A 115,343-nucleotide genomic window follows, 5' to 3' on the forward strand; every position below is an offset into this window, starting at 1 on the left:
GGGCATTTCCATAAAGGAAGTAACACCACCTGCAACTGCTGCCCTTGCTTCAGAATGAATATTGGCTTTATGAGTTAACCCCGGTTCACGGAAATGCACCTGGTCGTCAATGACCCCGGGAAATAAATACTTTCCTTCGGCGTTTATTTCGATGACAGTTGAAGATGATTGAATGGAAGTCGCTATCTTTTCAATTCTCCCGTTCATGATCAGTACATCATTGGCAGTAATGCTTCCTTCATTTACAACCAAACAATTTTTCAGCAGATAATTTTGCATAATACCTTTTTTGATAAACAAACCAGTTGAGATTGTTGGTATTATACCGGCATACAATCGTATTTTTCAATTCAGTAACACGATGTTTATTAGTATCGTCGGTATAACTTATTTTTACCATTAAATAACAACCGCATGCAATTTAGCAAATGCAGTCTTAGTGTGGCTTTTCTTGCAATATCCTTTTTTTCTGCTGCTCAAAGCAGCTACATGCAGCAAAATTCAAAGCACCTTCATTTTATTGACCGGCTGGAGATCAAAACCGGTGCTATCAGCGATCTCAACTTCACAACCACCAAACCCTACGACCGCCGGTATGCGGTGGAATGGCTGGGTGCAAAGGCCGATTCCATGCTTAACATCAAACTTCTTTTCTATAACACTGATACTGCTTTAAAGCTGGGAAAGGTGGATCAATTCAATCTCCGCAGCTTATACCTCAACAACCAGGAATGGGTAAAAGGCGACCGCAGCACATTCAACAGCAAAAAACCTTTCCTGAAGAATTTTTATAAAACACCTGCCAGTTTCATTGAAAAGTACGGTGATGATTTTTTTATTGCAGTGAATCCCATGATCAATTACCGCCAGTCGGTTGAATTGAAGAATACTTCACAAAATACTTTTCTGAATCAGCGTGGTTTAAACGTTCGTGGCGGAATCGGCAACCGTGTTGGTTTTTCGGCTATGATGATGGATGTGCAGGAACGTGGGCCACAGTTTGTACAGAACTGGATTGACAGTGTTGGCGCTGTACCCGGAGCTAACTTCTATAAAAAATTCAAGCAAACCGGGGTTGATTATATTGATGCAAGAGGTTCGTTTACATTTAAAGCAGCAAAGTATATCAACTTTCAGCTCGGGTACGACCGCAACTTTATCGGCAATGGTTACCGCAGTTTGTTCCTGAGCGATTTCAGCGGCAACCAGCTCTTTGTTAAGATAAATACACGCATCTGGAAATTCAATTACCAGAATCTGTTTATGGAACTGCATACAAAAGGAAAGAACAACAGCAGCAATGATCTTGTGCCGAAGAAATATGCCACCATGCATCATTTAAGTATGAATGTAATGCCGTGGCTGAATGTTGGTGTATTTGAAAGTGTGGTGTTTGGCCGTAAAGATCATTTTGAGTTTGGGTATATGAACCCTATCATTTTCTTCAGAAGTATTGAAGGGAATCTTGGAAGTAAAGACAATGCCATGGTTGGTGCTGATTTTAAGGCCAACCTGCTGAAGAAGGTACAGGTGTACGGGCAACTGCTGATTGATGAATTCAACTTTGCTGAATTGCGGAAAGATAAAAGCTGGTGGGGCAATAAAACAGGAACACAGTTAGGGCTGAAGTATATTGATGTTGCAAATGTCAGCAATCTTGATCTGCAGGTGGAATGGAACCGTGTACGTCCGTTTACCTATTCACATTATGATTCTGTTTCCAGCTATACACATTATCAGCAGCCATTAGCACATCCATTGGGTGCTAATTTTAATGAAGTGATTGCTATTCTGCGTTACCAGCCAACAGGAAAACTGAATCTTACCGGAAGATTGATTTACTGGAAGCAGGGATTAGACAGTGCCAGTGGCCGCAACTCCGGTGCTGATATATTCCGGTTAAATACTGACAGTAGAACCAGTAATTATGGTTATACTATGCTGAATGGAGTAAGCAGCACAGGACTCAATGCATCTTTCTTGGCCAGCTACGAAGTGTATGAAAATATTTTTATTGATGCCAATTTGCTGCTGCGCCGTTTTACCAAAGGTTCAGCAGCTGCACAAAACACTGCTATGTTTGGAGTGGGAGTGAGAATGAATTTGTGGTTTAGGGAGTATGATTATTGAGAGGGATAGAAACACGGATGAGGCGGACAGAGGCAGATAAGTACAGATTTTTTAGAAGATGAATTCTATTCTTCCCTACCTTAGTCTGGCTAAAATATCCTTCTATGAATTCTCTTGCTATAAAAACAATCCTCGCCCTGTTCTTCTCATTTGTAGCTGCAGAAAGTTTTGCTCAGGATGCTGATAAATTTCTTGAATTTGAAAAAAAGGTTAAAAGGGAGCATCCATATAAAATAGATTTTATTTCGGATGCAGCTTCTTCAAAACTGGCAATTCTGTCTCATTTTGAAAACTTCTCTATTGTCCATTTATTGGATAGTTCTTTACGTGAAGTAGCACAATTCGAAGTGCCAACAAAAGAGAAAGCTTTTTTCAAAGGCGGAATTTTCAGCGGAGATTCACTTCTATTCTGTTTTTTTACTGATACATATAGAGAAACTGTTCTAACGGTCTGTCAATATTCTTTATCGAGGAAATTACTATCCCAAAAAAACACGGATATTACTTTTTACAATGAAAATGCATTGGATGTGTTCATGTCAGGCGACAATATTTTCGTGCTTGCGGGAAAAAATGGCCAGGCAGTTCTCAACCTTCATTCGTTCAGCACCAGCGGCGATAAAAGAGGCACAAAAACATACAACTTTAGTGGCGTTGTTTCATCAGTAACTAATCAGCCTGTTTCTAATTTCTTTTCACTTGATGAAAGACGCCCTGTCTTGGTAAGAAAGAACTTTGAGCCTGATTTTAATACAATTAAAGCACAAAGAAAAATTTACGTCACTGCGGATAGCTTGTATATTCTTGCAAATAGCGATAAAGCGATCACGGAAGTGTTCTCGGTTAGCTTGCATAGTGGTGGGCAAAAGTACCGATCTATCTATCATTCCTCTGGATTAGGAATAATTGCAGGCGATGTAAAAAAGGCGAAGGATAATTCTTTTTTGTGCAACGGTGTATTATTTTATACAGCTGTTAATTCGGACTCACTACGTTTTCTTGTGACTGATTTTGCAACGGGTAAAGAATTGCAATCTTTTTCTGCTGGCAGGAAGGATTCAATTTATTTCAAAAACACAGCTTTGACAAGGTATGGGGCTGGTCGCAAAGAAATTATAGAAAAATTATTATTTGAGGGCGAGAGTACATCCGATTTGTTTCGTGCCATGTTAAACAACAGCTTGGTTGTTTACGGTGAGGAAACGTCTGCCGGTTATGAAGTTATGATTGGTGCTTATAGTCGTTATTTAGTTAAAAATGCAACTCCATTTCCTACGTCACCAATTATTACAAGAACGGGGAGAACTCCTGCTATGATGTATTCTGCTGAAGAAAAAGAGGAGATTTTTGAATTCGTCACATTAATTGATAAACTCAATAATACGCACACACCTTCTATAGCAGGCAAAATTCAATCACTCAGGAAAAAGAAAGAGGAAGTAGCAAAAAAGAAGAAAGTAGACATGTTTGATTTACAATATGTAAAACTGAGTAATTATGAGTTGTTTCTTTATTATAACTCATTTCGCAAGCATTTGAAACTCTATGAATGGAAAGCTGTTAATTGAGGGTTCGATTCTATCTACCCCTCCAAATGAATACTGAACACAATCATCCTTGCCTGCATCCTGTCAACCACATTGGAGTAAATTAAATTTTTATCACGACTGTGTACATTACCAAAACTGTTGCTCACTTTAATTTCAGGACTGAAGATGAATGTAGGGAAGTAAAAATGAAAACCTAAACCGGCTTCATAACCAAAAGAAGATTTATTGAGTTTGATGAGATCTTCGGCACGGCGGCTCTGGCTGTTGCTGGCCAGATCAAATTCATATTTCACACCGCTGAAAATATACACTCTGAAGTTTCCTATTCTGTCGCTGCTGAACTTGAGTTGTATGGGCAAACTTGTATAAATACTTTCAACGGTTTTTTGCTGCCAGGCACTGTCGCCAATCAATGGATATTTTAAATAGTAATTAATTCCACGGGCAGCAAAAATAAGCTGGGGATTAAATCTTGCTTCGAGATGAGGAACCAGTCGCAGTGTTCCCATTAAACCCAAACCAAACCCTCCTTTTTTGATGGGCGAAACAAGCGCTACACTGTCATCCTGCAAAAATTTAGAAGCATGGTTGAGATGAAAATAGGAACTGTTGCCACTCAGGGTAATTCCAAAATAATAGGGCTTCTCTTCGTGATTGGGAAGATTGATTTCTTTTTGTGCAAACGCTGAAACACAAAAAGCAAAAAGAAGGGAGAGTACGATTATTTGTCGCCGCAATAAATACTGCATATGCCGAGCGTAAGTGGTTTGCATGAAGTGTTTCTGAATCCTATTTTATTTAAGACGGCAACAAAATGTTTCCCTTCTGGAAATGCTTTGATGCTGTCGTTCAAATATTGATAAGCCTTTTTGTTACTGACAGCCCCTGCAATTTTTGGAGTGATAAATCCAATGTACCAATTGCAGACTTGACGAAACCCGGGAATCAATGGTTTTGAAAATTCCAGCACTACCAATCTTCCCCCCGGTTTCAGCACACGGTAAATTTCGCTCATCCCTTTTTCGAGGTGTTCAAAATTGCGTACACCGAATGCTACTGTTACTGCATCAAACGTGGCATCGGGAAAGTTTATTGTTTCACTGTCGCCACTTCTGAGCTCAATCACAGAGTCTAATCCTTTAGCAGTCACTTTAATACGGCCACCATCGAGCATCTTTTCGCTGATGTCAATCCCAATAATTTTCTCGGGCTGCAGCTCACGGGCAGCCATAATGGCTACATCGCCTGTGCCGGTAGCCACATCGAGCATCAGTTTAGGATGCAGGTCTTTGAGTTTGGCCAGTGCTTTTTTGCGCCAGCTTACATCTATTCCTGCCGACAAAAAACGGTTCAGGAAATCGTAACGGGGAGCAATGGTATCAAACATCTCTGCCACCTGTTCTTTCTTGGTTTGGGCAGAGTTTGTATCGGGTACAATCTTGTCGTGTAAATATTCTTCAGCCATGGGGGGCAAAGGTAAGAAGGAAGTACGATGTAAGATGTACGATGTAAGAAGTTGGAGAATGGCCTCTGAAACAGGACCATTAACGATGAACCATTAACCATCAACCTTCTTCGTTATCTTGCAGCGGTGAATATTAAATCAGCAACATACGTTATCAGCAGCCCTAAAGTAGATGACTGCCCCAAAGCCGATAAGCCCGAATATGCCTTTATTGGCAGGAGTAATGTGGGCAAATCTTCCCTCATCAATATGATCTGCAATAACCAGAAACTGGCCAAAACCAGCGGATCACCGGGAAAAACACAAATGATCAATCATTTTGTGATTGAAAGCATTGATGAAAAAACACATAAAGTAAACGATTGGTACCTGGTTGATTTGCCGGGTTATGGTTATGCCAAAGTGGGGCTGGGCAAACGTAAACAGTGGATAAAGATGATTGAGAACTATATCCGCAAACGGGAAAACCTGCTCAATTTATTTGTGCTGATCGACAGCCGTCATACACCACAGGAAATTGATATCAGCTTTATCAATCAACTCGGCGAATGGAAAATCCCTTTTGCCATCGTGTTTACAAAAGCAGATAAGAGCACACAGAAAGAAGTATCAGGAACAGTAAAATCTTTTTTGAAAGCCCTTGGTGAACATTGGGTTGATCTGCCTCCGCATTTTGTATCATCGGCTGTAAAATTTACAGGCCGTAAACAGATCCTTGCTTTTATTGAAGGATTAAATAATGTTGTGAAGATTGCCAAGGAGGAAACAAAAGAAAACTGGAAACCCGGGAAACTAAAATCCGAAACTGATTGATTCAAACAAAATAAAAAAGCCGCCTGTCACTGACAGGCGGCTTTTACTTATAGAAAGTTTCGTTATTCTGAAACAACCAGTCTGAAACCATTGCCGTGAATATTTACGATCTCCACTTTTGGATCTTCTTTTAAATATTTACGGAGTTTGGCAATGTACACATCCATGCTGCGGCCATTGAAATAAGTATCGCTGCCCCAGATGCGTTTCAATGCTGTTTCTCTTGGTAACAGATCATTTTTGTATTCACACAGCATACGCAGCAATTCACTTTCTTTTGGAGAGAGTGTGTTAGTGGTATCGCCTGAAATCAACTGGCGGAGTTTGGGATTGAAATGATAAATACCCAGGTCGAACTCTTTATTTTCTGTTTCGTGTTTGGTTTCTTCATTGCGTTTCAGGATGGCTTTGATCTTCATCAGCAACACTTCACTGTCAAAAGGCTTGGTGATATAATCATCAGCTCCCAGTTTGTAACCGGTCAAAATATCATCCTTCATTGTTTTTGCACTCAAAAAGAAAAGAGGAACATCGGGATCAATATCACGGATTTCTTCAGCCAGTGTAAAACCATCTACATGCGGCATCATTACATCCAGCAGGCAGATATCAAATTTTTCACGCTGAAAAGCAGCCATACCCAAACGGCCGTCACGCTCCAGTATTACATCGAAATCATTCAGCTCTAAATAGTTTTTCAGCACATTTCCAAAACTGCTGTCGTCTTCAACCAGCAATATCTTTGATTTTACTTTTTCCATTTTATCTTATTTTATTGTGAAATAAAGGTAAATCATTTCCACTGCCTGCAAATGCGCCAATAATATTTTGTTAAAGAAAGAGTAAGCAAAGTACAACTGGATATTTGTTTGCAATTATCATTCTGCGAAACCGCTGACGGGGTTTGCAACCGCCGTCAGGGTTTCATTATTACATTTGCTGTTCAACGATTATTTATGCGCATTACATCCGATAACCGTTTTAAGAAACTTATTGTCATTGGCGATCGCCTACTCATTAAACCGAGTCAGCCCGATGAACGTACTGCCAGTGGTTTATACCTGCCACCCGGTGTGCAGGAAAAGGAAAAAGTGCAGCAGGGTTATGTCATCAAAACTGGTCCGGGTTATGCTATTCCCATGCCTGTAGATGATGAGCCATGGAAGAGTGAAGAGGACCAGGTAAAGTATGTTCCTTTACAGGCAAAAGAAGGCGACCTGGCAATTTTCCTGTTAAGCGGTGCAACAGAAGTAATTTATGAAGGCGAAAAATATTTTATTGTTCCGCAGGGTGCTATCCTGATGCTGGAACGGGAAGAAGAGTTGTAAGAAAAGAGGGCTGCCTGAGATGATAAGGTACAGGTGCTGTTCACAGGTTAGCCTGAATCTTGTAATCTGATCAGGCGATGCAATCATCAAAGACAGCCTCTTTTATTGTAACCCAAACTATGCATGAGAAAAAACTTACACGAAGATATTTTGATGCAATGATTCCAGCAATACAACTTTACGGTAATAAAGCCGGTCTTAATTTCTTTTTGATTCAATCATTATCTTAACTTTCGAACCACAAAACATTGTTATGGCAGATAAAGAAAAGTTTTTACAGGCAGTAAAAGACGGTTATACATTTAAAGGCGAGACCTTCCGCATTGGCGCAGGAGTGATTGATAAAGAAGTGGTGGCAGGTGCAGATGTGTTTCTTGCATTGAAAACAATGAACCGCCACGGATTGATTGCAGGAGCAACAGGTACGGGTAAAACAAAAACATTACAGGTGCTGGCAGAAGGATTGAGTGATGCAAGTGTTCCCGTTGTATTGATGGATATTAAAGGCGATCTCAGTGGTATTGCTGCCGCAGGTGCAAGCAATTCAAAAATTGAAGAGCGTTTAAAAAGTGTTGGTGGTGAATATAAACCGGCAGCATTCCCGGTTGAGTTAATGACCCTGAGTGAAGATAAGAAAGGTGTTCGCCTGCGTGCCACCGTGAGTGAGTTTGGCCCGATACTTTTGTCAAAGATTTTGGGGTTGAATGATACGCAACAGGGAATTGTTGCTATGATCTTTAAGTTTTGTGATGATAACAAAATGCCCTTGCTTGATCTGAAAGATTTTGTCAAGATCATTCAGTACATCAGTGATGAAGGAAAGGATACCATTGAAAAAGATTATGGAAAAATTTCTACTTCATCCACCGGAACCATTTTACGTAAAGTGATTGAACTGCAGCAGCAGGGAGCTGATGCTTTTTTTGGCGAACCGAGTTTTGATGTAGATGATCTTATGCGGATCAGTGATGATGGAAGGGGAATGATCAGCATTATCCGTGTGATGGAATTGCAGGATCGTCCGAAACTGTTTTCTACGTTTATGCTGAGCTTGCTGGCAGAATTATATGCGAGCTTGCCTGAAGAAGGTGATCTGGATAAACCAAAGCTGGTGTTGTTTATTGATGAAGCACATCTTGTGTTCCAGGAAGCGAATGAAGCCTTGCTGCAGCAGATTGAAACAGTGATCAAACTGATCCGTTCAAAAGGTGTTGGTATTTTCTTCTGTACACAAAATCCGCAGGATGTTCCTGCAAGTGTGCTGGCACAGCTGGGTTTGAAAGTACAGCATGCACTTAGAGCATTTACTGCTGCTGACAGAAAAGTAATCAAGCAGGCTGCACAAAACTATCCTGAAACAGAATTTTATGATGTGGATGAATTGCTGACTCAGTTGGGAATTGGTGAAGCATTTATTACCATGCTGAATGAAAAAGGAATTCCAACTCCGTTGGTTCACACAATGCTGGTACCTCCACGCAGCCGCATGGATATTTTGAGTGATGGAGAAGTAGATACTCTATTGGCAAAAAGCAAGCTGGAGAAAAAATATGCAAAGACATTAGACAGTGAAAGCGCCTACGAGATCATCAATGCCAAATTAGAAGAAGCTGCTGAAAAAACAAAAGCAGCAGAAGAAGAAAAAGTACAGGCGAAAGAAGAAAAGAAAGCAGCTAAAGAGGAGAAAGGTTTTTTTGATAACCCAACTGTAAAACAAGTGGGACGGACTGCTGCCAATGTCATCACCCGTTCATTGCTTGGTGCATTGGGTTTGGGTGGAAGATCGACAAGGAAGAAGAGTGGGTGGTTTTAACTGGGAATCGAAAAAAAAGAATTGAAGATCAAGTTGCAATGTCATTATTCCTTATAATCAGCCCAACCAGCATAGCTTATAATGTCTTTGTCTATGTTATAGACTAATATCGTAAGAACGTCAACGAACGTTTCGTCTACGATTGTGTAGTATGTTATTTTGTGCGGATCAAACCTTATCAATATTAATCTTTCATTATCTGCGTTTTTATAACCCCAGAAGTAGCGGTCAAAATTTTGAATTTTACTTTTCTGATCTTGGCGTTGGCGCTTAATAATTTTGGGTCGTTGCCCTTTATATCTGTTAAAAGAGTTCTGCCATTCTGCTGAATCTGTGTATGCGGATGCATTGGAATATTGTTTGTCTAATTGTTGGAGTGCAGCATTGGCATATTGTGTTTGAATTGCTTTGTTAACTGCTTTCGCCTCTGCTATGGTTGGAGTAAATCTGTGAGGTTTTGGAATTTGTCTGCCAATAAAATCAATGTCGAACTCTTTGTTAACAATAAATGCTTTATATTTTATATAATCTAAAGTATCAAGAAACGATGTTTCAATCTGAAAGGTTTTTTGAGCCAGACAGCTTGATCCTGTAAGTAATATTAATAAAGTGAATACATTCTTCATAACCGTGTTCCCATAGCTTACATTTCTTAAAATATAATATTCTTTACATAACAAATTACTGATTATTCATTACAAATGTCCGTTAAACCAATTCTTCAATTCATCCAGTGTGTTTGTTGTTTTGGCTCCATCATTCCACCAATCATGAAAAGTAAGCGGATAAGTGATCAGTTTTTTATCTACAGTTAATGTGCCCAGCTTTGCAGCTAAGTTTACACTGTTTTCCAAGTACACAACGGGATCAAGTTCACCATGAAAGAAAATGGTAGCAGGTGAAGTATTTGTTGCCTGGTGTTGTGGACTGCAGTTTTTATATCGCAGTTCAGATGCAGGTGTTGCCGGGAATAATGGCATGCCAAGAAATGGTTCAAGAATAGAATTGTAAATATTAAAGTTGTAGTAAGACATGTTGAATAAATCAGTAGGTCCTGCTAAAGAACCAGCTGCTTTTATTTCCCCGTTTGCATTTCTGGTGTATGCATAGCTGAGTGCAAGATGTCCGCCGGCACTATGCCCAACGATATAAAGTTTTTGTGTATTGAATGTATACAGTGCAGCTTGTCTTAAAGTGAATTGAATAGCACTGTCAAGATCATCCAACTGCATTTTATAATTGTCTGCTGAATTTAAAGTAAGCCGGTAGTTGATATTGGCTACTGCAAATGCCCGTTGTTTTAATCCATTCAGCAACCAGGTTAATTCTGCTTTGTCACCTGTTGACCACCCGCCGCCATGCACAACAATTACTAATGCTGTACTGGAAGTTCTGTTTGCAGGTAAACCGAGATCAAGCTTCTGACTTGCATTTAATCCGTAAGAAAGATTAACAATAGTTGTGTCTTTTATTGCAATCGGTACTATTGGAGGTGGAGTAACCTGCTCAGGTTTGCAACCAATCAATGAGTAAAGGAGAAGTGCAGTAAAGTAGAACGAATGTAACCGCATAGTGTGTAAATTGGTCAAACAAGTGAGTACTAAAAACGATTTTATGAGGGGTTTAGTATGAAGCCTTTATGAATTGGCAATTGAATGTATTTTCAACTGCAGAATCAACTGCCTGTCAACATTTCGACAAGCTCAATGTGACAAGACGCTGTCAGGCTGAGCTTGTCGAAGCCTTGCTGAATAAAATATCCAAGAGTTGATTTGTGCAACACAGCAAAGCTATTTCACTCTCAACAAACCTTCTTTACTCAATGTGATTTTTTCCTCTGCCACCAAATGATCAATCACCCGCCAGAACTTTTCTTTCTGTTTGCTGCCCAGCTTTGTTAGTAATTCTTTTACTACAACTCCATCGGCTCCTGCTTTTTCTTTTAAGAATAGATGAATGCGTTCAAATTCAACCGGAGAGATTTCATTTCCTTTTTTCCATAAACAAACATCACAAACACCACAATCTTCAATAGCAGCATCTCCAAAATAATTGCCGATTACTTTGCTGCGGCAGATGGTTTCATCTTTTACATAATTGATCATGGCCTTCACTCTCAACTCAAATTGCTCTTTACGGAGTAACCGGTTCTGCGGATTGATAAACAGATCTTCCGTTGCCGGACGGTTCTCTAAAAACTGCAACTGTGGTTTTTCTTTCTGCGGAGTATATTGAATAATTCCCTGCTGATGCAATTGAATCAACCCGTTTTTAATTGTGTCAAGATCCGTTTTTATGAACGTTACTAATTGTTTTTCGGAGATGAATGCTTCCATGTCAAAAATTCCGCCATAGCTGCGCAGCAATCCTTTGATGATGGGCTCAAGCTGTGGGTTCTCTTTTTCAAATGCAGCAAGCTGTTCTTTACTTGCGGTAAACACAGCTCTTGCCGGTAAGAAAATCTGCTCTGCATAACTGATCCATCCTTCCTGTTCAAGCAGCTTCAGTGAATACATGGCTGTGTGTACATTCAGATGAAATGTTTTTACAAAATCAGTCAGATCAAATTCCATCCACTGCAGTTCACCGCTTCCGCTTGGAACCTGCAGGTAATTCACTAAACAGCGGTACACATTTTTTACATCTTCAATAGAGGGGAAGCGTATTGATGATAAATTATTTAAGTCAGCAAGGTCTCTTTCTTCGTACAGTAAAACAGCATAAGATTTTTTTCCATCTCTTCCTGCACGGCCAGCTTCCTGGTAATAATTTTCCAAACAATCGGGCATATCATGATGGACCACCACACGCACATCTGCTTTATCAATGCCCATTCCGAATGCGTTTGTGCAAACAATTACCCTTGTTTGATTTTGCAGCCATGCTTCCTGCCGTTTGCTGCGTTCATCATTACTTAAACCCGCATGGTAATAATCAGCAGAGATTTTTTGCAGCTGTAAAAGTTGCGCCACCTCCTGAGTCATCTTCCTGCTTTTGCAATACACAATGGCAGAACCCTGTACGTTATTGAGTATCTGTAAAATCTTATTAATGCGGCTGTCGATCTTAAACACACTGAAAGAAAGATTTTCCCGTAAGAAAGATCCTTTGTAAATATGATGATTACGAAACTGCAATTGTTTACAGATGTCATCCTGCACCAATGCAGTTGCAGAAGCGGTAACAGCAAGCAGAGGAACACCCGGTAATTCTTTTCTGAAGTTGATGATTTTTAAATAAGATGGACGAAAATCATAACCCCATTGTGAAATGCAATGTGCTTCATCAATTGCAATCAACTGCACATTCATTCCCGGCAGGTATTCATGAAAGAGATTTGTTTCCAAACGCTCAGGTGAAACATATAAAAATTTCAACTGCTCATTCACGGCCATCTGCAGAATATCTTTGATCTGCTTAAACGGCATGCCGGTATAAATTGCTGCAGCCGTAATATTTTTTCGATGCAGGGTTTCCACCTGGTCCTTCATTAATGCAATCAACGGCGACACAACAATGCACATCCCTTCTTTTGCCAATGCAGGAACCTGGTAGCAGATACTTTTGCCTCCGCCTGTTGGCAATAAGGCAAGCGTATCTTTTCCTGCCAGAACAGATTCTATGATTTCTTTTTGCAGTGGACGAAAAGAATCATAACCCCAGTATTGTTTTAATATGGAAGAGAGGTCAGGCATGTCGTGAGTGGTGAGTTGTCATTCGAGAGTCGTGAATCATCAGTCGTGAGTTAATGTACAATCATTTTGGATAACATTTGAAAACACCTGACAATCAAATCACCAAGGGGTTGTAATAATTCTTTAGTTGTATAATTTAACTGTACTGCAATGTCAAATGCAGTATCTACTTCAATTAATGATCCTCTGGCGATTTCATAATATCTTTTTCTTTCTGCTTCTGATCTCCTGGATGAACCTTCAGCTAGATTCAGATGTACTGATAATGCTGCTCTTCTTATTTGCTGAACTATTGCATAGCGTTCATCAGCAGGAAAAGTTTTTGTTTCCTGATAACAGAGCAAAGTGAATTCACGAGATAGTTTAAAAATATCAAGTTTGGTGTGTGATAATTCGAGAAACATAGGCTTTTTCTTACAAGCTAAACAATTTTCAAGAGTTGAGAAAATTCGGTGGCACCAACTCACGACTGACGATTCACTACTGACGTTTACACCACTCTTTTTACAAAGAGCCTAACCGAATTAATCGCAAGTACTACATCACTCAAACCCATTGCCAGTGCACTGAAGCCTGGAGTGAGAAACCCAAGTGCTGCAATGGGAATGGCAATAATGTTATAAAAGAATGCCCAGAATAAATTTTGTTTGATGGTGAGAAAAGTATGTTTACCCAAACCAAGTGAAAGCGGCAGGTTTTTTAATCCGTGATTCATCAGTACCACATCAGCTGTTTGCATGGCTACCTGTGATGCTTCACTTAATGAAATGCCGATTGTTGCTTTTGCTAAGGCAGGAGCATCGTTAATTCCATCACCAACCATGGCAGTAGGAGCGGACTTATTTAACCGCTCAACAACTTCCAGTTTTTGTTCCGGTGTTTGTTCAGCAATTACTTCATCAATGCCAAGTTGTTTTGCAATCAACTCGGATTTTTTCTTCCATCGCCACTCAGTAAAATGGTTTTAATATTTTTTGATTTCAGGTAGTTGATGACAGATAGAGCTTCAGGTCTTACTTCATCTTTTACATCAATCCATCCAACAAGCTGATTATTTTTTATGACATAGATGTTATGTGAATCATCTGCTGTTAATGCTGCAGCAGTTTTGTACGAGCCTGCAATCCACTCATCATTTCCTTCTTTGGAAACAGCCTTCATGCCAAGTCCTTTCACTTCTTCAATCTTTGTCCAGCGAGTGTCCTTATTTGTTTTCCATGCAGTGGCAATACATTTTGCAATAGGGTGAATGGAATATTTTTCGAGAGAAAACGCAATGCGTTTAAATTCTTCTTCCGAAATGCTTTGATCAAGAATTTGGAAAGATGCCAGTTCAAAATTACCTGTGGTTAATGTGCCTGTTTTATCAAATACTACCTGTGTAATATTTTTAAACAACTCTAAACTCTTTGCATTTCGGAACAACACACCATTTTTTGCAGCTCGGCCTAAGCCTACAGCAATGGCAGCAGGTGTTGCCAATCCCATGGCACATGGGCAGGAAATTACCAGTACAGCAATGCTGCGCATCAATGCAGGAGTAAAATCTTTTAAAATGATCCAGTTGGCAATTAATGTTACCGCTGCAATACCTAATACAACAGGAACAAAGATGGCACTGATCTTATCGGCCAATTGCTGAACCGGAGGTTTTTCACCCTGTGCCCGCTTAACAAGATCAACAATATTAGCGAGCACTGAATCTTTTGCTGTGGCTGTAACCTGTGCTTTCACAGTGCCATCAAGCAAAATACTTCCACCAATCAACTGATTTTTTTGTTTTTTGGTGAGAGGTAAACTTTCACCCGTAATGATGGCTTCATTCACCGTTGCTTCACCCCAGAGTATTTTACAATCGGCCGGAATTTGTTCGCCGCTTTTAATCAAAATCAAATCACCTGTATGCAATACAGTATTTTCAACTGGAAAGATCTGTTCATGATGCTGATCATCAAAAGCAATCATATTCGCCATTACTTTCTGACTTTTCGCTAAACTGTTCAACGCTGTTTGTGTTTGCTGTATGGAAGCATCTTCTAAATAATTACCAAGAAAAACCAGTGTGATACTGGTGGCAGCCGTTTCATAAAACATGTATTCCTGTGCCTGGCCTGTAAGGGTTCCATATAAACTGTATACAAATGCAGCCGTCGCACCAATGGCTACAAGCACATTCATATTGGGCATTCCATTGCGGATGCTCTTAATGGCACTGCGCCCAAAATAATTCATACCAATAATGAAGACAGGTAAACATAAACCCAATTGCAGCCAGGGATTCATCAGCCAGTGAATGTGAAACCATTTATCAAACATGTGCAGCATCAGCACCAGTGTAAAGGGTGCACAGATGAGCACATAACGCAGGTATTTGTTGATTGATTTTTTTTCTGTCTTCCTGGTTGATACTCCATTTTTTTCAGCAACAAAATATCCAAGTGTAGCAATGCCCTTTTCCAGTTTATCTGTTTTCTCTTCTTCCACAACATCAAAAATCACCTCGCCGCTTAAAGCATTTACCTTAACATTCTTTACGCCCTCTTTTTCGAGGTATTTGTTGATGGTGAGTGCACAGTTGGCGCAACTCATTCCTTCTACTTTCCAATTCGCCGTTTCCATTCAGCAAAATTACGCAAGAACAGCAAGCCGCTCAATCAATATCTTTGCAACCATTATTCAAATTAACAGTGCAAAAGGAATTTACATTAGAAACAATTCATACTGTTGCCGCTGAGCTGTGGCAGGAATTACAGCAGTACAAAGTGTGGGCTTTTGATGCAGCAATGGGCGGCGGAAAAACAACGTTTATCCATGCTTTGTGTGATGTGCTGGAAGTAACAGATACAGTCAGCAGTCCTACTTTCTCCATCATAAATCAGTATCAAACAAAAAGCGACAGGATAATCTATCATCTTGATCTATACCGCATCAAAGATGAAGAGGAAGCCATCCAGGCTGGGGTGGAAGATGTGTTGTTCAGTGGTGAACTTTGTTTGGTGGAATGGCCCGAAAAAATACCGGGTTTACTGCCCGATAATACGGTTCATCTGCGTATTGAAACGATAAATGCATCCACACGAAGAATATCAGTACATTATCCAAACTAGTTTTGTAATTTGAGGACATTCATGTGCGTATTGATTTGTGTTATTTTTACCGCATGAACAGGGTCCCGCAGGTAGCTGGACTTATTTCTCAAATCAACCGGCAGCGATTGTATGGCTTTATCTAAACCAATAGTGAGTGCTTCGTTCAGCTACGAAACCTTAGAAGAAAAACTTGATATCAAAGCAAAAGGCGCACAACTCTTCATAGGCATTCCCAAAGAACAGATGTTCCAGGAAAACAGGATCGCTCTTACACCAGATGCGGTAAGTGTGCTGGTGAATAATGGTCACCGGGTGATGATTGAATACCTTGCCGGCGAAGGTTCACATTTTACAGACAAAGATTATAGTGAAGCAGGGGCTAAGATTGCTTACGACCGTAAAGAAGTATATCAATGCGATACACTGATTAAATCAGCACCGGTTGGTGAACATGAACTGGAATTATTAAAACCAGGACAAACGATTATTTCTCCCATTCACCTTGCTGTGATGAAAGCAGGGATTCTTGAAACGATGATGGAGAAAAGAATCACTGCCCTTTCTTTTGAAACCCTGAAAGATGATTCACGCAATAATCCCATTGTTCGGAGTATGAGTGAAATTGCCGGCAGTGCTGTAATGCTCATCGCCGGGCAATATCTGAGCAGTTTCAACAATGGGAAAGGTGTGTTGCTGGGAGGAATCAGCGGTATTCCGCCAACAAAAGTTATTATTATTGGTGCAGGTATTGTGGGTGAATATGCAGCACGTACAGCATTAGCGATGGGCGGAAGCGTGAAAGTATTTGACAATAATATTTATAAGCTGAAGCGGATGCAGACGGCCATCGGTCATCGTATGTGGACCTCCGTTATTGAACCCAAGATATTAGCCAAGCAGTTAAAAACCTGTGATGTGGCGGTGGGTGCCTTGTCATCCATTGGCGGTGCAAGAAGTCCCATTGTTGTCTCAGAAGAAATGGTGACAGCCATGCGGCCGGGCAGTGTAATTGTGGATGTAAGTATCGACAGGGGTGGATGTTTTGAAACCAGTGAAGTAACCAGTCATGAAAGCCCCATCTTTATTAAACACGGCGTTATTCATTATTGTGTGCCGAATATACCCAGTGGCTTTGCACGTACAGCCTCACAGGCTATCAGCAATGTGTTGATGCCATTGTTGCTGGAGATTGCTGATGAAGGCGGACTGGAAAAATTACTATGGCATAAGTTTAATATCCGCAATGGGATCTATCTCTACAAAGGTTCTCTCACGAACTTTTACCTCAGTCAGCGTTTTGATTTAAAGTACACCGATTTGAATTTGCTGATAGCAAGCAGGGGGTGAGTTGAAGATTACAAATTTGAAGATTTGGAAATTGTGGACTGCAACACAAATTGCATCTTATGAAAAAGACTTCATCAATGCTGATTCATCTGCTGTTCTTTTCTCTTGCTTTAGTCAATAGCATCTCTTGTGGCTTAAAAAGGAAGTCGCCTGTTTCTTCCGGAAAAACGACTGGCATTCCTGTTGCTCCTCCAAAACAAAATAAATCAAAAGTCATTCATGTATTTGTTGCCCTTTGCGATAATATCAACCAGAGAATTGTAAAAGTGCCTGCAGCAATTGGAAATGGGCAGGATCCAGAAAAAAATTTGTATTGGGGTGCTGCATATGGAGTGAAATCATATTTCAAAAAACAGGCTGACTGGAAACTGATTAAAACTGAGCAGAGATCAGGAATAGTTTTAGAGAGATGTCTGTTTAAACATAAAACCGAAAATGTGTACTTAGTTGCTGATGCTTATGATGGAGCAAAAATACAACAGACAACAATTGATTTTCTAAAAAGCTGTGCAGGTAGTTTTGATGATTTTATTTTAAACGGAAATGATACTTTGTATAGTGGAGGTAATGCCAATCTGCTTGCTTTTATCGGGCATGATGGGTTAATGGATTTCAGTATCAATGAAAAGTATAAAGCGACAAATGATAAAAAAAGAGATGCAGTTATACTTGCCTGCATCAGCAAAAAGTATTTCTCTTCACATGTAAAGGAAACAGGCGCAAACCCAATTTTATGGAGCAATGGTTTAATGAGTCCGGAAGCGTACACGTTAAAAGCTGCAATTGATGGCTGGATAAAAAACGAAACCGGTGAACAAATCAGAACGAGGGCGGCATCAGCTTATCATCAATATCAAAAGTGCGGAATAAAAGGAGCCAGGAATTTATTAGCAACTGGCTGGTAATAGTTTATTTATAATCTTCCCTCTCTGGCATAAATACATCTATCACTTTACAATTACTGATGGCTTTGCCTCCATGTTTTACGTTGGACGGAATGGTAACAATTGCACCGGCTGTTAACTGTTCTGTTTGCCCGTCAACTGTTAATTCAAATACTCCTTCTACTACATGCATGATCTGCTCATGAAAATGGGAATGTTCAGGAATAGGAGAGTTGGCGGTAATTTCCCAGAAGGCAATGGTGGATGTTCCTGTATGAATAAACTTGCCGGAGTAGCCGGGGAATTGTTCTTTTGCTTTGATGTTGGAGAGATGATGGAAATACATAAGCTCAGTTTTTATAATCACCTATGCCAATCTTGAAATTGCAGAAATTATATTCCTCTTCATCGTTACTGCTGACGATTACCAAACGGTCTCCGCAATATTCATTAATGAGGCGATGATATAACGAAATGCCATCTGCATCTAAGTTTGTGCAGGGTTCATCTAATAAAACAACTGGCACATTACTTAAAATTGCCTGCGCCAGTTTAACTCGTTGCTTCATACCGCTGCTATAATTGCGGATCTGTTTGTCGATTGCTTTTTCCAGACCAAGAATAGAAATGATATTCTGAACAGAGAGTGATGAAAGAAAAGGTTTGAAGGATTGATGAAAGCTTAAGAATTCAATCAATGTCATTTCTTCCGGCAGCTCTAAATAGGGAGCTGCAATGCTGAGATACTGATGATGATTTTCTGATGAAACAGGTTTTTCTGTTTTATAAAAATCAACCTTCCCTTCGGAATGCTGAACTGCACCTGCAATTACCTGCAGTAAAGTTGATTTGCCTGAACCGTTGTTCCCGGTAATGGCATAGGCATTACCATGATTAAATTCGTAAGTGAAGTGACGAAAGATCCATTCCCTGTTATATCGCTTACCGGCATCAGAAAGCAATATCTTCATCAGTTGCATTTTGAGATTTACGTTTGATGACACCGATCTCAGATTTTTTAATAAAGTTCAGGATCTCATCTCTTGTTTCAGTATAAGGTAACATTTGCTCAATCAGCTCAACAGCTTTTGACACAATATGTTTTTCTACAAACAGGATATGATAAATCTTAAAGATCTCTTCAATGGTTTCTTTTGAATAGCCCCTGCGGCTCAAGCCAACATTATTAATACCCACATAACTCAACGGCTCTCTTGCTGCTTTTACAAACGGAGGAACGTCTTTACGGATAGCGCTCATCCCGGCAATGTATGTATGACGTCCAATATGTGTAAACTGGTGAGCTGCACTGAGGCCGCCAATAATGGCGAAATCATCTACTGTAACGTGTCCGGCCAGCTGTACAGAGTTTGCAAGAATAACATTGTTGCCAACAATACAATCATGTGCCACATGCGCATACGGCATGATCAAACAGTTGCTGCCAACCTTTGTCGTATTTTTTTCTGTTGTACCACGGTGAACAGTTACACATTCACGGATGGTTGTGTTATCTCCAATTTCAGCCAATGTATATTCACCCCTGTATTTCAAATCCTGCGGAACAGCACCAATGACAGCACCGGGAAATATTCTGCAATTCTTTCCAATTCTTGAACAGGGAAAAATGGTAACATTGCTCATGACATGCGTGCCATCACCAATGACAACATCATCATGAATCATAGCAAATGGGTCAATGGTAACATTGGCTCCTATCTGAGCTTTCGGGTGAATATGGGCAAGGTTACTAATCATTCTTAGGTCGTTTTACAATTTGAGCAGTAAGATCGGCTTCGCATACCACTTTGCTGCCCACAAAAATAGTTCCTCTCATTTCGCAAATACCACGCCGTATCGGACTTTTTAATTCCATTTTTAAAATTAAGGTATCGCCGGGAACAACTTTCTGTTTGAATTTACAGTTGTCCACTTTAAGAAAGTAGGTATCGTATTTGTCTTCTGTATTTTTTGGAATGGCCCGTACACCGCCACATTGTGCCAATGCTTCAATCTGTAACACTCCGGGCATAACATAGTTGCCGGGAAAATGTCCCTGGAAATAGGGCTCATTGTAGGTTACATTTTTTACACCAACAATTAAAGTGTCTGTTAATTCAATCACTTTATCAACAAGTAAAAAAGGATAACGGTGCGGTAATATTTTTTCAATAGCCGTTACATCATGCACCGGTGTTTTTTCAGGATAATAAACCGGAACGTTTACTTTGAAACGGTTCTTTTTAATATGCTCCTTGATCTTTCTTGCAAACTCTACATTGCTTGCATGACCGGGACGGTTAGCAATGATATGAGCTTTGAAAGGCATTCCTACCAGTGCAAGATCACCAACAAGATCAAGCAACTTATGACGGGCAGGTTCATTCGGAAACCTTAATTTCAGATTATTGAGATATCCTTCGCTGGTGATAGCAAATTTTTCTTTACCAAATGCTTTTGATAAAGTTTCCAGCTGTTCATCACTTACTGGCTTATCCACCACCACAATGGCATTGTTCAGATCACCGCCTTTAATGAGATTATTTTTGAGCAGGTATTCCAATTCATGAAAAAATGAAAACGTACGGCATGGAGCAATTTCTGAATTAAACTCACCCACATTACTCAACTGGGCATGCTGTGTGCCAAGTACAGGTGAGTTGAAATCAATCAGTGTATTGATGCGGTAATCAGTAGAAGGCATAGCAACCATTTCTACTTTCTTATTCTCATCAAGAAAATAAATATTATGATCAATACTGTACCATGTCTTAATGGCATTTTGTTTTAATCTGCCCACTTTTTCAATGGCTTCAACATAGGGGCGTGAACTTCCATCGAGGATAGGAATTTCAGGGCCATCAATTTTCACAAGTACATTATCCACTTCGCAGCCCACAAAAGCAGCCAGCAAATGCTCAACAGTGTTTACGGTTGCTCCATTATTTGAAAGAGTTGTACTGCGGTTGGTTTCTACAACAAAATCCACATCAGCCTTTACTGTTGGCTGATCTTTCAGGTCAGTACGTTGAAAAACAATACCGGTATTGGGATCGGCTGGTTCCAGGATCATTGTAACCGAATGACCGGAATGAATGCCCACACCTGAAATAGTGATCGATTCTGCTAAAGTATGTTGGTTAGAGTTTTCGTTCCCGTTACTGCTGTTCATGGGCACGAAAGTAATAAAAAAGAGGGTAATTGCCTGTAAGCACGAAAAGCTGCTGAAAACTAGATGCTTTCTTTCTCGGCAATCAGCTGTTTTATGAGGAATTCCAGCTCAGCAATCCTCTTTTCCATTTCGGGGAGATTTCGGAAAATAGCCTGACTGCGAAGGGTGCTGGTATAGTCAAATGCTGGCGAACCTGTAACCACACTATTGGGGGCTTTCATCGATTTACTTACGCCACTTTGCGCATTAATTCGGCTTCCATCGGCAATGCTGATATGCCCAACAATCCCAACCTGTCCGCCAATCATTACATTGTTGCCAATTTTTGTACTGCCGCTTACGCCGGTTTGGGCTGCAATTACGGTGTAACTTCCTATTTCAACATTATGAGCTACCTGAATCAGGTTGTCGAGTTTCGCACCTCTCCGAATGATTGTTGAACCCATTGTTGCCCTGTCGATGGTACAATTGGAACCAATTTCCACTTCATCTTCAATCACGACATTCCCAATTTGAGGAACTTTCTTGTAAGAGCCATCTGCCTGCGGTGCAAAACCAAAACCATCGCCACCGAGTACCGTTCCGGCATGAATGGCAACTTTATTACCTACGGTACAATCATGATAAATTTTTACACCCGGGTGCAGAACACAGTTATCACCAACAACTACATTATTTCCCAAATAGCAGTGGGGATGAACTTTTACGTTCTTTCCCAACTTTACATTTTCTCCAATATAGCTGAAGGCACCCACAAAAACATTTTCTCCCAGTACAGCCGATTTAGCTACAAATGAAGGTTCCTGCACACCAACCATCTTTTGTTCCATCATCTTTTCGTAGGCTTGGAGCAATGTAGCAAACGCAGTATAAGCATCGGGTACACGGATAAGTGCCGCACTCACTGGCTGTTTTAACTCCAGTGAATCATTAATGATGATGATTGAAGCGCCTGTAGAATATAAATAATCTTCGTATTTGGGATTGGCCAGGAAAGCGAGATGGCCCGCAACCGCTTCTTCAATTTTACTGAAAGAGCGAACTGTTACATTAGGGTCTCCCTCTATTGTTCCTTTTACGATAAGTGCGATTTGCGAAGCCGAAAAATCCATGTATCCTGTCTTAATGTTTTAAAGTTACTTTCAAAAACGCTTACAAACAATCTTTTATGATTCCAAATGCCATTTTTACTTTAAAGAAGGGTGGCAAAGGTAGAATTTTTTAGCCGGGCTGTCGATTGCCTGGTAAATCAATCCATATTCAATCTCTGAAATATCCCTTACACTACCATCTTTAAACAGGATGTTGATACGCTCAATGCCCGGGTTGTACATCCGGTTTTCAGCAATACCATCAAACACAAAAAATGGGATTTCTTCTGCAGTTAAAGACAAATGCTTCTGTACTTTTTGTTGCATGACCTCAATTTCTTTTTTGATCAAACGGCTGCACTCTCAATTTTGTTTTAAGCATGTTCCTGTTTAAAAGCCATAGGCTGAGAGTGCTGATTACCTTATCAGGATGATTGACCCATTTTTTGATAGAGGCAATAACATCATAATCATCCAGTGCGCAAAACTTGGCTAAGTTATTTTGGATGAAAGTTGCCGACTGGGTTGTTCTTAAAAACTCATCCAAAACAGGCGATGATGAAAAATTGCCTGTTTCATCCTTGGCGAGAATTCTGGCTCTTTCCAGAATTTTCACCAGCATATTTTCTGCACTCAGCACTGTTTTATGCAGGTACACCTGCCAGTACATTAGTCTTCTTGCCACCAGGAATTTTTCAATACTGTAAATTGCTTTTTCCTCCACCAGTAATTCATTATTATGAACGGTGAGCATTTTAATAATGCGGTCGTAGCCAATTACACCTTCACTCACACCGCTGTAAAAGCTGTCACGGGTGAGATAATCCATCCGGTCCACATCTAACTGGCTGCTGATAAGCTGATGAAGGAATTGTTTGTGATAGGTTCCTTTAAAAATGGAGATTGCCAGATCAAGTGCCCCGTTGAGTTCTTTGTTGAGATGTTCAAAAATGAGCAGGGATATTTCTTCGTGATGCACATCTTCAATCAGCACATGTTCCAGCGTATGACTGAAAGGCCCATGCCCCACATCATGTAACAGAATAGCCAGTTTGGCTGCCTGTTCTTCTTCAGCTGTAATTTCAAAGCCCTTGCTTTTTAATTCACTTAATGCTAAACACATTAAATGGTAGGCGCCCATGCTGTGATGTAATCTTGAATGTACAGCACCCGGGTACACCATATGTGCCAATGCCATTTGATGAATACGGCGCAAACGTTGGTAAAAAGGATGAGATAATACCTGGTAAATCAGGTGGTCATCAAACGTAATAAAACCATAAACCGGGTCATTAACTATCTTTCTGAATTTCATTTTCCTGAACTGTTAAATATCAAACCTGCGAGTGCGCAAAGGTAATATCTTGTGCCCTGATTCCTGTAACTTGTGTACTTAACTTTAAATAACAAACATCTACATGGCAGTTGCAAAAATTCTTTGGGTTGATGATGAAATTGAAAGTCTTCAATCGCAAAAACTTTTTCTGGAAAGCAAGGGTTACGAAGTACACACACTCACAAATGGCTTTGATGCGATTGATTATGTAAAAGAGAACCCGGTTGATGTGGTGCTGATGGATGAAAGCATGCCGGGCATTACCGGGTTGGAAACACTCACTAAGATTAAAGAGGTGAATCAATCCATTCCCATTGTATTGATCACAAAAAATGAAACAGAGAACCTGATGGATGACGCTATTGGTTCACAGATTAGCGATTACCTCATCAAACCGGTTAATCCCAACCAGGTTTTACTCAGTTTAAAAAAGATCATTGATAATAAAAGGCTGGTGTCTGAAAAAACAACATCAGCTTATCAGCAGCAGTTTCGGAATTTGTGCATGGCATTTAATAGCAGTCCCAGTTACAATGAGTGGATGGAGATCTATAAAAAGTTAGTGTATTGGGAACTGGAGATGAGTAAGGCCGACAGTCCTGAAATGAGTGAAGTGCTGCAAACACAGAAAGGTGAAGCCAATAATGAGTTCTTTAAATTTATTTCAAGGAACTATGCGCAGTGGCTGAACCCTAAAGCAACAGAAGCTCCTATTATGAGCCATAACCTGATGCAGTTTAAAGTATTACCACACCTGGAAAAAGGTGTTCCCCTGTTTTTTATCCTGATTGATAACCTCCGGTTTGATCAATGGAAATATATTCAACCCATTTTTTCTGAAAGCTTCCGCATTTTAGAAGAAGATTCGTTTTATGCCATTTTGCCCACTGCTACACAATACAGCCGCAATGCAATTTTTAGTGGAATGATGCCGATTGATATTGAAAAGAAGTTTCCACAGCAGTGGAAGAATGACAATGATGAAGGCGGGAAAAACATGCATGAAGAAGAATTTTTCCGTGCACAGTTACAACGTCTCGGCAAGGGCGATCTCAAAGCATCATTTACTAAGGTGGTGAATCACCAGGCAGGACAAGATTTAGTAAATAATATTCACAACCTGATGAAGAACGATATCAATGTGATCGTTTACAATTTTGTGGATATGCTCAGTCATGCCAGAACAGAAATGGAAGTACTGAAAGAACTGGCGAATGATGAAAAGAGTTACAGAAGTATTACAGCAAGTTGGTTCGAACATTCTCCTTTGTACCAGGCACTGAAAAAAATTGCGGACAAGAAAATTAATGTAGTAATGGCAACTGATCATGGAAGTATCCGTGTGCAGAAGGCTGCCAAGGTAGTTGGTGATAAGGAAACCACCACCAACATTCGGTATAAACATGGCCGGAATCTTAACTATGAGCCCAAGGATGTGCTGTCGTTCCGTGATCCAAAAGAAATAGGATTGCCAACGCCTACTATAAATTCTTCATTCATTTTTGCCAGGGAAGATGTGTATCTCTGTTATCCCAACAATTATAACTATTACGCCAATTACTACCGTAATACCTTTCAGCATGGGGGAGTAAGCCTTGAAGAAATGATCATACCGGTTGTGCGGATGACCAATAAATAGCCGATAGTTAATAGAATGTCAGGGAAAAGCTGTGGAAAAAATATCTGCAGTTACAATCCATATACAAGTAGATTCGCAGCAATATTTAAATAGAAAAATCCCCCTTTAGGCCCGCCCGGATGACTGGTCGGACAGGGGTTAGGGTTATGAAATACAATCAAACAGGTTTAGATAAGTTAGAAGCCATCCTCGAAGAGAGTGGTTATGTGGTGCGTTATGAAAGAGGCAATTTTCAAAGTGGCTATTGCATCCTGGAAGACAGGAAAGTGGTGGTGCTGAATAAATTCCTGTTGCTTGAAAGCCGTATCAGTACCGTTATTGATTTAATTCCCCAGGTAAATATTACATACGATGCCTTAACGGCAGAATCGCAGAAGCTGTATGATGAAGTAATGGCGCTTGCAGCTGCAAAGCAAACTGAGGAGTAAAAGAAAGAAACAGAGAAATAAAAAATGTATAATGACAAATGAGAAAGTATATGCAGCAGCAATCACTTTCTTATTTTTTATTTCTAATTTCTCATTTCGTATTTTTAGTAAGTGAGCTATCCTCCCATTAAAATTACATTTCTCGGCACAGGCACAAGCAGCGGAGTTCCCATGATTGGCTGCGATTGTGAAGTTTGTACTTCCACCAACAAAAAGGATAAACGTTTACGCAGCAGTATCATGGTTGAAACTGCAGATACAACCATTGTAGTTGATACCACTCCTGATTTCCGTTACCAGATGTTGCGGTTGAATGTAAAAAAAGTAGATGCCATCATCTTCACACATCCGCATAAAGATCACATGGCAGGATTAGATGATGTAAGATCATTCAATTTCATTACCAAAAAACCAATGGAGGTTTACTGCAATTATTTAACAGAAGAAGCATTGCGCCGTGATTTTTATTATGCATTCTCTGATACAAAGTATCCCGGAGTTCCGGAAATAAATCTGCATACAATTACAGATAAACCCTTTGTTATAAATGATCTGTTGATTGAACCTATATTGGTTTGGCATTTAAAAATGCCGGTACTTGGTTTTCGTTTTGGTCCGTTTACCTACATCACGGATGCAAATTTTATTGAAGAAGAAGAAAAGGAAAAAATAAAGGGCAGCAGGGTAATGGTGCTGAATGCTCTTCGTAAAGCAAAACATATCTCACATTATAATCTGGAAGAGGCCATTGCACAGGTGCAGGAACTTGAGGTTCCTGAAGCTTACTTCACACATATCAGCCACCAGCTTGGTTTAAATGATGAAATTGAAAGTGAATTACCACCGGGAATTCATTTAAGTTACGATGGATTAACGCTTGAGCTTTAAACCGGCTCCCCTCACTACCCGCTTTGTAGTATTTGATTTTTTTTTGATAACTGCTATTTTTAAGTATGCAGTTTACCCAAAACAAATGGATAAAGGATTATTTTACCTTTTCCCAAAAAGAGCGACGTGCAGTTATTCTGCTGGCTGTTGCGGCATTATTGTTTGCACTTCTTCCAACCATGTTTCCTTTTTTAGTAAAAGACGAAATGGAGTTGGTTATTGATACGGCAACTGAAAATCAGCTGGCGCAATTGAAAATTATTCCTGAGCGTAACGAATACAGAAACAGCAATGAGCAGAATGAACAATTGTATGAACCAAAATATGCTTCAACCAACAGGTACAAAAAAGACGAACCGGCTGGGGAATTCTTTTATTTCAACCCTAACACTGCAAGTACAGAAGAATGGCAACGGCTGGGGCTGAGAGAGAAGACCATCAAAACCATTCTTAATTACCGGAACAAGGGCGGAAAATTTTATAAGCCGGAAGATTTGAAACGTATTTACGGATTACGTGAGGCAGAAGTTGAACGATTGCTTCCTTATGTGCAGATTGAAAAGGCAGCAGTAAATAAAAATGAAGGAACTGGCTTTTCAGAAGCTGTTACTGAAAAGAAATCCGGGATAACAGAAAGCAAAAATTTTGTGATTGATATCAATACGGCTGACACAACTGAATGGAAAAAGCTATACGGAATCGGCAGTAAACTTTCACAGCGTATTATCAATTTCCGCACAAAGCTTGGAGGTTTTGCTACTGTTGATCAAGTGGGAGAAACATTCGGATTGCCTGATTCAACATTCCAGGCAATAAAGCCAAAGCTGATGGTAAAATCATCTTCCATCAAACAAATTAACCTGAACAATGCTACGCTGGATGAGTTAAAAGCTCATCCCTATATCAAATATGCCATCGCTAATGCCATTGTGCAATACAGGAACGAACATGGTCAATTTAAGTCAGTTGCCGATTTGCAAAAGCTGGGCGCTGTTGATGAACTATTACTCCGGAAAATAGCCCCTTACCTGACAGTAGAATAAAGGGGAAAAATATTTTCTTTATTCCGCTAACATATGTTAGCAAATCTCCTATATTTGCAGAGCCGTTTCGATTGATTGCTATATGTAAATCGTTGAGTCATGGTACTGGTTCGAGCATCAGTTCATGGCTCAACTTCTTTTAAGCCCTGCCGGAATCAAATGCCTAACTTGTTTAACCAGAAAGAGGCAAAGGTTGTAACCTTAGAAACAATAAAACCAAGTACATGAATTTTGCTCAAACAGAATTGACCGGACATGTGGCAGATACAGCCCGTGATTTTGCACAAAAATATATTAAACCGTATGTGATGGAGTGGGATGAAACCCAGCATTTCCCCAAAGATGTATTACAGGAAATGGGTAAGCTTGGGTTAATGGGCATTTTTGTTCCTGAGCAATATGGGGGTAGTGGTTTTGGGTATCATGAATATGTGGCAGCCATTGTGGAGGTATCGAAAGTATGCGGCTCGGTTGGATTAAGTCTTGCAGCTCATAATTCACTTTGCACCGGGCATATTTTGTATTGTGCCAGTGAAGAACAAAAGAAAAAATATCTGCCAAAACTGGCAAGTGGTGAATGGATAGGTGCATGGGGATTAACAGAACCAAACACCGGAAGTGATGCCGCCAATATGCAAACTACAGCTGTAAAGGAAGGTGATGACTGGATACTGAATGGTACCAAATGCTGGATTACACATGGAATCAGTGCAGAAATGGCGGTAGTTATTGCACGAACTGGTGAGCCAAGAACCAGCAGCAATTCAACTGCTTTTATTGTGGAAAGAGGAACGCCTGGGTTTAGAGGAGGTAAGAAGGAAAATAAACTCGGCATGCGGGCCAGTGAAACTTCTGAAATGATTTTTGATAACTGCCGCATTCCCGATGCAAACAGGATTGGTGAAGTAGGAGATGGTTTCAGACAGGCATTGAAGATCTTAGATGGTGGAAGGATTTCCATTGCGGCCCTGTCACTTGGTATTGCAAAAGGAGCTTATGAAGCAGCGTTGAAATATTCACAGGAACGTTACCAGTTTGATCAGCCTATTTCAAATTTCCAGGGAATATCTTTTAAATTGGCGGATATGGTTACTGAAATAGCTGCTGCAGAGTTACTGATCAATAAAGCAGCTGATTTAAAAAATCGTGGTGAAAAAGTTACTGAAGCGGGAGCTATGGCAAAATATTATGCCAGTGAAATTGCAGTGAAAACAAGTAATGATGCCGTGCAGATTTTTGGCGGTTATGGTTACACAAAAGACTTTCCGGTAGAAAAATATTACAGAGATTCGAAGCTGTGTACCATTGGTGAAGGCACCAGCGAAATACAGAAAATTGTTATTGCAAGAGAAGTTTTAAAGTAGATTAGTCAACATGAGAAAAAGCCGTTTCAATTTTGAAGCGGCATTTTTATTTTCATCAATCCAGGAAATCCTCTTCTTCTTTTTTACCATACTTTCCAAATAACCCATCAATGGCTCCGCCAAAAATGGGGAACTTTTCTTTGGCGAAATTTTTAATTACATCAATTGCTTTATAGGCCTGCTTTTCTGTTAATCCTTCTGCCATTAAGCGGTCAATTAAATCCTGCATAGAAATAGTTTAATGTTTCAGGTTTAAAGTTAATGAAATACCATGTGGGTGATTGGCGCAAATAAAAAACCTGCTGAGATCAATCAGCAGGTTCATGTATTTTTTACACCCCTTTAGGGAATGGGGCTAAGCTACTTTCAGCATACTTAATTTGCTCTTATCAAACTTATGTGTTGCGTAATCAAGTGTAAGATGGAATTTCTTTTCATCACTGCCCGGCAAATCAAACATTGCATCCGTTAAAATGCTTTCGCAAATACTGCGTAAGCCTCTTGCGCCGAGTTTATATTCCATTGCCTTTGTTACCATGAAATCATATACATCATCATCAATCGTTAACTCAATGCCTTCTATCTCGAATAATTTATGATACTGTTTGATGAGTGCATTTTTTGGAACAGTTAAAATCTGACGAAGTGTTTCTGCGTCCAATGGATTGAGATGAGTAACGATTGGCAAGCGTCCCAGTAACTCAGGAATCAAACCAAATGATTTCAGATCCTGTGCATTTACATACTGCAGCAGGTTCTTCTTCATCAGTTCCTGTTCTTCATTGTTTACATTAAAACCAATTGCATTGGTGTTAACTCTGCGTGCAATTACCCTGTCAATACCATCAAACGCACCACCGCAAATGAAGAGAATATTCTGTGTGTTAATTTTGATGAGTTTCTGCTCAGGATGTTTTCTTCCGCCTTGTGGTGGAACCAGTACTTCTGTTCCTTCCAGCAATTTCAGCATACCCTGCTGCACACCTTCACCACTTACATCTCTTGTGATGGATGGGTTATCACCCTTACGGGCTATCTTATCAATTTCATCAATGTAAACGATTCCTTTTTCAGCAGCAGCCACGTCATAATTACAAACCTGCAATAAACGTGTAAGAATACTTTCCACATCTTCGCCTACATAACCGGCTTCTGTAAACACCGTTGCATCAACTATAGCGAATGGAACATTCAGCAAACGTGCAATGGTTTTTGCCAGCAGGGTTTTACCGGTACCGGTTTCACCCACCATAACGATGTTGCTTTTTTCAATTTCAACTTCGCTTTCTGTTTTTTGCTTTAAACGTTTGTAGTGATTGTAAACTGCAACAGCCAGTACCTTCTTGGCATCGTCCTGGCCAATAATGTATTCATCTAAAAACCGTTTGATTTCAACCGGCTTTTTGACGTTGAGTTTAAAATTAGAAGTAGTGGTTTCATTGCGGAGTTGTAATTCCTGACCAATGATTTCCTGTGCATGCTCAACGCAGTTTTCACAAATATGTCCTTCCTGGCCAGCAATTAATATCTTCACTTCGTCCCTGCTTCTGCCACAAAATGAACAATGCAACATGTTGTTTTTTGCCATTTGAAATGGATTTTTTTGGCAGGTCTGCACGAGCAAACCGCCTTCAAAGATAATAAACCTTTGTAAAGGGCATAGAATAAATAAAATAGGAAAAAACACCAGTGTTTTTTCCCTATTTATGAGTTAATCTGAATTCTTATAATTTGTCGAGAACGCCATCAACAATACCATAACCAACGGCTTCATTGGCATCCATCCAATAATCACGGTCGAAGTCTTTCAATACCTGGTCAAGCGATTTGCCGCAATTTTTTGCCAGAATTTTAGCTCCCAGTTCTTTGGTTTTGGCAATTTGATTAGCCAGAATTTCCAGATCGGCACTGGTTCCCTGAGCACCGCCAATGCTTGGCTGATGAATCATTACTTCGCCATGAGGGAAGATAAAACGACGGCCTTTTGTACCTCCGCTCAACAGGATAGAACCCATGGAGGCCGCCATACCCATACAGATGGTACTAACAGGTGAGCTGATCATTTGCATGGTATCATAAATAACCATACCGCTGGTTACAACACCACCCGGGCTGTTGATATATAATTTGATTTCTTCGCCGGGTTTCATGGCTTCGAGGTACAATAATTTATTGACGATTTCTTTTGCAGAATTGTCATGTACCACACCCCAAAAGAAGATCTTACGGTCTTCGAGGAATTTTTTATTGTAAGGGCCAAATGCGGCTGCGGTAAAATTTTCTAACGGATTTTCTTTTGGTTCATCATCTTCTTCGCCTTCAAAGCGAACTGGAAATTTCGAATTATGCAGATACATAGTTTTACTTTTTAATGGTTTAGCTTTCTTTTACTTTTCTTGGATTCATCAGCAATACTTCATCCACCAGTCCATACTCTTTTGCTTCGCTGGCAGTCATCCAGAAATCCCGGTCGCTGTCCTCTTTTACTTTATCATAGGTTTGTTCACTGTGATAAGCAATGATTTCGTACAACTCTATTTTGAGTTTTTTTACTTCATTCACCATGATCTGAATGTCAGTTGCCTGACCACCTGCACCACCGTATGGCTGATGCAGCATGATGCGTGAATGTTTCAATGCAGTACGCTTTCCTTTGGTACCTGCGCACATGAGTACGGCACCCATTGAAGCGGCGATACCAGTTGTGATAGTACTTACATCGGGAGTGATGTACTGCATGGTATCATAAATGCCAAGGCCTGCATAAATACTTCCGCCCGGGCTGTTGATATACATCTGGATATCTCTTGTACGATCGGTACTTTCCAGAAACAGCAACTGTGCTGTTACAATGTTGGCTACATAATCATTAATTGGTTCGCCCAGGAAAATGATACGATCCATCATTAAACGGGAGAAAACATCCATGCTTGCAACATTCATCGGGCGCTCTTCAATAATGTAAGGCGTAAGGTTTGTTGGGCTGAATTGTGTTTGATAATTATGCAGAGTGGCGCCGGAGATACCACGATGTTTCACGGCATATTTTTCGAATTCTTTGTTGATATCCATAGTGAATTTTTTTCCGGTTTGAAGTTAAGGTAATCGGTTGAAATAGAAATGTTTTCAAATACCATGCAATGAATAAAAGCAGGACAATAAGGCAGAGGAAACCAGTTGATACTTTATAGTTGGTGGTTTTCGGTTGTTGATGTTCGGTTATTATGGCTGAATAACAACCGGCCTGACAAAATAAAAATCCCGCCAATTACTCAGCGGGACTGTATCTTTTTAAATCGTACATCTAACCTCGTACTTCGTACATATTAATGGTGATGATGTTGATGTTCTTCATTCATTTTAATGAATTCTTCGGCGCTTACTGCTTTCTCTTCTTTTTTAATCTGCTGTTCAGCCCAGTTAAATACTTTTTCAGTTACCAGCTTACGGTAAGTGCTGTCAACCTGCTGCTCATCTTTCAATAAGGTTTCAACATATTGATCCAGCCATTCAACATTGCCATCTGCAAGGTTCATTCCACCGAAGTAACCCAGTACCTGCTGTTTCAGATTTTCTCTCAGTTCTTCAGGAGTTACATCCAGTTTATTTTCGGTAATGATTCTGTCGGTGATTAAAGTCCAGCGTAACTGTGTATCAAAGGTTGGGTATTCAGCTTCAATCTGGTCAGGTGTTTTTGCCTGCTCACCAGAAGTTGCCATCCATTTTTTTAAAAAATCAGCCGGCAGTTCCATTTTCACATCTTCTAACAATACATGGTATAAATGATGCTGAATCTGGTTGCTGCTTTGTTTATCCCAGTAAGCCTGGATATCTGCTTCCAGTGCTGAACGGAATTCAGTTTCTGTTTTAATTTCTTTTCCCGGAACTGCTTCTTTAAAGAATTCTTCGTTCAGTTCTCTTTTTTCAATTAAACCAACTTTGGTGATGGTGATTTTGAATGATTTTCCTGCAGCTTCTGACGCTTCTTTATAACCGAGATCACTTACAACCCAACTGCGTTCTTTTTCTTCAAAAGCATCGTTCAGCTCAATCACCAGTGTATCATCTTTCTTTAAGCCCTGTAATTTCGGACGGTAAGCTTCAGAGAAATATTTTACGAGCAATGAATTGTCTTTCTTTAATCCACCTTCAACTGCATTACCTGCTGCGTCTACTTCTTCAAAAGTGAGGTTCAATACATTATCATCGCTGCTTACAGTTTCAGGTTCGGTCATTTTGCCGAAACGGTTTTGTAAACGCTCAATTTCTTCGTTCACCATTTCAGCCGTTGCCTTTACCCTGAAGTACGGAGCAGAGATATTGCCGAGGTTGATTTCAAAAGCGGGTTTTAAACCAACTTCAAAATCAAAACTGTAATCAGCAGGGCTGTCCATATTTGGTTTGAAATCGCCATTTGGCAGTGGAAGGGGCTGGGCAAAAATTTCCAGTTTTTCAGCTGCGAGGTAATCGTTCAGTCCTTTTTCAATGTTGCGGATCACTTCTTCCGTAAACATACCGGGGCCGTACATTTTCTTTACCATTCCTGCAGGCACCATGCCTTTACGGAAGCCGGGAATATTTGCCTGTTTGCTGTACGTTTTCAAGGTTTTTTCAAACGCAGGAAAATATTCTTCTTTTGTAATTTTTACAGTGAGTTTGTCATTTAACAAACCAATGTTTTCTCTTGTAACTGTAGCCATAATTTTGAAGCTTTTAGCTATCAGCAATTAGCTGATAGCTTGATTTTTGGTCCGGATGAAGGGACTCGAACCCCCATACCTTACGGCATCAGATCCTAAGTCTGACGTGTCTACCAATTTCACCACATCCGGAAGAACTTTTGTTTAAAAACGGGCTGCAAAGGTAGGGGGTTTCAGGTATTCATTCGTTTTGGGAGGGAGCTTTTTCGTAAATTCGTGGTCCACTGGAATCGACAACGACCATACCGGCCTATACCCTTACTCCCGAACAGGAAAAAAAGGAAATCCTTCGTCACTACCGCAGTTTGTTACGATCACTCAAAACAAAACTCAAAAAAGGCGATAAGGAACTGGTGCGTACTGCCTTTGAAATGGCGGCAGATGCACATAAAACCATGCGCCGCAAAAGCGGCGAACCATATATACTGCATCCGTTATCGGTGGCACAGATTTGTGTGGAAGAAATTGGGCTGGGTGTGCGTTCAACAATTTGCGCTTTATTACATGATACGGTTGAGGATACTGATATTACGCTGGAAGATGTAGCCCGTGAATTTGGAAATGAAATTGCGAGGATCATTGACGGGCTAACCAAAATTTCTACTGTTGTTGATGCCAATTCAACACAGCAGGCAGAAAATTTTAAAAAGATTTTACTGACGCTTACGGATGATCCGAGAGTAATCCTGATTAAGCTGGCGGATCGTTTGCATAATATGCGTACGCTCGACAGTATGAAGCGGGAGAAGCAGCTGAAGATTTCCAGTGAAACGGTTTATATCTATGCTCCATTAGCTCACAGGTTAGGCTTATATAATATCAAAACGGAAATGGAAGATCTTTCCATGAAGTACCTGGAGCCGGACATTTACAAGGAAATTGCACGCAAGCTTTCAGAAACAAAACGTGAACGCAGTCGCTATATCAATGAATTCATCAAGCCCATTAAAGAAAAAATGGAAAGGGCTGGGTTTAGCAGTTTTGAAATTTATGGAAGACCCAAATCCATCCACTCCATATCCAACAAAATAAAAAAGAAGGGTGTAAGCTTTGAAGAAGTATATGATCTGTTTGCCATCCGTATGCTCATTGATGCCCCACCGGAAAAAGAAAAAGAAGATTGCTGGAAAGCTTATTCAATTGTTACAGATATGTACACGCCCAGTCCTGAACGATTGCGTGATTGGCTGAGTAATCCCAAGAGCAATGGGTATGAAGCACTGCATACAACTGTAATGGGTCCACAAGGTAAATGGGTGGAAGTGCAGATCCGTACCAAACGTATGAATGAGATTGCAGAGAAGGGTTTGGCTGCTCACTGGAAATACAAAGAAGGGAGTGGTGATGAAGACCGTTTTGATAAATGGTTTCATAATATCCGTGAAGTACTGAATAACCAGGACAGCAGCTCTCTTGATTTTTTACAGGATTTTAAAAGCTCTTTTCTTGCAGAAGAAATTTATGTGTACACACCAAAGGGCGATGTAAAAATGCTGCCGCTTGGAGCAACAGCTCTTGATTTTGCATTTGGTGTACACAGTGATGTGGGCGGAAAATGTATTGGTGCCAAAGTAAATCATAAGCTGGTTCCTATTGCACATAAGCTGCGCAGTGGCGACCAGATTGAGATCATTACAAGCAGTAAACAACGGCCAAGTGAAGACTGGTTAAGTTTTGTTGTAACGGCCAAGGCAAGGAGCAAAATCAAAGATGCACTGAAGGAAGAAAAACGGAAAGTGGCTGATGATGGTAAATATGTGCTTCAACGCAAACTGGAGCAAATGGGGGCCAGCTTTGATGTGCAGAACGTTGATACGTTGGTTCATTTCTACAAGGTTCCTTCGCAGCTGGATTTGTATTACAGAATTGCCACAAAGAATATCGATCTCAAGGATATTAAAGAATTACATCTGCATGGTGATAAACTGGAATTACCCAAGCCGGTGAAACCAACCATGGAACCCAAGCCGGATTATGATCCACATAAACCTATTTCACCCAAGGATTCTGAACTCATCATTTTTGGAGAAAGCAGCGACAGAATTGTTTATACACTGGCCAATTGCTGCAAACCAATTCCCGGCGATGATGTGTTTGGCTTTGTATCAACCGGCAAAGGGTTGATCATTCATCGTACCAATTGCCCCAATGCTGCAAGATTGCTTTCGAACTTCGGGCACAGGGTAGTGAAAACCAAGTGGGCCAAGCACAATGAAATTTCTTTCCTCACCGGTATAAAGATTATTGGGGTTGATGATGTAGGTGTAGTTAGTAAGATTACCAGTCTTATCAGCGAAATGAGGTTGAACATCAGTGCCATCACTATTGAAGCAAAGGAAGGTGTGTTTGAAGGAAACATTAAAATCTTTGTACACGATAAAGATGAACTTGATGAAATGGTGGCCCGTTTGTACAAATTACCCGGCATCCAGACAGTGGAGCGGTACGATACTGAACAGTAGTTTTCCCCAACTTAATTTTTATTTCGTCTTCCCTTTCTGTTTCTCTTATTTTTGCGGCTTCAAATACCCACTCAAACTATTTTATGGTTGATGTAATTCTGGGCCTCCAATGGGGCGACGAAGGAAAAGGAAAGATTGTTGATTTTTTTGCTCCCAATTATGATGTGATTGCACGCTTCCAGGGCGGACCAAATGCAGGACATACTTTGTATGTCAAAGGTGAAAAAGTAGTGCTGCATCAAATCCCCAGCGGAATTTTTCATAACGGCATTGTGAACTTAATTGGCAATGGTGTTGTACTCGATCCTGTTACACTCAAAAGAGAATGCGACAAGGTTGCTTCCATGGGAGTGGATGTAAAGAAAAATTTATTCATTGCAGAACGCACCAACTTAATCATTCCAACGCACCGTGCATTAGATAAAGCAGCTGAGATGGCAAAGGGTGATGAAAAAATTGGTTCTACCTTAAAAGGAATCGGCCCGGCATATATGGATAAAACAGGTCGGAATGCTTTACGTGTTGGAGATCTGCTCGATCCTGAATTTAATGTGCTTTACAATAAGCTTCGTGCAAAGCACCAGCAACTGCTCGATAATTATAATTTCAAAGAAGATATCAGCGAGTGGGAAAAAGAATTCTTTGAAAGCATTGAGTTTTTGAAACAGCTGAATATTGTTAATGGCGAATATTTCATCAACAATAAAATTGCAGAAGGAAAACGTGTGTTAGCTGAAGGCGCACAGGGCAGCATGCTCGATGTAGATTTCGGAACCTTTCCTTTTGTAACATCATCCAATACAATTTCAGCAGGTGTAAGTACAGGACTTGGTATTGCACCGAATAAAATTGGTGAAGTGATTGGTATTACCAAAGCTTACTGTACAAGAGTGGGCAGCGGTCCTTTTCCTACCGAGCTGTTTGATGCAACCGGTGATAAATTACGTAAGATTGGAAATGAGTTTGGCGCAACAACAGGGCGCCCACGCCGGTGCGGCTGGATTGACCTGGTAGCGTTGAAATTTGCCTGTATGATCAACGGTGTTACACAAATTGTAATGACAAAGGCAGATATACTGGATAGTTTTACTGATCTTGAAGTTTGTACTTCCTATCTTGTTGAAGGAAAAGAAACTAAAGAGATTCCTTTCCAGATCAGTAAAGTAAAGATCGATCCTGTATATAAAGCCTTTAAGGGCTGGAGCAAACCCATTGTGGATTGTAAATCATGGGCCGATTTCCCTGAACAGATGAATTCGTATCTTAATTTCATCAATGAATATCTTGGTGTTGAAGTGAAATATGTTTCTAACGGACCGGGAAGAGAGCAGATCATTTATCCATAAGGGAAAATGTTTAGAAAAAAAATATCAAAAAAGTTTGGCTAATTCAAAAACCCGTTTAAATTTTACAGCATAATCGTTGTTTAAAAATGGCAAAGTCAATTAAGAAAACCGAAGACAACTCATCTCACAAATCCGAACCGGTAAAGAAGCCTGATACCAAATCTAAAAAAAGCCAGGAAGAGGATGATGATGACGATGATGATTTTGAAATGGATGATGAACCTGTTGTGAAAAAGGGTGGCAAAGCAGTTGCATCAAAAGGCAAGGGTAAAGCTGATGATGATGACGATGATGATGCAGGTGATGAGGAAGATGATGACTGGAACAAAGGCGAAGAGGGTGATGATTACGATCCTGACTTTGAAGAGTTTGATATACCAAAATCAAAAGTCAAGAGTGTTACAGGTGGAAAAAAGAAAGCCGCAGAAGAGGAAGATGATTTTAAAGTGGATGATGATTTCAAAGAGTTTGATGTGATGGGCGGCGGTGATGATTTTGATGATGACGATGATGATTTTTAAAAAATTAAGTGAAAAGAAGCTTTCAATCTTTTTCAATAACAGATCTTTCTGAAACAAAAAGTCAAATGTTGAGCTGGTGTAACCGGTTCAACATTTGTGCTTTTCTGGATAACCATCATTACCAGTTACCCGGCCATAGCTACGAATGTCTTGTTGGCTGTGGTGCTGTTGCATCTGTCAAGGCCAATGCAGGAACTGCATTGAATGAATTGCAACTGTTTCTTGATCAGCAAAACGACTGGTGCTTTGGTCATTTGGGTTATGACCTGAAAAATGAAACAGAGCAGCTGCAATCAACACATGCTGACAGGATTGGTTTTACTGATCTGTGTTTCTTCGTTCCCGAATATGTTTTTCAGCTCAGCGAAAACGAAATCAGCATTGGTTCAGTGAAGAATGATCATGCAGAAGTGTTTCAGCAAATCAAAGCTCAGTTAATTCTATCCACTGCTCAGAAGAGTGATCTGCAGATTAAAGAACGTGTATCAAAAGAAGATTATCTCAACAGCATTCAATCTATCCGTCAGCATATTCTACGTGGTGATTGTTATGAACTGAATTACTGCATTGAATTTTTTGCAAAAGATGCAGGCATTGATCCGGTGCAGGTGTATCAGTCGCTCACAACTATTTCTCCCAATCCATTTGCTGCCTTTTACAAAGTGGATAACAGTTACCTGTTATGTGCAAGCCCTGAACGTTTCTTAAGAAAGCAGGGAGCCGAGTTACTGTCGCAGCCCATTAAAGGAACTTTAAAGAGAGACAGAACAGATACAGCTGAAGATGAAGTATTGAAAAATCAATTATACAAAAGTGAAAAAGACCGGAGTGAGAATGTGATGGTGGTTGATTTGGTACGTAATGATCTCAGCCGGGTATGCAAAGAAGGAACAGTGAAAGTGGATGAGCTCTTTGCTGTGTATTCATTTCCGCAGGTACACCAAATGATTTCAACCATCAGCGGCGAAATGAAAGATGAACTGACATTTACAGATATCATCCGTGCCACATTCCCAATGGGAAGTATGACGGGGGCACCCAAACGAAAAGTACTGCAACTCATCAATCAATATGAACAGACAAGACGTGGAATTTTCTCCGGCGCTGTTGGCTATATAGCTCCCAATGGTGATTTTGATTTTAATGTAGTGATCAGGAGTATTCTGTACAATGCATACACTAATTATCTTTCTTACCTTGTTGGAAGTGGTGTTACGTTTTACAGTGATGCAGAGAAAGAATATGAGGAATGTTTATTGAAAGCGAGTGCAATAAAGAATGTTTTGGGTTAACTCTTCTTCTTCGTCACAGGTTTCTTCTTCATCTCCGGTAATTCAGAAACTTTGGGATAAATATCTTTCATACCCTGTTCGCCATAAAAACGCATGAGCAGCTGTACACTTTCACTTAAAATATTATACCGGTTTTTATTAAAGACCTGCATTTTTTCTTTTGGGAGGCGAAGGTCAAATGTATTGTTGCCGGCCAGTACTGCATCAAAGTTGGGGTTGAGTTGATTGAAATACATTAAATCAATCATCAGGTCTTTTGCCATTACAACTGAGCTGAATTTTCCTGCAATAGTTTGGACATCTATATTGGGATCTGTTTTCTCCGGTGCAAATTCTGCGGGTTTATTTTGTTGCCCGTTATTCACCGAAGTTGTGATACCACCTTTTCCTTCCATGATATAATGAGTGGCAATGAATTTTTTTACATGGGTTCTGCTTTCTGCGGGGAGATAATATTGAAGTTTCCAAAAATCACGGCTGCCGCTTTTTTTAATAGCACTGTATACACGGCCGGGTCCGCCATTATATGCGGCAATCACCAGCAACCAGTCATTCAAATCTTTATAGAGATAAGTAAGATATCTTGCTGCTGCATGTGTGCTGCGGAAATAATCAGTACGTTCATCAACCCAACCATTCACCATCAACCCATATTCTTTAGCAGTATAAGGCATAAACTGCCAGGGGCCTCTTGCACCAACCCAGCTTGTTGCACCCGTACTTAAGCCCGATTCAATTACTGCAAGATATTTTAACTCATGCGGTAACCCATATTGCATGAGTACATTATCAATCAATGTAAAGTAAGGAACGCCCCAGCTTTTCATTTTCGTCAAACTTTTTCCGTGACCTTCTAAATAATCCTGGATAAAGCCCCATGCCTGTGGATGAATCTGTGCATCATACGATACTGCGGGATTGAATTCTTTGTTAACGAAGAGTGTTTGAAATCCGTATTTGTCAACGTTGCCCTGTGCTGTATCTGCCACAGTTCCATTGCCTGAACTGTCTTTCTGTGCAAACGACAAAAGACAACTTCCACTAAGAAGTATGAGCAATAGAATTTTCTGCATAATAAAATTAAACTGCCTTATAGGTTTTTAACCATTCGTTGCTAAGGCGCAGCAAAGATAGCTCATCAAAATGCTTTGTCATCAGTTGAAGGCCGAACGGTAATCCGTTGCTATGCTGAAAGAGGGGAATAGAGATGGCAGGTATACCAACCAGATTGGCATAAACAGTGTAAATATCGGCCAGGTACATTTCAATGGGGTTACTGCTTTTTTCACCGATCTTAAATGCAGTTGAAGGAGATACCGGCATCAGCAAAACATCTACCTCATTGAATACCAGTTTTGTTTCATTGTAGAGCTTACGTCTAACCTGTTGTGCTTTTGTATAGTAAGCATCATAATAACCGGCACTTAATACAAACGTTCCGAGCATGATGCGTCGTTGTACTTCTTTACCAAAACCATCGGAACGGTTGGCGGAGTAAAATTCTGTTAATTCTTCTTTTACCGGTGTTGATTGCGGTCCGTAACGAACTCCATCAAAACGGGAAAGATTGCTGCTGGCTTCAGCAGTAGTTAAAATATAATAAGCAGGAACGATATAATCAATAAGATCAAAATCAAGTTCTTTTACTTCATACCCATCTTTTTTTAATTTGTTGATGAAGTTGACATGAGCCGATTTAATTTCTGCATCCAATCCTTCATGTTCTAATGTTTGTTTGAAATAACCCAAAACAGGTTTGGTTGTTTTTGGCTGATCTAATCCTGCAGCATAATCAGCAACAGGCAATGATGAAACAGTACTGTCAAAATCATCAGCACCTGCAATAACAGATAAAACTAAAGCAACATCCTCTACATTGTTTGCCAGTACACCAATCTGATCAAAGCTTGAGCCGTAAGCAATCAAACCATGACGGCTGATTCTTCCATAACTTGGTTTCATACCAACTACTCCGCAAAAATCTGCCGGCTGACGAACAGAACCACCGGTATCACTGCCCAAACTAATCATACAAAGATTCGCCTGAACAGCAACTGCTGAGCCTCCCGATGATCCGCCGGGTACACGTTCCTGATCAATTGAATTTTTGACTGCACCGTACGAAGAATTTTCGTTACTGCTGCCCATGGCAAATTCATCACAATTATTAGTGCCGATGATAATGGCATCTTCTGCCAGTAAGCGTTCAACAGCTGTTGAATTAAAAATGGAATGAAAACCTTTGAGAATTTTTGATGCAGCAGAAACAGGATGCTGTTTAAATGCAATTACATCTTTAATGGTGAAAACAACACCATGCAGTTTGCCGGTTGTTTTCCCTGCATTACGCTGCTCATCTAACTGAGCTGCTCTTTGCTTTGCTTCTTCATCAAAACTGTGAACAAGCGCATTTAAACCTTTATGCAACCTTATCTGTGACAAATAATAATCAACTGCCTCTTTGCAGGAAGTTTTATTCGTCAGCAGGCTTTCATGATAATCCTTTATGGTTGCAAATGGATACAAATAGCTATGCAGCTTCAACTAGTGAAGTAGTGGAATGATGAAAGGAAATAATTACTTGGGTTGCTGTGTATCGTTTGTGCTGTCTTCAATTTCTTTACGCACATTACTTTTAGCATCATTGAACTCACGGATACCTTTGCCAAGGCCTTTCATCAGTTCAGGAATTTTGCGGCCACCAAAAAGAATCAGGATGGCAATTACAATCAGGATAATTTCCTGTGTACCAAGTACGCCGAGAAGTATGGGTTGAAAATTCATAATATTCGATTTAGTAGGAAAACAAAGTTACAGTTATTTATAAAGACGTTTGCAGAAAGATTTGCATAAAAAAACCTTCTGTGAGGAAGGTTACAATGTTTTTAACTTTAGTCAGTTTAGCGGATATAGTTCTTTCCGCATTTACCAGCTTTGCCGTTAGCAGCCTGGTATGGACTGATTCCCCTGTTGCAGGACATTAATAAAAATGTAACTACTGCGAGTGCCAACAATACTTTCTTCATACCGAAACAATGATTTAAAAATTAACAATTGGGTAAAGATTGTTTCGATAGGTATGGGATTCGGTATTAAGTTGGTTCTTTTAGTATTGAATTTAAAACGTAAGATAATAGATAAAAGTATAAAACGGAAAGATTCTTTCCGGTTTTATTAAAAAAAGGTCAATAAGCTTATTTAATACGCTTCTCTTTAATACGGGCACTTTTACCGCTTCTTTCACGCAGATAGAAGAGTTTTGCACGGCTTACTTTACCCACTTTGTTCAGTTCAACTGAATCAACATTGGGTGAGCTGAACGGGAAAGTACGCTCAACACCTACGCCATCAGAGATCTTACGCACTGTAAATGTGGCAGTTGCGCCAACACCCTGACGTTTGATCACATCGCCACGGAAGCTCTGGATACGCTCTTTACCGCCTTCAACGATTTTGTAGTTAACGGTAATATTATCACCTGCTTTAAATTTAGGATATTCCTTTTTAGCAGTTAATTGTTCATGTATAAATGCAACAGCGGCGTTCATAACTCTTAATTTTTAGGACGGCAAAGGTAGGGGGTTTTTGCAGGAATTTGTTATTTGTTCTGCGGAATTTGGAAAAAAAGTTAACCTCCCAATTCCGAATCCTTAATTCCAAGCTACTTCCTGATTACCTCGCCACGTTTACAGCTCTTTTTTCCCTGATTACAGTAACCTTGATCTGGCCGGGATAAACCATTTCGGTTTGTATTTTCTGCGCCATTTCAAAGCTCAGTTTATCTGATTCAGCATCGGTTACTTTATCGGCCTCAACAATTACACGAAGTTCACGGCCAGCCTGGATGGCATAAGCCTTCTCAACTCCGGGATAGGTCATAGCCAGACTTTCAAGATCCTTTATACGCTGCAGATACTGCTGCATGATCTCCCGACGGGCTCCCGGTCTTGCACCACTGATGGCATCACAAGCCTGAACAATTGGTGAGATTACATACTGCATCTCCATTTCATCGTGGTGGGCGCCGATAGCATTAACTACTGCCGGGTTTTCGCCATATTTTTCAGCAAGCTTGGCACCAAGCAAAGCATGGCTCAATTCAGTTTCTTCATCGGGCACCTTTCCAATATCATGTAACAAACCGGCACGTTTGGCCAGTTTTGGATTCAGTCCGAGTTCTGCAGCCATAATGGAACAGAGATTGGCTGTTTCACGGCTATGCATTAATAAATTCTGGCCATAAGATGAACGGAAACGCATACGCCCTACCATCCTGATCAGTTCCTTATGTAAACCATGAATACCCAGTTCAATAACGGTACGTTCTCCGATTTCCATAACCTGTTCTTCCAGCTGACGCTTGGTTTTCTCAACGACTTCTTCAATACGTGCAGGGTGAATACGGCCATCTGCCACAAGGCGCTGTAAGCTCAATCGGGCAACTTCACGGCGAAGTGGATCAAATGAAGAAAGCAGGATTGCTTCGGGAGTATCATCAACAATCAGATCAACACCTGTTGCTGCTTCAATTGCACGAATGTTACGGCCTTCACGACCAATGATCTGACCTTTAATCTCATCACTTTCCAGGTTAAATACAGTAACCGTATTTTCAATTGTTTGCTCAGCTGCTGTACGCTGAATCGACTGAATAACAATTTTGCGGGCTTCTTTATTTGCTTTCAGCTTAGCGTCCTCAATAATTTCCTGCTGCAAAACAAGGGCTCTTGTATGAGCTTCCTGTTTCAAACTTTCAATCAATTGATTTTTTGCTTCCTCCGCACTGAGGCCGGCAATTTTTTCCAAGCGGCGGATATGTTCTTCCTGGTGTTTCTCCAGTTCTGTGCGTTTTAAATTTACCACCTCTATCTGGCGATTGAGGTTTTCTTTGATTGCCTCGTTCTCCTTGAGCTGCTTATCAAGATTACCTTCTTTTTGGTTGATAGATTGCTCTTTTTGGCGGGCACGATTCTCTGTTTCGCCAATCTTGCGGTTACGTTCATTCACCTCTCTTTCATATTCTGATTTTAGTTGAACAAATTTCTCTTTGGCTTCCAGTTCCTTTTCCTTTCGGATCGTTTCTGATCTTAATTCCGCTTCTTTAATAATAGAATGCGCCTGTAAGTCTGCTTCTTCAACCTGTTTTTTTGTGTTTTTGGCGAAGGCAAATCGTCCCGCTAACACACCGATTATAAGTGCAGCAGCTCCGATTATGATGTATAAAATTGTGGGTTCCATTGTTTTTAACTGGTTTGTTTAATTCTGTCAGCAAATCGTTCCTCTCTATGGTATTGTTTCTGTTCATAGTGGGAATATGGTCGGCGAAATTACTAAAAATAAGCCACTTATGTTCATTAGGGAGGGAGAATAAGAAAGGTTTTGAAGCATTAATTTGACTGTAATAGTCTCAGTTTTAGTTTTGCCGCTCAAATTGGAGTTCCTGAAACAATTAAATCAGAACATTTGTCTCAAAACAAAATTGAAGCAATGGTAATAGTAATTCTCATGACCGTGACTCAAAAAGAGCAAGGTTGATGACCAACTATCGGGCAGGGTTCAATAACTGGTCAATTTGCTGTTCCAGCTTTTTCAAGGCCTCAGCTGACTGGATTTCATCCCCTCAACCGTTACGTTTTTGTTTTCGGAGGTTACATGTGTAGCATACCAGATCAATACCATAGCGATATAATCCTGCATGTCTTTCCCGGCAAAACTGCTTCTGAATTCCAGGATTTTATCATTGATGATTTTTACTGTTTTGCGCACATGTTCTTCATCTTCAGGGGTTACTTTGATGCGGTAACTCCTGTCGCCAATGATGATATTTACCGGAATTAATGTTTCCATAATTATGAAATATGAATTTGATGCTCTATATTAGACTCCCCAAGTAAATTAAATCCATCTTCTTTTGTTTGACTGCTGATTTTTGAACTACCCCTGAGAACTGATATTTACCGAAACCAAACCACAAAAAAATGTTCGCAACAATCAAACCCCAGGTTTTCCTCGACTCGTTGACCCTGGAACTTTTCTCACCCCAAATTAACGGATTTAAAGCCGTATTGAAAGATGATAAAGGTTCTATTTGCCGAAGTATGGAAACAGACAGCCACCATCAAAATTCTTTAACATGGAATGGCTTAAATGATCTTCCGTACGGCGTTTATACCGTTGAACTGCAGAGTGGTAATGACGAAATGAAAGTAAGACTGGTAAAGAGAGTTTGACCTTTATTGGGTTAACATGGCAATACAGCGGTCGATTTCTTTAATAAAATGAGTCAGTTTTTTCTCCAGCTCCTTTTTCTCCTTATCATCTAATTGCTGTTGCGATGCTTTCAAAATGGCGTTCTGCATTTCCATTACTTCAAACTCCTGCTTTTGACCATAACTGTTCTCTTTCAGGGAGTCCAATTCCTGTTTCAGCTTCAGGTTTTCCTTTTCCAGTTGCTGATGCTTTTTTACCAACAGCTGCATTTTCTGCTGCAGGGTTTGAATATGTTGGTCAAGCAATGCCACAATAAGCCGGTGTTTAATTAGTAAAAATTATTTTCTGATCTCTGCTTCCATTTGCTTTTCCAGTGCCTGGATGAGCGTGCTTACCATTTTTTCGGTTTCATTGTCGGTCAAGGTTTTCTCATCATCCTGGAAAACCAAATTCAGTGCCATGGATTTTTTCCCTGCACCAATTTTTTCACTTTCAAATACATCAAACAGTGAAACAGATTTTAAACGGCTCACTTTTGCATTAAAGATTATTTTCTCCACTTCTGCATAGCTGATTGCTTTTGAAATAACAATCTCCAAACCTCTTTCCACAGCCGGGAAACGGGCAATCTCTTTATACTCCAGTTTGGTTGTTGATGCCAGTTTGGTTAAAACATTCCAGTTGATATCAGCAAAGTAAACAGGTTGTTTAATGTCGAACTGTTTTAATTGATTCGCATCTACAATACCAATTTTTGCTACAATCTGCTTATTCGCTTTAAATTGAATTCCACTGCTGAAATCTCTTTCTGCACTGAATAATTCTGTTTGAGCATTCAGGCCGGCCTGCTGCAAAATTCCATTCACAACTGCTTTCAGGAAATAAATATCAGTTGCTGAAGCTTTTTGTTTCCAGGATGCTTCTGTATTACCGGAAGTATAAATGGCCAGGTGATCTGTTTCGAAATATTTACCCACTTCTGAAGTAGTATATGTTTTGCCAAACTCAAACAGCCGCAGATTATTATTTTTCCTATTCAGGTTAAATGAAATGCACTGCAAACCTGTTTCCAGCATAGAAGGACGCATTACATTCAGCTCTGCACTCAGATTGTTGAGCATCTTAACAGTAGTTGCCAGTACCTCTTCACTGTACCATGCACTATTGGCGATGGAGTTGGTGAAGATTTCATGAAACCCTTGCCCGGCAAGACTGTTACTGATCTTTTCTTTATAAGCAAAAGGAGTAAAATCGAGTTCTGTTGATGGAGAAATGGTGATGCTGCTTGGGATTTCTACATTATCCAGTCCATCGATCCGCATAATTTCTTCCGCCAGATCAGCCGGGAGTTCAATATCCGGTTTGCTGAATGGCGGAGATACCCACAATTCATCAATGGAATCTTTAACGATCTCAAAATTCAGTGATTCAAAAATCTTCTTTACTGTATCAGGATGATAATTCTTGCCACTGATTTTTTTCAGGTAATGATACTTGATAGCGATCTGTGGTTTTTGTTTTGGGTTTGGATAAACATCCACCAAATCACTTGCAATTTCACCACCGCCCAATTCTTTGATCAATAAAGCAGCACGTTTTAATACGTTTACTGTATTGCTGATATCAACACCTTTTTCAAATCTTGTAGCTGCATCTGTACGTAGGTTATGACGGAAGGAAGTTTTACGTGTTGTAATGGGATTGAACCAGGCACTCTCCAGGAAAATATTTTTCGTTGTTTCTTTTACACCGCTTTTTGTTCCGCCAAATACACCTGCAATACACATGGCTTCTTCTTTATTGCAGATCATCAGGTCTTCGGCATTCAGTTTTCTTTCCTTTTCATCCAGTGTAAGAAAGGTTGTTCCTTCAGGAAGATTTTTTATAATTACTTCTGAACCTGTAATAGCATCTGCATCAAATGCATGAAGCGGCTGACCCGTTTCATGTAAAATGTAATTGGTAATGTCAACAATATTATTGATGGGTCTTAACCCGATTGCTTTCAATCGCTGCTTCATCCAGCCAGGACTTTCCTTCACGGTTATATTCGAAATACTCACACCCGCATACCGCTGACAAGCCTCTTTATTTTCAATCTTAACTGCAATGGGTAATGTTTTATTATCGGGTTTAAAGTTGTTGCTGAAAGGAGATTTCAGGTTGTATTGTTTCTTATCATGAAAATTGAGATAAGCAATTACATCTCTTGCAACACCCATATGGCTCATCGCATCCATATGGTTCGGGGTTAATCCAATTTCAATGATCCAGTCAGTATATGGTTTGAAATATTCAGCGGCGGGAATTCCGGGACGGAGTTCAGGCTTTAATACCATAATACCCGCATGACTGTTGCCAAGTCCGATTTCATCTTCAGCACAGATCATCCCATGACTTTCAACGCCACGGATCTTTGCTTTTTTCATGGTTAATGGTTCACCACTTACTGGATAAATAGTTGTTCCAATTGTTGCAACCACTACTTTTTGACCAACTTCCACATTTGGAGCACCACAAACGATCTGCAAAGGTTCAGCAGCACCAACATTTACAGTGGTTAAGGTTAACTTATCAGCATCGGGATGTTTTTCGCAGCTGAGTACCTCACCAATCACCAATCCTTTTAATCCTCCTTTGATTTCCTCGTATGGTTCCATACTTTCCACTTCAAGACCAATAGAAGTAAGAATGCGGCTTAAACGTTCTGGTTCAACATTCACCGGCAAATACTCATGCAGCCACTTATAACTTATTGTCATTCTGATTTTACTCTTTAATTCGGAAAGCTGCAAAGATAATTCATTGGATGCTTGAAGCACAAAGGACTTTTCACTGCTTTTCTACAGGTGAAAACAGTAACTGTATTGAACAGGCGAAGATTCTTCAGAAAGGTGAGTTTTTCCTTTTTTTGCAAGTGTCTGGAAGCGGCAAAGCCTTACTGTGACTGCATTGAGTGAACTGAAATAGGGCTGAAAACCGCTGAAACTTCATATTGTAATCTGAAGCATCCGGCAAAAAAAAAGTAGTAAAATCTTTCTGCACAACGGGTGTGCAAATACTTTGGGTTTGGGCGAAAAAATAAATTAAATTGAGGATAACAGGCTTGGTTTATGTGAATGAAGCGGAAAAAAAAGTGGATAACCCTGAAATTACTGTTAATTGCAGTTGAAGAAATTAATGATTGGATTTGTTTTTGCTTGTATTGAATTCTCGATTACATTCGTCACCCTTGTTTCGGTAACAATTACATAACAGATGATTTAGGCAGTATGGTTGTTTCGGAAAGGGCCCGAAATCAAAAACCTGCATTACTTACAACAATGGATCTTACTAACCTCAATAAAGAACGGAAAGCGAAAAGAAAACCTTCACTGGATCTTTCAACAATGGTGTATGGCAAAGTGCCGCCACAGGCGAAAGAACTGGAAGAAGCAGTACTTGGTGCAGTAATGCTTGAAAAAAGTGCATTCGATACCGTTAGTGAAATTTTACGACCTGAATGTTTTTATGTAGATGCTCATCAGCGCATTTTCCGTGCCATGCAGGGACTAACCACCAAAAGTTCACCAATTGATTTGCTGACAGTGGTGGAAGAACTGAAGTTAAAAGAAGAACTGGAAATGGTAGGTGGTGCATACTTTGTTACCCGTTTAACCAATACAGTTGTTTCTACTGCCAACATTGAAGCACATGCCAGGATCATTCTGCAAAAATTTCTGCAGCGTGAATTGATCCGCATCAGCGGTGAAACCATTGGCGATGCTTACGAAGAAAGCACCGATGTATTTGATTTGCTCGATGATGCCGAAAGCAAGCTGTTTGAAATTACCAATAACTATCTCCGCAAAAATTTTGATTCGTTTGATAATGTGCTGATCAAAACGATTCAGCGTATTGAAGACATGCGGAATAAAGATGAAGATGTAACGGGTGTTCCTACCGGTTTCCCTACAATGGATAAAGTAACTTACGGTTGGCAGCCAACGGATCTTGTGATTCTTGCGGCACGTCCTTCAGTTGGTAAAACGGCATTTGCGTTGAACCTTGCCCGTAATGCAGCATTGCATCCAACAAAACCAACGGGAGTTGCCTTCTTTTCATTAGAGATGAGTGCAGGACAATTGGTACAACGTATTCTTTCGGCTGAAAGTGAAATTATGCTGGAAAAAATTTCCCGTGGTAAACTGGAAGATCATGAAGTACAGCAATTGTATAAAAAAGGAATTGAACGCCTGGCAAAAGCACCGATCTATATTGATGACAGTGCGGCATTGAACATTTTTTGAATTACGTGCCAAAGCCCGTCGCCTTGTAAACAAACACAATGTGGGGTTGATCCTGATCGATTACCTGCAGTTGATGAGTGGAGCAGGAGGAAATAAAAATACCAACCGTGAACAGGAGATCAGTAATATTTCAAGAAACCTGAAAGGACTTGCAAAAGAGTTGGGTATTCCAATCATTGCTCTGTCTCAGTTAAGTCGTGAAGTGGAAAAAAGAAAAGATGGAAACAAGATGCCGCAGTTGAGTGATCTCCGTGAATCGGGTGCCATTGAACAGGATGCGGATATGGTTATGTTCCTGTACCGTCCGGAATATTATGATATCACTTCGAATGAATTTGGTGAAAGCAACCGTGGTGAAACCCATGTACGTATTGCCAAGCACAGAAACGGTCAGCTGGAAACAATCAAACTTCGTGCATTGCTGCATATTCAAAAATTTGTGGAAGATGATTCATCTGATATGGGTGCTGGTGCATTGCCCGGCGGTGGAAACTGGAAACCGATTCCGCAGGATGATGGCCCGAAAGTATTTGTGCAGAAAGGAAGCAAGATGAATGATATGAATTTTGATGAAGAAACTCCTTTTTAAAAAATAATAATCAAATAGTTCATGGAGAACGAATCTTAGATTTGTTCTCCATTTGTTTTTATGGCCTATCCATTTTTTTATACCGGCGATTTAGATGCTTCATCAACTTTTGTAACATTGAATGAAGAAACATCAAAGCATGTGGTGCAGGTGCTGCGTATGCAAGAAGGTGAAGAATTAAATCTTACAAATGGGAAAGGAAATTTACTGACGGCTGAAATTACCAACGCTCATAAACGGAACTGCGCAGTAAGAGTGAAAGCAGCAAGCTATAAGCCGCAAACTGCAAAGAAAGTTTCCATTGCCATTTCCCTGGTAAAAAATGCCAGCCGCTTTGAATGGTTTTTAGAAAAGGCGACCGAGTTAGGTGTAAACGAAATTATTCCTTTGCTCTGTGAACGTACAGAACGCCAGCATTTCCGTTATGATCGTATGAATGGAATATTAGTAAGCGCAATGCTGCAAAGCCAGCAGACATGGTTGCCGTTGCTTCACGAGCCAACAAAACTTGATGATTATATCCGGCAGACAGCGGCATCAGAGGATACAGCTAAATTCATTGCACATTGTATTGATGAAGACCGTCAATCATTATCAAAGATCCTGAGCGGAGTCGAAGGACAAATCAAATCATCTTCAAATCGTAGTATTCTTATTGGTCCCGAAGGTGATTTCACTCCAAATGAAATTGAACTGGCATTACAGCATCAGTTCATTCCTGTTACACTTGGTGAAACAAGATTACGGACAGAAACAGCAGGAGTTGCGGCGGCAGTATTACTTTGTATTCAGTAAAATTATAGGGAGACAAATTTACTAACCGTGGATCGCACGGTTTAAAGCAGAACCGCAAACTGGAATCAGTTTACAATTTTGTTGGCACAGCTGCTGCTGGCAAAAGCTTCAGGTTTGGCTTTGAATGCAAAGCCCATTCCCAGGATATAACCCATTGCTTCACGCAGGGCTTCGTTGCTTTTGAAATGCGGATTGGTGTTAATGTCGGCATGTACTTCCATGTCAACATCATACTCTGTAAACAGATCGCACAGTTCATACGCAATTTCAATGCTCCGGGCAACTTCCACCAGCATACGTTCCTTAATAGAATAACGCTGTTTTGTTTTTTCATTGTGAATAAACATAAAGCCGCCACGGCCTTCACGTAAGAAAACAATTACTGTTGCAAATTCTGTTTCGCTTCCTTTTACCTGGCTGTCGGTACCAATGCAAACTTTTAAGCGAAACCCTTTTTCTGTTTCCCTGATAATGGCAGAGCGAACTTCATCTTTGATCGGAAGCCTGATTTGTTCGCCATTGAATCGTCTCCAGTTCATAAATTGAGGTTTTCCTAATTTACGAATATATTTCCGGTACTGGCAAGAATGTACAGTTAAGTGTTTATTAACAGCTGGGGATAAGCGAAAAAAACGATTTGATATTTGAGGTTTGATGGTTTGAAGTTCCCGGCCCCCCCGGGTCTTCAGCTGAATTTGCTCAAATAATGACGGGGCACCTGCTAGTTCATATGAGCTGGAAATCTCAAATTTCAAACCGGCTGAATAATTTTTTGAACATTGTTCTCAACAGCTAATTGACTCAGCTCTTCATTTTCAGCACCCGGATTAAAAATGATGCGTTTAGGTTTTAATGAAAGGATATAATCGTAGTAATCTTTTTGATGAACAGGATTGAGATAAAGTGTAACAGTATCCACTTCTTCAAGAGGGATTTTTTCTGTTTGAATATCAACATCAGAAACAATCCCCTTGTGACGGCCAATACCGACTACATCATGACCTTTTTTACGCAAACTGTTAATTGCAAGATAGCTGTACCGCTGCGGATTATCTGATGCACCAAGAACAAGGGTTTTCTTTTTCATACAGCAAAGTTAAGAGTAAATGATACCATCAAAAATGAACGAAATTTGATCATGGAAGCAACCTGTATTGATTCGAATTTGAGGGTATAATGAATCATTTCAAATGCACAAACTCTTTCAGTTTTACATATTGTAGTTCTCGCCAGCAGATATAGGTATAGAAGACTGCAAGAAAAGGGGAGGCATATAATAAAATATACAAACCAATACCGGAAGGAATCAGAGCCAGCAAAAACACCAGCCAGTGATAATACAAACGAAAACTTTTTTTGCCGGTATACCATCTTTTCACTGCATGCAGGATCATGCTGAACAACTGTACAGCACCAACAGTATAATAGGCGATAAACAGCATGCCACCTTCACGGCTTATGAAATAACTGATGGCGAAGGCTGCTATCAGCAGAACATTTACATAAAATTCTATCAGCTTAAATGTTTTCATATTTATAATAATAAATATTTCAGAAAATAATGAAAGTATATGTTTTTAAGAAAGCCGATTGATGTCGGCTTATTTGTAATCCAGTTCAAATTATTTAAACAGTTTCAGTGCAGTACTCAAAAACCAGCTCTCATCACTCTTCACCAAAACATCCAGCATACTGTCTGCATGTGCACCAAATTTTTTGATCCCATTAATTGTATCAATAAATGTTTTTACATCTTTATCTTTTTTATCGCCATCCACTTTACTTAACTGATCCATCAGTTTCATCATCGGGTCAAGCTCTCTTTTCTTTCTTTCCTTGATGATCTGTGTTGCTACTTTCCAGATATCTTTTTCTGCAGTGAAGTATTCTTTTCTTTCCCCCGAAATGATAACACGATCTACCAGGCCCCAATCAATTAAATCCCTCACATTCATGTTTACATTACCCCGACTGATATTGAGCTGCGCCATTACATCGTCCTGTGTTAAAGGGTCAGGACTGATCATGAGCAATGCATGTACCTGCGCCATTGTGCGGTTGATTCCCCAATGTGTACCCATAGCGCCCCATGTGCTGATGAACTGCTGTTTGGCTTCAGATAATTTCATGCCCCTAAGTTAACTCATTGTTTCGAAGTTTCAATAATTACTGAAAATTATTTTTTCAGAATGAACTACCATGTGTTCGTTTTATCAATGGCCTTGTAAGAAAAGGAAATGTTTTGAATGCCTTTATAAACAAATTTGTAACGATGCTTTTTCCAAAGAAACGCTGAATGATGCGGCCAATTTTTATACGTCCGGCAAATTGCTGTTTCCATTGCCGTAAATAGTTGTCTTCCATTTCTGAACGACTGATTTTGTTTTGCAGAAATGCATGGATGTTTTCAAATGCAAGTTTACTACCATGCAGGGCCATGCTCATACCATTGCCGCATAACGGAGTAATCATTCCGCCTGCATCACCAACCATGAGCAGATGATTTTCAACCAATGCTTTTTTATCAAAACTGATTTGTGAAATAGTGAGAGGCACATCATATAAAAATTCAGCTTCTGTAAATATTTTTTTTGAGATGCAGGGTTTTGAAACAGAATTTCTCTTTCCATCTGCTGAATGCTGTTGTTGCTTTTCTTCAGGTTATCGGCAGTGGTTAAATAACAGAGACAATATTTTCCTTGTTCAATTTGTGAAATACCGCAATAGCCGTTTTCAAAATTGTGCAGTGAAATTAAGTTAGCGGGATAGTTTGTTTTGATATGATATTTTACGCCGATATAATTATTGAGCTTATTGGGCTTTTGCTGAACAAAATCCCGGTTCCATTTTACATCCAGGTTACTTCGTTTGCCAAATGAACCGGTAACAACAGAACCTCCCAAACTCCCAGCGGAGGAGGTAATCCACCGTTATTTTAAATGCATTTTATTAAAAACTACATCAGTTATTTTTGTTTCTTCTATCACTTCAACACCTGCCTGCTTTGCAAGTTCAGCCAACGCATGATCTAATGAATAGCGACTGATGCCGAATCCACCTAATGGAAGTTGTTGCTGAAACAATGTTCCATCAGGCGCTGATATATTCAGTTGTTTAATGATGGGCAATTGCATCTGCTCAAGCGGAACACCAAGCCGTTTCAAAAAATCCCAGCTTTCAAGACTGATGTATTCACCGCAAACTTTATGGTATGGATATTTTTCTTTTTCAAACAGAATGGTTTTATAACCTGCTTTTGCTGATTGAATAGACAAAGCAAGCCCTGCCAATCCGCCTCCAATAATGGCAACATGATATGTTTGATTTTCATTACTCATTATGAAAGATCAGCAGCCATCTGAAAGCCCATTTCCAGTTTAATTGAACTGAATGTACAGCAGCTTTTTGCAGAATGTTTTGTAATTCTTCTTTTGAAAAACCTCTCAATACGCTTAAGGGTGCATCATTCTTTACAAGATAGGATTTTGAAAAAATGCGGCTCAATATCTTTATGGAGTGGTAAGCTAAAAAATGACGGTGCAGATCATTCACAAAAGAGCCAAGTTTTGCCTGTTCTTTCATCCAGACGAATTGCTGCTGCAATTCTTCATCAGTAAAATGATGGCAGAATAAAGAGGAAAATAAGATATCCGGTTTCTCTGTAAAGTGTACTGATCTGTAATCAGATGTTATGAATTTAATCCCAGTATTTTCTTTTCTCGATTTGGCGTAAGCAATACAATTTGGATTGATGTCAATACCAATCAGCTTTACTGCAATATTTTTCCTTGAACACCATTTCCGGATTGCACTTAAATTATCACCACCACCGCATCCAATTTCGCAGATCGTAATTTGTTGTGCAGTTGTTTTCCTGAGAAAGAGTTGAAGCCCAGTGATTGTGATTTGATGGCCCCCGAGATAGGTATTAATAAAATCCAGTTCCTTCATATTCTGTTTGATGTCTTCAAACGGAATGTCATCCCTGTCGAGTAATTCTTTCTGGTATGATCGTTGGGAGAAATCAGGCATGTGCTGAGGCTGTAAAAGTTTCCATGGTTAATCCCGGTCCGAATGCTGCTCCAAAAATCATTTGATCTTTTTTGCGATCTGTTGATTCCATGATTTCTTTCAGCACAAATAAAATAGTGGCCGAAGACATGTTGCCATATTCTTTCAGTACTTTATAACTTGAATCCAGTTCGCCATTTGTAAGATGTAAGCTTTTATGAATCGAATCAACAATGCGTTTGCCGCCGGGATGAATGCACCAGTTGCTGACTTGTTTTTTATCTAATCCAGCATGCTGTAAAGCACGGCCCACCAATGGTTCAAAATCTTCTTCAATCAAATCGGGAATATATCCGCTCAGCGTCATTAAAAAACCGGTAGAAGAAAGTTCCCATGCCATATCTCGTTTTCCTTTGGCAACAATTTCACTGTAAAAACTTTTTAAATGCAGTCCCTCATGCTCATCTTCGTCGTGAACAATTAATGCGGCAGCACTTCCATCAGCAAACAACAGGGTAGAAGTGATACTATCAGGACTGGGATCTTTTTGAAAATGCAGTGTACATAGCTCAGTACAAACAATCATCACTTTTGCATTCAGTTCTGTTTTGCAAATGGCATCTGCCAGCTTCATTGCATGAATGGCTGCATAACAACCCATGAAATTGATGGAAGTACGGAAGATTGTTTTTGGCAGATCCAGCATGTCCGTTACCATTAAATCAAGTCCGGGTGCACTCATGCCGGTACAACTGACGGTAATGAGATGCGTGATTTCATGACTGTGAATTTTATGTTCAATGCAGTTACGGATAGCATCAACTGATAACTGCGGTGCATGCCTGTTATACCAGTTCATCCGGTGTTCAATGTTAGGAAACGGTTCCATGTTTTCACTGTGCGGATAAAACTTCCATTCATTTATCTGCTGACTGTAATCGGGAATGGCAGAATAACGGGTTTCAATACCACTCTGATGATACAGGAATTTCAGTTTCCTGCTTTCAACTGCATCCAGTGCATATACCTGCTGCATAAACTGCAGAATATCTTTCTGTGCATGTTTAAATGCCGGAACGGCTGTGCCAATAGAAATGATCTTACTCAAACTGATTCATTATTAATACGGTGATAAATGCAGCATTGGTGCAGATGCTTGCCAGAATATTCATACGCATGGTATTCAAAAAATCAGCCGCAGCTTCTGTTTTCCAAACCTTTGCTGCCCACCAAAAGAAATATACGAGAATGGGCAGGAAAAAGATGAGCAAAACAAAAAACTCTCTGATCATAAGCGATGAAAAAAATACATAACCAACTAACAGCATAGCAACAGAATATATGAATGCACAAAACAGGAATGTTTTTTTATAACCTAATTTATAGCTGATCGTTTTTACTCCATCGTCCAGATCCTGTTTATGCTGATAAATTTGTGTGAGCGGATAAAAACCACCAATCAATAAACTGGCGGCAATCATTGCTGCAAGAGGCATGGATGTTTTTAGCATTTCATGACTGCCATGATATACCATCCAGAAAACCAAAGCACCCTGGAATGTGATTACAGTAAGATAACCGGCCAAAGGATATTTCTTTAACCTGATACCACGGTAACTGTACATCCTTGAAGCAGTGATATAAATTAATGTTCCCAATGCAAACCAGGGACTGATGAAGAAACTTAAACCAATTACCAGTAGATCCATGAAAACCGTTACATAAAATAATTGTTTGGTTGGCTGTAAAGGTTTTTTTAATCCTCCAATAGGAGTATCATCTCTGTCCATATAACTGTTGTACCCGTTACTGGAAGGATAAACCAGTACATGCAGAATAACAAAGATGAGGATGGCTCTTGTCCAGTTGATGTTTACCAATTGCGTTAGTGCAAAGAAATATACGGGCATTAAAAAAAAGGAGAAATGAAACCGCAATAACTGGATGGTGCTTTTTAAAATCATATTGTTTCAGTATGATGGCAAACGATATTCAAGATCGGCTTTTTTTGCCAGAACCAAGCAGCGGATATACTGAACAGGAAATGGAAATGAGTTGAATTCTTTTATCTTAAATGCACGATACAAAGCAACCCGCCTTCTTTATCCCGGTAGTAGGGAACAATCATAGCTGTTCCGTTTTTGTTCCGGGTAAAATTCTGTTTCAGCTTCGGATACACCCAATAAACAAACTGTACAGAAAGAATCCCCACACCTGCACCGGCAATTACATCACTCATCCAGTGTTTGTTATTGTACATCCGTAAACAACCGGTTGCTGCTGCTACAGTATAACCGGCAACTCCATACCAGGGAGAAACATCTTTATATTCCATCCGTAAAAATTCTGCTGATACAAATGCCTGGCTGGTATGACCTGAAGGGAACGACAGTCTGTTTGAGCCATCTGGCCGAAATTTATGGGTTAGATGTTTAACAGGAGTAACAATCGCACCAGCAAGTGCATAACTCAATCCCAGTAATAATGTTCTGTCAACAAAATTATGTTTGCCTTTTACACCCGCCATGTTCAATGCATAAACGGCAACAATGGGAACAAATCCTGTATAGTCATCAATCCCTGTTGTTTTGTGCGGATTCTTATCCCATATTGTTTGTTTGATATTTTGATCGAGTTGTATCAGCGGTTTGCTTTCTAATGCAATAAAACCATAAGTGATCATGGCAGCAGGAATGATATAAGTAACAGGTTTGATTGCCCTGCTGTTCTTTTTTACTGATTGAATGGTTGTACTGTCAGCAACAGCTAATGTGTCCTGTGCCGAAGCAGCAACAGAGCCAAACAGTAAAGCAAGAACCAATCGTAATCTCATTCTTCTAATTTGTATTCATTTAAAAAATAATCCCGTTACAAAGCTGTAACGGGATCTATGAAAAAGAATTGTATGCAATTAAACGAGCATGGTTACAGGGTTCTCAATAAACTTCTTCAGTGTTTGTAAGAAGCTTGCACCAACTGCACCATCCACACTGCGGTGATCGCAACTCAGGGTTACTTTCATAACATTGGTTGTTCCAAAGTTTCCATCAGCTTTTTTAATAACGATCTCTTTGATTTTACCAACAGCAAGAATACAGCTGTCAGGAGGGTTGATGATGGCAGTGAAATCTTCAATGTCCATCATACCTAAATTCGAAATCGTAAATGTATTACCGCTGAATTCCTGTGGCTGCAGTTTTCCTGTTCTTGCTTTATCATACAAACCATTTGCTTCCTGTGCAATCTGGCTCAATGATTTTTGATCAGCAAATTTGAATACAGGAACAATTAATCCCTGCTCAACTGCAACGGCACTGCCAATATGAATATGATTGTATGTGCGGATAAATTCACCCATCCATGAACTGTTTACAGCAGGATGTTTACGCAAAGCCATTGCACATGCTTTGATCATGATATCCTGGAAGCTGATCTTCACAGGGCTCACAGCATTTAACTGTGTACGTGCAGCCATGGCATTATCCATGTTCAGCTCCATGGTTAAATAGAAATGCGGAGCAGTGAACAGACTTTCACCCAAACGGCGGGCAATGGTTTTACGCATGCTTCCGTTTGGTGTATCAACAAAACCTTCACCGGCACCCGGCGTAAAAGCAGTGAGCGGCGGAGTCGAACTGCTTTTTGCAGGAGTACTGAGCGAAGTTGAAGTACTTGCAGCAGCAGGAGAGTAATTATCAATATCTTTTTTAATGATTCTTCCGCCATCGCCACTGCCATGTACTGCCTTCAGATCAATGCCTTTATCGGCAGCAATTTTTTTGGCTAAGGGAGATGCTTTTAATCTTCCGTTAGTAGAAGATGAAGAAGCAGTAGCTTCTGGCGTTTCAGTTGCTGCGGGAGCACTTGCTGTTGCGGCAGCAACTGTTTGTGGTTTTGCAGCTCCTGTATTTTTCAATGCACCTAATAATCCATTGATATCTGTACCTGCTTTACCTATAATAGCAATCACTTCATTTATTTTAGCAGCAGAGCCTGCTTCAACGCCTGTAAATAACAAAGTGCCGTCAGCATAAGGAACCACTTCCATGGTAGCTTTATCGGTTTCAACATCAGCCAGACTTTCATCTGCTTTTACTGAATCACCAACCTTTTTATTCCAGACAACAATTTTCCCTTCGGTCATTGTATCACTCAACAATGGCATGCGGATAACTGTAACACCAAGGCTTTTGGCCAGTGCGTCAGCATCAGCACCTGCGGGAGCAGCGGCTGTTTCGGTTGCAGCAGGGGCAGGAGTACTTGCGGCCGGAGCTGATGCAGCAGGGCCATCGAGCAAACCTTTATAATCTTCGCCATCCTTACCAACAATGGCAATGATTTCATTGATCTGCGCTGCTTTTCCTTCAGGCACACCAATATATAATAAGGTACCATCGGCATAACCAACCACTTCCATCGTGGCTTTGTCGGTTTCTACATCAGCAAGCACATCGTCGCTTTTTACTTTGTCGCCCACCTGTTTGTTCCATTTCACAATTTTTCCTTCGGTCATGGTATCACTCAACAGCGGCATACGTATTACTTCGGCCATATAATCAGTTTTTTTAAGTCGTAATAAGGGCGTGAAATTAAGGCAAAAAGAGGAAAAACAAGCCGATAGTCAATAGTCAATAGACGATAGTTAAAAGTCAGCCTCAAAAATGACCGGCTAAAGACTATATACTACCGGCTGCCGACTTCAGTTTCGTGTGCTGATACCCTGCAAAATCTGCCTTTCCCTTTTCTTAAACCGGCTGCAACGAAACCCTCAGCTTCCGTGTCAATAGTATTAAATTTGGTCTGTGAAACTGTTTGTTCCTGCATTGTTCCTTTTGCTGCTGATCAGTTCCTGTAAAAAGCAGGACCCAGATACTGTATTGACCGGTACATGGAAGTTGACCGAAGTTATTGACAGGTCAACCTCTAGCAGCCAGTTTCCTCCAACATCAGCCAGCAGCTATCTTTCCATTACATTCCAGAGCGACGGAACTTATTTCGGCAATACGTTGGTGAATACATTCAGCGACGGAACTTATCAAATCATCGACAGCAGCAAAGTGAACTTCGGCAGTTTTTCCATGACCAAAATAAATGAAGATAATTTTGGGAGAGGTTTATTAACGGTGCTGATGTCATGTGGTCTGCAATCAGTTCACCCATGCGTACCATCACAATATACCATTACCGGGAGGAGATTATACATCAAGTCGGCGATGCGTTATGATCTTGTTCTTGAGAAAATGTAAAAATTAATAATCAAGCTCCATCCCCAGCCGGTCTTTTAATTCCTTTACCAGCGGATATTTTTCCGACATCTTCATGAACTGTTCTTTTGTTGAAAGCGGACGGTCAACCGGGTTATTTTCTTCCGGTGCTTCAATCAAATCTACATGAATATTGATGGAAGGATTATGAAAGAAATGCTGAATATGTTCCAGCAGCGGAGTTTTTTCCTGTTTCAAAAAGCCGAGCTGAATATTTCCGTAACAGATTACTTCAAATATTTCTTCGCTTTTCATTTTACATTCCATCATTTCCATGGTGGAAACAACTGAATGTTTCTGAGCCGTTTTTAATTTCAGAATATATTCCTGCCAGGCAATGCTTAACTGTTCAGCTTCTATTGGTTTTGATTGAGTGCTGACAAGATTGTTATCGTCTGAAATTTTCTGACGGATTCTTGAAAGACCACCTTTTACTCCACTGCCGGTTACAGCGTTTGCAGTTTGTGGTTTTGCAGTTGTTGCAGCTTGCTTGTCCGCAGGAGTTTTAACGAAGGAGGATGGCTGATAGCTTTGCTTCGGCTCTTCAATGATCAATTTAGCAGCACCTGTTTGCTGCGTTTTATTTTCCACGTTCAGCACTTCACCAACACTCATCGGCTTCAATGCCCTGAACTGAACCGCCTTTGCTTTATCAGTTACTTTTTTTTTATCAGATGTAAGGTCGATGGCCTGTTGCAGGTAAGTGAGTTTTATCAGCGCCAGTTCAACATGTAAACGTTTATTGCGTGCCTGTTTGTAATTGATCTCTGATTCATTCAGCAGGTTCAATGCACTGATGATCCATGAAGCAGATGTCTTTTTTGCAGCAGAAATGTATTTGTCTTTGAAGCTTTCAACAACCTCTAACAGGTTGGCTACTTTTTCATCTTTACAAACCAGCAGGTTCCTGAAAAATTCACTCATTGCATTCAGCACCATATCACCTTCAAAACCTTTTCGGTTGATATCATCAAACAGCAGCATCGCATCAGCCAGTTGCTGTTGCTGCATCGCATCGAGCAATTTGAAAAAATAATCAGCATCTAAAATATTCAGATGCTCCAATGTATTCTGGTAAGTCAATTCGCCATTGGTAAAGCTTACGATCTTATCCATGATGCTCAGCGCATCACGCATACAGCCTTCGCTCTTTTGTGCAATTACCTGTAAAGCTGCTTTCTCTGCTTTGATCTCTTCCTTATCTACAATTTCCTGCAGGTGATCAACCGTATCGTTACTGGTAATACGTTTGAAATCGAAGATCTGGCAACGGCTTAAAATGGTTGGCAGAATTTTATGTTTCTCGGTAGTGGCTAAAATAAAAATGGCATAAGAAGGTGGTTCTTCCAGTGTTTTCAGAAATGCATTGAAGGCACTGGAGCTGAGCATGTGTACCTCATCAATGATATACACTTTGTATTTGCCCATCTGCGGAGCAAAACGAACCTGCTCAATCAGCGAACGGATATCATCCACCGAGTTGTTACTGGCAGCATCGAGTTCATGAATATTGAGTGAGGTTCCTTCATTGAACGTACGGCAGCTTACACACACATCGCAGGCTTCACCATTAGGCTGTAAGTTTTCACAGTTGATGGTTTTGGCAAGGATACGGGCACAGGTGGTTTTGCCCACACCCCTCGGACCGCAGAACAAAAACGCATGGGCCAGCTGGTTGTGGCTGATGGCATTTTTGAGCGTGGTGGTGATATGACTCTGCCCCACAACCGTATCAAAAGTCTGGGGTCTGTACTTGCGTGCCGAAACAATGAATTTATCCATAACTACGGGTGCAATTTAGGAAAAGTAATGAGAGTATTTTTGGGTCCTCTGTGAATTGATTAAAATAATTAGTAATAGGTCTGAGAAATTCACTACAAAAAGCCCTATTCTCGATGGTCCCAATGTTCTACTGTAGTCCCCAAGCCTTTGAGCAAAGGAAAAACTCAGCAATAAAGTTATGACTGACCTCTTTCTCGGGTGTATTACTTAAGTATAATAAGGGGTTCTTTCTAATTACGGCAAAACACGTCTTCGATGAGTCGAAAACTCATGATCTTTTTATACCGTTAAATGATTCTCTTTTATTGATTGGCGGAAAATGGAAATACTTCGTGCCAAATCGTAATTATGATAACATAGATATAGCGATTCTAAAAATGTAATAGGAAATTAATTAACGGTTGATCAAAGTATAAGTTCAGGATAATGAAGAAGTATTGTAAGTGAAATTTAACCCTGATGAGGGCAAAAATGCTTTTATAATTTTTGCATTCCCACCAAGTTCCGGAATCAGAAATGGGAAATACTTTATCCCACAAAATGTATTTGCAGTCTTTACCAAAAATAAACTTTGAATCAATTAATAAGATTTTCAGTTAAAAAGGAGGATAATATAATTATAAGTCTTTAATGATCCAGAGCAGTATAGTGATAAGACTGAAAATACTCAGGCCAAAAGCTTATTGCAATATTACTTGCTGCGGTTATAGGTTTTGAAAGAAAAAGAACAACAACTTAATTACTGAAACAGGCAAAAAGATAGAAGAGGATATTAATCGTGGAATTGTTTGTGCTACGAGATCTAAATTGATATGAAAAACTTGAAGAATATAAAACAAGGCAAAGAATTCCAATAATAATGAAGGTACTTTCAGATTCAGAAATATTCTTTAGATTTCAATAATAAACAAGTTTCTAAAACTCTCCCCCGGCTCCACCACCACCAAAACTTCCACCACCAAATTTTGTTGTTTCTTCAGTTGGCTTGGTTTGCTGACCAAATGTTTCAGCAATGATCAATGATTCAATCTGCAGCTTTTCCATTTTATTTTCTTTATTCAGCTCGGCATAGGTAAAACCAAACTTCGGTTGTTTGAGATAGCTGATCAGCCCATAAGAAAGAATCAACAAAATTGCACCTGCAATGGTCATAAATACTTCATGTGGAATAAGATGATAATAATTCCGAACGGTAAAAACCATCGCAGCAATGAGCAATAATCCAACACGCAGAAAGAGTGCGTCTTTTTTTTGAATGCCTCTTGCAATATAAAGTATAGGAATAAGAAAGGTTAATATCCAGAACATCCATCCAAAGGGTAAAGAACCGTCACTGGTTAAATGAAACATTGCATTGTTCACTTCTCTCACCACATAATAATTTCCGGCGGCATAAAAACTGAGCAGACTTACAATACTGATCATGCTAAAACAATGCTCATAATTTTTCAGGCTTACTTTCTTTTCAAGATGCTTAATCAAAAAATAAACAGCAGCAGAAGCAGCCATCAGCACAAATGGGATGATGGCTTTTGAAATCCCCAGGTGATCAGTAAAAAGAAAGAACAATATTGCAAGCAAAGAAAGAAATGCAACCGCACTCATAGCCCTGTCAGCAAAACGAATGCTGCAATACAATGAAATAAGAAAGGCCAGTACACAATTCGTTAACGCACCAGCATCAAGAATTAAACTGATACTGCCGAATAACATCCCGGCAAAATTCCACAACAATGCATCATCCACTCCTGATTTATAATGTTGTTTTGTTTGCACCATAAACTCCAGTGCAGCATAAGTAAGCAGTGCAAAAAACAACATCAAACCCTTCCATGCGTTTTCAAGCGAACTCATAAACAACAAAGAAAAAAGGCTGAAGGAAAAAGAAAGAATGATGAGGGTTAAAATAAATAAACCAATACGGATAAAAATATTCGGCGTATAAAACTGAACAGGGTATTTCTGTTTGATAGCCAGCAATTCCTCTTTGCTGATAAAATTATTTTCAAAAGCAGTGGTTGATTGCTCCTGTATCCGTTCATTGTGCAGGGATGTGTTGTTATAGGCAATCATAGTGCTTTTATTTTTCTGTTACTGCTGATGAGGAATAATACAAGACCAATTCCGGACATAATAAAATATAGTAAGCCAAGATAGACCGGCCCCATATCATATCCGCCAATTGAAATCAGGAACCTGATAGCCACATAACTGATGCCGATATAGGTATATAGTGTAGTTACTAATAAAAAGTAAAAAGACTTTGTCTGCATTGATCTCGTATAAGAAAAAAAAGCAAGTCCAGCCAGTAACAGAAACCAGACTAAATAGATGCTGTCGAACTGAAACATGGCCGAGAGGCAGGAAATAAACAAAACATGTGTACCGAAGTTGGCATAGGTAAATTCAAAATGATGTTTCCATTTTTTCTGTTTTGAAATAAATGCCAGTGCAATCAGTACCGCTCCCAGGAATAAACCTGAATAAATAATGGTGCTGCTGTTGAAATCATTGACACGTAATAGCTGAGATGGTGTAACAGTAATACCGATCCATGCAGCTAAGTTGGTAATGGCTAAACTTAACACACCCAAATGATCAAAGAAGTAAGCAGAGAAAAACAATACCAGCATAGGGAAGAAAGTAGCCAGCCCGTAACGAGTACCAAACACATTGTATTGAAACTGCAGGTAAGCGATAAAGCTCACAAAGGTTAAACAGCCCAGCAGCAGTACATAATCAAAATATACATTGGGCGATTCAACTTTGGCAGTTGAAAAAGGCAGTTTCGTCTTTACACAATAATAAAAAGCACCTGCGCAAACTGCAGCAATGAATGCAAGGATGGCCTGGTGACCGATGGTATCAATATTTTTATAAATTAAAATGCCGAGTCCGCCGCTCAGTAATAATACACCGAGGTATAACAGTGTTTTAATTTCCCAGTGTATGGAAAATAATTGTTTGGCCTCAGCTTCTTTTATCTTTTCAAAAGAACTGTCTGTAACCAGTCCTTCATTGTGGAGTTGCTCCAACAGCTGTGTATTCATCTTACAGTAATGATAAGATTTTTTACAGAAATAACTAAAAGCCCATAGGATTTGAATTCCGTTCGCTGTCAAAACAAATGACAGGATTGTTTCCGGCAGCATCGGAAGCAGAAAAGAATCTTTACAATTAAATTTAACCACTATGAAAAAAATGTTTTTCATACTTGCATCAGCATTACTGATTGCAGGCGCAGGAGTTGCTCAGGATCAGATTCAGCAAAAAGACAAACTTCAGAAACGTGATCGTATTCACCAGGAAGATCATCTGATGCTGAAGGATGGTAAACTGTACCAGGTTAAGCAGGGAGTACAATCCCAGGTACAGGCACAGGTTACCTTACAAAATGGTACCGTTTGTAACCCGGATGGAACTTACCAGTTAAAAGACCGCAACCAATTACGTTTACGTGATGGTGAGTGCCTTGATATGGAAGGAAACAGGTATATGAATCAGAACAGATTCAATAACCGCAAAACCATGAGCCAGGGCCAGATACAACGGTCACAGAACAGAACCATGAACCGCACCCGCCCTTCAACACAGGGAACAGGTAACAGAAAGGGGGAGTCAACTGATCACTTCAGTCATCAATTCCGGCCTAAAAATTAACGGAGTTGCAATTCGGCAGGCGTTTTTTCTGAAGGATTGTAACTCCTTTTTCAGTTCATTAAAATGCTTTTATGAACACTCTCTTTCAAAAGCTGCTATCCTTTTCTTTATAAGTTTTTCAATGATTGAAAAGCTGCCGGCACAATCCTCTTCGGCTGATACTGCAAAACGGAAACAGAAAGCCAGCAGTTCTTATGCAGAAGCAGGACTCAGTTATATCAGCAATATTGTGTTTGCGGGGAGAAAGGATTCAGTTGCTGTTCCTTACCTCAGCCCGGTAATCGGCTATTCGCACAAATCAGGAGTATTTGCAAAAGGGTCATTTTCCTATCTCACATCTGCCAAAGAAAGCAGAGTTGATCTGTACACACTTACTGCAGGTTATGTGTACAGCAAAAACAATTTCATTGCAGGAGTTGATGCAACAAAATATTTTTTCAACAGCAGCAGTACGAATGTACAATCAGAAATGAGTGGCTATGCTGCTCTTTTTTCCGGTTACAGCTTTAAAGATATTCTTACTGTGTATGTTGATGGAATGATCAGCTTCAGCTCAAAACCGGATTTTATTCTTGGCACAGAATTGAATCATACATTTTATGCTGTCCATGATCAGTTAAAAATTACACCAACCGTGTATGTAAACTTTGGAACGCAGAATTATTACAATGAATATTACAGTTATAAACGTTCAGGTGGAGGAGGTTATGGAAATGGCGGAGGAGGAAGCACACAAACCACAACAGTTACTGCAGCTGAATCAACAAAGTTTCAGCTACTGGATTATGAATTCAGTTTACCGGTAAGTTATACGTACAAAAAGCTGACAGTTTTCTGTACGCCCGTTTTTGCAGTACCCGTTAATCCATCTTTAATTACAATAGATGGAGTAACAACAAGGGAGGTGTTAAGTAATTCTTTTTTCTGGTCGGCTGGGATTGCCTATCGATTTGCTGAAAAAAAATAGCTTTATAGAAGTAGGGGCAATTTTTTTTAATTAATCAACCAGCTCATTAGTGCCGGATTTCCGGCGTATGGGCAGTATTAGTTAAGTGAATAAAACTAATACAATAACAGAGTGTAGCACTTTAGAAAAGTGCCGGGCGACATTTGCACCCTTAACTGATGAAAGGACAGAATGAATAAGGCGACCTGACAACAGCAGGCAAGGAAGTGTGGATAAATGGTTTTGCTGACCAGAATGAATTAGATGAAGATCTGTTCTTTTGAAGCCATACAAGAATCTATGTGATAAAAATCACTTTTAGGAAGAGGTAAATCAGGTTATATTTGTGAGTGAACATTCACTTACTTTTAAAAAGAAACATCATGGCCGGAAAAAACAACATTGCAATTGGCTTCTTTACAATGGGGGCTTTTATGGTTTCGGTTTTCTCTTAATTTATTTAGGGATTTTGCACCTGGTAAAGCAGAGTGGGTTAACTCTTATAGCATCGGAAAGCACTTTGAAAGCAGACTGGCTCATGTGCATGGCAACTTGTTTGCCTTTCTGAATATTCTTATCGGTTATTTATTACTTCATTTCAAAGATAAACTCAACAGTGTAAAAGCCATTTCGTGGCTTGCATTAACAGGACTTTTAATGCCCATCGGCATTTTAGCAGAAGTATATTTAGGATTACCTCCTGTCTTAGTATTAATTGGTGCAATTGCTATGTCAACTTCTGTTATATGGCTTGGTATTTCTTTTTATACAATGAAAATTACAAATAATGGAAATTAAAGAACGACAATTAGAAATTATTGAGGCGGCTGGAGAAATTCTTACAGAAGCCGGGATTGCAGGGCTTACTACAAAAAACCTTGCAGCCAAGATGGGTTTTGGAGAGAGTGCCCTTTATCGGCATTTTAAAGGAAAAGAAGAAATCATCGTTACTATGCTTCAATACCTTGCTGCAGATATGGATAAACGGCTTACTGCCTGTACAGTAAAACTAGATAACCCTGTGGAAAAGCTGAAAGCTGTATTTAGCAACCAGTTTGATTTTTTTCAAAAACATCCACATTTCCTGGTTGCTGTATTTTCAGAAGGCCTGCTGGAAGAAAGCAAAAAAATCAATGTAGCTATTATGGAAATCATGGCGACAAAAAGAAAACATCTGTTACCAATTATTAAGCAGGGGCAATTAGAAGGAATTATTGAAACATCAGCTACGGCAGAAGATATATTGCATATCATCATGGGAAGCTTCAGGCTGCACATGCTGCAATGGCGAATGACAGATTTCTCCTTCGATGTAAAGAAAAAAGGGAATAAACTGATGGATAGTATTTTGACTTTAATAAAAATATAAACTATATGAAACATTCAATCCTGAAAATAATAGCCATTGTCCGGGGTGTCGTATTTTTTATTATCAAACAAGCAATTATCAAAACATGCAAAGATTTAGATTTTTATTACCTGTTGCTTTTCTTGTAGTTATTGCCTGTAATAATCAGGAAAGTAAGAAAGAAGAAAGTCATGACACCCATCAAAAGTCAGAAATGAAGGATGCGCAAATGGACAACAAAGAGAAACATGAAGAAACTGCGGGCATAATTCAGTTAGATAGTGGAAAAAAATGGAAGGCTAATCCTGAAACCATAACAGGCATCAACAATATGTCAACGCTTGTGCAGAATGGCATTGCTGGTAAGATTGAAGCACCAAAAATTCATAATTCGCTGCAGGCAGAATTTAAAACAATTTTCGATAAGTGTACTATGAAAGGCGAATCGCATAACCAATTGCATAATTTTTTACTTCCATTAAAAGGACTGCTGGATAAATTGAAAACAGTCGGTTCGGACAGTAATACCCTGGAAGAAATTCGGAAATATCTCTTAACCTTTAAATACTATTTTGAATGAACCTGAAAGATTTATTTACAGAAGACAAACCACTTCAAACAAAAAAAATATTTACTACAGCTGAAGCGGTAATATCAATAGAGATAAAAGCTGGTGGTATGTTAAAGGAACATCTAACGACTGTGCCTGCATTTTTGGTCTGTGTTATCGGTGAGGTTGTTTTTGAGAATGAAAAAGGCGTAAAAGAAATTTTATTGCCCGGCGACTATGTAAATATTGAGCCAGACATAAAACATTGGGTAACTGCTGAAAAAGACAGTAACCTCTTACTGTCAAAATAATTTTCCTATTTAGGTAGTGAGTATTCACTTCAATATATATAGTATGAAACAATGCTTTTTTCTTTTATTAGCAGCACTGCTTTCTTTTATCAGGTTACAGCCAGCAGTTGGGCCTGCAGCAATGTATTGATTCAGCTGTTCAGCATAATTATTCTGTTCGTATATCCGGGTATGATGTAAAACAGGCTGATGAAAAATTGCTCGAGGCAAAAGCAAACCTGTTGCCGAAAATAAACGCAGTGGTTGATTACAGGTATTATACCAATCTGCCTTACCAGTTATTACCGGCAGCCGTATTTGGTGGGCCCGCTGGCAGTTATAAAGAAGCTCAGTTTGGTGTTCCACATAATATTAATGCTAGTGTACAGCTTACTTATCCGCTTTATAACCCGGTATTGCAGGCAGGCATTAAAACAATACAAACAGGTGCAGAAGTAGCTGAGTTGCAGCAAGTGAAATCCCAGGAAGATATTGCACTGGAAGTTTCCAATGTATATTACAATGCCCAGGTATTGATTCACCAGCTTTCTTTTATTGACAGTAATATAGTTAACAGCAGAAAGTTACTGGCTGTTATTAAATTATTGCATCAGCAGAAAATGGCAAAGGGAACGGATGTGGAGAAAGTTAATTTACAATTGCTGCAACTCCTTACTCAAAAGGAAACAGCAGAAAGTCAATACAACCAGGTGTTAAATATTTTGAAGTTTCTTATTGGTCTGTCTCCAGATTCAAAAAGAAGTATCGAAGCAAATCCCGGAGCCAGTCAATACACAGTATTCACCGATAATCCTGTTACGGAAATTAAATTGGCAGAAAAACAAATTAGTTTTTTGCAAACAGAGAAAAAAATCATACAAAAATCAAAGCTGCCGGTATTTAACCTTAACGCTTTTTATGGCACAGCCGGTTTTGCCAATACAGGCTCCAATGGTTTTTTAAAATTTTATCCGTTAGGATATGCAGGATTGCAGGTCGTTATGCCATTATACACAGGTAATGTAACCAAACGAAAACTAAAAGGGAAAGAACTGGAAATAGAAAAAGCAAGCGTTAAGCTCAGTATGCTGCTGGAAAAATATAATGTGGACAGGATAAATAATTTGTCTCAACTGGATATTGCTCAAAAAAATCTTCATCTAATCAATCAGCAGATACAATTTGCACAAACGATTTATTCAAAAACAGTGCTTCAGCAAAAAGAAGGTATCGCCACTCTTACGGATGTACTGCTGGCAGATAATGCAATAAAGGAAGCACAGCAAAATCATATAACTGCTCTGGTGGCATTACGCCGGGCCGAACTCGAATATAAAAAACTCACCGGAAACATTTTAAGAAAATGACAATGAAGAAACTATTGTATATCATTCCTCTTCTTGCTATTGCTGCAATTGTTGTTATTAAACTGAAGAATAATAAAAAAATAGCACAAGACAAAGTGTATCAGTACAATAAAGAACAGGCTGTTAATGTGCAGGCAGATACTTTGAGGTTTGTACAGAATGAGGAAGGCAATTTCTTTACAGGAACATTTGAGCCTGATAAAGAAACAAAATTAAGTGCTAAAGCGCAAGGAAAAATCAATATGATTTATGTGGATGCAGGAACCATTGTAAAAAAAGGACAGACCTTACTAAAACTGGATGATGCTTTGCTGAAGCATCAGCTTCAGGGAGTGGCAGTGCAGGTAGAAGGGTTGGAAGACGATGTAAGGCGCTATACTATTCTTGCTAATGCAGAAGCTATACAGGGAGTGCAATTAGAAAAAGCGGTGTTGGCATTAAAAGCAGCAAAGATTCAACGCAACACTTTGCAGGAACAGATAAATAAAACTACTGTATCAGCTCCATTTAATGGAGTTATAACCCAGAAATTTACAGAGGTAGGTGCATTTGCATCGCCTGGTATTCCGCTGCTTCAATTAACAGATATACGGCAATTAAGGTTTACCGTAAACGTGCCGGAGAGTGATTTGAATCTTTTTAGAAACAATCAAGCTTATCCAGTAAAAGCAGATGCTTATCCTGAAGTAAATTTTTCAGGTAAAACTATTCTTATTGGCAGTAAAGGAAATACAGGTAACAGCTTTCCTATACAGTTCTTAGTGTCCAATACCGCTGATTTGAAAATCAAGTCGGGAATGTTTGGTAGAGTATTGCTTAAAACAGAAAGTGGTAAGGAAAGCCTTATTATTCCCGCCTCTGCCATTATTGGGTCAGGCAGTCAGCCGCAGGTATATATTGTAAAAGAAGGCAAAGCCCAGCTTCAGAATATTACCGTTTCAAACCGGATACAAAACAGAGCTGTAATCAGTGCCGGTTTAAATGAAGGCGATGTAATAATAACCGGGGGATTCATCAATCTTTTTAACGGAGCGAATGTAATCATTAAATAAAAATCAGCGTACAATGAATATTACAGAGATATCAATCAAACGGCCATCGCTGATCATAGTGCTGTTTAGCATATTCGCCCTGTTTGGTGTAATTGGGTATAAAAATTTGAGTTACGAGCTCATGCCCGATTTTAATCAACCTGTGGTTGTTATAAAAACAGGCTACCCAGGTGCAGAACCCAACGAGGTGGAAACATCTGTTTCAAGAAAAATTGAAGATGCATTATCTAACCTCGAAGGGGTAGATTACCTTGTTACCAAATCATTGCCCAATGCATCCATCATCATTGCCAATCTTAAATACGGACAGATTTGGATAAAGCAATGCAGGATGCACAACGCTACATTGATAATATCCGCAAGATTTACCGGCAGATATTTTAAGTCCGGTAATGAGTAAGGTTTCGCCCAATGATTTACCTATCATGTCCATCAGTGCAAACAGCATTTGCCTGCCACTGAATTTATCAAAAATGAAGGATGAATATCTGCCGCAAATTCAGCAATTAAAAGGTGTGGCAGAAATAACCATCCTCGGCGGCGAGAGAGAGATACAGGTAAAAGTGAACCAGCAAAAATTAAAGTTGTATAGGATTTCGCTGAGCCAAGTTACAGGAGCCATCAACCGTTCGGGTTTAGATCTGCCTGCCGGTAAAGTGCAATCAGGAAAAGAAATAATTCGTGCGGCTCACAGGAAAGTTTGCTACTATTGATGATATTAAAAATGTGCAGGTAGCCATGCCCGTTGCAGGAAGCCCCGTGTATGTAAAAGATGTGGCTACAGTGAGCGATGCCATTACAGAAACAACATCTATAAGCCGGTACAATGGTAAGAATGGTATCGGGCTTATGCTAAAAAAGCAAGGCGATGCCAATGCGGTTGATGTGTCCAGGCTGGTAAGAGATAAATTCAAAGTAATTGAAGAGCAGAATAAAAATGCAGGAACAAAATTTGTTATTGCGGATGACAGTACCGATAACACCATTGCCGCAGTTGACTCTGTTGTTTTTGATTTGATGCTGGCCGTTATTTTGGTTTCATTGGTGATGCTTTTATTTCTGCATAGTTTCAGAAATGCTTTAATTGTGCTGGTGGCAATTCCCACTTCGCTGGTAACAGCCTTTGCAGTAATGTGGCTGCTGGGTTATACATTAAACCTGATGACCTTACTGGCCATGTCGTTGATCATTGGCATTTTGGTGGATGATGCAACTGTAGTGCTTGAAAATATTCAACGGCACCTGGATATGGGAAAGATAAAAGAACTGCTGCCATGGACGGGCGATGGAAATTGGATTTTCTGCATTGTCAATTACTCTGGTAGATGTGGTGGTGTTTTTGCCCATCCTGTTTTTGCAGGTATTTGTTGCCGATATGCTCAAACAATTTTCTGTGGTTGTAATTACATCGACCCTTACAAGCCTGCTGGTTGGTTTTACATTAACTCCCTGGTTAGCTTCCCGCATAGGCAAAAGTAGATTTAAAGCCCAGCAATATTTTCAACCGTTTTTTACTCTGGTTTGAGCATCAGTTGGATAAATTTATCAACTGGTATGGTATGCAATTAAAGTGGGTATTAAGTCATAAACTTATTTTTCAGGTATTGTTGTTTTGTTGCTGTTAATCACTTTGGGAATTATGCGGCAGGGAATTATAGGCAAAGAATTAATTTCTACCGGCGACCAGGGTAAGTTTCGTTTGAGTTTAGAGTTTGATAAATCCACTTCCATTCAGCAAAACAATTTGGTTGCTCAAAATATTGAAATCTATATTTTAAAACAACCGGAAGTATTAACGGTTTTCAGCAATGTTGGCGGGCCAAGCACAGGCATGGAAGTTTGGGAGTGGGTGCTGCTAATAAAACGAATTCACCATTCAGTTAAAATCAAAAAGGAGCTTAAAATCTTACCACAGAAAGTTTTATGAAAACAATCAGGGAAGATTTGCAGAAAAATATCCGGGCATAAATTATTCTATGGCTGCGCTGGGATTGGTACCACGATCGGCCCCGATAGAAATAACATTAAGTGCTATTGATATAGCCAGGTAATGAAAACGGGAAATGAATTGAAAGCAGTGATTGAAAAAATACCGGGTGCAGATAATGTTCGCCTGTCGGTAGAAGAAGGAAGTCCCGAATACAAAATAATTCCTGATAAAGATAAAATGCAGCGGCTGGGATTAAATACGGCTATGGTTGGTTTAAATATTCGTACAGCCTTCACAGGAAATGACAAAGCCACTCTTACCCATAACGGAACGGAGTATCCTGTAAGAATTTGGTTAGATGAATTTGAACGAAGAAATTATGATGATGTTAAACGGCTGTCCATTATTAACCCAACGGGGATACCGGTTGAAATTTCTCAATTTGCAGAAATAGTACAGGATAATTCACCTTCTCTTTTAGAACGCAAAGACCGCCAACCGGCAGTTACATTGACCGCAGATGCATTGGGCAGGCCATCTGGAACGGTTGCAGATGAAGTGGTGGCTTATATTAATAAGAACCCATTGCCGGCTGGCATGGATATGACCTGGGGCAGTGATATAAAAAGGCAGAACGATAGTTTTGGTGCTTTGGGCTCGGTATTGCTCATTTCCTTTTTGCTGATTTACTTAATTATGGTGGCGTTATATGATAGTTTTGTTTATCCCTTCGTTGCCATGTTTTCAATACTGGTAGCGGTTATCGGGGCTTTTCTTGCATTAAATCTGTCATTAAGCAATTTAAGTTTATTTGCTTTGCTTGGTTTAATAATGCTGATGGGGCTGGTGGTAAAGAATGCCATTTTAATAGTTGATTTTACCAACCAGTTAAAAGCACAGGGGATGCATTATAAAGAAGCACTAATTACAGCGGGCAAAGAACGTATGCGCCCAATTTTAATGACAACTGTTGCAATGATTGTTGGTATGCTGCCCATAGCATTGGCAAAAGGAACAGCCAGCGAATGGAAAAACGGGTTGGCCTGGGTTATCATTGGTGGGCTTTTATCATCTTTAATACTCACTGTTTATTTAGTGCCGATGGTATATTATGTGGTGGATAGATTGAAAGAAAAATTTGGAAGAAAAAATGTACTAAAATACCTCAGATCGTTACTAATGAAACTGTCAGCTAAATATTTTTTAATTTCTTTTGTTGGGTTGCTTTTATTATTCATTCATGTCAGCAATGCAACAGCCCAACCGATGAATAGTAAACATTCATTACGTATCCTATGGGATAACGATTTTATCAATGTTCGTGGGGATGGTACGGACAGATATTATACCAACGGCATGAGGATAGATTATTTTTATACTAAAAAACAAAAAGCAGAATTCCTATCATCACTATTACTTAATGTTTCGGATAATAATAGCAATATTTACGGCTGGGGATTAGCTCAGTTTATGTTTACACCTAAGAATATTGCTGTACCAGATATTCAATATAATGACCGGCCGTATGCTGGTGCATTGTACAGCATTCATTCCCTCCAGTCAATTGATAAGACTAAAAAAATAAAAGTCACTTCTGAAATACGTTTGGGAGTTATTGGGCCACTGAGTTTTGCCAAAGAAACCCAGACATGGGCACACAGTGTTATCAATTACACAAAGCCACTTGGCTGGCACAACCAGGTGCCAAACGATATAATTCTGAATTATAACATCAGTATCGAAAAGCAAATGCTACAGCCTTCCAAAAAGCTTTTATTGGTTGGTATCATTGAAACATTCAGTGGTACAACTTATAATGCGGCGGGTGTAGGTTTTATGCTAAGAGTAGGCAAATTCAATAATTATTTTGATGAGATTTCTGTATCACAAACAAAAAAAAATAAATCACAGTTATATGTATTTATGAAACCTGTTGCAAGGGTTGTACTAAGTAATGCTTTATTGCAGGGAGGTCTGTTAAATCAAGTCAGCCCTCAGAGCAATGGCTATGTTTTAAGTAAAGACCAAATAGAGAGAGTAGTTGTATTATATGAGGTTGGTATAACTTTTGAGAAATCAAAATACAGTATTACTATTAGTCAAAAATCTATTGGAGTAGAATTTAAAGGACAATACACACAGGAATATGGAAGCTTTATGATGCAATTTAAATTATAGAAGTAATAGAATTGGACTATAACTGCTGCGTCATTGGAGGTATTTTTTACAAAGTCCGAAAGTAGCATATTAAAGAATAACAAGAACAGTGTCAACTCAAATTATTTCAAATGAAAAAGCTAACTAAATATTATATCTTTTACCGGTCTACTCTTATTGGTTTCTTTCAGTTCTTTTAAAGAGTGGCGTAAGGCGTCAGATTATTCTTTAATTGTAGGAGTTGATAATCATCGAAATACAGATGGCGTTGTAATCTTTGCCTTGTACAACAGAGAAGACGCATTTCCTGATGAGCATTATAAAAAGTATTTCAAGAAAGTACAGGGAAAATAATTAATGCTTCATCATCAGTAAAATTTGAAAACGTACCACCCGGGAAATATGCAGTGAATATTTTACACGATGAAAACAATGATGGCAAGATAAAAAAAGGGTTCGTTTTGCCGTTAGAAGGGGTTGGATTTTCTAATTATCAAGCAATAGGGTTTGGCAATAAACCCAAATTCAGTAAAGCATCTTTTGAATTTTTAAGCAATGTAAAAATTAGAATAAAAGTAATATACATGTAAGAAAAAATGCATGATTGGTTAGCTTTTAAAGCCCTTGGCCTATATGCAAACAAAACATGAACAAAATTTATACTGCAACCCATAGGAAAACAAGCAAGATATTGTCTAAAATAATCAACAGGCTGGTGCATGCATGATATTGAACTGATACAGGGTGTCCTTAATGGCAATCAACAGGATTTTGAGTTGCTGATAAAAAGTATCAGCCAAATGTATTTCCGCACAGTTATCGGTTTGTTACATAACAAAGAGGATGCAGAAGAAATTACACAGGATATTTTTATAAAAGTGTATCAGTCGCTTTCATCGTTCAGCGGAAAAGCAGCTTTTCTACCTGGCTTTACCGTATTGCTGTAAATACAAGTCTGAATTTTTTGAAGAAGAGGAAGCGCAGGTTTCTGGATTGGGTTATCAGATCTGCTGCAGATTCCATCAAAGGACAAACAGGCAGAGGCTGTGTTAACTGAAAAGTCGCAAAAATCAATTATCCAGAAAGCAATCGACAGCCTGCCCGAAAAGCAAAGACTGGCTTTCGTGCTGGCCAAGTATGAAGAACTTCCGCAAAGACAGGTAGCTGAAATACTTGAAGTGAGCGAAGGAGCAGTGGAGCAGCTTATCCTTCGTGCAAAAAATAATCTCAAAAAAATTAGAAATAGAGCTGGAGGAGCCATAAGATTTTTATTAAATGAATTGTCTAATAGTTAAACCGTTCAGGTTAGAGTGCAGAGAAAAAAATACATCAGTTAATTGAAGACTTTATACAGGAGGAGCGAAATACAGAATACAATCCTTTTTTATCAACCCGTGTAATGGCGGCCATTGAGAAGAGGAACAGGGAAGAAGTAAAGCTGCTGGGGTCACCTGTATGGAAAACAGCTGTGATAGGACTCGGACTGTTTGTGGCTGTGTTTTCCGGAATAGCTGCCGGCAATCTTTATCAAACAAAAAGCGAAGCTTCTGATGTTGTATTGATTAATGATGACAGTATTGAAAACTTTAGTTTTACAGCCAAATAGGAAATGAATAATTTCGGATATGATGCGTAAAACTCAAATATTAACCTGGCTGGTGGTTTTGCTGGTAGTGATGAATGCAGTAACAATCGGAACGATCCTGATTCATAACTACAGGGAGAATCAAATCAATGATAACATCGCTATCAATTCCGGTCAGGGTGGAAATATGCTGAATGGCAGATTCCTGAAACAAACGCTTGCTTTTAATGACGAACAAATGGATGCTTTCCGTGATGCCAATCAGCTGTTCCGTCCTTTTGCAATGGATGTAACCTATGAGATTGATTCATTGAAAACAGAAATGTTTACGGAGTTGCAAAAAGCAGCACCGGATACTGTACGATTGAATGGAATGTCGAAACAGATTGGTGATTTGCATGGCCGGTTAAAGTATGAAACATATAAATTTTATTTAAACATAAAAGAAATATCTACTCCGGAACAGATGAAAGAACTCGAAAAAGCTTTTCAACCTCTCTTTAAAAACGAAGGAAACATCTCTCCCGGAAACCAGCACAGAAGAAGAGGCTGGAACAGGAACTAAACAGATTAATAACAATTAAATATTGACAAATGAAAAAGATGATTCTTACAGCAATCTTCATGGTTGCTATCGGCGGAGCTTTGTCTGCCCAAACAACAAAACCGGGCAATGGCACACCGGGAACAAACACAAACAGTCCCGCCTATGTTGATGCCAACAAAAACAAGGTATGTGATAACTATGAAAATAATACCCGGCCTGCGGTTAACAGGGGACAGGGGCAGGGAAGGAGAGAGGAGGTTATGGCATGGGTAACAGGCAGGGACGTTCAAACATGCAATGCCGCAGAACAGGCGGAGGCAGAAGATCATGGTAATGATAGCTTACTTGTTTTCAAATACCCTAAAATAAAATAGTATGAAAAAGGTTTTTAAAGCCTTGGCGATAATCATATTGCCGGCATTACTTTCAGCGGGATGCGGGAAAGTAAATCAGTTGAATGCGGATAACTTAAATAACGGAGGTATACAGTCTGCCACTCTTCAGTCACAGATTAATCTTCTTCCTAAAGAAGATCTCAATGCCTCTGAGTTAAGTTCGTTATTGCTTATGCGTGAAGAAGAAAAACTGGCAAGGGATGTTTACAGAACATTGTATGCAAAGTGGAATGCAGCAGTTTTCAATAACATCAGCTCAAGCGAACAGACGCATATGGATGCCGTATTGATACTGATTAACAGGTACGGACTTACTGATCCCGTAAAGTCTGACGAAACAGGAGTATTTGAAAGTGTGTTAATGAAGAATCTTTATATTCAGCTGACAGAACTTGGAAGTAAAAGTTTATTGGATGCATATAAAGTTGGAGCAACAATTGAAGATCTCGATCTGTTTGATCTCACAAAGGCACTAACCACTGTTGACAACCAGGATATCCGTACAGTTTATGCAAGTCTTTCAAAAGGGAGCCGTAATCATCTCCGCTCTTTTTACACGAATATTATCAATGCAGGCGGAACGTATACTCCCCAATATATTACTCAATCAGAATTTGAGGTAATTATCAACAGCAGTATGGAAACAGGCAGATGGTAGAATTGGCTATGATGTTTATTATTGTAGTTGCAGGTTTATGGTTTACAGAGTCCTCGTAAGAGGGCTCTGTTTTTGTTTGAGATTACAACACCGGATGCCGCTTAAATTCTTTCGTTCTGTCGAAGATGTAACGGTAGGTAATTAATTTCCGGCTGATATGTGTGCCGAGGCTGGCCGCCACATTCATCATCTTTGGATTAAAGTCGCCGATCCACTGCATTTCATAATCATCATAGAGCATGGGTTCCTGGATCACTTTTGCTGCTTCCATAATCATAAATGCATCCACCCCTTTTCGTTGAAACTCCGGAACAATCCCAAAAATAATTCCGGTGAATTTTTTATTACGTTTGGTTGCTTTCACCCAAATGAATTTCAGCTTTCCCCACATGTCGAGTTTGCCATTGAGATGTTTGAACCATTGATTGAGATCGGGCATGTTTAACCAGATGGCAATGGGCTCATCTTTATAATAGGTAAACCAGCTGATGCGTTCATCCATCACCGGCTTCATAGCATTGAACATGCGGATGGCCGTTTTTTCTTCCATCTGTTTCAGCCCTGCATGCCCGGCCCATGCTTTATTATAAACTGTTGCAAAGTCCCTGGCGAATTTTTCCAGCTCATTCATGTTGGTATGAACGGCTTTGTAATTTGGATCTTTTGACAATTCATCATGATGCCTGTAGAATCTTTCTTCGAGTTTATCTTTTACTTTCAGCGAATAACAATACTGGTTAAAGAAAATTTTGAAGCCGTAGTTTTCAAATAACTGCTGATAATAAGGAAGGTTGTAGTTCATGCAATACAAAGGTTGCTGAAAACCTTCTACCTGTAATCCCCACCAGCGGTCACGTTCACCAAAATTGATAGGCCCATCCATTGCTTCTATGCCTTTGCTTTGCAGCCATTGTTTAGCTGTATCAAATAAAAGATTGGCTGCGGTTTGATCCTTAATACACTCAAAAAAACCCATGCCGCCAACTGGAAACTCATCATCTTCGGTTTTGTACCTGCTGTTCACAAATGCAGCCACACGGCCAATAAGTTTACCTTCATCTGATTGTAAGATCCAGCGTACAATTTCACCATGCCGGAATGCTTTGTTCTTTTCCGGATCGAATACCTGTATAATATCCTTGTCCAGCGGACGGATCCAGTTGGCATCCTGTTTATATATATTCACAGCTACCTGTAAAAAGTCTTTTTCTGTTTGCTTAGTGCTGACCTGTTCAATTTTCATGGAATTCTTCTCAGGAAATTTATTTCACGAAAATAGTCAGAGTTTTCTTTAACATAACCTATACTTTAAATTATGATTCTTTTTTAATACGGGTAATTGCAACACACTTACTTTTGAACTGTCCGGTAAACCATCTATAAACTAACTCTTATGACCCTCAGATTTACCCTAACCATTTTAATTGCCTGCATTTTTACAGTTAATCAAACAAGCGCACAGGATTCTTCTTTCCAGTTAAAGGATTATAAATTCCGCACCCCGGGTGTAAGGGGATTGGAATTGGATATTAATCTCAGCGGGGGAGTATTAGATTCAAAAGTTGCTAACTCAAATGATATACATTACCGTTCATTCAATTCAAACCCTTCTTTAGATTATTTCAGAATCATCAGCACAGATAAACGGCAGAATACTTCAAATTTCAGTTTGAACCCATCGTACAGTTCAAAATTCAACAGTACTGATTTAACGGGAACAAAAACCAGGGCTGCCAATCTATTTGGCAGATGGAGCAGAATGGATCGTTTCTTTTTTAAAAAGAATACATTTTTTGAAATTGGAAATGAGTTCAATACATATGGAAATAGTAACCGCCAATTTGGTGGAAGTATTTTTTCAAACAGCGGGAGAATAAATTTTCAGGATCAGCTTTCAGTTGGAGTTGGCAAAGGCAGGTTAGAAAATGTACAGGATGCACAGATGGCTATGTTTATAGTTAATGATCTTAAAAAAATGAATTTACTGGATCAGGATATTTCAGCTGAAAAAATGAACGAACTGGCCATGTTGATTACAGGGATTAATAACCGCCGTGTATTTGACAGCAGGAGACGCCGCATTTATGAACTCACAAAAATTGATTCTTTCTTTCAGGCAAATAATTTCGTGAAGCATTCCTCCATTGCCTATTTCACTGCTGTTAATGATAATTGGGCATTTGCTTTTAATCCCGGCAGGCAGGCCGGAACGATTTATTATTTCAGAGTAAGGCCATCAGTAAGATGGGAGCATAGTAAAATTGAACAGAACAATCCATCAAGTACTTATAAGGGAAGCGACAGATCATTTACATATGGGTATGAACCTGTAATAGGTATTGAAAAACAAAAACCGGTTAATTTATTCTGGCAAAAAAGTATGGGGGCATCTTTAGTTTTTGTTCAGGAATGGAGAAGATTCAAATCTGAGGTTCAAAATGGCAACAACCCTCCGCAGCAACCCTTTTTAAACAACACAACCCGCTCAGAATTATTGATGATTGCCTTTTATTCTGTCGGGTATTATCCCAGTAACCGAACAATGATTACTGGAACGTTCAATATTCTACCGGAATATATGTTCAGTAATTTTTTTGATCAATCACTGGGCTTTGCAATAACTCCGGGTATAAATGTTTCAGCCAGTTACTTTGTCAGTTTCAGAACCAGGCTAAGCTTGTATGCAGGGGCTTCCTGGCGGTACTACGATCCCGGAAAGGTATCATCAACACCATATGTATATTACTCCCGTTCTGCTTTAAATGCAAACATCAATATCGGGTTTAGCCATATCCTGTTTTAAGTAAGTTTTTTCAATATCTTGTATGTGTTATGAAGAAATACATACTTGCACTCGACCAGGGAACCACCAGCAGCCGTGCCATTGTGTTTGATCACGAAGGAACAATTGTTTCCGTTGCACAAAAAGAGTTTACACAAATTTTTCCGCAGCCGGGCTGGGTGGAGCATGATCCCGAAGAAATCTGGAGTACACAATTGGGTGTTGCCGCAGAAGCGATCACTCATGCCGGGCTAACAACAGAAAATATTCATGCCATTGGTATTACCAATCAGCGGGAAACAACCATTGTGTGGGATCGGAACACAGGCAAGCCAATTTACAATGCCATCGTTTGGCAGGACAGAAGAACTGCTGATTTCTGTGATGAGTTAAAACGGAAGAACCTGCATATTCTTATTCAGCAACGTACAGGTTTGGTGGTGGATGCGTATTTCAGTGCATCAAAAGTGAAATGGATTTTAGACAATGTGGAAGGCGCAAGAACAAGAGCAGAAAAAGGTGAACTCTGTTTTGGTACAGTTGATACCTGGCTGCTCTGGAATTTAACCAAAGGACAGGTGCATGCAACAGATGTAAGCAATGCAAGCCGCACCATGCTCATGAATTTGCAAACATTGCAATGGGATGGTGAACTGGAAAAGATTTTCAATATACCCGGTAATATGCTGCCGCAAATCCGCAGTAGCAGCGAAGTATATGGCAAAACACAAAACATTCTTACGGCAGTTAATATTCCAATTGCCGGTATTGCCGGCGATCAGCAAAGTGCCTTGTTCGGACAAATGTGTACGCATCCCGGCATGGTAAAAAATACCTACGGCACAGGATGTTTTATGCTGATGAATACAGGAGAGAAAGCAGTGATCTCCCGCAATAATTTATTAACGACAGTGGCATGGAAGATCAATGGCAAAACAGAATATGCACTGGAAGGTTCTGTATTTATTGCCGGTGCAGTGGTACAATGGTTAAGAGACGGATTGGGCATCATCCGTTCATCAACTGATATTGAACCATTAGCTGCAAAAGTAAAAGACAGTGATGGTGTGTATGTTGTGCCGGCCTTTACAGGTTTAGGTGCTCCTTACTGGAACCAGCATGCAAGAGGAACGATTGTCGGAATTACAAGAGGAACAACCGCTGCGCATATTGCCAAAGCAGCATTGGATAGCATTGCTTATCAAACCGCTGATGTATTAAAAGCCATGGAAGCCGATTCAGGAATTGAAATTAAAGAACTGAGGGTTGATGGTGGAGCTACTGTTAATAATTTATTGATGCAGTTCCAGAGCGATCTGCTCAATACAGCGGTTGTTCGTCCACGTATTACGGAAACAACGGCATTGGGAGCCGCTTATCTTGCCGGACTGGCAACCGGTTACTGGAGCAGTATTGATGAAATTCAGCAGCAATGGCAGATTGAACGGAAATTTGTTTCAGGCATGGAAGAGGAGAAAAGGCAAAGCCTCAGCAGCGGCTGGGCAAAGGCGGTGAAAGCAGCGATGAGTTATTAGGAGTTTGCAGTTTGTAGTTTGGCAGTTGAGCCTCCAAACGTCAAACTCTTTCATTAATATTGCAGTCGTTCTGATTCAAACTATGAACTATAAACTAAAAACTACAAACTGAACAGATCTCAACAGATACAGCAATTAAAAACAACCAACCACTGGGATATCATTATCATTGGTGGTGGTGCAACCGGCCTTGGTGCCGCAGTTGATTCTGCAGCCCGTGGTTATAAAACCTTGTTAGTCGAGCAGCATGATTTTGGAAAAGGCACATCCAGCCGTTCAACCAAACTGGTGCATGGTGGTGTAAGATATCTGCAGCAGGGAAATTTTCGACTGGTAAGAGATGCCCTGCGTGAAAGAGGTTTGCTGCTGAAAAATGCTCCGCATATTGCACATCCGCTCAAACTGGTTTTACCTGCTTACCGCTGGTGGGAGAAATTATATTATGGGCTTGGTTTGAAAGTGTATAATTTTTTATCGGCCAAACTGAGTTTGGGAGGAACAGAAATGTTATCCATCAAAAAAACGCAGGAATACATTAAAGGACTGGATGGAAAAAAACTCAGCGGCGGTGTTTCTTATTACGATGGACAGTTTGATGATGCAAGACTTTGTGTGTCGCTTGCGTTAACAGCGGGTGATGTAAGTGCAACGGTATTGAATCATTGTAAAGTAACCAGCCTTATTCACGAACTGGAAAAAGTGAAGGGTGTAATGATTGAAGATGCATTGGATGGTAAAGTGTATGAAGCAAGAGGAACCATCGTCATCAATGCAACAGGTGTGTTTGTAGATGAAATTTTAAAGATGGATGATGATGCGTTGTTAAAAACCGTTTCACCATCGCAGGGAATTCATATTGTGGTTGATAAAAAATTCTTTCCCGGCGAACAGGCTCTGTTTATTCCACGTACCGATGATGGGCGTGTATTGTTTGCAGTTCCATTTCATGATAAAGTAATTATAGGTACAACAGATACAAGTGTTGAAAATGCAAGTGCCGAACCTGTTGCATTGGAGGAAGAAGTAACCTTTGTGATCAATCACTTCAACCGCTATGTACATACAGGATTGCAACGCAGCGATATTAAAAGTGTGTTTGCCGGATTGCGTCCATTGGTAAAAGTGCCGGGTAAAAAGAAAACGGCTTTACTTCCCCGTGATCATACCATCTGGGTTTCAAAAGGTGGCATGGTGAATATCAGCGGAGGTAAATGGACAACGTACAGAAAGATGGCGCAGGAAGTAATTTTGAAAGCTCACTATACAGGTGGGTTGGCTTATACCCGTTGTCAAACGGAAACCATGAAACTGCATGGCTGGATGAAGAAAGTTGATTTTAATAATCCTTTATATTATTACGGAAGTGATGCAGCAGCCATCCGTTATTTACAGGGCCAGGGTTATTCTCAATTGATTCATTCCGAACTTCCTTACACCGTTGCTGAAGTGGCATGGGCCGTATTAAATGAAATGGCGATGACGGTGGAAGATGTTTTGGCAAGACGTACAAGAGCTTTGTTTCTTGATGCAAAAGCCGCCATTGAAGCAGCGCCATTGGTTGCTGATATCATGATGAAGGAAATGAATAAAGATGAAGCATGGAAACAACAGCAGCTGAAAGAATTTAATGAAGTGGCGGAAGGGTATTTGTTGAAGTGAGGAAATGTGTGATGTAAGATGTACGCAACGTCAGACGCCCCCGTCGGACGGGATAGAAAGGTTGTCTGACGAATGAGTAATGAAAAAGCTGATTGCAGGTATAACAGCCAACTATAAACTACAAACCAAAACGACTGCCATATGACTCCTTTCCTCGCTGAATTTATCGGCACTATGTTTATTATCCTGTTGGGTAATGGTGTTGTTGCCAATGTACTGCTTGCAAAATCAAAAGGTAATAATGGTGGATGGATTGTCATCACCTTTGGCTGGGCCATTGGGGTTTTTGTTGGTGTGTACAGTAGTGCTTCAATCAGTGGAGCACATTTAAATCCTGCCATTACTATTGCTTTGGCAGCTGTTGGAAAATTTGACTGGGCTAATGTTCCTCTTTACATTCTTGCACAATTACTGGGAGCCATGACAGGTTCTTTGTTGATGTGGCTCGCTTACAAAAACATTTTGATGAAGTAAATGATGCAGATGCCATGCTGGCGATTTTCTGTACCGGTCCTGCCATTAAAAGTCCATTCTTTAATGTGTTAACTGAAGTGATCGGAACATTTGCATTGATGCTGGGTGTGTTATTTATTGCGGCACCGCAAAACAGTCTGGGTGCTTTGGATGCATTACCTGTTGCTTTACTCGTGTTGGGTCTTGGTTTGAGTTTGGGCGGACCAACCGGCTATGCCATCAATCCTGCAAGAGATCTTGGTCCACGGTTGATGCATTTTATTCTTCCTATAAAGCATAAGCGTAACAGCGATTGGGGTTACAGCTGGGTGCCGATTGTCGGGCCAATTATTGGGGCGCTGATAGCTGTTGGCGTTTGGTCGCTGATCAACAACTAATTTATTAACCCTGTGCTTCTGTTTTCAAGTAATATTTCTTTCTGAACCAGAAAGCAAGATTCACCAATGCAATCAATGCCGGCACTTCTACCAATGGACCAATCACTCCGGCAAATGCCTCACCGCTGTTGATGCCAAATACACCAATGGCGACTGCAATGGCTAGCTCAAAATTATTTCCTGTTGCAGTAAAGGCAACGGATGTTGCTCTTGAATAATCAGCACCGAATGATTTGCCGACAAAGAAACTTACCACAAACATGATGGCAAAGTAAATCACTAAAGGAAGAGCAATCCGTAAAACATCAAATGGTATCTGCACAATCAGTTCACCTTTTAAGCTGAACATGATGACAATGGTAAACAGCAGTGCAATTAATGTAATAAGAGAGATTAATGCAACGAACTTATGATGAAACCATTCTTCACCTTTTAATCTGATGAGTGCATACCGACTGATAACACCGGCAGCAAACGGAATCCCCAAATAGATACCAACGCTTTTTGCAATTTCAGCAATGGTAATATCAACTGCTAATCCTTTCAAACCAAACAGAGGAGGCAGCAGGGTTATAAACACATACGCATACACACTGAAAAACAACACTTGGAAAATACTGTTCAATGCAACAAGACCTGCGGCATATTCACGGTTGCCTTCGGCGAGTTCATTCCAAACCACCACCATGGCAATGCAACGTGCAAGACCGATGAGGATCACACCGATCATATATTCAGGATAGCCTCTTAAAAAGGTAATGGCTAATACAAACATCAGGATGGGTCCAATCACCCAGTTCAACAGCAACGAAGCAGTGAGCACTTTTACATTGGTAAATACTTCACCCATTTTTCATAACGTACTTTGGCGAGTGGGGGATACATCATTAAGATTAATCCAACCGCCAAAGGAATATTGGTTGTGCCTGATGAAAATGAGTTGATGAGTTTTGATGAAGAAGGAAAAAAATAACCAATGGCTACACCAATCGCCATTGCCAGGAAGATCCATAAAGTTAGATACCTGTCTAAGAAGCTTAATTTTTTCCGTTCATGTGCAGGGGCACAATTGTTTGCACTCATTGATTGAATTTAGTTGTCAGTAAGTTTTGAGAAAACGTATAAGCATTCCATGGCTATCTGGTTGCTGCGCTCTGTATATTTTTCATCCTGAAGAACAGTATTGTCAAATGCTTTCGGATCATTGTAAGTTGTACCGATCCGAAGTTCACAGCCGGGTATGAACGGACAGTTTTCTTCTGCATCAGAGCAGGTCATGATGGCTGCAAAATTCTGTGAAGGATTTTCTGCATCATTATATAGTTTGGAAAAACAGGTAGTGAAACTGTTTTCAGAAAAGTACACTTCGTAAAGAGGGTTCTTGCTTTCACTTGTTTTCTTCACTTCAAATCCGGCAACTGCAAGTGCTTTGATTGCATTGGGATTAAAAGCCGTGGCCTCTGTACCTCCCGAAAATGTTTTAATATTTTCTATACCGTAATAGGCTGCGGCAACAGCTGCCCACACCTGGCCAAGATGACTCCTGCGTGAATTATGTGTACACACATACACAAGGTTGGCTGTTTCTTTGTTAACGGTCTTACCTTTTATATAGGATGAAATTTTTTCTAAGAGTATTTTCCGCTCTGCCGGTATTTCGCCAAAGTTTTTGACCAGTGCGCTGCAGCGTTGTTGTATCAGATCGTACATATATTTCTTAATTAGTAGAATTTACAGTTGAATGTTATCAGTGTCAGCAGCATTTCTCTTTTAATGGCTGAAACGCCGAAAAGAAACCCTGCAACTGGGATTCAGCTTTTTTCCATTCTTTTTCATCAATACAATAACACACTTTTTTTCCTTCTATATCGCCTTTAATCAGACCTGCTGCTTTTAATTCCTTTAAATGCTGTGATACGGTGCTTTGTGAAAGGGGGAGTTCCTCTACGATGTCGCCACAAATACAGGCCTGTTTTTTAATGAGCAGGTGCATAATGGCAACCCTTGCCGGATGCGAAAGAGCCTTTGCGTATTTTGCAATGCGGTTATCTTTTACTGAAAATTCATCCGCCTTTGTTGCTCCCATTTAATTTATTTAATCGCAATATTACGATTTTAATTGAAAACGGGAGTGGCTTAAAAAATCTTTAAATAAATATTTATGTAATACAGGCCGGTAAGTAAAAAAGTGAGCCCTGCCACAATCCGCATTACCTTCTCCACTTTGCTGATGGCCTTAAAATACATCCCTAATTTCTCCATACTGAATGCTATTACAAAAGCAAAGAAGATAACGGGTAAGCCTGTGCCAATTGAAAATACAACAGGTAAGCTCAACCCTGCTGATGCAGATAAAGTCATTGGTATAAGCATAGCAAAGAACAAGGCACCGCTATAGGGACAGAATGCCAATGCAAATACTACTCCCAATAAAAAAGAACCAAGCAAGCCTTTGTCTTTGAATTTTTCTGAAAGCCTGTCAGTTAAATTTCCTTTGGATAAAAAATTGAGTTTAATAGCACCCAGCATAATTAAACCAATAAGGATCATCAATGGACCGATGAATTTTTCACCATTGCCCTGGAATAATTTTGCTACCTGGAACTTACTGGCTCCAAAATAAATAATTGCCGCCAGTGCTGTATACGAAAACATCCGCCCCAATGTATACAACAGGCCGCTGAGTAATACCTTTCGTTTATCAGTAAGTGTTTTTGCAATATAGGCTGTGGCAGTAATATTGGTTGCTAAAGGGCAGGGGCTGATTGCTGTGAGTAAGCCCAATGCGAAAGCTGCCAGAAAGGGCAGCTCCCTGTTTTGTGCAAGATCAGTTAACCAATCCATCTTATTCTTTTATAAATTCCTGAATGTATTTTTTCAATTCTTCTTCAAACAGTTTTTCACTGCCGGCTTTCATAAAAGCAAATTCTGTGAGGTCTTTTTTCTTGCCTGTTTTAGGATTGAATAAAAACAGTGCAGTGCCTGTTGCTTCAAACTGCTCTGCTTTTTTTGCATTTTTCTTATCATCCACATTTACTAATGTAAAAGGAATGCTTGAAAAGTTATTGGCTAAGGTTGCTCTTGTCAACTTTTCAATTAATATACAGGTAACGCAGCGGTGTTCAGAATGAAACTGAATAATTTCAATTGTGCCTGCAGTAACTGCTGTTTGTTTGCTTTGCTGTGCCTGACTGTTGCAGGATGTAAATAAAATTGCCAGAATGGAGAGAACAGTGTGATGCTTAACTTTTTCATACGAGTTTAATTTATAAGATAATATTGAAAAGATATCCTGAGAAAATTATACAAGCTGTAACTACAGCAAAAAAGATAGCAATCAGTTTCCATGTCATCACTTTTTTCAGCAATGTCGCTTCTGGTATAGAGAGACCTACCACTGCCATCATAAAGGCAATGGCTGTGCCGATGGGTATACCTTTTGCTACAAATACCTGTATGATGGGTAAAATACCTGCTGCATTACTATACATCGGAACACCAAGTATTACTGCAATCGGAACTGCAAAGGATTGTCTTTGCTGATATAATGTTCAAAAAAGCCGGTAGGAATAAAGCCATGCATGGCAGCTCCCAATCCAATACCTATTATAATATACCAAAACACACCTTTAATAATGCCCAGCGCTTCTTTAAATATTTCAGGCATTCTTTGCAGCAATGTTCTTTTCTCTTCATCCAGTTCAGCTTCTGTATGTGCATTCGCAAGAATATTCTGAACCCAGGGTGTTAAATGCTTTTCTAATTTTAGTCTGCTGAGGATCATTCCGCCAATCATTCCCAGAATAATACCACTGGATGCATAGATAACAGTTGCTTTCAATCCAAACATTCCAATGAACAAAGCGATGGCTACTTCGTTTACCAATGGGGAAGTAATTAAAAAAGCAAATGTTACACCAAGCGGAATACCACCTTTTACAAAGCCGATAAATAACGGAACAGAGGAACAGGAACAGAACGGAGTGATGGCTCCAAAAGTGGAAGCGAATAGATATTCAAGACCAAACAGCTTATTCCTGGAAAGGAAATTTCTTATTTTATCAACCGGAAAATAGGAGTTGACCACTCCCATTACTGAGGTAATGATAAATAACAGGATTAAAATTTTCAAAGTGTCATATACAAAAAAATTAAGAGCGTCTCCTAATTTACTATGAGTTGCAATGCCAAAAACAGAATATATAAGCCAGTCAGCGAAAGTTTGTACCCAGTCGAACATGATTGTAATTTTAGTTTAGCAACAGGCACTGCCATCACTGTTGGGTGAATCGCAGCAGGAGCTGTTGTCAGATGGTGTTTTTGCAGTTGAAGTACTGCAACAACCGCTGTTTGTATTTGTTCCCAATACAGTAGTTGTATCCCCTTTGGTTGGAAACCCTTTTTGAGCCCAACGGATAATTCCATGCTGCATGTTAACCACTTTGCCCGGATCATATCCGTTATTCAGTAAGAAACCTGCTGCCCGTAAACTTCTGCCACCGCCACGGCAAACCATTACAAGATCTTTATCGAACGGCAATTCAGTGTAACGAACCTCAAATTCACTCAGTGGTATATTAACAATAGCAGGAACATCATAAGCAAGTTGTTCCACTTCATCTCTTTCTCTTACATCAACCAACAATGCGCCTTTCTTTACCCACGACTGTGTTGTGGTTGGGCATATTTCATTTACCATAGTTTGTTTTGTTTCCATGTTCATTGGTTTATTGTTTCAGTAATTGTTTAATTTCATTTACATCAGCTATGCGGCCTTTTACTTTTGCTACATCATCAATCATCAGCACAGGTGTGGTCAATACATTGTACTTCATCATTTCTTCTATGTCTTCAATCTTCGTAACATCAGCTTCAATGCCTGTTTGTTTCAAAGCTTCCAGTACATTGTTGTAAGTGGTCTTGCATTTAGGGCAACCGGGGCCTAATACTTTAATATTCATTTTCATTGTTGTAAAGTTTATTTATGAGGTAATAATAATTTAACCGGCTCAGCTTCATCAAACGAAATTATTTCCAGATGGCCGGCCTGATATCTGTTCCATAACCTGTAGTGAATATGCAGATAGCTGTCGTGATGTGTAAATATGGTTTGATGATGCTGTGAATAAAATCCCAGCATCTGTGCTTTCTGATGGCTGAACGTATTGATCTGTTTTGCTTCCTTTAATGTTTCAGGATTAATTGTTGTTACAGAGCTGTCTTTAAACATAATATGACCACTTCCTTCTTTTACTTTGCCAAACAGCAGGAAAGGAAATGCCGTTGCTGTGTCTGTACCATGCTGATGGGCTGCATTTGTTACAGCAGTTTCAAGTTCTCTCATTGAACTGATTTTTCGAGTAAGGACAATCGTGTCCCACTCAGCCACATCCGCATAAACCAGGAAAATTGCTTTCAGGTCTTTTACATCTCTTAACAGGAAAGGTTTTTTCTCCGTTGTAATTGCAGCAACAAAAGATCTGCTGTCCCATACAATGATTTCGCCCCGTAAATTTTCCACCGGACCAATTGCATACAAATGTTTTGCATTGATGGTATCAACTAAAATGGCCGCATCGGTTCTTCCTTCCTGGCCGATCTTACTCATTTTGCCACTGTACTTCACAACTGGCTGTTGCGCAAAACCAACCTGGGCCAGAAAAAAGAAAATCAATATAGATAATGTATGCTTCATGCTGTTTTCGGTAAATGGGGTAAAATTGTTATTCAAAAAAAGTTGCAAAAACTTTCTTTGCTTCATCCCATGCTTTTTGGTTAATACAGTATTTAACTCTTGGAGGCATCACATCTCCCTGAATCAACCCCGCATCTTTCAACTCTTTCAGATGTTGGGAGATGGTTGATTGAGCCATTGGAATTTCTTCCGTTAGCTGGCCGGTAAAACAACAGGCCTGCTTTTCAAGAAAATTCAGAATCCGAATCCTGATGGGGTGTGACAGTGCTTTTGCATACCTGGCAAGTGCTTCTTCTTTAGCCGTGTAATTGATTTCGGTGGTTGTACGTTGCATAGTCTTAAGTTGTTCATCGCAAATGAACGATGATTAAATAAGATAGACTATGACTTTTGTCACGGAGCGGAATGATACCCAACATAAACTTCCGGATTATTCGAAAATCCTATTGATATTAGTTTTTTTGCTGATTCTCATCATTTCCTCCCTTTTTGGTGTCAGGTACTTTTATCCCTTCAAAATAACCAATTATTATGGACACAAATAAAAGCGTCGAAGTAATACCAGCCAAGCCCGAAGTAGAGGTAATGGACGGTAACGAAGCAGCTGCCTATATTGCTTACAAATGCAATGAGGTTTGCGCAATTTATCCAATTACTCCTTCTTCTAACATGGGCGAATGGGCCGATGAGTGGAGTGCAAAAGACATCAAAAACATTTTCGGTCAGGTGCCCCGAATCATGGAAATGCAGAGTGAAGCAGGTGCCGCAGGTGCCATTCACGGAGCATTACAGGGCGGTGCATTAGCATCTACTTTCACTGCATCGCAGGGTTTGCTGCTGATGATTCCCAATATGTACAAAATTGCGGGTGAGTTAACTCCAACCGTATTTCATATTGCTGCCAGGAGCTTAGCTACTCATGCCTTGTCCATCTTTGGTGATCACAGTGATGTGATGGCCGTAAGAGCAACAGGGTTTTCGATGTTATTTGGCAATAATGCACAGGAAGCAATGGATATGGCGCTGATTGCACAGGCTGCAACGCTGAAATCCAGAGTTCCTTTCATGAATATATTTGACGGCTTCCGTACTTCACATGAACTTTCACAGGTTGAAATCATTCCTGATGAAGTAATTAAAGCTATGATGGATGACAAGGCAATTACTGACCATCGTGACAGGGCCTTATCTCCCAACAATCCATTTATCCGTGGTACTGCTCAAAACCCTGATGTGTTTTTCCAGAACAGGGAAGCAGCCAATCCTTATTATGAAAAAGTTCCCGGCATTGTTCAGGCAGAAATGGACAAGTTCTATGAACTGACCGGCAGAAGATATAACCTCTTTGATTATTACGGACATCCGCATCCAGATCGTTTGATCATTATCATCGGTTCTGGTGCAGGTGCTGTACAGGAAACAGTTGATTATCTCAACTCAGAAGGAAAGAGAGTAGGTGTACTCATTGTTCGCCTGTATCGTCCATTCTCTATTGAAGCATTTATCAAAGCAATTCCTAAATCTGTAGTGGCAATTGCTGTACTCGACAGGTGTAAAGAACCAGGCAGTATGGCTGAACCATTATATATGGATGTGGTGAATGCCCTGAACGAATCGCAGGAAAATCATCATGCACATGTTATTGGCGGCCGTTATGGTTTGTCATCAAAAGAGTTTACTCCTGCAATGGTGAAAGCAGTGTTTAAAGAACTGAAACAAAAACGTCCGAAGACTCACTTTACAATCGGTATTGATGATGATGTTACCCATCTGAGTTTGTGGTACGATAAAACATTCAACCTCGATTCACAGCATAAATTCCGTGGATTGTTCTTTGGATTAGGTGCCGATGGTACGGTGAGTGCAAATAAAAACTCCATTAAGATCATTGGTGATAAAACAGATTTCTTTGTACAGGGTTATTTTGTGTATGATTCCAAGAAATCGGGTTCATTAACTGCATCTCACTTACGTTTTGGTGAAAACCCAATCCGTTCTACCTACCTGGTAAACTCAGCAAACTTTGTGGCCTGTCATCACTTCAATTATTTAATGAAGTATGATATCCTGAAAGATGCGGCTTATGGCGCAACCTTTCTGTTAAATACTCCTTATGATAAAGATGAAGTGTGGGCAAAACTTCCAAGAAAAATTCAGGAAGAAATCAAACACAAACATTTAAAATTCTTTGTGATCAATGCTTATACCGTTGCAAAAGAAACCGGTATGGGTAACAGGATCAATACTATTCTGCAAACCTGCTTCTTTGCCATCAGCAATGTATTGCCGAGAGAAGAAGCCATTGCAAAAATTAAAGAAGCGATTTACGATACTTACTGGAAGAAAGGTGAAAAAATAGTACAGAAAAACTACGAAGCTGTTGATGCTACGCTTGAACATCTGTATGAAATCGATTATAAAAACCTCTTGATTGGTACAAAAGAACAGGATGCAACAGTGCCATTTGATGCTCCAGAATTTGTGAAAGGAGTTTTAGGTAAAATTATTGCCGGCGAAGGTGATGATCTTCCGGTAAGTGCTTTTCCTGTTGACGGTCAGTTTCCTTCCGGTACTACCAAATGGGAAAAAAGAAATATTGCTGATGCTGTTCCGGTTTGGGATGCTGATTTGTGTACACAGTGCGGTAAATGTTTCATGATCTGTCCGCATGCTGCCATCCGTCCGAAAGTATATGATAAGGAATTGCTGGCATCAGCTCCTGATTCATTCAAACATGTTGCACCAATCGGTAAAGAGTGGAATAAAGAAACAGAAGCATATACACTGCAGGTGTCAACAGAAGATTGCACAGGATGTACATTATGTGTTGAGTTCTGCCCAATTACAAGTAAAACAGAACCAGGACATAAGGCTATCAACATGATTGATAAAACAGAGTTCCAGGAAAAAGAAATTGAAAACTGGGATTACTTCTTAAGCATTCCTGAAGTGGATCGTTCAAGAGTAAACAGGAATACTGTAAAAGGTTCACAGTTCTTCCAGCCATTGTTTGAGTTCAGTGGTGCATGTTCAGGTTGTGGTGAAACTCCATACCTGAAATTACTTACACAGTTGTTTGGCGAAAAAATGATCGTTGCCAATGCAACAGGTTGCTCATCCATCTTTGGAGGTAATCTGCCAACAACACCATGGACATCGAATAAAGAAGGTGTAGGGCCGGCATGGGCCAACTCACTGTTTGAAGATAATGCCGAGTTTGGTTTAGGTATTAAAATGGCCAACGATAAAAAAAGAGACATTGCGATGCAATTGCTTGATGAATTGCGTCCGTTTGTTGGTGAAGGTTTAGTAGACAGCATTGTTGCTGCACCTGAAACAACAGAAGGAGAGATACAGGCGAAACATGTTCTTATTGGTTTGCTGAAAAACAACTGGAGAATATGAAATCAGTTGCAGCGAACAATCTTTATCACCTGGCTGATTTCCTTGCAGAGAAATCTGTTTGGATCATTGGTGGTGATGGATGGGCTTATGATATTGGTTATGGTGGTTTGGATCATGTACTCAGCACCGGTGAAAATGTAAACATCATGGTACTGGATACAGAAGTATATTCCAACACCGGCGGACAAAAATCAAAATCTACTCCATTAGGTTCAAGTGCGAAGTTCTCAGTAAATGGTAAAACAACCGGTAAGAAAGACCTGGCACTGCAGGCCATTGCACACGGAACAGCTTATGTTGCACAAATTGCAATGGGTGGAAATGATATCCATACTGTAAGAACAATCCTGGAAGCAGAAGCTTATCCTGGTCCTTCATTGATTATTGCTTACAGTCACTGTATTGCACATGGTATTGATATGGCAAAAGGTGCAGAAGAACAGGATTTTGCAGTGAAGAGCGGTTACTGGCCACTGTTCCATTACAATCCGATGAAACCAAGAGGTGAACGTTTTGTAGTTGATTCAAAAGATCCTTCCATGTCATTGAGCGAATTCATGTATCATGAAAACCGTTTCAATGTAATTAAGGCAAAAGATCCTGAACTGGCAGCACGCTTTATGGTTCAGTCTGAAGAAGCAAAAGTGAGCAGGTGGGAACGTCTTCAAACACTGAAAGGTTTATAAGAAAAATAATTTCCGTATGAAAAATTGAAGGGAATCTCATTTGAGATTCCCTTTGTATTTTAACTGAAGAAATTTTGCAGCAGGCGTTCCGATGGAACGCAACATCCTTTTTCACACAGGAGTTACCCATCATCTGTCCCTACGGGACAAAAAAGCTCAGGCATGATAATTTCCATTTTTGAAAGGTATACGGAATAGATTTTTTTGCTTTTCCATCACCACAAAGTATGCGTAGCAAAGTTTGAATGATGTTCTGCTTTTGATGGCCGTTGTGCCGTCGGCACAATTCATGGGTAACCAAGAATCAGACTGTAGCTGCGTTCCGTAGGAACGCTTGATGAAATAAATCAGATGTGAATGCTTATTTTCTTGAAGCCAGTTCTGCCTTTATTTTTTTAAGGTTCAGAAAGTTGATAATTGCGAGGGGTAAAAAGGCAAAGGGTAAAATGGTAGTTGCAGTAAAGCCTTTCTTTATAAAACCAAAAATTGTAGATATAAGCATAATCATAACTGTAATTGAAAGGAGTATAACTGCAACAGTCATTTCTTTCTCTCTTTTCTTTAATTCATCTTCGGGCATTTCCGAAAGCTGCCTGACTGCCGTAGTATATAGTTGGTTTGTAGTGGCAAAGATAAAAAGGCAGAGATATTACACACCAAACTGCATGAGGTGATGGTCTAAATGCTTCCACATACTCTTTCCCCATTGCTCAGCAGTGAGTTTGCCAAACATTGGATGCACTTTATCACCAATGCCGACTGCACCTCTCTGGTGAAAACTGGTGATCATTGAAACCAGTTCGTTTTTTTCTGTTTCAAAATCCCTGTCGCCTTTAATAATAAAATTGGGTGCTGTGGGAAGGCTTTGTCCCCAGGGACTTTCATCATATAACTTTTTTTTCATTGCCCAGCCAATTAAAAGACCAATGAACATTCTTGGGATTGGTTTGCTGCTGAGCGGAACTTTAAATGCTTCTTTGCAATGCGCCATCATCTGGCCTGGTGTCATCTTTCCCCATAAACGTTCACTGTGCGAATTGACAAAATGAATCCGGGTAAGAATTTCATCGAAGGTTTCTTTGTCGAATAAATTTTTCACCTGCATCATACTGGATATTTAATGTTGTTCGTAGTAAGGAATTTCATCATGGCTTACAGCATCTTTCTGCTGCCAGTAAGCGGGAGTAACAATATGACCTGTCTTTGTTCTCAGTGCTCGTCCAAAAAGAGCATTCGTTACATTAAACATTACATTGGTTACTCCAATAGTAAATGTTTCAGGCTTGTCCGCCATAGCTTCAGCGGGGGCGGAAGCAACCTCGCCTTCAACTGGCTTTGGAGCTGGCGCAGCTTTCGGAGGAGGGGAAGGAACAACAATCACTTTATAGTTGTTGTATTCAAGCAAATCTTTCAGAAATGCAACACGGTCTTTACCTGCGTTTTTTTCAACAACAGCACATTTCACTCCATCCAGATCTTCAAACTCGTGATTTTTATTGATTGCCATAATTACTCAATCTTTTTGGTTTAATTTTTTTATTCCTTTCAGTATGAAATAAAAACCTGCGATAAAAGAGACGGTTACAATTCCCCAAATTATCCAATCTTGAAGCATGTGTGGTCTGAAAGTCAAATGTCCATGCATGCCTGATAAATAAAAAAGAATACCAAATAATCCAATCATTAAGAACATCAATCCAAGTCCCAGTCTCATTGTTTTTATTTAACCAGCGAATAAATATACTCGTAAGCACCACTCACCAATCCTGTTACAACAATGCCTCCGATGCAGATTGCCATTGCAATTTTCGGACTCCAGCTGACCTCCACTTTTTCAATCGGATTTTCATTGGAGTCCATGAACATGGCTTTGATGATGCGCAGGTAATAATAAAGCGATACCACCATGTTTAATGCTGCAATAGTGATCAGCACATAATTATTTTTCCCGGCACCTGCCAGGATCAAAAAGAATTTACCAAAGAACCCGGCAGTTGGCGGAATACCTGCCAGCGAAAACAAAGCAATTGCCAATACCCATGTTAGCAATGGATTGGTTTTATAGAAACCTTTAAAGTCGTCAATGCGTTCTTTTCCTTTTTCTGAACTTACCAAACTCAACACACCAAAGGCTGCAAGGTTGGAGAATATATAAATCAAGACAAAATATACGACCGAACTGAACCCTGTATTATCACCACCGCTCACACCAATTAAAATAAAACCAACCTGTGAAATAGAGGAGAAGGCAAGGAATCGTTTGATGTTTTGCTGACGGATTGCAAACAGGTTACCAATAACCATTGACAGCACGGCCAGCACTGCCATGATATTATACCACTGGAAAAACAACTTATCAAACACTGTAAACAATACACTCGTCATTACAAAAATCATACTGCCCTTTGAAATCACAGATAAATAAGAAGTAACGGCAATAGGGGCACCTTCGTATACATCGGCTGTCCATAAATGAAAGGGAACAGCAGAAATTTTAAAACCAAAACCTGCAATCAGCAATATGAATGAAAACAGGAATAAAGGATTGGCTGAAGCAATTTCACGCAGTTCAGCAAAGTTTACAGTTCCTGCAATGCCATAGATCATGGAAATGCCAAACAATAATAAACCGGAAGCAAAAGCTGATGAGATAATGTATTTCATAGCAGCTTCAGCAGAACGTCTTTTATCGAGGTCAAAATTTGCCATTGCTGCAAGAGGAATACTTGCTAATTCCAATCCAACATAAAACATCAGGAGGTTCCTGCTGCTGATCATACAGAACATGCCCAGCAGGGTGGAAAACATCAGAATATAAAATTCAGCTGCATGTTTATGTTTCATCAACCAGTTGTACGATTGAAGAGAGATGATCAGCGTGCCAAGGTTCAGGATATTTTTTTCAAGCCGCACCAGGTCGTTGGTTTGAAACATATCACCAAACAGTGAGCCATCAGCATTGAAGAAAAATCCAGCCACAAAGTTTATGGTCAGTAAGATATTTGTGAGCAGCAAAAGAGTTTTGGGCTCTAAATCCTTTGCGCCAAGTTTAGCAAACAAAAGAATAAAGATGATTGCTGTTAACAGCAATTCCTGTTGCATCAGTATGAAAAATTCGTTCATCATTTTAATTTACTTGATCATTCCAATTTTCTGCATAATCACTTCTGTTCCGGGATTGATGAGATCTGTTAACCAGAAAGGAACCAAACCCATAATCAGTATTCCAACCAGCAATAACACAGCAGCTGTTTTTTCATTCCAGGCTGCATCACCTAATTTTAAATACTCTGTATTTTTAATTGGTCCCATAATAGAAGAACCAACTGCTCTTAAAATATAAACTGCTGTAACAACAATTGATGCTGCCGATACAATGGTTGCAATACGGTAAAATGTATCAGCTCTCTGCCAGCTTCCCATGAACACGGTCATCTCTGCAACAAATCCACTGAAGCCGGGTAAACCCAGTGAACACAATCCCACAATTACAAACACAGAAGAAATAAACGGCATCACTTTTAATAATCCGCCGAGCTGTGCCACCTGTCTTGTATGTGTACGTTCGTAAATCATACCAATCACGGCGAAGAAAAGGGCTGTCATTAAACCGTGACTCACCATTTGTAATACTGCACCATTAATAGAAGTCTTGGTTAACATACCAATACCGAGTAAAACAAACCCACAATGGCTCACAGAAGAATAAGCGTTGATGTATTTCAAATCGGTCTGCATCATGGTAGCAAAGGCTCCATATAAAATTGCAATGCAGGATAGAATAATAATGATTGTTGAGTAATGTTCAGCAGCATCTGGCATTAAATAAGTAGCTACACGTAAACATCCGTAACCACCCAGCTTCATAGATATGCCTGCGAGGAACATAGACGCAGCTGTTGGTGCAGATGAGTGACCATCGGGTACCCATGTATGAAAAGGAAACAATGCAGTAAAAATTCCGAAGCCGATAAAAGCAAACGGGAAGAATAAGTTTTGCAGATTGGCTGGAATATTTTGCTGAGAAATCTGCAACAAGTCGAATGAATGAACACCGTTGATACTGGTGTTGAAATATAATCCTGATAATCCCACAAAGACTAAAGCAGAACCTGCCATGAGCATCAAAGCCAGCTTCAAAGCACTGTATTCTTTTTTACCGCTACCCCAGATTCCGATTAATAAGAATTTAGGAATTACTGCCACTTCTAAGAAGAAGAACATGGTAAACAAATCAAGCGAAATAAAGAACCCGTATGCACCAAGACTTAAGAATAATAACAGGAAGAAAAATTCTTTATGCATGTGTTCCTGCTTCCATGAAACCAGCACGGCAGCCAGTACAACAAAAGAAGTAAGCAGGATCATGGCAACTGAAATGCCATCTACCCCAACATGATAATTGATGTTAAGCGCTTTGTACCAGGTATAATTCTGATCAAAGATGAAATCGCCACTGCTGGTAATTCTTTCCTCTAAGAATTTAAACAGGAGAAAAACACTCAGACCTAATTGTGCAACTGCAGCAAGCAGTGCAACAGTGCGTACCTGTTTCAAACCTTTTACTGCTAAAAGGAGAAGCGAAAACGCAAGGGGCAATATGAGAAGTAAGGATAGATTCATTTTATAATTTCCATAAATAAATAAACATAATAACTAATGCTGCTATTCCGCCAAAGAAGTATAATGCGTAGTTCTGTACTTTACCTGATTGCAAACCTTTGATGAGGCTGGATATTTTTCCGGTTGTTGTTGCAATGCCATTCATCAGGCCATCAACAATATTGCGGTCAATCCATGCTGCAGGGCGACCGATTAAATTGAAGACAATTTTTTTGGTGATGAAGAGATACAGCTCATCCATATAAAATTTATGATAAGCTGCTTTGTATAAACCACCCAGTGCAGTTGATACCTGCTGCGGTTTACTGCTTTCTTTTTTGTACATCCACATCGCAACTGCAATTCCTGTTAATCCAATCAAAACCGGTGCGATGGAGAACATTAAATGGAAAGGAGTTTCCAATGCTTTGCCATCTGTTGAAACAAAATGACCAAATGGAATAAAGCCAACAGCCATTGTGCATCCGGCTAAAATAATCAATGGAAGTTTCATAGAGAAAGTTCCTTCGCCATGGTCATTATGTACTTCACTTTGCTTGTTCCAGAAGATAGAGAAATACAAACGGAACATATAAAAAGCAGTAAGACCGGAAGTGAGCAATGCAATCACATACACGATCATGCTTGAATTATAAGCTGCCAATAAAATTTCTTCCTTACTGAAAAACCCGGAGAAAGGAGGAACACCTGCAATAGCAAGACAGGCAACTAAAAATGTAAGATGTGTAATTGGCATGAACTTTCTCAATCCACCCATATCTTTCATATCGTTACTGTGCACTAAATGAATAACTGCACCTGCGCCGAGGAATAATAATGATTTGAAAAATGCATGTGTAAACAAATGAAACATGGAAGCTGTATAGCCTAAACCATGTTCACCACCATTGCCACTAACACCTAATGCAAACATCATGTAACCGATCTGGCTCATAGTTGAATAGGCGAGTACACGTTTAATATCTGTTTGTGTACAGGCAATAACAGCTGCAAATAAAGCAGATACCACACCAACAATTCTTACAATTGATAATGCTGTTTCATTGATAGCAAACAGTGGAAATAATCTTGCAACAAGATATACACCTGCCACCACCATTGTTGCTGCGTGGATCAATGCAGAAACAGGAGTAGGACCTTCCATTGCATCGGGCAACCAGATGTGGAATGGAAACATGGCGCTTTTGCCTGCACCACCCATGAACACCATTGTTAAGCCCCAGGTAATAGCTGATACTCCAATAAAAGAAGCGGAAGTAATGGCAACAAACTGTGTTGACTGCTGTGTGGTTAAATTATGAATGATGGTGTTGAAGTCTAAACTTTCACCATAAAAAGCAAGGATAAGAATACCGATGAGGAAACCAAGATCAGCAAAACGTGTTACGATAAATGCTTTCTTTGAAGCCGCAACTGCAGAGGGTTTCTGGAAGTAATAACCGATGAGTAAGTAAGAAGACGCACCTACCAATTCCCAGAACATATAGATCTGGAAGAGATTGGATGATACAACCAATCCAAGCATAGAGAAGGTAAACAATCCAAGGAAAGCATAGTAAGTAGCAAATCTTTCTTCACCTTTCATATATCCAAGGCTGAAGATGTGTACCATTAAGGAAACAACAGTTACCACCACCAGCATCATAACTGAAATAGGATCGAGAATAATACCCATGTCAATCGAAACTGTATCAGAAAAAGAAAGCCAGGTAAACTTTAGCGCAGTAATTGTTTGATAAGTATCACCCACTTTCCCGTCAACTAAAAAGTACTGGTAAGCTGTATAAAGTGAAAGTACTGTTGAGATCAGCAGCAAACCTGTACCAATGATACCGGCAGAACCGTTGAAATATTTTCTTCCAAACAAACCAAGCAGTACAAAACCTGCCAATGGAAGTAAAGGGATTAATGATATGTAAGTATAGTTGTTCATATAAAGGCCTCACCCTCGTTCCCTCTCCATCCTTCGACTACGCTCAGGACAGCGGGAGGCCGGGCTTTTCTTTGTTATTTAAATTCTGTATTTAAGCATTTCATCTTTTCTTCTTTAGTCGTCATTCACACTCTATCATTTAATCAACATCTTTAACATGCTGGCCCTGTGCATCAGCACACTCCCCTTTCAGGGGAGCCGGAGGGGCTTGGTCTTCTAATATTTCATTTCCGTTGCATCTTCCACATCAATTGAATTATGACTGCGGTAGAGATTGATGATAATGGCAATCGCTACGGCTGCTTCAGCAGCAGCAATTGTGATAATAAATATGGTGAAGAAGATGCCGTCTAATTTTTCGGGATATAAATATTTATTAAATGCCACAAAGTTGATGTTTACACTGTTGAGCATTAATTCAATTGCCATCAGCATGGTGATGAGGTTACGGCGTGTAAACAAACCATACATGCCAATAAAGAACAGTGCTGTGCTCACAAACAGGACATGTGTTAATGGTACTTCGTTCATTTTTCTTCCGGTTTAATTTTGAGAGCAATTACAATACATCCTACCATTGCTGCTAACAATAATATACTTACTACTTCAAAAGGTAAAGAATAACCGCCCTGTTCTGTGTTGAGCATGGCATTGCCAATTCTTGCAACGTCAGTGTCGAACAATTTATCAGATGGTGTAAATCCGTATTGCTGAATCAGAAAATAAGTAAATGCAAATCCGAACAGTACGGCCAATATGCTGAAAATTGTTCTTCCTTTCGGTGCTTTCGCCATTTCTTTACCCGATTGCTGGGTAAGAAAAATAGAGAAGATGACGAGTATCACAATGCCGCCGACGTATACTACAATCTGCACAGCTGCAATAAACTGAACATCCATCCAGAAGTATAACCCGGCAATACCCATTAATGAAAACAGGAGCCAGATGGCTGAACGGAAAATCTTTCTTGTAACAACAGAGCAAATCCCCATTGTGAGAATGAAAGCTGAGATAAGATAAAATATGATTTGAGATGCAGTCATGGCCTCATCCTCGGTCCTTCTCCAAAGGAGAAGGAGGCCGGGTTTTTATTTTATTAATTAAACAATAGTTATTAAGCATTTCAACAATTAGGTTTCAATCATCAATTAGCAACATCTTTATATCTACTCAATCTTTTCAATAAGCTGGCTTCGTGCTATGCCAAGCCCTTCCTTTGGAGGGGTTTGGGGAGGCCTTTATTTATTCTACACCCGCACGGATCTTCGATCCGTCGTGGTTTAATTTCTTTGTCAGCTTGCTTCTGTCGTACACACTGTGTTCAAATGTCTGTGCCATTTTAATTGCACCTGTCGGGCAAGCCTCCACACACAAATTACACATGGTACATAATTCAAGATGATACACAAATGTGTCAATTGCTTTTTTCTTCTTTCCTGTTTCAGCATCAACATCAAATTTGGTAACGATCTTGATCGTGGCATTGGGGCAGGCCAGTTCGCAGGCAGTGCAACCGGTGCAGGCATGTTCATTATTTTCATCATGAATCATGACTACTTCGCCTTTGAAACGATCAGCCATTACCAGTGTACCCCTGTTATCAGGATACTGTTCCGTAATGATTTCTTTGTGATGCGTAAAATAATAACCCGTCCGCTTCATGCCGGTAGCGAGTGATTTAAGCGCACCAAAAACATCTTTTATGTAATCTTTTAAAAACATAGTTGCCTCACCCTCGTTCCCTCTCCGGTAGAGAGGGAGGCCGGGCTTTTATTTTATTAATTTAACTTTTATAACTAAGCATTTCATCTTTTTCATTCATTTCATCAAACTTCTATCTATTCAAAACACTCTCTGACAAGCGGGCCCCGTGCGTTGAAATTCTCCCCTAACGGGGGAGTTAGAGGGGGCTTCGGGCCTCTAAAAATGCCAACCTAATATTGCAAACACCGTTGTCAGTAATAAATTGAACATACTGATTGGTAACAAATATTTCCATTCAAGTGTCAGTAACTGATCAATACGTAAGCGGGGAAATGTCCACCGGAACCACATGATCAAAAATATCAGGAAGAACGTTTTTCCAAAAAACCAGATACTAGATGGAATATAATCCATCACATGATTAAATCCTTCCCAGTGGCCGATATGAAACGGCATCCAGCCACCAAGAAATAAAGTAGCACCAATGGCACATACAATAAATACATTGATATATTCTGCCAGGAAGAACAAAGCGAATTTCATTCCTGAATATTCCGTATGAAATCCTGCTGTTAATTCTGATTCGGCTTCAGCTAAATCAAATGGTGCACGGTTTGTTTCGGCAGTAACAGCAATAATGAAAATGATAAATGCAACCCACATTGGAAGATGCCCTTTAAAAATCCACCAACCATCAGCCTGTGCATTCACAATATCTGATAAACGAAGACTGCCGGTTAACACAACTACAGAAAGAATTGCAAGGCCCGCTGATAATTCATAGCTCACAATCTGTGCACCGCTGCGCATAGCACCCAATGCAGAGTATTTATTATTACTGGCCCATCCGGCCATTAAAATACCAATCACAGAAAGAGAAGAAATGGCGGTGACATATAATACACCAATATTCAGATCCCAATATTGAAAATCTTTAGCAAAGCCGATTGGTGCAAGTAATAACATGGCAACAATCATCGCAATAAACGGAGCAGTGTTGAATAATAATTTATCGGCACCATCGGGAGTCATCCCTTCTTTCACCAATAATTTTACAGTATCAGCCAGCGACTGAAACATACCTTTTGGTCCTACACGATTGGGTCCTAAACGAATCTGGATCCATGCTGCCACTTTTCGTTCCATGATTACCAGTACCAGTCCCAATGCTGCAAACAAACCAATGGCTGCAACACCGGCAATGACCATTTCAATAACCATTGTCCATGTTGGGTTGACTTGCTGGCTTAACCAGGAATCAAAATTCTTTGCTATTTCACTAAGGCTCCACATATATTAAGACCTCACCCTCGTTCCCTCTCCAAAAGAGAGGGAGGCCGGGCTTTATTTTATAATTTAACTTTTGCTATTAAGCATTTCATCTTTTAATTTCTTATTCAACATCAATCAGCATCTTTCTTGTTCATCAAACTCTTTGTTAAGTTAGCCCGTGCCTCGATGGCTTCACCCTTCGGGGGAAGTCGGAAGGGGGCCCTGCTCTTATCTGTCTATATCAGGTATAACTAAATCTAATGTTCCCATTGATGCAATCAGGTCACCTATTTTTCCACCTTTCGCTATATGATTTAAAGCCGAAAGATTAGAGAAACCGGGTGAACGGAATTTAATTCTGTATGGAGTGGTACCACCTTCACTAACAATGTACACACCGAGCTCTCCACGTGCTGTTTCCACTCTTGTATAAAAATCTCCTTTAGGTAATTTCAATACGGCTTTTGTTTTTGCCTGGAAATCACCATCCGGAATATTATCAATCAACTGTTCAATGATGCGGATGGATTGATTCATTTCACGCAAACGGATCATATACCGTGCAAATGAATCGCAACCAGTTTCCAGCACTTCATCAAACTCCAGCTTATCATATATTTCGTAAGGATACAGTTTACGGATATCAGAACTTACACCGCTGCCTCTTGCAACAGGGCCCGTACATCCGTAAGAAATGGCATCTTCTGCTGATAAATAACCAACGCCTTTCATCCTGTTCTGGAAAATGATATTACCTGTTACCAGCTCATCATATTCATCAATCTTACGTTTATATAAAACAAGAAAATCTTTTACTCTTTTTTGGAAGTTGGGATGAATGTCCTGCATAACACCACCGGGCACTATATAATTCATAGTTAACCGGGCACCGCAGGTTTCTTCCATAATATCATTGATACTTTCTCTTTCACGGAAGGCATGGAAGAAAGGAGTGAAGGCACCGAGATCCATGGCCATTGCTCCCCACCATAATTCATGCGATGCAATTCTTGTTAATTCATCCATCAATACACGGATCACCTGTGCTCTTGAAGGAACCTCAAGCTGCAATCCTTTTTCAACACATAAGGCACATGCATGATTGTTGATATGTGAAGAAAGATAATCCATACGGCTGGTTACATAAATGAACTGGCGGTACGTAAGGCTCTCACACATTTTTTCAATGGAGCGGTGAATAAAACCAAGATGAGGTTCTATATTCTTAATGGTTTCACCATTTAATGTAATGACCAGGTGCAGTACGCCATGGGTGGCAGGATGCTGTGGTCCTACATTAATGATTAAATCACCTTCCTCCCCGGGAGCTTGTGATAAGTCTTTAATTATTTCTGTATGTCTGTACATATTAATCACCCCTGCACCCTGCCAAGAGGGAAACCGGGCTTTTTATTTTTTAAATCAACTAATGAACTTCCAATTCAACTTCAGTTCCTTCATCTGCAACTATCAACAACTCAGCTATCAATCAATCCATTCAGCTAAGCTGGCCCTGTGCCTTGCTAAGCCCCTCCTTTGGAGGGGTTTGGGGAGGCTTAAAGTTTTATCATATTAATCGGGTCTTCAAAATCTTTACGCAAGGGGTTTCTTCCTTCCCATCCATCTTCCAGAATCAGCAGGCGCAGATCAGGATGATTCAGAAATTTTACACCAAACATTTCATATACTTCACGTTCATGAAATTCTGCTGTGCGCCAGATATCGCAAACAGTTTCTATTTCAGGATTTGTTCTGTCGAGTTTTGCTTTCACCACAATATTGTGATGAAGTTTGGTTGAGCGGAGATGATACACCATGGTTAAGTGTGTCTTCCAGTCAATACAGGTAAGGCAAAAAGAAAATCGAATTGTAATGAATCATCTTTACGGATCTGCGCTGCAAAAGCTTTCCAGTCTGCAGGTTCAATCATAACATTCAGCCATTCGCCACCCTCGTCAAAAGTAACGCCGGGAACGAACCCTGTGAATTTGATCTTTAATTCTTCGTTCGTCATATCTGTTCTTTTCCTTCTTTAATTTGTTCACGGGTTAAACCGCTTTTTATTTTTTCCTGCAAAGAAATTAATGCATGCAGTAATGCTTCAGGCCGTGGAGGACAACCGGCCACATATACATCAACCGGTATAACATGATCTGCACCTTTCACTACTGAATAGGTATTATAAAAAAAAGGGCCTCCGCTGATAGCGCAGGCTCCCATGGCAATCACATATTTCGGATCGGCCATTTGATCGTATAATCTTTTTAATACCGGAGCCATTTTATTTACAATGGTGCCGGCAATAATAATCACATCCGCCTGTCTTGGTGTAGCACGGGCTACTTCAAAACCAAAACGGGAGAAATCATATTTGGCACCTGCAACGGCCATGTATTCAATACCGCAGCAACTGGTGGCAAAGGTTAAAGGCCATAAGGAATTGGAGCGTGCCCAGTTGATAACATCATCGAGTTTACTGAGTACAATGCCGCCACCCGGAGTTTCGTGAATCTGACCGGGAAAAGAAGTCTTGCCCCCATCCCCTGAAGGGGGGTAAACAGCATTTGTATTATTTTTTAACTCATCCATTTTTTGTATGTAATATAAATGATCCTGTTCAAAATTTATATCAGTGTGCCCATCAGTTCCCCTTTAGGGACGGAGGGGTTGACTTTATTACTTCCATTTCAATGCCCCTTTTCTGTGGGCGTATAAAAAACCAATAAACAATATAAAAAAGAAGATCACAATTTCAATTAATGCAAGCCATCCTACGCTTTTGGCCACTACTGCCCAGGGATATAAGAAAACCAATTCCACATCAAAAATCAGGAAGATCAGTGCAAACAGGTAATAACCTACGTTGAACTGGATCCAGCTGGGGCCTGAAGTTGGGATACCGCACTCGATAGACTCACCTTTCTGCTTGTTCTTAGTCGATGTTGTAACAACTTTTGCAATAAGAATAGCAATAATTGAAAAGGCGAGAGCAGCAATAATTAAAACAATGAGTGAGGATGCACCCATAAAAGTGATTTTTTATTTGAACGAAATTAGTAACAGTTTTTTAGAGTAGAACCTGATTCTTGTTAACCGTGATTATGTTGAAGATCATTTTTTGACCTCCCCATTTCAGCTATCCGTACACCTCCTGGTGAATGGATTTTTTGTCGTAACCCATTTCTAATATAGACTTTTTTGTTTCATCAAGCATGGCTTTCCAGCCGCAAAGAAAAAATCGGGCTTCCTGCCTTTTGCTTAATAACTCTTCGTAAACTGCATGAACGTAGCCGGTTCTTCCATTCCATAATTCTCTTGACAATGTAGGGAGATAATGGAAGCTTTCGTATTCATCATGCAGTTTCGACAGTTCTTCGTAATATAACAGATCTTCTTTCTTTCTTGTACCGAAGATGAGATAGATATTTTTATGAGGGATATTATTCTTCAGTATATAATGTGCTTTACTGCGGAATGGGGCAATACCTGTACCAGTGCAGATAAAGAACAGATCGGTATCAATGGTTTCGGGTAAGGTAAACACACCCTGTGGGCCACGTAAGGTAATTTCTGTACCAAGCTGAAAATTTTCCCAGAGCCAGGGAGTACCGGCACCTGTTGTATTTAATACAATTACCAGTTCAAATTCATTTGTGCCATCGGGCCAGCTGGCAATGGAATAGCTGCGCCAGCGTTTATTTGGTTTTTCGTGAATGGGAAGATCAAGTGTAACAAACTGACCGGGTTGAAAATCAAAAACTTCCAGTTCCGGTATCTGAATGCGGTAACGTTTTGTGTTCGGAGTCTCGTCAATAATCTGGGTTATTATACCTGTCCGCCAGGGCTGTATGGCCATAGAAATTCGTTTTTTATTGCAGCCAAGGTAAATTATCTGTTTGTGATAACCTGAAAGTATTCATGAAAACGTTCTCATAAAAAAGAATTCTGTGTTGAAACATGAACCATTTTCATGCAGTAAAAGCTGACTATTTTTCCAGGTATGGAACTCTGTGGAAAAGAATGAACAGCCTTATTGCTTGCGAAAGCCATAACTGATTTGTATTTTGTTATACAAACCTTATTCCATGCTAACAATACCTTATCTCCAGAGAAAATTCCTGCTCATTTTTTCTGCTTTTTTTCTTGTCCTTTCATCCTGTAAGGTAACACTGCTTGCGCCCTACGATGAAATCACAGACAAGACCATCACAGAAATGCAGGAAATGACTTCAACTTTTTTTGTGGCACTTGAAAGTGAACCTGAAAGTGCGGCGATGAAGTATGAGAATCAAAAACAATTTTACCAGAAGCTGAAAGTAAAAGCTGCTAATGTTCGCATCCGCAACAATGCCATCGATAAAAATAAAATTATGGTGAGCATGATCAAAGAACTGGAAGCCAATGTCGGAAGACTGGAACAGCTGCATAAAGGAAAAGCAAATGGGTTACTGATTCCTGAAGAAGTTACGCTGCTGAAAGATGCGTTTGAAACACAGTATGGCGCCATCATCAATTTTTTAATGGCATTGAAGCAACGTGCAAAATCAGGATGATCATTGTGCATGATGTTCTTACTTCTATTTTCTCACTTCTAACTTCTTATTTTATGTCACTCGATACATCGGTACTAATAAAAGATATGCTGTCTGCAGCCAAAGACAACCTCGGTAAATTCTGGAAACAGGCAAAGCCTTATGCTGAAAATGAAACCATGAATATGGCAAACAAACTGCTGATGATTGAAAAATTAAAACTGCAGGGAAAGATTACAAAATCGGAAGCAATGCTTCATATTGATATACAGAAAAGCGCCTTCCGCACTGTACTGCTCAGTATTAAAGGTCTGGGATTAATTGCAGTGGAAGATACCATCAACGCTGCATTGGGTGCAATTGCCGGAGTAGTAAATAAGGCAATTGGATGGAAGGTGTTATAAAATCAGGTTTGTTGTTGTTTCTCTGCTTTCTTTTTATCAAAATACTTTTTACCTAAATAACCAATCAGCGGAACAAGTATCACTGTTAAAAAATATTTGGGATCATCTAATAAAGTGGCCCATAATTTCCGCACCATACTTTGCTCCAGTTTAATGCGGATGGGGATTGAACGATTTTCCAGCTCTTCACTGCCTTCCGACAAGTAAGCGGTGATTTTTAAAATTAGTGTGGTGCTTTTTTTATCAGTCTTTGTGAGTACCGACCATTCCCATTTGTTGCCGTTAACAGTATCGATTCTCTGTTTATCTTTTGTATGACCTGTTTTTACAATGGTATAATCTGCAGCAGGATCCATCAGTTCAATTTCAACTGAATCATATACCAGCGGAATGTTCAGCGAACGGATAATACTGCTGTCTTCGTTTTCACTGTTTATATGCTGTTCCCGTTCTATTTTGCGCAGTGTTTCTCTTGCTTTTGCTTCGGGCATTTTAATTGACAGATAAGCACCGATATATTTCAGATCATTCCGTTTAATGCTGTTGAAATAGGAGTAAGCAATATTGGCCGATTTACGTTTGATGATTTTGGCAATCGTTCCTGTATCAACCGTTATTACAGGTTTTACAACGGCAGTATCGAAAGTGCCGGGTTTTACCGCAACCGAATCATTCGTTTCAATTTTTTCTGATTCATTATTACAGGAAAAGATAAAAAGACAAAGCAGCAGGTAAGCGAATGAGCGCATGATAAGGATGTTTTCAGAAAGTTAGTAAAAGGGCGGGAGAGATGCAAGGGTGAAAATACCTGTGGCATTTCAACTGATCGTAACAATGCCGTTCTTAATGGCATACATCACCAGCCCCACTCTTGTTTTCATCTGCAATTTTTCAAACAATGCGTCCCTGTAGCCATCAATGGTACGTGGACTGAGAAACATTTTTTCTGCAATTTCTTTATACGTCATTTCTGTACAGGCGAGTTTTAAAAATTCTTTTTCCCTGTCGCTGAGTTCTGTTTGATTCTTTGCTTCACTGTTCTCCGCATCCATTTTGTTAATGGAATGAATCAGTCTGCCGGTTACCAGTTCAGAATAATAATATCCTTTTTCATGAACAGAGTCCAGTGCTTTTTTTAATTCAGGCGGTTCGCTGTCTTTTAAAATATATCCTTTTGATCCTGCCTTGAACATGCGGATGATCGCATTTTCATTATCATACATCGACAGTGCAATTACATTCACCAACGGGTAATGTTCCCGTATCCATTGTGCAGTGGCGTAGCCGTCCATCTCCGGCATGTTGATATCAAGTAACACAATGGAAGGTTCGCCATGCTTTTTGATCTGTTCCATAAAATGGGTTCCATTATCTGCTTCAAATAAAACAGAATAATCACCAAAACTGTCTACCACTCCTGCCAGTCCCTTGCGCAGCAGTACATGATCATCGGCTAATGCCACTTTAATTTTTTGCTGTTCCTTCATTTGCTGTTTCATTAATAGGTAATTGAAGAACTACTTCCGTTCCTTTGCTGATGGTACTGTTTACAGAAAACAGTGCACCGATGAGTGTAGCCCTGCTGTTCATATTCCGTAAGCCAAGCCCGAATGACTGATTGCCTGCATCATTCAATGGACTGAGATCAAATCCTTTTCCATTGTCTTTGATTACAATCTGCATGGCATCATTTGTAAAATGAATTGCTGCTGTTATCTTTTTTGCATCAGCATGCTTCATGATATTGTGAATGGCTTCCTGCACAATACGGAACAGGATGAGTTCTTTCTGTTTGTCAAATTTTACAATCTTTCCTTCGATGTTCAGTTCTGTTTCAATGCTGCCGGTTTTTTGCAGCAGTTCCAGTTCATATTCTATGGAACGTACCAGCCCCATTTCTTCCACATAATCGGTATTGAGGCTGCGGCTCAGGTCACGCAGATCCTGGATGGCTTTGCCGATAAGCTGTTGGGATGTTTTTATTTTTTCACTGGCTGCTTCATCTGCAACAGATGTGGTGGCAAGATTGAGCTTGGCAAGCGTTAACACCTGCCCAACGTTGTCATGAATTTCCTGTGAAATATTTTTAAGGGTTTGTTCCTGGATTTCGAGTTGGGTTTGGAGGAGGGTTTGAGAGAATTGAGATTGCATAAGTTCCTTTTCAGTTAAATGACTATTGTGCTTCTTTTGATGGAATAATAGAAAGCTGACAAAAAACAAGGAAACTAACAAGAAAAGTAAGGTTCCAATTATAATAATAATCAATATTTCCTGATTGCCTTGTGACATATAAATGAGATCAAAAAAGTAGTATATAAAAGAAAATTAAACGAATGACTTAAAGCCCGCCAAAGAATTAGATTATAACCGATTTTTTTATAAACAATATAGTCAAAAGAGCAGTAGTAAATAAAAAAACCCGTATGAAAGAAAAGCAACCCAACACTTATCCAAAAAAGAGGTACGGAAAGCAAAAAGATAAACTTGTCAGAAGTGAGTAGCTGTTTAAAATAGAAGTAACACAGTATTATTAAAAAAACCGAACCTATACGGTAAGTAATGGTATGAAATTTATTAAAACCCTGTACCCATACAATATTTATAAAAAATAATACTGGGAGCGCAATGATAAAATATAATGCCCACTTTTTATTTTGCTTGACTGTGAAAGACAAGTAATAAATATAAAAGTAAAAAACAAACTCAATAAGTGTGGCAAAATTGAAAAACCAATGATTAGACTTTTGATTTTTAAAAAAGCCCAAAGGTGAAGACAGTTCAATAAAAATCAGAAAAAAAACAAAGGGTACAAATAGGCGCATAAATCCTGGGGTGATTTTTTTATAATTGATCAGCCCAAAGCAAAAAGCAAAAAGTAATATGTACTTATAAATTGGCAAAGTTTAATTCCCTTCAAAAATAGAAATGCCACATGTTGTTTCCGGTGGACATAAATCTCCATGATTATATGGTGATATTATATTAATTTTTGTATCATTAATTGAATCTTTTTTAATGCCGTTTAATTTAAACGTTGGAACAATAAACGTTGTTAATCTGTATTTGAACCCTGCAATTGATTCATTTCTTGCACCAAGGTATAATCTAAGCCCGATTAGAGAAGTGTCACCTAAATCTTTTTTTAATGTATCCAGATATTGTTGAATTTCATGAAATGAAAACCAAAGACTTCTGGTTCTTTGAGGTAATTTGTCGGGTTTTAAACCACCACACCATTTGTCTGTGAAATTGTCATACATAATTTGAGCCTCTGCTTTTGATATTGGCCCTCCCTTTACAATTGCCACTTCTCTTGATGACTCTGAAATGATTTCGGCGGTTTGTGGTGACTTGTCTTCTGGTTTTTGTTTAGTTCCAATGTAATACCCAATTGCGCTACATAACAAAGCAATAGCGGCAATAATTAAATAGTCTGTCTTTTTCATAATACTAAGTTTTGTGTGTTTAAAAATTCAATTATATCTCAAAATCAGGATTTAGTTTTATAAGTCCAACCATTTTTTCACCTTTCTTTTACCGTCTTTTCACCTATTAAGTAACAGTTAAGATACCCTTGACTTAGTTATACAGCTTTCGCAGTTTTGTGTTGTAATTAAATATTTCTAATAATTAAAGAATCGCAACATGGCAACTTTTAATGCAAAGACAATTACAAGCAATGCAAAAGACATCAGCTTAGTATCAGCTCCTGCCGGATCCAAAAACAAATTCTGTGAGGTTTGGCCTGGTGCAAAAACAGCACTTGAACTTTTACAAGGCATTATTAAAAACCCAATTGCCAAGGCAGCGATTGGAATTGTTATTGCCGCTGGCGATGCTGTAGCTTCAAAAATTTGCTGAGTATTCATGTGCAAGGGGTTTTTTAATTTCTCATGCGGAGAACCCCTTGCCAATTACATAACCAAGAAGCCGAAATGCCGGTACGAGTAGGCTTGCAAAAATAATATTATGACAGAAGAACAATTAAAACTAATCATGCAGCAAGATGAAAAGTCTTGGTTTACATTAAGCAGTTTGTCGAAAAAAACCAGTCTGGATGAATCTGAAGTTCAAAAGCTAATCAAAAAATCACAACTATTTGTACAATCGTCTTCCTTAACCAGTGAAGGTGAGAATCTATTTTCTACAAAGGAAGATTTTCAAAAAGAAGGGTCATTGGCAAGCAGAATTATAGGGGCTTTTAAAAATCGAATTGACTAACCGTAAAACAAAAAAAATGCAAGAATACATTTTAATACCATGCATTGCAGGCTTTGTTGCACAATTGCTAAACCTCCTTGAGGTAGCAAAATTAGAGCCAACGAGGAGGCCGAATTTTAAAGATTGGATTTATTGGTTGCCCTATATAATAGGGCCTTTAGTAGGAGGCTTTGCGGGATATCTTTCTTTTCATGATAACTCTTCAAGTTTTACAACAATACTGGGTGTTCAGGTGGGAATAGCCGCTCCATTAACTTTAAAGGGGTTTGCAAATGTCATTCCTAAAATACCTCCTCACAATAATTAAATCATAATAACCTTATTACCGGGAAGCCGAAAACGGGATAAAGAGTAGGCGCAAAATTTATTTCCATGATAAAGAACTTTCTGCTTTTCATTGTTATTTGTTTACCATTGATCAACCAGGCACAGAATATCATGCCCGTCTTCAGGGGAAAATCAACTTTGGTTAAAAATGATAATGCTCAACTTTCGAAAATAGAGAAAGAAATAGAAGACGTAAAAAATAAAATGAATAAAACGACTACTGCAGGGTTAACTAAAGCAGAAGAAGAGAAGCAACAAGACTCTTTGCTTATAAAAATGGCTCTTTTAATTATTAAAAAGGATTCATTGAATATGGTTAAAGATTCTGTCAGTCGATACCCCCTAATAACTTTTTATGGTTCTGCAGCAGTTGGAGCCGGTACTGATTTTTTAAGTACAATCACTTCTACGGGGCAGTTAAATGCGATAGTTAACCCTTTTGGAAAAACCTTTGTTGGCATTGGTGCAAATCTGTTATTTGCCAACCCTGACAAAGGAGGCAATAAAGATTCTGTGGATTTCAAATCTCTTATGTTTCCTGAAACAGGAAAATTTGGAGTGCTTGCATCCATTTCACAGAAGATTGATTTAAATAAAAATGGCAGGTCAGATACAAGTAATGAATTCAGACAACATTTCCTGATTCCTCAGGTTTCTTTTGCTTACAGGAGAGTTACTATTGATTCCACTTCAACTGGTTTTAAAGTTTTAAATTACAATGTTGGAATAAAATATCAGGTAGAAGGAATGACTAAGGATTCAAACAGAATTGTTTTTTCAGTTATGCCCTACTGGCATTATTTTAATATACCCAATGAGGACGTTACTTTTTTTCAGAAGACTGTGAATGACTCCTTATTTACAAATTTTAATAAGGGTGCTGCAATACAAGC

General features: G+C 39.6%; 112 protein-coding genes, 1 tRNA gene and 10 pseudogenes (2 of these 123 running past the window's edge). 49 read left to right on the forward strand and 74 right to left on the reverse strand.

The window, feature by feature from the left end; genetic code table 11:
• A protein-coding gene (locus IPK31_11090) for an amidohydrolase family protein (GenBank protein MBK8088441.1) crosses the window boundary here: on the reverse strand, window positions 1-279 show its 5' portion. Its footprint begins 1,128 nt before the window's first position; 279 of the gene's 1,407 nt are visible here — the first part of the coding sequence; the start codon lies at window positions 277-279; its stop codon lies off the left edge, out of view.
• A 135-nt stretch (window positions 280-414) separates the two neighbouring features.
• Between IPK31_11090 and IPK31_11095 the strand changes: the two genes are divergently transcribed.
• Both IPK31_11095 and IPK31_11100 read left to right on the forward strand, forming a co-directional pair.
• Window positions 415-2,130 carry a hypothetical protein gene (locus IPK31_11095; GenBank protein MBK8088442.1) on the forward strand — a complete coding sequence of 572 codons (1,716 nt, stop codon included), beginning with the start codon at window positions 415-417 and terminating at the stop codon, window positions 2,128-2,130.
• 104 nt (window positions 2,131-2,234) lie between these two features.
• Window positions 2,235-3,698, forward strand: coding sequence for a hypothetical protein (locus IPK31_11100; protein MBK8088443.1), 1,464 nt, complete (start codon window positions 2,235-2,237; stop codon window positions 3,696-3,698).
• 14 nt (window positions 3,699-3,712) lie between these two features.
• On the opposite strand, the gene IPK31_11105 is transcribed toward IPK31_11100, so the two are convergent.
• Window positions 3,713-4,429: an outer membrane beta-barrel protein gene (locus IPK31_11105; protein MBK8088444.1), complete on the reverse strand. Its 717-nt coding sequence runs from the start codon at window positions 4,427-4,429 to the stop codon at window positions 3,713-3,715.
• Window positions 4,402-5,145 carry a bifunctional demethylmenaquinone methyltransferase/2-methoxy-6-polyprenyl-1,4-benzoquinol methylase UbiE gene (ubiE, locus tag IPK31_11110; GenBank protein ID MBK8088445.1) on the reverse strand — a complete coding sequence of 248 codons (744 nt, stop codon included), beginning with the start codon at window positions 5,143-5,145 and terminating at the stop codon, window positions 4,402-4,404. Before ubiE ends, IPK31_11105 begins: the two co-directional genes overlap by 28 nt.
• A gap of 126 nt (window positions 5,146-5,271) precedes the next feature.
• On the opposite strand from ubiE, the gene IPK31_11115 reads away from it, so the two are divergent.
• On the forward strand, window positions 5,272-5,958 hold the full coding sequence (locus tag IPK31_11115) for a YihA family ribosome biogenesis GTP-binding protein (GenBank protein ID MBK8088446.1): 687 nt from the start codon (window positions 5,272-5,274) through the stop codon (window positions 5,956-5,958).
• A 62-nt stretch (window positions 5,959-6,020) separates the two neighbouring features.
• Here the strand turns inward: IPK31_11115 and IPK31_11120 are convergent, their stop codons facing one another.
• A complete protein-coding gene (locus IPK31_11120) occupies window positions 6,021-6,719 on the reverse strand; it encodes a response regulator transcription factor (protein MBK8088447.1) in 699 nt (232 codons plus the stop codon).
• A gap of 195 nt (window positions 6,720-6,914) precedes the next feature.
• On the opposite strand from IPK31_11120, the gene IPK31_11125 reads away from it, so the two are divergent.
• Together IPK31_11125 and IPK31_11130 are read left to right on the forward strand one after the other, a co-directional pair.
• Window positions 6,915-7,286 carry a co-chaperone GroES gene (locus IPK31_11125; GenBank protein ID MBK8088448.1) on the forward strand — a complete coding sequence of 124 codons (372 nt, stop codon included), beginning with the start codon at window positions 6,915-6,917 and terminating at the stop codon, window positions 7,284-7,286.
• A gap of 253 nt (window positions 7,287-7,539) precedes the next feature.
• Window positions 7,540-9,099, forward strand: coding sequence for a DUF853 family protein (locus IPK31_11130; protein MBK8088449.1), 1,560 nt, complete (start codon window positions 7,540-7,542; stop codon window positions 9,097-9,099).
• A 44-nt stretch (window positions 9,100-9,143) separates the two neighbouring features.
• Here the strand turns inward: IPK31_11130 and IPK31_11135 are convergent, their stop codons facing one another.
• The 5 genes and pseudogenes from IPK31_11135 to cadA form a co-directional block, all read right to left on the reverse strand.
• On the reverse strand, window positions 9,144-9,725 hold the full coding sequence (locus IPK31_11135; protein ID MBK8088450.1) for a hypothetical protein: 582 nt from the start codon (window positions 9,723-9,725) through the stop codon (window positions 9,144-9,146).
• A 69-nt stretch (window positions 9,726-9,794) separates the two neighbouring features.
• A complete protein-coding gene (locus IPK31_11140; protein ID MBK8088451.1) occupies window positions 9,795-10,670 on the reverse strand; it encodes an alpha/beta hydrolase in 876 nt (291 codons plus the stop codon).
• Window positions 10,671-10,889: 219 nt separating this feature from the next.
• A complete protein-coding gene (locus IPK31_11145; protein MBK8088452.1) occupies window positions 10,890-12,794 on the reverse strand; it encodes a RecQ family ATP-dependent DNA helicase in 1,905 nt (634 codons plus the stop codon).
• A 50-nt stretch (window positions 12,795-12,844) separates the two neighbouring features.
• A complete protein-coding gene (locus IPK31_11150; GenBank protein MBK8088453.1) occupies window positions 12,845-13,198 on the reverse strand; it encodes a four helix bundle protein in 354 nt (117 codons plus the stop codon).
• Between the two features lie 86 nt (window positions 13,199-13,284).
• Window positions 13,285-15,413: pseudogene (gene cadA / locus IPK31_11155) on the reverse strand (cadmium-translocating P-type ATPase).
• Window positions 15,414-15,481: 68 nt separating this feature from the next.
• On the opposite strand from cadA, the gene tsaE reads away from it, so the two are divergent.
• The 3 genes from tsaE (at window position 15,482) to IPK31_11170 (ending at window position 18,135) form a co-directional block, all read left to right on the forward strand.
• Complete coding sequence (gene tsaE, locus IPK31_11160) at window positions 15,482-15,901, forward strand: tRNA (adenosine(37)-N6)-threonylcarbamoyltransferase complex ATPase subunit type 1 TsaE (protein MBK8088454.1); 420 nt, start codon at window positions 15,482-15,484, stop codon at window positions 15,899-15,901.
• Window positions 15,902-16,012: 111 nt separating this feature from the next.
• Complete coding sequence (locus IPK31_11165; protein MBK8088455.1) at window positions 16,013-17,230, forward strand: alanine dehydrogenase; 1,218 nt, start codon at window positions 16,013-16,015, stop codon at window positions 17,228-17,230.
• A 176-nt stretch (window positions 17,231-17,406) separates the two neighbouring features.
• Window positions 17,407-18,135, forward strand: coding sequence for a hypothetical protein (locus IPK31_11170; protein ID MBK8088456.1), 729 nt, complete (start codon window positions 17,407-17,409; stop codon window positions 18,133-18,135).
• 4 nt (window positions 18,136-18,139) lie between these two features.
• Here IPK31_11170 and IPK31_11175 read toward each other — a convergent pair whose 3' ends face one another.
• The 6 genes and pseudogenes from IPK31_11175 to IPK31_11200 all read right to left on the reverse strand — a co-directional run bounded on the left by IPK31_11175 (window position 18,140) and on the right by IPK31_11200 (window position 23,692).
• Window positions 18,140-18,460 carry a cupin domain-containing protein gene (locus IPK31_11175; GenBank protein MBK8088457.1) on the reverse strand — a complete coding sequence of 107 codons (321 nt, stop codon included), beginning with the start codon at window positions 18,458-18,460 and terminating at the stop codon, window positions 18,140-18,142.
• 4 nt (window positions 18,461-18,464) lie between these two features.
• Window positions 18,465-19,085, reverse strand: a complete 621-nt coding sequence (locus tag IPK31_11180; GenBank protein ID MBK8088458.1) for an ATP-binding cassette domain-containing protein — start codon at window positions 19,083-19,085, stop codon at window positions 18,465-18,467.
• Complete coding sequence (gene lpxA / locus IPK31_11185; protein MBK8088459.1) at window positions 19,066-19,872, reverse strand: acyl-ACP--UDP-N-acetylglucosamine O-acyltransferase; 807 nt, start codon at window positions 19,870-19,872, stop codon at window positions 19,066-19,068. The genes IPK31_11180 and lpxA overlap by 20 nt, the downstream gene beginning before the upstream one ends.
• Window positions 19,865-21,286, reverse strand: coding sequence for a bifunctional UDP-3-O-[3-hydroxymyristoyl] N-acetylglucosamine deacetylase/3-hydroxyacyl-ACP dehydratase (locus IPK31_11190; protein ID MBK8088460.1), 1,422 nt, complete (start codon window positions 21,284-21,286; stop codon window positions 19,865-19,867). The genes lpxA and IPK31_11190 overlap by 8 nt, the downstream gene beginning before the upstream one ends.
• A gap of 59 nt (window positions 21,287-21,345) precedes the next feature.
• On the reverse strand, window positions 21,346-22,398 hold the full coding sequence (gene lpxD, locus IPK31_11195) for a UDP-3-O-(3-hydroxymyristoyl)glucosamine N-acyltransferase (GenBank protein MBK8088461.1): 1,053 nt from the start codon (window positions 22,396-22,398) through the stop codon (window positions 21,346-21,348).
• 75 nt (window positions 22,399-22,473) lie between these two features.
• Window positions 22,474-23,692, reverse strand: a pseudogene (locus tag IPK31_11200) (HD domain-containing protein).
• A gap of 103 nt (window positions 23,693-23,795) precedes the next feature.
• Here IPK31_11200 and IPK31_11205 point away from each other — a divergent pair.
• The 5 genes from IPK31_11205 to IPK31_11225 all read left to right on the forward strand — a co-directional run bounded on the left by IPK31_11205 (window position 23,796) and on the right by IPK31_11225 (window position 29,075).
• A complete protein-coding gene (locus IPK31_11205) occupies window positions 23,796-25,352 on the forward strand; it encodes a PglZ domain-containing protein (GenBank protein MBK8088462.1) in 1,557 nt (518 codons plus the stop codon).
• Window positions 25,353-25,498: 146 nt separating this feature from the next.
• On the forward strand, window positions 25,499-25,780 hold the full coding sequence (locus IPK31_11210; GenBank protein ID MBK8088463.1) for a hypothetical protein: 282 nt from the start codon (window positions 25,499-25,501) through the stop codon (window positions 25,778-25,780).
• A 171-nt stretch (window positions 25,781-25,951) separates the two neighbouring features.
• Entirely contained in the window at window positions 25,952-26,668 is a 717-nt protein-coding gene (locus tag IPK31_11215; protein ID MBK8088464.1) for an MBL fold metallo-hydrolase, read from the forward strand.
• A gap of 65 nt (window positions 26,669-26,733) precedes the next feature.
• Window positions 26,734-27,711 (forward strand): helix-hairpin-helix domain-containing protein, encoded by a 978-nt coding sequence (locus IPK31_11220; GenBank protein MBK8088465.1) that lies wholly within the window; start codon window positions 26,734-26,736, stop codon window positions 27,709-27,711.
• Between the two features lie 224 nt (window positions 27,712-27,935).
• A complete protein-coding gene (locus IPK31_11225; GenBank protein MBK8088466.1) occupies window positions 27,936-29,075 on the forward strand; it encodes an acyl-CoA dehydrogenase family protein in 1,140 nt (379 codons plus the stop codon).
• A 55-nt stretch (window positions 29,076-29,130) separates the two neighbouring features.
• Here the strand turns inward: IPK31_11225 and IPK31_11230 are convergent, their stop codons facing one another.
• From IPK31_11230 to IPK31_11255, 6 genes are all read right to left on the reverse strand, one after another.
• Window positions 29,131-29,304 carry a hypothetical protein gene (locus IPK31_11230; GenBank protein MBK8088467.1) on the reverse strand — a complete coding sequence of 58 codons (174 nt, stop codon included), beginning with the start codon at window positions 29,302-29,304 and terminating at the stop codon, window positions 29,131-29,133.
• A 126-nt stretch (window positions 29,305-29,430) separates the two neighbouring features.
• Complete coding sequence (gene clpX / locus IPK31_11235) at window positions 29,431-30,663, reverse strand: ATP-dependent Clp protease ATP-binding subunit ClpX (GenBank protein ID MBK8088468.1); 1,233 nt, start codon at window positions 30,661-30,663, stop codon at window positions 29,431-29,433.
• A 136-nt stretch (window positions 30,664-30,799) separates the two neighbouring features.
• The gene (locus IPK31_11240; protein ID MBK8088469.1) at window positions 30,800-31,432 is read right to left on the reverse strand and encodes an ATP-dependent Clp protease proteolytic subunit; all 633 of its coding nucleotides are present in this window, start codon (window positions 31,430-31,432) and stop codon (window positions 30,800-30,802) included.
• 19 nt (window positions 31,433-31,451) lie between these two features.
• Window positions 31,452-32,147 carry an ATP-dependent Clp protease proteolytic subunit gene (locus IPK31_11245; GenBank protein MBK8088470.1) on the reverse strand — a complete coding sequence of 232 codons (696 nt, stop codon included), beginning with the start codon at window positions 32,145-32,147 and terminating at the stop codon, window positions 31,452-31,454.
• Window positions 32,148-32,401: 254 nt separating this feature from the next.
• A complete protein-coding gene (tig, locus tag IPK31_11250) occupies window positions 32,402-33,775 on the reverse strand; it encodes a trigger factor (GenBank protein MBK8088471.1) in 1,374 nt (457 codons plus the stop codon).
• A gap of 47 nt (window positions 33,776-33,822) precedes the next feature.
• Window positions 33,823-33,907 (reverse strand) — tRNA-Leu (locus tag IPK31_11255).
• Between the two features lie 92 nt (window positions 33,908-33,999).
• On the opposite strand from IPK31_11255, the gene IPK31_11260 reads away from it, so the two are divergent.
• From IPK31_11260 to IPK31_11275, 4 genes are all read left to right on the forward strand, one after another.
• Window positions 34,000-36,237 (forward strand): bifunctional (p)ppGpp synthetase/guanosine-3',5'-bis(diphosphate) 3'-pyrophosphohydrolase, encoded by a 2,238-nt coding sequence (locus IPK31_11260; GenBank protein MBK8088472.1) that lies wholly within the window; start codon window positions 34,000-34,002, stop codon window positions 36,235-36,237.
• 83 nt (window positions 36,238-36,320) lie between these two features.
• Window positions 36,321-37,583, forward strand: a complete 1,263-nt coding sequence (locus IPK31_11265; GenBank protein ID MBK8088473.1) for an adenylosuccinate synthase — start codon at window positions 36,321-36,323, stop codon at window positions 37,581-37,583.
• A gap of 86 nt (window positions 37,584-37,669) precedes the next feature.
• Entirely contained in the window at window positions 37,670-38,104 is a 435-nt protein-coding gene (locus IPK31_11270; protein ID MBK8088474.1) for a hypothetical protein, read from the forward strand.
• Window positions 38,105-38,169: 65 nt separating this feature from the next.
• Entirely contained in the window at window positions 38,170-39,396 is a 1,227-nt protein-coding gene (locus IPK31_11275; protein MBK8088475.1) for an anthranilate synthase component I family protein, read from the forward strand.
• Here IPK31_11275 and IPK31_11280 read toward each other — a convergent pair.
• The 6 genes from IPK31_11280 to IPK31_11305 form a co-directional block, all read right to left on the reverse strand.
• On the reverse strand, window positions 39,393-40,469 hold the full coding sequence (locus tag IPK31_11280; protein ID MBK8088476.1) for a lytic transglycosylase domain-containing protein: 1,077 nt from the start codon (window positions 40,467-40,469) through the stop codon (window positions 39,393-39,395). The genes IPK31_11275 and IPK31_11280 overlap by 4 nt on opposite strands.
• 7 nt (window positions 40,470-40,476) lie before the next feature.
• Window positions 40,477-41,922 carry an Asp-tRNA(Asn)/Glu-tRNA(Gln) amidotransferase subunit GatA gene (gene gatA / locus IPK31_11285; GenBank protein ID MBK8088477.1) on the reverse strand — a complete coding sequence of 482 codons (1,446 nt, stop codon included), beginning with the start codon at window positions 41,920-41,922 and terminating at the stop codon, window positions 40,477-40,479.
• Window positions 41,923-41,973: 51 nt separating this feature from the next.
• A complete protein-coding gene (locus IPK31_11290) occupies window positions 41,974-42,180 on the reverse strand; it encodes a twin-arginine translocase TatA/TatE family subunit (protein ID MBK8088478.1) in 207 nt (68 codons plus the stop codon).
• Window positions 42,181-42,590: 410 nt separating this feature from the next.
• A complete protein-coding gene (gene rplS / locus IPK31_11295) occupies window positions 42,591-42,944 on the reverse strand; it encodes a 50S ribosomal protein L19 (protein MBK8088479.1) in 354 nt (117 codons plus the stop codon).
• Window positions 42,945-43,068: 124 nt separating this feature from the next.
• On the reverse strand, window positions 43,069-44,634 hold the full coding sequence (gene rny / locus IPK31_11300) for a ribonuclease Y (protein ID MBK8088480.1): 1,566 nt from the start codon (window positions 44,632-44,634) through the stop codon (window positions 43,069-43,071).
• 351 nt (window positions 44,635-44,985) lie between these two features.
• Complete coding sequence (locus tag IPK31_11305) at window positions 44,986-45,243, reverse strand: cell division protein ZapA (protein MBK8088481.1); 258 nt, start codon at window positions 45,241-45,243, stop codon at window positions 44,986-44,988.
• 131 nt (window positions 45,244-45,374) lie between these two features.
• Here IPK31_11305 and IPK31_11310 point away from each other — a divergent pair, with 131 nt between their 5' ends.
• Window positions 45,375-45,626: a hypothetical protein gene (locus tag IPK31_11310; protein ID MBK8088482.1), complete on the forward strand. Its 252-nt coding sequence runs from the start codon at window positions 45,375-45,377 to the stop codon at window positions 45,624-45,626.
• Window positions 45,627-45,629: 3 nt separating this feature from the next.
• Here IPK31_11310 and IPK31_11315 read toward each other — a convergent pair whose 3' ends face one another.
• Together IPK31_11315 and IPK31_11320 are read right to left on the reverse strand one after the other, a co-directional pair.
• Entirely contained in the window at window positions 45,630-45,917 is a 288-nt protein-coding gene (locus IPK31_11315) for a hypothetical protein (GenBank protein ID MBK8088483.1), read from the reverse strand.
• A 27-nt stretch (window positions 45,918-45,944) separates the two neighbouring features.
• Window positions 45,945-48,368, reverse strand: a complete 2,424-nt coding sequence (locus IPK31_11320; GenBank protein MBK8088484.1) for a phenylalanine--tRNA ligase subunit beta — start codon at window positions 48,366-48,368, stop codon at window positions 45,945-45,947.
• Window positions 48,369-48,929: 561 nt separating this feature from the next.
• Between IPK31_11320 and dnaB the strand changes: the two are divergent.
• Window positions 48,930-50,484: pseudogene (gene dnaB, locus IPK31_11325) on the forward strand (replicative DNA helicase).
• 60 nt (window positions 50,485-50,544) lie between these two features.
• Window positions 50,545-51,279 carry a 16S rRNA (uracil(1498)-N(3))-methyltransferase gene (locus tag IPK31_11330; GenBank protein ID MBK8088485.1) on the forward strand — a complete coding sequence of 245 codons (735 nt, stop codon included), beginning with the start codon at window positions 50,545-50,547 and terminating at the stop codon, window positions 51,277-51,279.
• Between the two features lie 65 nt (window positions 51,280-51,344).
• Here the strand turns inward: IPK31_11330 and IPK31_11335 are convergent, their stop codons facing one another.
• From IPK31_11335 to IPK31_11380, 10 genes and pseudogenes are all read right to left on the reverse strand, one after another.
• Window positions 51,345-51,818 (reverse strand): ribonuclease H-like YkuK family protein, encoded by a 474-nt coding sequence (locus IPK31_11335; protein MBK8088486.1) that lies wholly within the window; start codon window positions 51,816-51,818, stop codon window positions 51,345-51,347.
• 212 nt (window positions 51,819-52,030) lie between these two features.
• Window positions 52,031-52,366: a CoA-binding protein gene (locus tag IPK31_11340; GenBank protein MBK8088487.1), complete on the reverse strand. Its 336-nt coding sequence runs from the start codon at window positions 52,364-52,366 to the stop codon at window positions 52,031-52,033.
• Between the two features lie 94 nt (window positions 52,367-52,460).
• Entirely contained in the window at window positions 52,461-52,811 is a 351-nt protein-coding gene (locus IPK31_11345; protein MBK8088488.1) for a hypothetical protein, read from the reverse strand.
• 90 nt (window positions 52,812-52,901) lie between these two features.
• Window positions 52,902-53,408: a MarR family transcriptional regulator gene (locus IPK31_11350; protein ID MBK8088489.1), complete on the reverse strand. Its 507-nt coding sequence runs from the start codon at window positions 53,406-53,408 to the stop codon at window positions 52,902-52,904.
• A gap of 55 nt (window positions 53,409-53,463) precedes the next feature.
• Window positions 53,464-54,617 (reverse strand): annotated as a pseudogene (locus IPK31_11355) (NAD(P)/FAD-dependent oxidoreductase).
• On the reverse strand, window positions 54,610-55,311 hold the full coding sequence (locus IPK31_11360; protein ID MBK8088490.1) for a methyltransferase domain-containing protein: 702 nt from the start codon (window positions 55,309-55,311) through the stop codon (window positions 54,610-54,612). Before IPK31_11360 ends, IPK31_11355 begins: the two are co-directional and overlap by 8 nt.
• Window positions 55,304-56,398, reverse strand: a complete 1,095-nt coding sequence (locus IPK31_11365; protein ID MBK8088491.1) for a type III polyketide synthase — start codon at window positions 56,396-56,398, stop codon at window positions 55,304-55,306. Before IPK31_11365 ends, IPK31_11360 begins: the two co-directional genes overlap by 8 nt.
• On the reverse strand, window positions 56,391-57,200 hold the full coding sequence (locus tag IPK31_11370) for a UbiA prenyltransferase family protein (protein ID MBK8088492.1): 810 nt from the start codon (window positions 57,198-57,200) through the stop codon (window positions 56,391-56,393). The genes IPK31_11365 and IPK31_11370 overlap by 8 nt, the downstream gene beginning before the upstream one ends.
• A gap of 155 nt (window positions 57,201-57,355) precedes the next feature.
• Complete coding sequence (locus IPK31_11375) at window positions 57,356-58,123, reverse strand: phosphatase PAP2 family protein (protein ID MBK8088493.1); 768 nt, start codon at window positions 58,121-58,123, stop codon at window positions 57,356-57,358.
• A 78-nt stretch (window positions 58,124-58,201) separates the two neighbouring features.
• On the reverse strand, window positions 58,202-59,842 hold the full coding sequence (locus IPK31_11380) for a 2-oxo acid dehydrogenase subunit E2 (protein MBK8088494.1): 1,641 nt from the start codon (window positions 59,840-59,842) through the stop codon (window positions 58,202-58,204).
• Window positions 59,843-60,092: 250 nt separating this feature from the next.
• Here IPK31_11380 and IPK31_11385 point away from each other — a divergent pair, with 250 nt between their 5' ends.
• Window positions 60,093-60,536, forward strand: coding sequence for an META domain-containing protein (locus IPK31_11385; GenBank protein ID MBK8088495.1), 444 nt, complete (start codon window positions 60,093-60,095; stop codon window positions 60,534-60,536).
• A gap of 3 nt (window positions 60,537-60,539) precedes the next feature.
• Here the strand turns inward: IPK31_11385 and IPK31_11390 are convergent, their stop codons facing one another.
• The 3 genes from IPK31_11390 to IPK31_11400 form a co-directional block, all read right to left on the reverse strand.
• Window positions 60,540-62,336 (reverse strand): DNA polymerase III subunit gamma/tau, encoded by a 1,797-nt coding sequence (locus IPK31_11390; protein MBK8088496.1) that lies wholly within the window; start codon window positions 62,334-62,336, stop codon window positions 60,540-60,542.
• A 915-nt stretch (window positions 62,337-63,251) separates the two neighbouring features.
• Window positions 63,252-64,409 (reverse strand): hypothetical protein, encoded by a 1,158-nt coding sequence (locus tag IPK31_11395; GenBank protein MBK8088497.1) that lies wholly within the window; start codon window positions 64,407-64,409, stop codon window positions 63,252-63,254.
• Window positions 64,406-65,386, reverse strand: coding sequence for a DUF2157 domain-containing protein (locus IPK31_11400; protein ID MBK8088498.1), 981 nt, complete (start codon window positions 65,384-65,386; stop codon window positions 64,406-64,408). Before IPK31_11400 ends, IPK31_11395 begins: the two co-directional genes overlap by 4 nt.
• A gap of 142 nt (window positions 65,387-65,528) precedes the next feature.
• On the opposite strand from IPK31_11400, the gene IPK31_11405 reads away from it, so the two are divergent.
• The 16 genes and pseudogenes from IPK31_11405 to IPK31_11480 all read left to right on the forward strand — a co-directional run bounded on the left by IPK31_11405 (window position 65,529) and on the right by IPK31_11480 (window position 78,821).
• On the forward strand, window positions 65,529-65,996 hold the full coding sequence (locus IPK31_11405) for a hypothetical protein (GenBank protein MBK8088499.1): 468 nt from the start codon (window positions 65,529-65,531) through the stop codon (window positions 65,994-65,996).
• A gap of 121 nt (window positions 65,997-66,117) precedes the next feature.
• Window positions 66,118-66,963: a hypothetical protein gene (locus IPK31_11410; protein MBK8088500.1), complete on the forward strand. Its 846-nt coding sequence runs from the start codon at window positions 66,118-66,120 to the stop codon at window positions 66,961-66,963.
• Window positions 66,964-67,325: 362 nt separating this feature from the next.
• Window positions 67,326-67,740 (forward strand): annotated as a pseudogene (locus IPK31_11415) (hypothetical protein).
• On the forward strand, window positions 67,730-68,311 hold the full coding sequence (locus IPK31_11420) for a TetR/AcrR family transcriptional regulator (GenBank protein MBK8088501.1): 582 nt from the start codon (window positions 67,730-67,732) through the stop codon (window positions 68,309-68,311). The pseudogene IPK31_11415 and the gene IPK31_11420 overlap by 11 nt, the downstream one beginning before the upstream one ends.
• An 85-nt stretch (window positions 68,312-68,396) precedes the next feature.
• On the forward strand, window positions 68,397-68,870 hold the full coding sequence (locus tag IPK31_11425; protein ID MBK8088502.1) for a hypothetical protein: 474 nt from the start codon (window positions 68,397-68,399) through the stop codon (window positions 68,868-68,870).
• The gene (locus IPK31_11430) at window positions 68,867-69,151 is read left to right on the forward strand and encodes a hypothetical protein (GenBank protein ID MBK8088503.1); all 285 of its coding nucleotides are present in this window, start codon (window positions 68,867-68,869) and stop codon (window positions 69,149-69,151) included. Before IPK31_11425 ends, IPK31_11430 begins: the two co-directional genes overlap by 4 nt.
• Before the next feature lie 107 nt (window positions 69,152-69,258).
• Complete coding sequence (locus IPK31_11435; protein MBK8088504.1) at window positions 69,259-70,497, forward strand: TolC family protein; 1,239 nt, start codon at window positions 69,259-69,261, stop codon at window positions 70,495-70,497.
• Window positions 70,494-71,549 carry an efflux RND transporter periplasmic adaptor subunit gene (locus IPK31_11440; GenBank protein MBK8088505.1) on the forward strand — a complete coding sequence of 352 codons (1,056 nt, stop codon included), beginning with the start codon at window positions 70,494-70,496 and terminating at the stop codon, window positions 71,547-71,549. Before IPK31_11435 ends, IPK31_11440 begins: the two co-directional genes overlap by 4 nt.
• A gap of 13 nt (window positions 71,550-71,562) precedes the next feature.
• Window positions 71,563-74,628, forward strand: a pseudogene (locus tag IPK31_11445) (efflux RND transporter permease subunit).
• Between the two features lie 1,358 nt (window positions 74,629-75,986).
• A complete protein-coding gene (locus IPK31_11450) occupies window positions 75,987-76,226 on the forward strand; it encodes a DUF2141 domain-containing protein (protein ID MBK8088506.1) in 240 nt (79 codons plus the stop codon).
• A 129-nt stretch (window positions 76,227-76,355) separates the two neighbouring features.
• The gene (locus tag IPK31_11455) at window positions 76,356-76,583 is read left to right on the forward strand and encodes a hypothetical protein (GenBank protein MBK8088507.1); all 228 of its coding nucleotides are present in this window, start codon (window positions 76,356-76,358) and stop codon (window positions 76,581-76,583) included.
• A 99-nt stretch (window positions 76,584-76,682) separates the two neighbouring features.
• Window positions 76,683-76,931 (forward strand): RNA polymerase sigma factor, encoded by a 249-nt coding sequence (locus IPK31_11460; protein MBK8088508.1) that lies wholly within the window; start codon window positions 76,683-76,685, stop codon window positions 76,929-76,931.
• A 104-nt stretch (window positions 76,932-77,035) separates the two neighbouring features.
• A complete protein-coding gene (locus IPK31_11465) occupies window positions 77,036-77,242 on the forward strand; it encodes a hypothetical protein (protein MBK8088509.1) in 207 nt (68 codons plus the stop codon).
• Between the two features lie 22 nt (window positions 77,243-77,264).
• Complete coding sequence (locus IPK31_11470; protein MBK8088510.1) at window positions 77,265-77,786, forward strand: hypothetical protein; 522 nt, start codon at window positions 77,265-77,267, stop codon at window positions 77,784-77,786.
• A gap of 29 nt (window positions 77,787-77,815) precedes the next feature.
• A complete protein-coding gene (locus tag IPK31_11475) occupies window positions 77,816-78,142 on the forward strand; it encodes a hypothetical protein (GenBank protein MBK8088511.1) in 327 nt (108 codons plus the stop codon).
• Window position 78,143: 1 nt separating this feature from the next.
• On the forward strand, window positions 78,144-78,821 hold the full coding sequence (locus tag IPK31_11480; protein MBK8088512.1) for a DUF2202 domain-containing protein: 678 nt from the start codon (window positions 78,144-78,146) through the stop codon (window positions 78,819-78,821).
• Between the two features lie 82 nt (window positions 78,822-78,903).
• On the opposite strand, the gene IPK31_11485 is transcribed toward IPK31_11480, so the two are convergent.
• Window positions 78,904-80,064 (reverse strand): hypothetical protein, encoded by a 1,161-nt coding sequence (locus IPK31_11485; GenBank protein MBK8088513.1) that lies wholly within the window; start codon window positions 80,062-80,064, stop codon window positions 78,904-78,906.
• Window positions 80,065-80,214: 150 nt separating this feature from the next.
• Here IPK31_11485 and IPK31_11490 point away from each other — a divergent pair, with 150 nt between their 5' ends.
• The 4 genes and pseudogenes from IPK31_11490 (at window position 80,215) to IPK31_11505 (ending at window position 85,648) form a co-directional block, all read left to right on the forward strand.
• Entirely contained in the window at window positions 80,215-81,624 is a 1,410-nt protein-coding gene (locus IPK31_11490; GenBank protein ID MBK8088514.1) for a hypothetical protein, read from the forward strand.
• 29 nt (window positions 81,625-81,653) lie between these two features.
• Window positions 81,654-83,138, forward strand: a complete 1,485-nt coding sequence (gene glpK, locus IPK31_11495; protein ID MBK8088515.1) for a glycerol kinase GlpK — start codon at window positions 81,654-81,656, stop codon at window positions 83,136-83,138.
• Window positions 83,139-83,246: 108 nt separating this feature from the next.
• Window positions 83,247-84,797, forward strand: coding sequence for a glycerol-3-phosphate dehydrogenase/oxidase (locus IPK31_11500; GenBank protein ID MBK8088516.1), 1,551 nt, complete (start codon window positions 83,247-83,249; stop codon window positions 84,795-84,797).
• Window positions 84,798-84,938: 141 nt separating this feature from the next.
• Window positions 84,939-85,648 (forward strand): annotated as a pseudogene (locus tag IPK31_11505) (aquaporin family protein).
• A 4-nt stretch (window positions 85,649-85,652) separates the two neighbouring features.
• On the opposite strand, the pseudogene arsB reads toward IPK31_11505, so the two are convergent.
• The 11 genes and pseudogenes from arsB to IPK31_11560 all read right to left on the reverse strand — a co-directional run bounded on the left by arsB (window position 85,653) and on the right by IPK31_11560 (window position 91,677).
• A pseudogene (gene arsB, locus IPK31_11510) lies at window positions 85,653-86,731 on the reverse strand (ACR3 family arsenite efflux transporter).
• 9 nt (window positions 86,732-86,740) lie between these two features.
• Window positions 86,741-87,358, reverse strand: coding sequence for a protein-tyrosine-phosphatase (locus IPK31_11515; GenBank protein MBK8088517.1), 618 nt, complete (start codon window positions 87,356-87,358; stop codon window positions 86,741-86,743).
• A gap of 43 nt (window positions 87,359-87,401) precedes the next feature.
• The gene (locus IPK31_11520; GenBank protein ID MBK8088518.1) at window positions 87,402-87,734 is read right to left on the reverse strand and encodes a winged helix-turn-helix transcriptional regulator; all 333 of its coding nucleotides are present in this window, start codon (window positions 87,732-87,734) and stop codon (window positions 87,402-87,404) included.
• A 50-nt stretch (window positions 87,735-87,784) separates the two neighbouring features.
• Window positions 87,785-88,492, reverse strand: coding sequence for a sulfite exporter TauE/SafE family protein (locus IPK31_11525; protein ID MBK8088519.1), 708 nt, complete (start codon window positions 88,490-88,492; stop codon window positions 87,785-87,787).
• 1 nt (window position 88,493) lies between these two features.
• A complete protein-coding gene (locus IPK31_11530) occupies window positions 88,494-88,736 on the reverse strand; it encodes a hypothetical protein (GenBank protein MBK8088520.1) in 243 nt (80 codons plus the stop codon).
• 8 nt (window positions 88,737-88,744) lie between these two features.
• A complete protein-coding gene (locus IPK31_11535) occupies window positions 88,745-88,903 on the reverse strand; it encodes a hypothetical protein (GenBank protein ID MBK8088521.1) in 159 nt (52 codons plus the stop codon).
• An 11-nt stretch (window positions 88,904-88,914) separates the two neighbouring features.
• Window positions 88,915-89,888 (reverse strand): annotated as a pseudogene (locus IPK31_11540) (permease).
• A 15-nt stretch (window positions 89,889-89,903) separates the two neighbouring features.
• Window positions 89,904-90,365: a rhodanese-like domain-containing protein gene (locus IPK31_11545; GenBank protein ID MBK8088522.1), complete on the reverse strand. Its 462-nt coding sequence runs from the start codon at window positions 90,363-90,365 to the stop codon at window positions 89,904-89,906.
• A 10-nt stretch (window positions 90,366-90,375) separates the two neighbouring features.
• A complete protein-coding gene (locus IPK31_11550) occupies window positions 90,376-90,609 on the reverse strand; it encodes a TM0996/MTH895 family glutaredoxin-like protein (protein ID MBK8088523.1) in 234 nt (77 codons plus the stop codon).
• A gap of 17 nt (window positions 90,610-90,626) precedes the next feature.
• Window positions 90,627-91,343 (reverse strand): hypothetical protein, encoded by a 717-nt coding sequence (locus tag IPK31_11555; protein MBK8088524.1) that lies wholly within the window; start codon window positions 91,341-91,343, stop codon window positions 90,627-90,629.
• A gap of 28 nt (window positions 91,344-91,371) precedes the next feature.
• Window positions 91,372-91,677, reverse strand: a complete 306-nt coding sequence (locus IPK31_11560) for a winged helix-turn-helix transcriptional regulator (GenBank protein MBK8088525.1) — start codon at window positions 91,675-91,677, stop codon at window positions 91,372-91,374.
• A 197-nt stretch (window positions 91,678-91,874) separates the two neighbouring features.
• Here IPK31_11560 and nifJ point away from each other — a divergent pair.
• A pseudogene (nifJ, locus tag IPK31_11565) lies at window positions 91,875-95,434 on the forward strand (pyruvate:ferredoxin (flavodoxin) oxidoreductase).
• Window positions 95,435-95,787: 353 nt separating this feature from the next.
• Window positions 95,788-96,108 carry a hypothetical protein gene (locus tag IPK31_11570; protein MBK8088526.1) on the forward strand — a complete coding sequence of 107 codons (321 nt, stop codon included), beginning with the start codon at window positions 95,788-95,790 and terminating at the stop codon, window positions 96,106-96,108.
• Here the strand turns inward: IPK31_11570 and IPK31_11575 are convergent.
• From IPK31_11575 to IPK31_11650, 16 genes are all read right to left on the reverse strand, one after another.
• Window positions 96,084-96,542 carry a DUF1569 domain-containing protein gene (locus tag IPK31_11575; GenBank protein MBK8088527.1) on the reverse strand — a complete coding sequence of 153 codons (459 nt, stop codon included), beginning with the start codon at window positions 96,540-96,542 and terminating at the stop codon, window positions 96,084-96,086. The genes IPK31_11570 and IPK31_11575 overlap by 25 nt on opposite strands.
• A gap of 9 nt (window positions 96,543-96,551) precedes the next feature.
• The gene (locus IPK31_11580) at window positions 96,552-96,941 is read right to left on the reverse strand and encodes a hypothetical protein (protein ID MBK8088528.1); all 390 of its coding nucleotides are present in this window, start codon (window positions 96,939-96,941) and stop codon (window positions 96,552-96,554) included.
• 6 nt (window positions 96,942-96,947) lie between these two features.
• Entirely contained in the window at window positions 96,948-97,148 is a 201-nt protein-coding gene (locus tag IPK31_11585; protein MBK8088529.1) for a hypothetical protein, read from the reverse strand.
• A gap of 5 nt (window positions 97,149-97,153) precedes the next feature.
• Window positions 97,154-98,557 carry an NADH-quinone oxidoreductase subunit N gene (locus tag IPK31_11590; protein MBK8088530.1) on the reverse strand — a complete coding sequence of 468 codons (1,404 nt, stop codon included), beginning with the start codon at window positions 98,555-98,557 and terminating at the stop codon, window positions 97,154-97,156.
• Between the two features lie 9 nt (window positions 98,558-98,566).
• Window positions 98,567-100,057, reverse strand: a complete 1,491-nt coding sequence (locus IPK31_11595) for an NADH-quinone oxidoreductase subunit M (GenBank protein MBK8088531.1) — start codon at window positions 100,055-100,057, stop codon at window positions 98,567-98,569.
• Window position 100,058: 1 nt separating this feature from the next.
• Window positions 100,059-101,990, reverse strand: a complete 1,932-nt coding sequence (gene nuoL, locus IPK31_11600) for an NADH-quinone oxidoreductase subunit L (protein MBK8088532.1) — start codon at window positions 101,988-101,990, stop codon at window positions 100,059-100,061.
• 216 nt (window positions 101,991-102,206) lie between these two features.
• Window positions 102,207-102,521, reverse strand: coding sequence for an NADH-quinone oxidoreductase subunit NuoK (nuoK, locus tag IPK31_11605; protein ID MBK8088533.1), 315 nt, complete (start codon window positions 102,519-102,521; stop codon window positions 102,207-102,209).
• On the reverse strand, window positions 102,518-102,982 hold the full coding sequence (locus tag IPK31_11610; protein ID MBK8088534.1) for an NADH-quinone oxidoreductase subunit J: 465 nt from the start codon (window positions 102,980-102,982) through the stop codon (window positions 102,518-102,520). Before IPK31_11610 ends, nuoK begins: the two co-directional genes overlap by 4 nt.
• Before the next feature lie 250 nt (window positions 102,983-103,232).
• Window positions 103,233-103,712 carry a 4Fe-4S binding protein gene (locus IPK31_11615; GenBank protein ID MBK8088535.1) on the reverse strand — a complete coding sequence of 160 codons (480 nt, stop codon included), beginning with the start codon at window positions 103,710-103,712 and terminating at the stop codon, window positions 103,233-103,235.
• A gap of 198 nt (window positions 103,713-103,910) precedes the next feature.
• Complete coding sequence (gene nuoH / locus IPK31_11620; GenBank protein ID MBK8088536.1) at window positions 103,911-104,987, reverse strand: NADH-quinone oxidoreductase subunit NuoH; 1,077 nt, start codon at window positions 104,985-104,987, stop codon at window positions 103,911-103,913.
• A gap of 207 nt (window positions 104,988-105,194) precedes the next feature.
• The gene (locus IPK31_11625; GenBank protein ID MBK8088537.1) at window positions 105,195-106,334 is read right to left on the reverse strand and encodes an NADH-quinone oxidoreductase subunit D; all 1,140 of its coding nucleotides are present in this window, start codon (window positions 106,332-106,334) and stop codon (window positions 105,195-105,197) included.
• A gap of 188 nt (window positions 106,335-106,522) precedes the next feature.
• Window positions 106,523-106,840, reverse strand: a complete 318-nt coding sequence (locus tag IPK31_11630) for an NADH-quinone oxidoreductase subunit C (protein MBK8088538.1) — start codon at window positions 106,838-106,840, stop codon at window positions 106,523-106,525.
• On the reverse strand, window positions 106,786-106,980 hold the full coding sequence (locus IPK31_11635) for a hypothetical protein (protein ID MBK8088539.1): 195 nt from the start codon (window positions 106,978-106,980) through the stop codon (window positions 106,786-106,788). The genes IPK31_11630 and IPK31_11635 overlap by 55 nt, the downstream gene beginning before the upstream one ends.
• Window positions 106,977-107,555, reverse strand: coding sequence for an NADH-quinone oxidoreductase subunit B (locus IPK31_11640; protein ID MBK8088540.1), 579 nt, complete (start codon window positions 107,553-107,555; stop codon window positions 106,977-106,979). Before IPK31_11640 ends, IPK31_11635 begins: the two co-directional genes overlap by 4 nt.
• Window positions 107,556-107,642: 87 nt before the next feature.
• Window positions 107,643-107,993, reverse strand: coding sequence for an NADH-quinone oxidoreductase subunit A (locus IPK31_11645; protein ID MBK8088541.1), 351 nt, complete (start codon window positions 107,991-107,993; stop codon window positions 107,643-107,645).
• Window positions 107,994-108,102: 109 nt separating this feature from the next.
• Complete coding sequence (locus tag IPK31_11650) at window positions 108,103-108,822, reverse strand: FAD-dependent oxidoreductase (GenBank protein MBK8088542.1); 720 nt, start codon at window positions 108,820-108,822, stop codon at window positions 108,103-108,105.
• Between the two features lie 229 nt (window positions 108,823-109,051).
• Here IPK31_11650 and IPK31_11655 point away from each other — a divergent pair, with 229 nt between their 5' ends.
• Together IPK31_11655 and IPK31_11660 are read left to right on the forward strand one after the other, a co-directional pair.
• Window positions 109,052-109,519: a hypothetical protein gene (locus tag IPK31_11655; GenBank protein MBK8088543.1), complete on the forward strand. Its 468-nt coding sequence runs from the start codon at window positions 109,052-109,054 to the stop codon at window positions 109,517-109,519.
• Complete coding sequence (locus tag IPK31_11660; GenBank protein MBK8088544.1) at window positions 109,516-109,902, forward strand: hypothetical protein; 387 nt, start codon at window positions 109,516-109,518, stop codon at window positions 109,900-109,902. The genes IPK31_11655 and IPK31_11660 overlap by 4 nt, the downstream gene beginning before the upstream one ends.
• 2 nt (window positions 109,903-109,904) lie before the next feature.
• On the opposite strand, the gene IPK31_11665 is transcribed toward IPK31_11660, so the two are convergent.
• The 4 genes from IPK31_11665 to IPK31_11680 form a co-directional block, all read right to left on the reverse strand.
• Entirely contained in the window at window positions 109,905-110,651 is a 747-nt protein-coding gene (locus IPK31_11665; GenBank protein ID MBK8088545.1) for a hypothetical protein, read from the reverse strand.
• A 69-nt stretch (window positions 110,652-110,720) separates the two neighbouring features.
• Window positions 110,721-111,389 (reverse strand): response regulator transcription factor, encoded by a 669-nt coding sequence (locus IPK31_11670; GenBank protein MBK8088546.1) that lies wholly within the window; start codon window positions 111,387-111,389, stop codon window positions 110,721-110,723.
• On the reverse strand, window positions 111,367-112,053 hold the full coding sequence (locus IPK31_11675; GenBank protein MBK8088547.1) for a sensor histidine kinase: 687 nt from the start codon (window positions 112,051-112,053) through the stop codon (window positions 111,367-111,369). The genes IPK31_11670 and IPK31_11675 overlap by 23 nt, the downstream gene beginning before the upstream one ends.
• Before the next feature lie 752 nt (window positions 112,054-112,805).
• Window positions 112,806-113,348, reverse strand: coding sequence for a hypothetical protein (locus tag IPK31_11680; GenBank protein MBK8088548.1), 543 nt, complete (start codon window positions 113,346-113,348; stop codon window positions 112,806-112,808).
• Window positions 113,349-113,547: 199 nt separating this feature from the next.
• On the opposite strand from IPK31_11680, the gene IPK31_11685 reads away from it, so the two are divergent.
• From IPK31_11685 to IPK31_11700, 4 genes are all read left to right on the forward strand, one after another.
• Window positions 113,548-113,763 (forward strand): hypothetical protein, encoded by a 216-nt coding sequence (locus IPK31_11685; GenBank protein MBK8088549.1) that lies wholly within the window; start codon window positions 113,548-113,550, stop codon window positions 113,761-113,763.
• 108 nt (window positions 113,764-113,871) lie between these two features.
• Window positions 113,872-114,123, forward strand: a complete 252-nt coding sequence (locus IPK31_11690) for a hypothetical protein (GenBank protein MBK8088550.1) — start codon at window positions 113,872-113,874, stop codon at window positions 114,121-114,123.
• Between the two features lie 16 nt (window positions 114,124-114,139).
• Complete coding sequence (locus IPK31_11695; protein MBK8088551.1) at window positions 114,140-114,430, forward strand: hypothetical protein; 291 nt, start codon at window positions 114,140-114,142, stop codon at window positions 114,428-114,430.
• A 65-nt stretch (window positions 114,431-114,495) separates the two neighbouring features.
• On the forward strand, window positions 114,496-115,343 hold the 5' portion of the coding sequence (locus tag IPK31_11700; protein ID MBK8088552.1) for a hypothetical protein. The gene runs 184 nt beyond the window's last position; only the first 848 of its 1,032 coding nucleotides appear in the window; it begins with the start codon at window positions 114,496-114,498; its stop codon lies off the right edge, out of view.

This window comes from Chitinophagaceae bacterium, from assembly GCA_016713085.1.
Classification (GTDB): domain Bacteria; phylum Bacteroidota; class Bacteroidia; order Chitinophagales; family Chitinophagaceae; genus Lacibacter.

Excerpts from the sequence above, each read along its gene's own strand:
- IPK31_11095 (MBK8088442.1), top strand. The coding sequence starts at position 415 with ATGCAATTTAGCAAATGCAGTCTTAGTGTGGCTTTTCTTGCAATATCC.
- IPK31_11100 (MBK8088443.1), top strand. The coding sequence starts at position 2,235 with ATGAATTCTCTTGCTATAAAAACAATCCTCGCCCTGTTCTTCTCATTT.
- IPK31_11105 (MBK8088444.1), bottom strand. The coding sequence starts at position 4,429 with ATGCAGTATTTATTGCGGCGACAAATAATCGTACTCTCCCTTCTTTTT.
- ubiE (MBK8088445.1), bottom strand. The coding sequence starts at position 5,145 with ATGGCTGAAGAATATTTACACGACAAGATTGTACCCGATACAAACTCT.
- IPK31_11120 (MBK8088447.1), bottom strand. The coding sequence starts at position 6,719 with ATGGAAAAAGTAAAATCAAAGATATTGCTGGTTGAAGACGACAGCAGT.
- IPK31_11125 (MBK8088448.1), top strand. The coding sequence starts at position 6,915 with ATGCGCATTACATCCGATAACCGTTTTAAGAAACTTATTGTCATTGGC.
- IPK31_11130 (MBK8088449.1), top strand. The coding sequence starts at position 7,540 with ATGGCAGATAAAGAAAAGTTTTTACAGGCAGTAAAAGACGGTTATACA.
- IPK31_11135 (MBK8088450.1), bottom strand. The coding sequence starts at position 9,725 with ATGAAGAATGTATTCACTTTATTAATATTACTTACAGGATCAAGCTGT.
- IPK31_11140 (MBK8088451.1), bottom strand. The coding sequence starts at position 10,670 with ATGCGGTTACATTCGTTCTACTTTACTGCACTTCTCCTTTACTCATTG.
- IPK31_11145 (MBK8088452.1), bottom strand. The coding sequence starts at position 12,794 with ATGCCTGACCTCTCTTCCATATTAAAACAATACTGGGGTTATGATTCT.
- IPK31_11150 (MBK8088453.1), bottom strand. The coding sequence starts at position 13,198 with ATGTTTCTCGAATTATCACACACCAAACTTGATATTTTTAAACTATCT.
- IPK31_11165 (MBK8088455.1), top strand. The coding sequence starts at position 16,013 with ATGGCTTTATCTAAACCAATAGTGAGTGCTTCGTTCAGCTACGAAACC.
- IPK31_11175 (MBK8088457.1), bottom strand. The coding sequence starts at position 18,460 with ATGTATTTCCATCATCTCTCCAACATCAAAGCAAAAGAACAATTCCCC.
- IPK31_11180 (MBK8088458.1), bottom strand. The coding sequence starts at position 19,085 with ATGAAGATATTGCTTTCTGATGCCGGTAAGCGATATAACAGGGAATGG.
- lpxA (MBK8088459.1), bottom strand. The coding sequence starts at position 19,872 with ATGATTAGTAACCTTGCCCATATTCACCCGAAAGCTCAGATAGGAGCC.
- IPK31_11190 (MBK8088460.1), bottom strand. The coding sequence starts at position 21,286 with ATGAACAGCAGTAACGGGAACGAAAACTCTAACCAACATACTTTAGCA.
- lpxD (MBK8088461.1), bottom strand. The coding sequence starts at position 22,398 with ATGGATTTTTCGGCTTCGCAAATCGCACTTATCGTAAAAGGAACAATA.
- IPK31_11205 (MBK8088462.1), top strand. The coding sequence starts at position 23,796 with ATGGCAGTTGCAAAAATTCTTTGGGTTGATGATGAAATTGAAAGTCTT.
- IPK31_11210 (MBK8088463.1), top strand. The coding sequence starts at position 25,499 with ATGAAATACAATCAAACAGGTTTAGATAAGTTAGAAGCCATCCTCGAA.
- IPK31_11215 (MBK8088464.1), top strand. The coding sequence starts at position 25,952 with ATGATTGGCTGCGATTGTGAAGTTTGTACTTCCACCAACAAAAAGGAT.
- IPK31_11220 (MBK8088465.1), top strand. The coding sequence starts at position 26,734 with ATGCAGTTTACCCAAAACAAATGGATAAAGGATTATTTTACCTTTTCC.
- IPK31_11225 (MBK8088466.1), top strand. The coding sequence starts at position 27,936 with ATGAATTTTGCTCAAACAGAATTGACCGGACATGTGGCAGATACAGCC.
- IPK31_11230 (MBK8088467.1), bottom strand. The coding sequence starts at position 29,304 with ATGCAGGATTTAATTGACCGCTTAATGGCAGAAGGATTAACAGAAAAG.
- clpX (MBK8088468.1), bottom strand. The coding sequence starts at position 30,663 with ATGGCAAAAAACAACATGTTGCATTGTTCATTTTGTGGCAGAAGCAGG.
- IPK31_11240 (MBK8088469.1), bottom strand. The coding sequence starts at position 31,432 with ATGTATCTGCATAATTCGAAATTTCCAGTTCGCTTTGAAGGCGAAGAA.
- IPK31_11245 (MBK8088470.1), bottom strand. The coding sequence starts at position 32,147 with ATGGATATCAACAAAGAATTCGAAAAATATGCCGTGAAACATCGTGGT.
- tig (MBK8088471.1), bottom strand. The coding sequence starts at position 33,775 with ATGGCTACAGTTACAAGAGAAAACATTGGTTTGTTAAATGACAAACTC.
- IPK31_11265 (MBK8088473.1), top strand. The coding sequence starts at position 36,321 with ATGGTTGATGTAATTCTGGGCCTCCAATGGGGCGACGAAGGAAAAGGA.
- IPK31_11270 (MBK8088474.1), top strand. The coding sequence starts at position 37,670 with ATGGCAAAGTCAATTAAGAAAACCGAAGACAACTCATCTCACAAATCC.
- IPK31_11275 (MBK8088475.1), top strand. The coding sequence starts at position 38,170 with ATGTTGAGCTGGTGTAACCGGTTCAACATTTGTGCTTTTCTGGATAAC.
- IPK31_11280 (MBK8088476.1), bottom strand. The coding sequence starts at position 40,469 with ATGCAGAAAATTCTATTGCTCATACTTCTTAGTGGAAGTTGTCTTTTG.
- IPK31_11290 (MBK8088478.1), bottom strand. The coding sequence starts at position 42,180 with ATGAATTTTCAACCCATACTTCTCGGCGTACTTGGTACACAGGAAATT.
- rplS (MBK8088479.1), bottom strand. The coding sequence starts at position 42,944 with ATGAACGCCGCTGTTGCATTTATACATGAACAATTAACTGCTAAAAAG.
- rny (MBK8088480.1), bottom strand. The coding sequence starts at position 44,634 with ATGGAACCCACAATTTTATACATCATAATCGGAGCTGCTGCACTTATA.
- IPK31_11305 (MBK8088481.1), bottom strand. The coding sequence starts at position 45,243 with ATGGAAACATTAATTCCGGTAAATATCATCATTGGCGACAGGAGTTAC.
- IPK31_11310 (MBK8088482.1), top strand. The coding sequence starts at position 45,375 with ATGTTCGCAACAATCAAACCCCAGGTTTTCCTCGACTCGTTGACCCTG.
- IPK31_11320 (MBK8088484.1), bottom strand. The coding sequence starts at position 48,368 with ATGACAATAAGTTATAAGTGGCTGCATGAGTATTTGCCGGTGAATGTT.
- IPK31_11330 (MBK8088485.1), top strand. The coding sequence starts at position 50,545 with ATGGCCTATCCATTTTTTTATACCGGCGATTTAGATGCTTCATCAACT.
- IPK31_11335 (MBK8088486.1), bottom strand. The coding sequence starts at position 51,818 with ATGAACTGGAGACGATTCAATGGCGAACAAATCAGGCTTCCGATCAAA.
- IPK31_11340 (MBK8088487.1), bottom strand. The coding sequence starts at position 52,366 with ATGAAAAAGAAAACCCTTGTTCTTGGTGCATCAGATAATCCGCAGCGG.
- IPK31_11345 (MBK8088488.1), bottom strand. The coding sequence starts at position 52,811 with ATGAAAACATTTAAGCTGATAGAATTTTATGTAAATGTTCTGCTGATA.
- IPK31_11350 (MBK8088489.1), bottom strand. The coding sequence starts at position 53,408 with ATGAAATTATCTGAAGCCAAACAGCAGTTCATCAGCACATGGGGCGCT.
- IPK31_11360 (MBK8088490.1), bottom strand. The coding sequence starts at position 55,311 with ATGCCTGATTTCTCCCAACGATCATACCAGAAAGAATTACTCGACAGG.
- IPK31_11370 (MBK8088492.1), bottom strand. The coding sequence starts at position 57,200 with ATGCCCGTATATTTCTTTGCACTAACGCAATTGGTAAACATCAACTGG.
- IPK31_11375 (MBK8088493.1), bottom strand. The coding sequence starts at position 58,123 with ATGAGATTACGATTGGTTCTTGCTTTACTGTTTGGCTCTGTTGCTGCT.
- IPK31_11380 (MBK8088494.1), bottom strand. The coding sequence starts at position 59,842 with ATGGCCGAAGTAATACGTATGCCGCTGTTGAGTGATACCATGACCGAA.
- IPK31_11390 (MBK8088496.1), bottom strand. The coding sequence starts at position 62,336 with ATGGATAAATTCATTGTTTCGGCACGCAAGTACAGACCCCAGACTTTT.
- IPK31_11395 (MBK8088497.1), bottom strand. The coding sequence starts at position 64,409 with ATGATTGCCTATAACAACACATCCCTGCACAATGAACGGATACAGGAG.
- IPK31_11400 (MBK8088498.1), bottom strand. The coding sequence starts at position 65,386 with ATGAATACACAGCTGTTGGAGCAACTCCACAATGAAGGACTGGTTACA.
- IPK31_11405 (MBK8088499.1), top strand. The coding sequence starts at position 65,529 with ATGAAAAAAATGTTTTTCATACTTGCATCAGCATTACTGATTGCAGGC.
- IPK31_11410 (MBK8088500.1), top strand. The coding sequence starts at position 66,118 with ATGATTGAAAAGCTGCCGGCACAATCCTCTTCGGCTGATACTGCAAAA.
- IPK31_11420 (MBK8088501.1), top strand. The coding sequence starts at position 67,730 with ATGGAAATTAAAGAACGACAATTAGAAATTATTGAGGCGGCTGGAGAA.
- IPK31_11425 (MBK8088502.1), top strand. The coding sequence starts at position 68,397 with ATGCAAAGATTTAGATTTTTATTACCTGTTGCTTTTCTTGTAGTTATT.
- IPK31_11430 (MBK8088503.1), top strand. The coding sequence starts at position 68,867 with ATGAACCTGAAAGATTTATTTACAGAAGACAAACCACTTCAAACAAAA.
- IPK31_11440 (MBK8088505.1), top strand. The coding sequence starts at position 70,494 with ATGACAATGAAGAAACTATTGTATATCATTCCTCTTCTTGCTATTGCT.
- IPK31_11455 (MBK8088507.1), top strand. The coding sequence starts at position 76,356 with ATGCATGATATTGAACTGATACAGGGTGTCCTTAATGGCAATCAACAG.
- IPK31_11465 (MBK8088509.1), top strand. The coding sequence starts at position 77,036 with ATGGCGGCCATTGAGAAGAGGAACAGGGAAGAAGTAAAGCTGCTGGGG.
- IPK31_11470 (MBK8088510.1), top strand. The coding sequence starts at position 77,265 with ATGCGTAAAACTCAAATATTAACCTGGCTGGTGGTTTTGCTGGTAGTG.
- IPK31_11475 (MBK8088511.1), top strand. The coding sequence starts at position 77,816 with ATGAAAAAGATGATTCTTACAGCAATCTTCATGGTTGCTATCGGCGGA.
- IPK31_11480 (MBK8088512.1), top strand. The coding sequence starts at position 78,144 with ATGAAAAAGGTTTTTAAAGCCTTGGCGATAATCATATTGCCGGCATTA.
- IPK31_11485 (MBK8088513.1), bottom strand. The coding sequence starts at position 80,064 with ATGAAAATTGAACAGGTCAGCACTAAGCAAACAGAAAAAGACTTTTTA.
- IPK31_11490 (MBK8088514.1), top strand. The coding sequence starts at position 80,215 with ATGACCCTCAGATTTACCCTAACCATTTTAATTGCCTGCATTTTTACA.
- glpK (MBK8088515.1), top strand. The coding sequence starts at position 81,654 with ATGAAGAAATACATACTTGCACTCGACCAGGGAACCACCAGCAGCCGT.
- IPK31_11515 (MBK8088517.1), bottom strand. The coding sequence starts at position 87,358 with ATGTACGATCTGATACAACAACGCTGCAGCGCACTGGTCAAAAACTTT.
- IPK31_11520 (MBK8088518.1), bottom strand. The coding sequence starts at position 87,734 with ATGGGAGCAACAAAGGCGGATGAATTTTCAGTAAAAGATAACCGCATT.
- IPK31_11525 (MBK8088519.1), bottom strand. The coding sequence starts at position 88,492 with ATGGATTGGTTAACTGATCTTGCACAAAACAGGGAGCTGCCCTTTCTG.
- IPK31_11535 (MBK8088521.1), bottom strand. The coding sequence starts at position 88,903 with ATGAAAAAGTTAAGCATCACACTGTTCTCTCCATTCTGGCAATTTTAT.
- IPK31_11545 (MBK8088522.1), bottom strand. The coding sequence starts at position 90,365 with ATGGAAACAAAACAAACTATGGTAAATGAAATATGCCCAACCACAACA.
- IPK31_11550 (MBK8088523.1), bottom strand. The coding sequence starts at position 90,609 with ATGAATATTAAAGTATTAGGCCCCGGTTGCCCTAAATGCAAGACCACT.
- IPK31_11555 (MBK8088524.1), bottom strand. The coding sequence starts at position 91,343 with ATGAAGCATACATTATCTATATTGATTTTCTTTTTTCTGGCCCAGGTT.
- IPK31_11560 (MBK8088525.1), bottom strand. The coding sequence starts at position 91,677 with ATGCAACGTACAACCACCGAAATCAATTACACGGCTAAAGAAGAAGCA.
- IPK31_11575 (MBK8088527.1), bottom strand. The coding sequence starts at position 96,542 with ATGATGCAGGTGAAAAATTTATTCGACAAAGAAACCTTCGATGAAATT.
- IPK31_11580 (MBK8088528.1), bottom strand. The coding sequence starts at position 96,941 with ATGGCAATCAATAAAAATCACGAGTTTGAAGATCTGGATGGAGTGAAA.
- IPK31_11585 (MBK8088529.1), bottom strand. The coding sequence starts at position 97,148 with ATGAGACTGGGACTTGGATTGATGTTCTTAATGATTGGATTATTTGGT.
- IPK31_11590 (MBK8088530.1), bottom strand. The coding sequence starts at position 98,557 with ATGAACGAATTTTTCATACTGATGCAACAGGAATTGCTGTTAACAGCA.
- IPK31_11595 (MBK8088531.1), bottom strand. The coding sequence starts at position 100,057 with ATGAATCTATCCTTACTTCTCATATTGCCCCTTGCGTTTTCGCTTCTC.
- nuoL (MBK8088532.1), bottom strand. The coding sequence starts at position 101,990 with ATGAACAACTATACTTACATATCATTAATCCCTTTACTTCCATTGGCA.
- nuoK (MBK8088533.1), bottom strand. The coding sequence starts at position 102,521 with ATGAACGAAGTACCATTAACACATGTCCTGTTTGTGAGCACAGCACTG.
- IPK31_11610 (MBK8088534.1), bottom strand. The coding sequence starts at position 102,982 with ATGGGGATTTGCTCTGTTGTTACAAGAAAGATTTTCCGTTCAGCCATC.
- IPK31_11615 (MBK8088535.1), bottom strand. The coding sequence starts at position 103,712 with ATGTTTTTAAAAGATTACATAAAAGATGTTTTTGGTGCGCTTAAATCA.
- nuoH (MBK8088536.1), bottom strand. The coding sequence starts at position 104,987 with ATGTGGAGCCTTAGTGAAATAGCAAAGAATTTTGATTCCTGGTTAAGC.
- IPK31_11625 (MBK8088537.1), bottom strand. The coding sequence starts at position 106,334 with ATGTACAGACATACAGAAATAATTAAAGACTTATCACAAGCTCCCGGG.
- IPK31_11635 (MBK8088539.1), bottom strand. The coding sequence starts at position 106,980 with ATGACGAACGAAGAATTAAAGATCAAATTCACAGGGTTCGTTCCCGGC.
- IPK31_11640 (MBK8088540.1), bottom strand. The coding sequence starts at position 107,555 with ATGGATGAGTTAAAAAATAATACAAATGCTGTTTACCCCCCTTCAGGG.
- IPK31_11645 (MBK8088541.1), bottom strand. The coding sequence starts at position 107,993 with ATGGGTGCATCCTCACTCATTGTTTTAATTATTGCTGCTCTCGCCTTT.
- IPK31_11650 (MBK8088542.1), bottom strand. The coding sequence starts at position 108,822 with ATGGCCATACAGCCCTGGCGGACAGGTATAATAACCCAGATTATTGAC.
- IPK31_11655 (MBK8088543.1), top strand. The coding sequence starts at position 109,052 with ATGCTAACAATACCTTATCTCCAGAGAAAATTCCTGCTCATTTTTTCT.
- IPK31_11660 (MBK8088544.1), top strand. The coding sequence starts at position 109,516 with ATGATCATTGTGCATGATGTTCTTACTTCTATTTTCTCACTTCTAACT.
- IPK31_11665 (MBK8088545.1), bottom strand. The coding sequence starts at position 110,651 with ATGCGCTCATTCGCTTACCTGCTGCTTTGTCTTTTTATCTTTTCCTGT.
- IPK31_11670 (MBK8088546.1), bottom strand. The coding sequence starts at position 111,389 with ATGAAGGAACAGCAAAAAATTAAAGTGGCATTAGCCGATGATCATGTA.
- IPK31_11675 (MBK8088547.1), bottom strand. The coding sequence starts at position 112,053 with ATGCAATCTCAATTCTCTCAAACCCTCCTCCAAACCCAACTCGAAATC.
- IPK31_11680 (MBK8088548.1), bottom strand. The coding sequence starts at position 113,348 with ATGAAAAAGACAGACTATTTAATTATTGCCGCTATTGCTTTGTTATGT.
- IPK31_11685 (MBK8088549.1), top strand. The coding sequence starts at position 113,548 with ATGGCAACTTTTAATGCAAAGACAATTACAAGCAATGCAAAAGACATC.
- IPK31_11690 (MBK8088550.1), top strand. The coding sequence starts at position 113,872 with ATGACAGAAGAACAATTAAAACTAATCATGCAGCAAGATGAAAAGTCT.
- IPK31_11695 (MBK8088551.1), top strand. The coding sequence starts at position 114,140 with ATGCAAGAATACATTTTAATACCATGCATTGCAGGCTTTGTTGCACAA.